This is a genomic window from Pseudomonas sp. TZ252, from assembly GCF_056110345.1.
On the sequence record NZ_CM148566.1, the window covers coordinates 675,490 to 789,899 of the forward strand.

Annotated in this window: 97 protein-coding genes (2 of these 97 only partly in view); 40 read left to right on the plus strand and 57 right to left on the minus strand. The window is 63.8% G+C overall.

The window, feature by feature from the left end; all coding sequences use genetic code 11:
• The 6 genes in view from ACYAF3_RS03185 to ACYAF3_RS03210 are tightly spaced (at most 50 nt apart) and all read right to left on the minus strand, a layout consistent with a single transcriptional unit that may run on beyond the window.
• Window positions 1–1,427, minus strand: the 5' portion of a protein-coding gene (locus tag ACYAF3_RS03185; RefSeq protein ID WP_003158583.1) for an AAA family ATPase. Its footprint begins 403 nt before the window's first position; only the first 1,427 of its 1,830 coding nucleotides appear in the window; the start codon lies at window positions 1,425–1,427; its stop codon lies beyond the left edge, outside the window.
• 14 nt (window positions 1,428–1,441) lie between these two features.
• The gene (locus ACYAF3_RS03190; RefSeq protein WP_223716151.1) at window positions 1,442–2,650 is read right to left on the minus strand and encodes a restriction endonuclease subunit S; all 1,209 of its coding nucleotides are present in this window, start codon (window positions 2,648–2,650) and stop codon (window positions 1,442–1,444) included.
• Entirely contained in the window at window positions 2,647–4,230 is a 1,584-nt protein-coding gene (locus ACYAF3_RS03195) for a type I restriction-modification system subunit M (RefSeq protein WP_003158585.1), read from the minus strand. Before ACYAF3_RS03195 ends, ACYAF3_RS03190 begins: the two co-directional genes overlap by 4 nt.
• Window positions 4,231–4,262: 32 nt before the next feature.
• Window positions 4,263–6,392 carry a DNA recombination protein RmuC gene (locus tag ACYAF3_RS03200; protein WP_223716152.1) on the minus strand — a complete coding sequence of 710 codons (2,130 nt, stop codon included), beginning with the start codon at window positions 6,390–6,392 and terminating at the stop codon, window positions 4,263–4,265.
• An 8-nt stretch (window positions 6,393–6,400) separates the two neighbouring features.
• Window positions 6,401–9,781, minus strand: coding sequence for a DEAD/DEAH box helicase family protein (locus ACYAF3_RS03205; RefSeq protein WP_059303280.1), 3,381 nt, complete (start codon window positions 9,779–9,781; stop codon window positions 6,401–6,403).
• 50 nt (window positions 9,782–9,831) lie between these two features.
• Window positions 9,832–11,313, minus strand: coding sequence for a sigma-54 interaction domain-containing protein (locus ACYAF3_RS03210; protein ID WP_003158589.1), 1,482 nt, complete (start codon window positions 11,311–11,313; stop codon window positions 9,832–9,834).
• A 322-nt stretch (window positions 11,314–11,635) separates the two neighbouring features.
• On the opposite strand from ACYAF3_RS03210, the gene ACYAF3_RS03215 reads away from it, so the two are divergent.
• Both ACYAF3_RS03215 and ACYAF3_RS03220 read left to right on the plus strand, forming a co-directional pair.
• Window positions 11,636–12,763, plus strand: a complete 1,128-nt coding sequence (locus ACYAF3_RS03215; RefSeq protein ID WP_031756406.1) for a hypothetical protein — start codon at window positions 11,636–11,638, stop codon at window positions 12,761–12,763.
• Between the two features lie 263 nt (window positions 12,764–13,026).
• Entirely contained in the window at window positions 13,027–14,556 is a 1,530-nt protein-coding gene (locus tag ACYAF3_RS03220) for a glycosyltransferase family 9 protein (RefSeq protein ID WP_016851952.1), read from the plus strand.
• On the opposite strand, the gene ACYAF3_RS03225 is transcribed toward ACYAF3_RS03220, so the two are convergent.
• The 9 genes from ACYAF3_RS03225 to ACYAF3_RS03265 form a co-directional block, all read right to left on the minus strand.
• Window positions 14,511–15,245: a glycosyltransferase family 32 protein gene (locus ACYAF3_RS03225; protein WP_049251364.1), complete on the minus strand. Its 735-nt coding sequence runs from the start codon at window positions 15,243–15,245 to the stop codon at window positions 14,511–14,513. The genes ACYAF3_RS03220 and ACYAF3_RS03225 overlap by 46 nt on opposite strands.
• Before the next feature lie 62 nt (window positions 15,246–15,307).
• The gene (locus tag ACYAF3_RS03230) at window positions 15,308–16,429 is read right to left on the minus strand and encodes a hypothetical protein (RefSeq protein WP_031640407.1); all 1,122 of its coding nucleotides are present in this window, start codon (window positions 16,427–16,429) and stop codon (window positions 15,308–15,310) included.
• 5 nt (window positions 16,430–16,434) lie between these two features.
• Window positions 16,435–17,301 (minus strand): histidinol-phosphatase, encoded by an 867-nt coding sequence (locus ACYAF3_RS03235; protein ID WP_003119453.1) that lies wholly within the window; start codon window positions 17,299–17,301, stop codon window positions 16,435–16,437.
• The gene (locus ACYAF3_RS03240) at window positions 17,298–18,326 is read right to left on the minus strand and encodes a radical SAM family protein (protein WP_003158594.1); all 1,029 of its coding nucleotides are present in this window, start codon (window positions 18,324–18,326) and stop codon (window positions 17,298–17,300) included. The genes ACYAF3_RS03235 and ACYAF3_RS03240 overlap by 4 nt, the downstream gene beginning before the upstream one ends.
• A 249-nt stretch (window positions 18,327–18,575) precedes the next feature.
• Window positions 18,576–19,529, minus strand: a complete 954-nt coding sequence (locus ACYAF3_RS03245) for a hypothetical protein (protein ID WP_031756404.1) — start codon at window positions 19,527–19,529, stop codon at window positions 18,576–18,578.
• Entirely contained in the window at window positions 19,522–20,292 is a 771-nt protein-coding gene (locus tag ACYAF3_RS03250) for a YaaW family protein (RefSeq protein WP_003124228.1), read from the minus strand. Before ACYAF3_RS03250 ends, ACYAF3_RS03245 begins: the two co-directional genes overlap by 8 nt.
• A gap of 149 nt (window positions 20,293–20,441) precedes the next feature.
• Window positions 20,442–20,585 (minus strand): hypothetical protein, encoded by a 144-nt coding sequence (locus ACYAF3_RS03255; RefSeq protein WP_003159615.1) that lies wholly within the window; start codon window positions 20,583–20,585, stop codon window positions 20,442–20,444.
• A gap of 43 nt (window positions 20,586–20,628) precedes the next feature.
• A complete protein-coding gene (locus ACYAF3_RS03260; protein ID WP_003119448.1) occupies window positions 20,629–21,438 on the minus strand; it encodes a ubiquinol-cytochrome C chaperone family protein in 810 nt (269 codons plus the stop codon).
• A gap of 29 nt (window positions 21,439–21,467) precedes the next feature.
• Complete coding sequence (locus ACYAF3_RS03265) at window positions 21,468–22,097, minus strand: helix-turn-helix domain-containing protein (RefSeq protein WP_010792096.1); 630 nt, start codon at window positions 22,095–22,097, stop codon at window positions 21,468–21,470.
• 275 nt (window positions 22,098–22,372) lie between these two features.
• On the opposite strand from ACYAF3_RS03265, the gene ACYAF3_RS03270 reads away from it, so the two are divergent.
• Genes ACYAF3_RS03270 through ACYAF3_RS03280 form a run of 3 tightly spaced genes read left to right on the plus strand, consistent with a single transcriptional unit; the run spans window position 22,373 to window position 28,819 of the window.
• A complete protein-coding gene (locus tag ACYAF3_RS03270; RefSeq protein ID WP_031756402.1) occupies window positions 22,373–23,413 on the plus strand; it encodes a restriction endonuclease-related protein in 1,041 nt (346 codons plus the stop codon).
• A complete protein-coding gene (locus ACYAF3_RS03275; RefSeq protein ID WP_031756400.1) occupies window positions 23,397–26,471 on the plus strand; it encodes an ATP-dependent DNA helicase in 3,075 nt (1,024 codons plus the stop codon). Before ACYAF3_RS03270 ends, ACYAF3_RS03275 begins: the two co-directional genes overlap by 17 nt.
• Window positions 26,468–28,819 (plus strand): RNaseH domain-containing protein, encoded by a 2,352-nt coding sequence (locus tag ACYAF3_RS03280; protein WP_003124229.1) that lies wholly within the window; start codon window positions 26,468–26,470, stop codon window positions 28,817–28,819. Before ACYAF3_RS03275 ends, ACYAF3_RS03280 begins: the two co-directional genes overlap by 4 nt.
• Before the next feature lie 240 nt (window positions 28,820–29,059).
• On the opposite strand, the gene ACYAF3_RS03285 is transcribed toward ACYAF3_RS03280, so the two are convergent.
• Genes ACYAF3_RS03285 through ACYAF3_RS03300 form a run of 4 tightly spaced genes read right to left on the minus strand, consistent with a single transcriptional unit; the run spans window position 29,060 to window position 35,778 of the window.
• The gene (locus tag ACYAF3_RS03285; RefSeq protein WP_223195031.1) at window positions 29,060–30,274 is read right to left on the minus strand and encodes a Wadjet anti-phage system protein JetD domain-containing protein; all 1,215 of its coding nucleotides are present in this window, start codon (window positions 30,272–30,274) and stop codon (window positions 29,060–29,062) included.
• Entirely contained in the window at window positions 30,225–33,530 is a 3,306-nt protein-coding gene (locus ACYAF3_RS03290; RefSeq protein ID WP_071557664.1) for an ATP-binding protein, read from the minus strand. The genes ACYAF3_RS03285 and ACYAF3_RS03290 overlap by 50 nt, the downstream gene beginning before the upstream one ends.
• Complete coding sequence (locus tag ACYAF3_RS03295; protein ID WP_015647862.1) at window positions 33,527–34,276, minus strand: DUF4194 domain-containing protein; 750 nt, start codon at window positions 34,274–34,276, stop codon at window positions 33,527–33,529. Before ACYAF3_RS03295 ends, ACYAF3_RS03290 begins: the two co-directional genes overlap by 4 nt.
• 2 nt (window positions 34,277–34,278) lie before the next feature.
• On the minus strand, window positions 34,279–35,778 hold the full coding sequence (locus ACYAF3_RS03300; RefSeq protein WP_071534647.1) for a DUF3375 domain-containing protein: 1,500 nt from the start codon (window positions 35,776–35,778) through the stop codon (window positions 34,279–34,281).
• 858 nt (window positions 35,779–36,636) lie between these two features.
• Here ACYAF3_RS03300 and ACYAF3_RS03305 point away from each other — a divergent pair.
• From ACYAF3_RS03305 to ACYAF3_RS03325, 5 genes are all read left to right on the plus strand, one after another.
• Window positions 36,637–37,275 (plus strand): hypothetical protein, encoded by a 639-nt coding sequence (locus ACYAF3_RS03305; RefSeq protein WP_105579228.1) that lies wholly within the window; start codon window positions 36,637–36,639, stop codon window positions 37,273–37,275.
• Between the two features lie 242 nt (window positions 37,276–37,517).
• The gene (locus ACYAF3_RS03310) at window positions 37,518–37,853 is read left to right on the plus strand and encodes a TM2 domain-containing protein (RefSeq protein ID WP_003119438.1); all 336 of its coding nucleotides are present in this window, start codon (window positions 37,518–37,520) and stop codon (window positions 37,851–37,853) included.
• Window positions 37,854–38,026: 173 nt separating this feature from the next.
• Window positions 38,027–38,545: a PAAR domain-containing protein gene (locus ACYAF3_RS03315; protein ID WP_031756393.1), complete on the plus strand. Its 519-nt coding sequence runs from the start codon at window positions 38,027–38,029 to the stop codon at window positions 38,543–38,545.
• Window positions 38,542–39,243 carry a VRR-NUC domain-containing protein gene (locus ACYAF3_RS03320; RefSeq protein WP_003111822.1) on the plus strand — a complete coding sequence of 234 codons (702 nt, stop codon included), beginning with the start codon at window positions 38,542–38,544 and terminating at the stop codon, window positions 39,241–39,243. The genes ACYAF3_RS03315 and ACYAF3_RS03320 overlap by 4 nt, the downstream gene beginning before the upstream one ends.
• A 16-nt stretch (window positions 39,244–39,259) precedes the next feature.
• The gene (locus ACYAF3_RS03325) at window positions 39,260–40,348 is read left to right on the plus strand and encodes a DUF3396 domain-containing protein (RefSeq protein WP_031756391.1); all 1,089 of its coding nucleotides are present in this window, start codon (window positions 39,260–39,262) and stop codon (window positions 40,346–40,348) included.
• 106 nt (window positions 40,349–40,454) lie between these two features.
• On the opposite strand, the gene ACYAF3_RS03330 is transcribed toward ACYAF3_RS03325, so the two are convergent.
• Both ACYAF3_RS03330 and ACYAF3_RS03335 read right to left on the minus strand, forming a co-directional pair.
• Entirely contained in the window at window positions 40,455–41,267 is an 813-nt protein-coding gene (locus ACYAF3_RS03330; RefSeq protein WP_023122696.1) for an HNH endonuclease, read from the minus strand.
• Between the two features lie 298 nt (window positions 41,268–41,565).
• Complete coding sequence (locus tag ACYAF3_RS03335) at window positions 41,566–41,808, minus strand: hypothetical protein (RefSeq protein ID WP_121377722.1); 243 nt, start codon at window positions 41,806–41,808, stop codon at window positions 41,566–41,568.
• 206 nt (window positions 41,809–42,014) lie between these two features.
• Here ACYAF3_RS03335 and ACYAF3_RS03340 point away from each other — a divergent pair, with 206 nt between their 5' ends.
• Window positions 42,015–42,287: a hypothetical protein gene (locus tag ACYAF3_RS03340; RefSeq protein WP_014603216.1), complete on the plus strand. Its 273-nt coding sequence runs from the start codon at window positions 42,015–42,017 to the stop codon at window positions 42,285–42,287.
• A 29-nt stretch (window positions 42,288–42,316) separates the two neighbouring features.
• Here the strand turns inward: ACYAF3_RS03340 and ACYAF3_RS03345 are convergent, their stop codons facing one another.
• Window positions 42,317–42,742: a VOC family protein gene (locus ACYAF3_RS03345; RefSeq protein WP_003116492.1), complete on the minus strand. Its 426-nt coding sequence runs from the start codon at window positions 42,740–42,742 to the stop codon at window positions 42,317–42,319.
• A gap of 100 nt (window positions 42,743–42,842) precedes the next feature.
• On the opposite strand from ACYAF3_RS03345, the gene ACYAF3_RS03350 reads away from it, so the two are divergent.
• Window positions 42,843–43,727: a LysR family transcriptional regulator gene (locus ACYAF3_RS03350; RefSeq protein WP_003158600.1), complete on the plus strand. Its 885-nt coding sequence runs from the start codon at window positions 42,843–42,845 to the stop codon at window positions 43,725–43,727.
• On the opposite strand, the gene ACYAF3_RS03355 is transcribed toward ACYAF3_RS03350, so the two are convergent.
• A complete protein-coding gene (locus ACYAF3_RS03355) occupies window positions 43,700–44,653 on the minus strand; it encodes a LysR family transcriptional regulator (RefSeq protein WP_003085661.1) in 954 nt (317 codons plus the stop codon). The genes ACYAF3_RS03350 and ACYAF3_RS03355 overlap by 28 nt on opposite strands.
• A 220-nt stretch (window positions 44,654–44,873) precedes the next feature.
• Here ACYAF3_RS03355 and ACYAF3_RS03360 point away from each other — a divergent pair, with 220 nt between their 5' ends.
• The 6 genes from ACYAF3_RS03360 to ACYAF3_RS03385 all read left to right on the plus strand — a co-directional run bounded on the left by ACYAF3_RS03360 (window position 44,874) and on the right by ACYAF3_RS03385 (window position 51,535).
• Complete coding sequence (locus ACYAF3_RS03360; RefSeq protein ID WP_003158601.1) at window positions 44,874–45,308, plus strand: RidA family protein; 435 nt, start codon at window positions 44,874–44,876, stop codon at window positions 45,306–45,308.
• Window positions 45,305–46,552: an aminotransferase class V-fold PLP-dependent enzyme gene (locus ACYAF3_RS03365; protein ID WP_121377716.1), complete on the plus strand. Its 1,248-nt coding sequence runs from the start codon at window positions 45,305–45,307 to the stop codon at window positions 46,550–46,552. The genes ACYAF3_RS03360 and ACYAF3_RS03365 overlap by 4 nt, the downstream gene beginning before the upstream one ends.
• Window positions 46,553–46,840: 288 nt before the next feature.
• Entirely contained in the window at window positions 46,841–48,136 is a 1,296-nt protein-coding gene (locus ACYAF3_RS03370) for a 3-keto-5-aminohexanoate cleavage protein (RefSeq protein ID WP_031756388.1), read from the plus strand.
• Window positions 48,133–49,380, plus strand: coding sequence for an MFS transporter (locus tag ACYAF3_RS03375; protein ID WP_003085654.1), 1,248 nt, complete (start codon window positions 48,133–48,135; stop codon window positions 49,378–49,380). Before ACYAF3_RS03370 ends, ACYAF3_RS03375 begins: the two co-directional genes overlap by 4 nt.
• Window positions 49,381–49,410: 30 nt before the next feature.
• Window positions 49,411–50,112: a haloacid dehalogenase type II gene (locus tag ACYAF3_RS03380; RefSeq protein ID WP_003085652.1), complete on the plus strand. Its 702-nt coding sequence runs from the start codon at window positions 49,411–49,413 to the stop codon at window positions 50,110–50,112.
• A gap of 106 nt (window positions 50,113–50,218) precedes the next feature.
• Window positions 50,219–51,535, plus strand: coding sequence for an Nramp family divalent metal transporter (locus ACYAF3_RS03385; RefSeq protein WP_003106624.1), 1,317 nt, complete (start codon window positions 50,219–50,221; stop codon window positions 51,533–51,535).
• Between the two features lie 51 nt (window positions 51,536–51,586).
• Here ACYAF3_RS03385 and ACYAF3_RS03390 read toward each other — a convergent pair whose 3' ends face one another.
• The 3 genes from ACYAF3_RS03390 to ACYAF3_RS03400 form a co-directional block, all read right to left on the minus strand.
• Window positions 51,587–52,033, minus strand: a complete 447-nt coding sequence (locus ACYAF3_RS03390; protein ID WP_031756387.1) for an SRPBCC family protein — start codon at window positions 52,031–52,033, stop codon at window positions 51,587–51,589.
• A 68-nt stretch (window positions 52,034–52,101) separates the two neighbouring features.
• Window positions 52,102–52,869: an N-acetylmuramoyl-L-alanine amidase AmpDh3 gene (ampDh3, locus tag ACYAF3_RS03395; protein WP_003106625.1), complete on the minus strand. Its 768-nt coding sequence runs from the start codon at window positions 52,867–52,869 to the stop codon at window positions 52,102–52,104.
• A gap of 626 nt (window positions 52,870–53,495) precedes the next feature.
• Window positions 53,496–53,891: a DoxX family protein gene (locus ACYAF3_RS03400; RefSeq protein WP_003106627.1), complete on the minus strand. Its 396-nt coding sequence runs from the start codon at window positions 53,889–53,891 to the stop codon at window positions 53,496–53,498.
• A 560-nt stretch (window positions 53,892–54,451) separates the two neighbouring features.
• Here ACYAF3_RS03400 and ACYAF3_RS03405 point away from each other — a divergent pair.
• Window positions 54,452–54,679, plus strand: coding sequence for a hypothetical protein (locus tag ACYAF3_RS03405; protein WP_003085644.1), 228 nt, complete (start codon window positions 54,452–54,454; stop codon window positions 54,677–54,679).
• A gap of 209 nt (window positions 54,680–54,888) precedes the next feature.
• Here the strand turns inward: ACYAF3_RS03405 and ACYAF3_RS03410 are convergent, their stop codons facing one another.
• From ACYAF3_RS03410 to ACYAF3_RS03430, 5 genes are all read right to left on the minus strand, one after another.
• A complete protein-coding gene (locus tag ACYAF3_RS03410) occupies window positions 54,889–55,710 on the minus strand; it encodes an aldo/keto reductase (protein WP_003109743.1) in 822 nt (273 codons plus the stop codon).
• 31 nt (window positions 55,711–55,741) lie between these two features.
• Window positions 55,742–56,182, minus strand: a complete 441-nt coding sequence (locus tag ACYAF3_RS03415; protein ID WP_003085641.1) for a VOC family protein — start codon at window positions 56,180–56,182, stop codon at window positions 55,742–55,744.
• An 85-nt stretch (window positions 56,183–56,267) separates the two neighbouring features.
• Window positions 56,268–56,591, minus strand: coding sequence for a DUF3325 domain-containing protein (locus tag ACYAF3_RS03420; RefSeq protein ID WP_003103035.1), 324 nt, complete (start codon window positions 56,589–56,591; stop codon window positions 56,268–56,270).
• The gene (locus ACYAF3_RS03425) at window positions 56,591–58,111 is read right to left on the minus strand and encodes a PepSY-associated TM helix domain-containing protein (protein WP_003103038.1); all 1,521 of its coding nucleotides are present in this window, start codon (window positions 58,109–58,111) and stop codon (window positions 56,591–56,593) included. Before ACYAF3_RS03425 ends, ACYAF3_RS03420 begins: the two co-directional genes overlap by 1 nt.
• Window positions 58,108–58,404 carry a DUF3649 domain-containing protein gene (locus tag ACYAF3_RS03430; protein WP_003085639.1) on the minus strand — a complete coding sequence of 99 codons (297 nt, stop codon included), beginning with the start codon at window positions 58,402–58,404 and terminating at the stop codon, window positions 58,108–58,110. The genes ACYAF3_RS03425 and ACYAF3_RS03430 overlap by 4 nt, the downstream gene beginning before the upstream one ends.
• Before the next feature lie 325 nt (window positions 58,405–58,729).
• On the opposite strand from ACYAF3_RS03430, the gene ACYAF3_RS03435 reads away from it, so the two are divergent.
• A complete protein-coding gene (locus ACYAF3_RS03435; RefSeq protein WP_474727429.1) occupies window positions 58,730–61,051 on the plus strand; it encodes a DEAD/DEAH box helicase in 2,322 nt (773 codons plus the stop codon).
• 13 nt (window positions 61,052–61,064) lie between these two features.
• Here ACYAF3_RS03435 and ACYAF3_RS03440 read toward each other — a convergent pair whose 3' ends face one another.
• Window positions 61,065–61,715: a class I SAM-dependent methyltransferase gene (locus ACYAF3_RS03440; protein ID WP_003118644.1), complete on the minus strand. Its 651-nt coding sequence runs from the start codon at window positions 61,713–61,715 to the stop codon at window positions 61,065–61,067.
• A 117-nt stretch (window positions 61,716–61,832) separates the two neighbouring features.
• On the opposite strand from ACYAF3_RS03440, the gene ACYAF3_RS03445 reads away from it, so the two are divergent.
• From ACYAF3_RS03445 to prpD, 6 genes are all read left to right on the plus strand, one after another.
• Window positions 61,833–62,555: a GntR family transcriptional regulator gene (locus tag ACYAF3_RS03445; RefSeq protein ID WP_003085635.1), complete on the plus strand. Its 723-nt coding sequence runs from the start codon at window positions 61,833–61,835 to the stop codon at window positions 62,553–62,555.
• A gap of 10 nt (window positions 62,556–62,565) precedes the next feature.
• Complete coding sequence (gene prpB, locus ACYAF3_RS03450) at window positions 62,566–63,462, plus strand: methylisocitrate lyase (protein WP_003103044.1); 897 nt, start codon at window positions 62,566–62,568, stop codon at window positions 63,460–63,462.
• Window positions 63,463–63,554: 92 nt separating this feature from the next.
• A complete protein-coding gene (prpC, locus tag ACYAF3_RS03455) occupies window positions 63,555–64,682 on the plus strand; it encodes a bifunctional 2-methylcitrate synthase/citrate synthase (protein ID WP_003103050.1) in 1,128 nt (375 codons plus the stop codon).
• A 130-nt stretch (window positions 64,683–64,812) separates the two neighbouring features.
• On the plus strand, window positions 64,813–67,419 hold the full coding sequence (gene acnD / locus ACYAF3_RS03460; protein WP_003085627.1) for a Fe/S-dependent 2-methylisocitrate dehydratase AcnD: 2,607 nt from the start codon (window positions 64,813–64,815) through the stop codon (window positions 67,417–67,419).
• Between the two features lie 118 nt (window positions 67,420–67,537).
• Complete coding sequence (prpF, locus tag ACYAF3_RS03465; protein ID WP_003103056.1) at window positions 67,538–68,725, plus strand: 2-methylaconitate cis-trans isomerase PrpF; 1,188 nt, start codon at window positions 67,538–67,540, stop codon at window positions 68,723–68,725.
• 134 nt (window positions 68,726–68,859) lie between these two features.
• A complete protein-coding gene (gene prpD / locus ACYAF3_RS03470) occupies window positions 68,860–70,344 on the plus strand; it encodes a 2-methylcitrate dehydratase (RefSeq protein WP_003103059.1) in 1,485 nt (494 codons plus the stop codon).
• On the opposite strand, the gene ACYAF3_RS03475 is transcribed toward prpD, so the two are convergent.
• Entirely contained in the window at window positions 70,322–71,110 is a 789-nt protein-coding gene (locus tag ACYAF3_RS03475; RefSeq protein WP_003103062.1) for an AraC family transcriptional regulator, read from the minus strand. The two genes, prpD and ACYAF3_RS03475, sit on opposite strands and share 23 nt — an antisense overlap.
• A 106-nt stretch (window positions 71,111–71,216) precedes the next feature.
• Between ACYAF3_RS03475 and ACYAF3_RS03480 the strand changes: the two genes are divergently transcribed.
• Window positions 71,217–72,032: a sulfite exporter TauE/SafE family protein gene (locus ACYAF3_RS03480; RefSeq protein ID WP_003159593.1), complete on the plus strand. Its 816-nt coding sequence runs from the start codon at window positions 71,217–71,219 to the stop codon at window positions 72,030–72,032.
• A 125-nt stretch (window positions 72,033–72,157) separates the two neighbouring features.
• Here the strand turns inward: ACYAF3_RS03480 and ACYAF3_RS03485 are convergent, their stop codons facing one another.
• Window positions 72,158–73,573, minus strand: coding sequence for an amino acid permease (locus ACYAF3_RS03485; RefSeq protein WP_003103066.1), 1,416 nt, complete (start codon window positions 73,571–73,573; stop codon window positions 72,158–72,160).
• Window positions 73,574–74,003: 430 nt separating this feature from the next.
• Window positions 74,004–74,213, minus strand: coding sequence for a hypothetical protein (locus ACYAF3_RS03490; protein WP_009875978.1), 210 nt, complete (start codon window positions 74,211–74,213; stop codon window positions 74,004–74,006).
• A gap of 154 nt (window positions 74,214–74,367) precedes the next feature.
• On the opposite strand from ACYAF3_RS03490, the gene ACYAF3_RS03495 reads away from it, so the two are divergent.
• On the plus strand, window positions 74,368–77,493 hold the full coding sequence (locus ACYAF3_RS03495; RefSeq protein WP_128669585.1) for a transglycosylase domain-containing protein: 3,126 nt from the start codon (window positions 74,368–74,370) through the stop codon (window positions 77,491–77,493).
• A 4-nt stretch (window positions 77,494–77,497) separates the two neighbouring features.
• Here the strand turns inward: ACYAF3_RS03495 and ACYAF3_RS03500 are convergent, their stop codons facing one another.
• Genes ACYAF3_RS03500 through azoR1 form a run of 3 tightly spaced genes read right to left on the minus strand, consistent with a single transcriptional unit; the run spans window position 77,498 to window position 79,670 of the window.
• A complete protein-coding gene (locus ACYAF3_RS03500; RefSeq protein WP_003109755.1) occupies window positions 77,498–78,661 on the minus strand; it encodes an AAA family ATPase in 1,164 nt (387 codons plus the stop codon).
• 55 nt (window positions 78,662–78,716) lie between these two features.
• A complete protein-coding gene (locus ACYAF3_RS03505) occupies window positions 78,717–79,022 on the minus strand; it encodes a DMT family transporter (RefSeq protein ID WP_003103070.1) in 306 nt (101 codons plus the stop codon).
• Between the two features lie 9 nt (window positions 79,023–79,031).
• On the minus strand, window positions 79,032–79,670 hold the full coding sequence (azoR1, locus tag ACYAF3_RS03510) for an FMN-dependent NADH-azoreductase AzoR1 (protein ID WP_128669583.1): 639 nt from the start codon (window positions 79,668–79,670) through the stop codon (window positions 79,032–79,034).
• 126 nt (window positions 79,671–79,796) lie between these two features.
• Between azoR1 and ACYAF3_RS03515 the strand changes: the two genes are divergently transcribed.
• Window positions 79,797–80,726 (plus strand): LysR substrate-binding domain-containing protein, encoded by a 930-nt coding sequence (locus ACYAF3_RS03515; RefSeq protein ID WP_003123025.1) that lies wholly within the window; start codon window positions 79,797–79,799, stop codon window positions 80,724–80,726.
• 144 nt (window positions 80,727–80,870) lie between these two features.
• Here the strand turns inward: ACYAF3_RS03515 and putP are convergent, their stop codons facing one another.
• Together putP and putA are read right to left on the minus strand one after the other, a co-directional pair.
• Window positions 80,871–82,391 (minus strand): sodium/proline symporter PutP, encoded by a 1,521-nt coding sequence (gene putP / locus ACYAF3_RS03520; RefSeq protein ID WP_003103073.1) that lies wholly within the window; start codon window positions 82,389–82,391, stop codon window positions 80,871–80,873.
• Window positions 82,392–82,702: 311 nt separating this feature from the next.
• Entirely contained in the window at window positions 82,703–85,885 is a 3,183-nt protein-coding gene (putA, locus tag ACYAF3_RS03525; protein ID WP_003085590.1) for a bifunctional proline dehydrogenase/L-glutamate gamma-semialdehyde dehydrogenase PutA, read from the minus strand.
• Window positions 85,886–86,348: 463 nt separating this feature from the next.
• On the opposite strand from putA, the gene ACYAF3_RS03530 reads away from it, so the two are divergent.
• A complete protein-coding gene (locus ACYAF3_RS03530) occupies window positions 86,349–88,412 on the plus strand; it encodes a TonB-dependent receptor (protein ID WP_105579222.1) in 2,064 nt (687 codons plus the stop codon).
• Between the two features lie 120 nt (window positions 88,413–88,532).
• Here ACYAF3_RS03530 and ACYAF3_RS03535 read toward each other — a convergent pair whose 3' ends face one another.
• A complete protein-coding gene (locus tag ACYAF3_RS03535; RefSeq protein WP_003085585.1) occupies window positions 88,533–89,285 on the minus strand; it encodes an AraC family transcriptional regulator in 753 nt (250 codons plus the stop codon).
• Window positions 89,286–89,475: 190 nt separating this feature from the next.
• On the opposite strand from ACYAF3_RS03535, the gene lon reads away from it, so the two are divergent.
• The 6 genes from lon (at window position 89,476) to cmoB (ending at window position 95,755) form a co-directional block, all read left to right on the plus strand.
• Window positions 89,476–91,875: an endopeptidase La gene (lon, locus tag ACYAF3_RS03540; RefSeq protein WP_003101982.1), complete on the plus strand. Its 2,400-nt coding sequence runs from the start codon at window positions 89,476–89,478 to the stop codon at window positions 91,873–91,875.
• A 110-nt stretch (window positions 91,876–91,985) separates the two neighbouring features.
• Entirely contained in the window at window positions 91,986–92,390 is a 405-nt protein-coding gene (locus ACYAF3_RS03545) for a protease inhibitor I42 family protein (RefSeq protein WP_023122698.1), read from the plus strand.
• Window positions 92,391–92,488: 98 nt separating this feature from the next.
• A complete protein-coding gene (locus ACYAF3_RS03550) occupies window positions 92,489–93,241 on the plus strand; it encodes a substrate-binding periplasmic protein (protein WP_003114186.1) in 753 nt (250 codons plus the stop codon).
• A 131-nt stretch (window positions 93,242–93,372) separates the two neighbouring features.
• On the plus strand, window positions 93,373–93,945 hold the full coding sequence (locus ACYAF3_RS03555; RefSeq protein WP_003085577.1) for a hypothetical protein: 573 nt from the start codon (window positions 93,373–93,375) through the stop codon (window positions 93,943–93,945).
• 104 nt (window positions 93,946–94,049) lie between these two features.
• Window positions 94,050–94,790 (plus strand): carboxy-S-adenosyl-L-methionine synthase CmoA, encoded by a 741-nt coding sequence (gene cmoA, locus ACYAF3_RS03560; RefSeq protein ID WP_003123029.1) that lies wholly within the window; start codon window positions 94,050–94,052, stop codon window positions 94,788–94,790.
• Window positions 94,787–95,755, plus strand: coding sequence for a tRNA 5-methoxyuridine(34)/uridine 5-oxyacetic acid(34) synthase CmoB (cmoB, locus tag ACYAF3_RS03565; protein WP_023122699.1), 969 nt, complete (start codon window positions 94,787–94,789; stop codon window positions 95,753–95,755). The genes cmoA and cmoB overlap by 4 nt, the downstream gene beginning before the upstream one ends.
• Before the next feature lie 88 nt (window positions 95,756–95,843).
• Here cmoB and pdxJ read toward each other — a convergent pair whose 3' ends face one another.
• The 12 genes from pdxJ to rpoE all read right to left on the minus strand — a co-directional run bounded on the left by pdxJ (window position 95,844) and on the right by rpoE (window position 106,368).
• Window positions 95,844–96,590 (minus strand): pyridoxine 5'-phosphate synthase, encoded by a 747-nt coding sequence (gene pdxJ / locus ACYAF3_RS03570; RefSeq protein ID WP_003101974.1) that lies wholly within the window; start codon window positions 96,588–96,590, stop codon window positions 95,844–95,846.
• A complete protein-coding gene (recO, locus tag ACYAF3_RS03575) occupies window positions 96,583–97,284 on the minus strand; it encodes a DNA repair protein RecO (protein ID WP_003085569.1) in 702 nt (233 codons plus the stop codon). The genes pdxJ and recO overlap by 8 nt, the downstream gene beginning before the upstream one ends.
• Before the next feature lie 60 nt (window positions 97,285–97,344).
• On the minus strand, window positions 97,345–98,262 hold the full coding sequence (gene era, locus ACYAF3_RS03580; protein WP_003085566.1) for a GTPase Era: 918 nt from the start codon (window positions 98,260–98,262) through the stop codon (window positions 97,345–97,347).
• Window positions 98,255–98,944 carry a ribonuclease III gene (gene rnc, locus ACYAF3_RS03585; RefSeq protein ID WP_003085565.1) on the minus strand — a complete coding sequence of 230 codons (690 nt, stop codon included), beginning with the start codon at window positions 98,942–98,944 and terminating at the stop codon, window positions 98,255–98,257. The genes era and rnc overlap by 8 nt, the downstream gene beginning before the upstream one ends.
• Complete coding sequence (locus ACYAF3_RS03590) at window positions 98,941–99,318, minus strand: DUF4845 domain-containing protein (protein WP_003085562.1); 378 nt, start codon at window positions 99,316–99,318, stop codon at window positions 98,941–98,943. Before ACYAF3_RS03590 ends, rnc begins: the two co-directional genes overlap by 4 nt.
• A 168-nt stretch (window positions 99,319–99,486) precedes the next feature.
• Complete coding sequence (lepB, locus tag ACYAF3_RS03595; RefSeq protein ID WP_003101969.1) at window positions 99,487–100,341, minus strand: signal peptidase I; 855 nt, start codon at window positions 100,339–100,341, stop codon at window positions 99,487–99,489.
• A gap of 5 nt (window positions 100,342–100,346) precedes the next feature.
• Entirely contained in the window at window positions 100,347–102,146 is a 1,800-nt protein-coding gene (lepA, locus tag ACYAF3_RS03600) for a translation elongation factor 4 (protein ID WP_003085555.1), read from the minus strand.
• A gap of 149 nt (window positions 102,147–102,295) precedes the next feature.
• A complete protein-coding gene (gene mucD, locus ACYAF3_RS03605; RefSeq protein ID WP_003101964.1) occupies window positions 102,296–103,720 on the minus strand; it encodes a serine protease MucD in 1,425 nt (474 codons plus the stop codon).
• Between the two features lie 39 nt (window positions 103,721–103,759).
• On the minus strand, window positions 103,760–104,215 hold the full coding sequence (gene mucC, locus ACYAF3_RS03610) for an alginate biosynthesis regulator MucC (RefSeq protein WP_003110245.1): 456 nt from the start codon (window positions 104,213–104,215) through the stop codon (window positions 103,760–103,762).
• Window positions 104,212–105,162 (minus strand): sigma factor AlgU regulator MucB, encoded by a 951-nt coding sequence (gene mucB, locus ACYAF3_RS03615; protein ID WP_003101960.1) that lies wholly within the window; start codon window positions 105,160–105,162, stop codon window positions 104,212–104,214. Before mucB ends, mucC begins: the two co-directional genes overlap by 4 nt.
• Window positions 105,163–105,170: 8 nt before the next feature.
• Window positions 105,171–105,755: an anti-sigma factor MucA gene (gene mucA, locus ACYAF3_RS03620; protein WP_003101958.1), complete on the minus strand. Its 585-nt coding sequence runs from the start codon at window positions 105,753–105,755 to the stop codon at window positions 105,171–105,173.
• A gap of 31 nt (window positions 105,756–105,786) precedes the next feature.
• A complete protein-coding gene (gene rpoE / locus ACYAF3_RS03625; protein WP_003085543.1) occupies window positions 105,787–106,368 on the minus strand; it encodes an RNA polymerase sigma factor RpoE/AlgU in 582 nt (193 codons plus the stop codon).
• Between the two features lie 408 nt (window positions 106,369–106,776).
• On the opposite strand from rpoE, the gene nadB reads away from it, so the two are divergent.
• On the plus strand, window positions 106,777–108,393 hold the full coding sequence (nadB, locus tag ACYAF3_RS03630; RefSeq protein ID WP_003101954.1) for an L-aspartate oxidase: 1,617 nt from the start codon (window positions 106,777–106,779) through the stop codon (window positions 108,391–108,393).
• Here nadB and ACYAF3_RS03635 read toward each other — a convergent pair.
• Window positions 108,362–108,814: a protein YgfX gene (locus ACYAF3_RS03635; protein WP_003114181.1), complete on the minus strand. Its 453-nt coding sequence runs from the start codon at window positions 108,812–108,814 to the stop codon at window positions 108,362–108,364. The genes nadB and ACYAF3_RS03635 overlap by 32 nt on opposite strands.
• Window positions 108,798–109,052 carry an FAD assembly factor SdhE gene (locus ACYAF3_RS03640; protein WP_003085532.1) on the minus strand — a complete coding sequence of 85 codons (255 nt, stop codon included), beginning with the start codon at window positions 109,050–109,052 and terminating at the stop codon, window positions 108,798–108,800. Before ACYAF3_RS03640 ends, ACYAF3_RS03635 begins: the two co-directional genes overlap by 17 nt.
• 272 nt (window positions 109,053–109,324) lie before the next feature.
• Here ACYAF3_RS03640 and ygfZ point away from each other — a divergent pair, with 272 nt between their 5' ends.
• Together ygfZ and ACYAF3_RS03650 are read left to right on the plus strand one after the other, a co-directional pair.
• Window positions 109,325–110,269, plus strand: coding sequence for a CAF17-like 4Fe-4S cluster assembly/insertion protein YgfZ (gene ygfZ / locus ACYAF3_RS03645; protein WP_003101947.1), 945 nt, complete (start codon window positions 109,325–109,327; stop codon window positions 110,267–110,269).
• 100 nt (window positions 110,270–110,369) lie between these two features.
• Window positions 110,370–111,206, plus strand: coding sequence for an HDOD domain-containing protein (locus tag ACYAF3_RS03650; RefSeq protein ID WP_003085528.1), 837 nt, complete (start codon window positions 110,370–110,372; stop codon window positions 111,204–111,206).
• Window positions 111,207–111,214: 8 nt separating this feature from the next.
• Here the strand turns inward: ACYAF3_RS03650 and ACYAF3_RS03655 are convergent, their stop codons facing one another.
• Both ACYAF3_RS03655 and ACYAF3_RS03660 read right to left on the minus strand, forming a co-directional pair.
• A complete protein-coding gene (locus ACYAF3_RS03655) occupies window positions 111,215–112,597 on the minus strand; it encodes a sensor histidine kinase (protein ID WP_010793854.1) in 1,383 nt (460 codons plus the stop codon).
• Window positions 112,590–113,261: a response regulator gene (locus ACYAF3_RS03660; protein WP_003085524.1), complete on the minus strand. Its 672-nt coding sequence runs from the start codon at window positions 113,259–113,261 to the stop codon at window positions 112,590–112,592. The genes ACYAF3_RS03655 and ACYAF3_RS03660 overlap by 8 nt, the downstream gene beginning before the upstream one ends.
• Before the next feature lie 210 nt (window positions 113,262–113,471).
• Between ACYAF3_RS03660 and ACYAF3_RS03665 the strand changes: the two genes are divergently transcribed.
• A protein-coding gene (locus ACYAF3_RS03665) for an OprD family porin (RefSeq protein WP_003116508.1) crosses the window boundary here: on the plus strand, window positions 113,472–114,410 show its 5' portion. The gene runs 345 nt beyond the window's last position; only the first 939 of its 1,284 coding nucleotides appear in the window; it begins with the start codon at window positions 113,472–113,474; the stop codon falls past the right edge of the window.

Here is a 114,410-nt window from a genome sequence, read left to right on the forward strand (position 1 = left end):
ACCCAGTGCTTCACGCTGCCACAGCCGCCAATCAGAATCGGAACGATGCCGGCATCCTCAAGACTGGACTGAAGATGTCCGCCAGCCTTTAGCGTGTTAGCCGCATGGCGGAGGAAGGTGACGTCTGACTTACCTTCCACCAGCACGACGCCCTTCGCCCGCTCCATCCCTGTTTCGGGGAGTACACCCAGACTCTCCGCGGCCTCCTTTAGCACATCGTCATTGGGCATCTTGACGATAGGGATGCCGTTCTCATCCTTGGTGACGTAGCGGATGCCGTCGATGGGCATAAGGCCGGCCAGGGCAGGAACGTGGGTGGTGACGATGATCTGTCGGTTGGGCTGGTTGGAGAGTTCCAGCAGCGCCTTCATCAGCATCATCTGGTAGTTGGGGTGCTGGGAGGTTTCCGGCTCCTCGATGGCGTAGATGACATTGCGCTGGGTGCCCACCACGGCCTTCTCCGCCTCGGCGCGGAAGAAGTTGAGTAGGATCAGGCGGCGTACGCCGCTGCCGCGCTTGTTGATGGGAATACCGTTCTCGCCGTCCAGGGTGAAGCTGAAACTCCACTTGGGCTTTTCCTTGAAGCGCGGGGTCAGCTCATTGGCCAGCTCGGGCGCCATTTCCCGCAGCTTGTCGAGAGTGCGGGTGGCGACATCCAGCACACTGGCTTCGATCTGCTGCTCCAGCGCGCTTATCTGATCATGAAGTGCAGCCTGAGCTTCCTTGACCGCCTGCTGCAGCGGGTTCTTGGCCTCTGCGTCGCCATCACTGCTTTCACGATCCGCCTTGAACAGGGCGAAGGTGGGCAGCTGGGCCTCGATTTTTTCCCAGATGGATTTGCTGTCCGTCGAAAGGCCTTTGCTGATGTCGAGCAGCATCTCCTGGCAGGCGATGGGCTGTGCTGCCGCACGGATAGCCTGCCGCCACTGTGAAGCCACACGTTTGTCTGCCACTTGCTCAGCAACGCCATGCTGCTCACCGAGCTTTTTCAGTTCGGCCATTTTCAGGCTCAGCAGCCCAGCCAGCGCTTCATCCGCAGGGTGCTCACAGCGGATGGCGGTGCGCTCCAGCTTGCCGGTGTTGGCCTTGAAGGTTTTGACAATCTCCAGCGCGCCCTCGGCGTTGAGCAGGTATTCCTGCGCCAAGGACGTCTCGGCATTCTCATCCAGCACCAGCGCTTCAGGCAGGTCGTCAAACTCACAGGCAATCTCGAACTGCTCGGCGCCCTCGGCCAGGCTGAAGCAGTTCATATCACTCTTGTCGGCCTTGACGTCTCCACTCTCGAAGAAGATGGCGAGGGCTTCGAGGATGGTCGATTTGCCATAGTCATTGCGGCCGACGATACCGGTCATGGCATCGTCGATAGGAATGACCGTGGTGGCACGGTAGCCGCGGAAATGGGTGAGTCTGACAGACTTGAGGCGCATGGGGATTTCCTTATCTACAGCTGACCGGAGAAGGCTTTTTGGCTTAGCGAGTGAAACAAATTGTCTACCTTCTCCCTTGAGGTAGTAGATGCGTCGATAGTCCCCTGAAGAGCCCAATAGATGCGCTTGAACTTCTCTTGAAGCGCTATGCCGGGGAAAATCGCATCTGTTTCTTCAAATTTCAATTTTGAAATATTCAACATTGAGCCACTTGTCCCTGTAGCCTGGGACGTCAGCTTTTCTTTGAATCTTGGCTGCCAAAGTAGATAATTCAGAAACTCCGGCAGAATCTTCCCCTGATCAGTTTCTACCAACCACAATTTATCTGGCAAAAAAACATCTTCGATATCAGCACTGACAATACAACTTGCAGCCACTAACTCCCTTGTATTCGCCCGACTAAACAAAAGATCCCCTTTTTTAGGAATTAAAAGCTTTTTCCCGTCAGGTATCTGATCAAGGGAGACGACTTTGTTTTCTTCTGGCTTGAAAACGCCACTTGTAACTGCACTAATCTTGAGAACACCTTTCTCCCCAGCGCCGCAAGGACGGTTTTCACCAGTCGCGCTCCATCCCGAAGAGATTGACCTTATGCCGGCAGAGAGCGGTTTCACGCTCCACCCCTTCGGATTGGTCACCGGATCGCCGAACATGTCCAGAAACACGGCGCGGAGGAAGTCGTCGGCGAGCTGGATGGCTTGCTGGCGTTTGCGGCGGATGGCGTCGGCCTTGTCGAGGATGGCAGCGATGCGCTTTTGTTCTGGCAGGGGTGGGAGGGGGATTTCGGTCTCGTTGGCCCGGCTAATCGTATATGTGCCAACTGTTGCACCGCTAGAGTTCTGTATAAACCTCTGTACATCAGTGCTATTCATGGCGTGTTGGATGTAAGAAGTGTCAACCTCCTGCCTCGCCCTTAACCAAATAACACTCGCATCTTTAAAATAAAATCGATCAGACTCCTGGACTGCATATACCTTCCCCAGGGTTCCAACAGCAGTAACTAGCAGGTCCCCAACCTTAGGGACGCCATACTTGGCTTTAAATTCTTCGTACATTGACTCATCAATGAACAAGTCATTATCAACCCGACCTTCCTTTGCAAGAACAGCAACCTCTCTTGCGCGGTAAAATGGCACACCTTCATTGCGCCAATCAATTTCATGGACCCGCTTACTAGATGTGATATCGAAAATTTCCCCCAGCTTAACTATTGGCCAACTCACAGCATCCCCTCCAGCTCATCCAGATCCGCCAGAATTTCCTGCTCCAGCCCTTTGAGCCGTTTCAGAATCACCTTCGGCTCCTCGTACTGCTCCTGCTGGTACTCCACTTCCTTGTAGCGGTTGATGGAGAGGTCGTATTTGTTGGCGACGATCTCTTCAACGGGGACGACAAAAGCCTTTTTGCGCTTGTCGCCGAACAGGGTATTGATGGTGCTGGCGCTGATATTGCCTTCGACCATCTGCCGGTATTTACGCCACTGGGCAATGGCATCGGGCAGGTCGTTGCAGCCCTCGCCTTTCAGCTCGGTGCGCTTGTCATCCAGCGAGTAGCCATCGGCCTGCAGGTCGTAGAACCACACGCGCTCGGTGGTGCCGCCCTTGGTGAAAATCAGAATGGCGGTGCTGACGCCGGCGTAGGGTTTGAATACACCGCTGGGCAGGCTGACGATGCCTTCGAGCTGGTTGTTGTCGAGCAGCTCCTGACGCAGTTGCTGGTGGGCCTTGGATGAGCCAAACACCACGCCGTCCGGCACGATCACCGCGGCGCGTCCGCCGAGCTTGAGCGAGCGGAGGATGTGGGCGACGAACAGCAGCTCGGTCTTTTTGGTTTTCACCAGGCCGAGTACGTCGGGGTTGGTGTTGGTTTCGTCCAGGCTGCCTTTGAACGGCGGGTTGGCCAGCACCACGTCGAAGAAGTCCTGCTCCTGACGCGGGTAGTGCTCCTTGATGGATTTGCTCAGGGAGTCCTGGTAGCGGATGTTCGCGCCGTTCACGCCGTGGAGCATCATGTTCATGCTGGAGACGCGCAGCATGGTGGTGTCGAAGTCGAAGCCCCAGAACATCTGGCTGTTGATGTGCTGGCGGTAGGGTTCGAGCAAGTCGCCCGAGTAATGCAGATTACCGTCTTCATCGCTGAAGGTGCCTTCCGGACTGGAATGCACACGGTTGAGGTATTCCATGGTGCGGGCGAGGAAGCCAGCCGTGCCGCAGGCCGGGTCGCAAATCACGTCCGTAGGCTGCGGGGCTATCAGCTCTATCATCGCGTCGATGATGTGGCGCGGCGTGCGGAACTGGCCGTTGATACCGGCGGTGGTGAGCTTGCTCAGCAGGTATTCGTAGATATCGCCCTTCACGTCGCTCTGAGTCAACGGCAAGGCATGAACCATCTCCACGGCGGAGGCCAGCACCGACTCGTTCTTGATCTCCAGGTCGGCGTCCTGCATGTACTCGCTGATATGGCCGAGGCCTTCACGCCCACCACCCTCGCCCTCGGCACTGCCGAGCTTGGCGAAGAAGGGGTAGACGTTCTGCTTGAGGTGCTGGTGCAGCTCCTTACCGCTCTTGTGGTGGAAGTTCTTCCAGCGCAGCAGTTGGCCTTCCGGGGTGCTGGGGAACAGGCGGGCAAAGTCCTTGCCGGTGCGGTTGGCTTTGCGCTCGGCCACGTCTTCCTGCATGTCGAGCATGCGGGCGAACATCAGGTAACTGATCTGCTCGATCACGGTCAGCGGGTTGGTGATGCCGCCAGTCCAGAATTTTTCCCAGAGCTTGTCGATATCGTTGCGGATTTTGCCGGTGAGCATTCGGGGTACTTCTCTCGTTCAAAAATGGGTTGTCAGGCCTGCGGTAGCAGCTCGCCTTCGTGACTGTTCTGGATCAGTTGCGGCAAATCGTCGGCTGGCTCCGGCGCTTCGTCGAGCGCCTCTACGATCAGCGCAAGCCGCTCGTTCTCGAAGTCCATGTGAGTGGGCTCCAGCGCTGGCAGGGTCTTGCTGACCTTGGCCGAGAGCTTGTTGAAGCGTTCCACCTTGCCGTAGAGGCCTTGCTTACCAGCCAGCGCCTTGACGGTGTCGTTGTAGTGGTTGCTGACGGTGTTGAGGGTGCCTCCCAGCTTGCCGAGGCGCTCGGCCACGGTGCAGACCTGGTTGTAGATCTCGCCCGCCTTCTCGCTGATTTCCCGCGCCTCGGCGTTGCTGCGCTCGATCATCCACAGGTTGGAGACGGTACGCAGAATGGGAATCAGGGTGGTGTGCGAGACCAGCACGATGCCTTTCTTGTAGCCGTACTCGAATAGGTCCTTGTTGTGCTTCATGGCCTCGATATAGGCCGGCTCGACAGGCATGAACATCAGCACGAAGCTGGGGCTGCGCATACCGACGAGGTTGGTGTAGTCCTTGGAGGCGAGGTCGTCGATGTGCTTGCGTACGGCTTTGACGTGCTCGGTCATCGCCAGTTGGCATTCTTCCGGCGACTCGGCGGACACGGCGCGGTCGTATGCAACCAGCGAAACCTTGCTGTCGATGATGATGTGTTTGCCGTCGGGCAGCTTGATCAGGTAATCGGTCTGCCTGGAACGGCCTTCGGCATCCTTGAAGGCGCTCTGCACTTCGTAGTGCGCCTCTTCGATCAGGCCGCTCATTTCCAATGTGCGACGCAGCTGCGCCTCACCCCAGGCACCGCGCTGCTGGGAGTCACCCTTGAGGGCCGAGGTCAGATTGTTGGCCTCTTTGCTCATCTGCAGGCCGATTTCCAGCACCTTCCTGATTTCGGCATTTAGGCTGGTGTTGCCTTGCAGCGAGGCGTCGTGAACTTCGTTGATGCGCTTCTGGAAGCCTTCGATCTGCTCGCGGAAAGGCTTGAGCATCCCATCGATACTGGTCTGGCTGGTCTGGGTGAAGGTCTTGCCCTTCTCCTCGAAGATCTTGTTGGCCAGGTTCTCAAATTCCTGGGTCAGCGACTTGCGGGTGTCGGCCAACTGCGCCATCTGTTCCTGGAAATGCTCCTCGCGCTTCTGCAAGGTGGTCTTGAGTTCGGTGTGCTCGGACGAAAGTGTGCTCAGGCGCTCCTGCAACTCGTTGAACGATCGCACCTGCTGAGAAAGCGCTTCCTTGGTTTCAAGAAGTTGGCTGCGCACATCGCGCTCGGCAGTTTCCAGGGCCTTGGCCCGTTTGCCCTCATCCGCCAGTCCGTCTTTCAGACGGTCACGATCCGTGTGCAGCTGTTCATTTGTGGTTTGAGCCTGAGCCAGGCGCTCTCGTAGCTCGGCCACTTGCTTCTCGCTCTTGTCCAGAGCGGTCCCCAGCTCTGCATGCTCATTGCTCGTCGACTGATAACGCGCCTGCAAAGCGTCGAATGCCTGTGCATGCTCGACCAGCTTTTGCTTGATCTCGTTGAGCTGTTCGCGAGCTTCACGCTCGGCGGTTTCCGCCACCTTCGCGCGTGTTTCTTCGCTCGCCAAGGCATCCTTGAGGCGGTCACGCTCCTCTTGCAACGCAGCATTTGTGGTTGTCGATGTATCGAGGCGCCCGCGCAGTTCGGTCACCTGCTCCTGCAGCCCTTGGGCACCAGCCTGCACAGCCTCCAGACGCCTGGCTGACTCATGATGTTGCCGGTTTGCTTCTTCCAGTTTCACCTGCAAGTCCGATCCGGCAGCTTTACGCTCATGCAGCTCGGCAGAAAGACGCGCCATGGTATCGGCCGATGCTTGCAACTGCGCCTTCAACTTGCCCTCTTCGATCTGCAGCTCATGACTGCGCGCTTCTGCTGCCTTGAGCTGAATCTGCAGAGATTGCTGCTGAGCCTCAGTCGACGCCCTGGCCAGCTCTGCCTGCTCAAGCTGCATACTGAGCTGGCTGATCTGCCTCCCCTGACGCAGGGCAGCGACCACATAGCCGATAACCGCTGCGGCGATAGCGAGCACCCCGCAGATCACGATGATTTCTGTCGTCCATTGGCTAGCTTGCATGATCACTCCTAGTGACTGCTTGGCGGGACATCCCCGCGCAGGAAGGGCTTGAGCACGGCGACCAACTCGCCGACATCCTCGGGGGCGAAGACGCCGTCGATACCCTCGTGGGAAATACTGTCGAACGGCGGCTCGTAGAGTTTCTCCACGACAATGCTGCCGTGTTGCGCGATGTAGTTCTTCAGCAGATTCATGAAGCGAACCTGCTGGGCGGTGAGGCTGGGGTGGGCATGGAGGAAGCTCTTGAAATGCTCCTCGATGGCTTGCGCATCCAGGCCAATGATCTCGCGCACGGTAAGGTGCAGCTGATCCGCGGTACGGCCGTAGAACTCGTTGAGCACTTCCAGGCTGACGCCCGGATGGCTGGTGAGGATGGTCGAGGTGAGCGTCTTCAGTTCTGGCTCGGCAATCGGCTCGCCCTTGTGGATTTTCTGCAGGGTTGGATTGGCGGCCAGCATGCCGTCAAGAATGTCCTTGAGGCGGCGGCGGTAGATCATCGCTTCGTTGGCGCCAGCGATATACACCACACGCTCTTCGCCCTGGACGTTGCCATCCGCGGTTCGCGTGGTGTCTACGCCATAGCCAGGCCCGGTGTCGGTCTGGCGGTACTTCATGATGCCACGCAGCTCCTGGCGGGCATGTTCCAGCTTGCCGATGCTGGGTTGTTGCCAGAACTCGGCGCTGCGCACCTCAGCGATCACGGCATCCTTCTGCCGCACGGCCTGAATGTTAACGGCGAGCTTGCCCACTTCGGCCAGTAGGGTGATCTTGCCATCCTCAAAGCAACTGGCCTGCTCGACCAGGCAGCGCTGGATGCCTGCGATCAGCTTGTCCAGCGCGGTGGCATGTTTGTCGCGCAGCACCCGGGCCGACATCAGTGGGGCGATACTGTCCATCAGCAGGTGCTGGGTTTTGGCATCGAACTGTTTCAGCAGCGCGGTTTGCTGCAACTGATGCACAACACGCAGCTCGCGCTTCACGGCCACGCTGGTGTCCGGCAAGTCGTTGATGTCCGCCCGCAGTAGCTCGATGGCGGTATCGAAGGCGACTGCATGGTTGTGCTTGAGCGCTGCCTGGGCCAGCTCCACGCGTGCCTCGAAGGTGGTTTGCAGGAGGGATTTGCCGCCAGTGTCCTCCGGCTCCTGATACTCCTGCTCGAAGTAGTCGAAGTTGCCGTAGTGGTCGAAGATGAGGAATTCACTCTTGTCCTTGCCTGGGCCGAACAGGTTGGGGCGCAGGCGCGTGCCACGGCCAATCATCTGCCAGAACTTGACCCAGGACTTGACCGGCTTGGCGAATACCAGGTTGACCACTTCGGGCACATCGATGCCGGTGTCGAGCATGTCCACCGAGATGGCGATGCGGAAGTCGTTGTCCGGCTTCTTGAATTCCTTGATCAGGGTGTCCACGTGCGGAATGGCGTTGTGGATGACCTTGCAGACCTTGCTGCCGTATTGCGGGTAAAGCTTGCAGAAGAGCTCTTCCAGGTGCTCGGCGTGCTCCTGGCGCTGGGCAAAGATGATGGTCTTGCCGACCAGTGAGCCGGTTTCGTCCTTGATACCGTTGTTGATCAGGTTTTCCAGGATGATGCGGTCGGTGTCTTCACTGAAGATCTTGCGGCCGATGTCCTTGCCGGCAATGGTAGTGCGCTTGGCCTCCTCTTCGCCGAGATCTTCTTCGAGCTGACGCTTCTGCTCATCGCTCAGGTCGTTGTAATGGATGCCACCACGCAGAAAATCGGTGGTGAGGTCGCGTACGCGGAACGGCACCAGGTAGGGCGGTTCGTTGTTGATGGCGGCATCCAGCCCGAACTCGAAGGTGGGGTCGGTGGTTTCACAGTCGAACATGTCGAAGGTGTTGCGGCTGATGAACTTCACTGGCGTCGCGGTCAGGCCCACTTGCAACGCATCGAAGTAGTCGAACAGGTCGCGGTATTTGTTGTAGATGCTGCGGTGGCTTTCGTCGGCAATGATCAGGTCGAAGAAGCCCACGTCGAGCTGGGCGAAGCGGTTCATCATGCCCGGGTAGGTAGCGATATAGATGCGCGCGGTCCGGTCGACCTTGTTGGTTTCACCAATCACGCAGCGTGGTTCGCTGGGCAGGTTCTGCTTGAAGGCATCATCGGCCTGTACCCGCAGTTCCTTGCGATCACACAAGAACAGTACGCGCTTGGCCCAACTTGTGCGCAGAAGCAACTCGGCCAGGGCGATGGCCACACGGGTTTTGCCGGTGCCGGTAGCCTGGATGATCAGGGCCTTGCGGCGCTGCTTTTGGAAGTGAGCGGCGACAGTCTTGATCGCTTCGATCTGGTAGGGGCGATCAGCAATGCTCAGCTCGGGGTTGTGTTTTTCAACCTCGGCAATGCGGTACTGGCGCTGGTAGATCAGGTATTCGAGGCTGTCCTTGCTGTAGAGGCCGTAGACGGGACGGTAGGTGTTGTACTGCTGGTCGTCCCAGATAAAGGTTTCGTAGCCATTGCTGTAAAAGATCACCGGACGCTGCATGCCCATACGCTCGAAGCCGTCGGCGTACATGCGGGCCTGCTCGCGCCCGGCCTGCAGGCTGACATTACCGGATTTCTTGGCTTCGATCACGGCCAGCGGCTGGCCGTTGTCCCCCCATAGCACGTAATCCGCACGCCCCTTGCCGGAGGTGTTATCCGGGAAGTCGACCTCCACCTCCTGACCGACCTGAGCGGGGTTGCTGACATCCCAGCCGGCCTGCAGAAGCATGGCATCGATCAGCAGGGTACGAGTCTTGGCCTCGTTCCATTGCAGGCTGTCAGCGACCATCTGGCTCTGCTGCTGACGCTTCTGCTGGTCAGGCTTAGCCGGCGGCTCCAGCTTGTCGAGATTGCGGGTGCGCTCCTGGTCCAGCTTCTCCATGACGCGCTGCAGCTCTTCCTGCTGCTGATTGAGTTCCTTCTCGTAGCTGGAGACGGTCTTCTGCAGGCTGGCGAGGGTCGCGGTCGGATCCTGCACCTCGGCAAAGGGCGGAATATCGGCCTGCGCAGTGCCGTAGTACTTGATGGCCATATACATGGCCAGCTGATGGGCAGTCTTCAGTGCCAGCTGTGCATTGCGCAGGTCACCTTCCGCACCGTGAGCGGTGTCATTGCCCTGGATACGCAGGAAGTTGATCTGGTGAACCAGAGGCTTGCTGACGCAATCCGTGAACACCGAGTTTTTAACCAGGTCGTAGAAAGTTGACTGCGGCATGCGGGGCAGCAGCTCTTCCTTGTAGATGGCTTTGGTCAGCTCCTCGGCGAAGCTTCGCAGACGCGTCAATGCACTGCCCGGGTCGATATGCAGTACGGCCTCAGCCAGACCAGCGAGGTTAGCCAGCAGTTCGTTGCCGGGGCGGAGGAACTCGAAATTGACTGATTTCATATAGGCGATTCTGTCCATGCCAGTCCTAGAGCTAGGACCGTGCCAAGTTTTTACTCGATGCCGTATTTGTCCATCCAATTGCTCAGCGTCTGCTGGCTTTTGAGGCCTAACAGGCTGGCGGCGCGAGTCTTGTTGTGCCCGGTGAGAGTGAGCGCCTTATGCAGGTAATGCCCTGCAACCTCAGCCACAATCTCTTGTAAATCAATGCCTTGTGAAACATCACGCGCCATTACGTCGACTTGCTCCAAGGGAAGTTGGAACAGCGCCTGCTCAATATCCTCCGCGCCGATAGCACTGCCCTGGCACCACAAGGCAGATCGAAGCAATGTGGACTGAAGCTCCCGGACGTTGCCACGCCAGGGATGTCTCAGAATAAGTTTTTTTGCTTCAGCGGAAAGTTTCTTACCAGTCAGCGAGGCATCTTGCTTAGCGAGGACTTCTAGCAGCGCATCTGCCAGCAAGAGCAGATCCCCTTCACGCTCTCGCAGGGGCGGTAGATGAAGAACCCCGACGGCGACCCGGTAGAACAAGTCCTCACGGAAACACCCATGAGCCACTTCCTGCATCAGATTTCGATGGGTAGCCGTGATCAACCGCACATCAACCTTTAGCTCCTGCGTCCCCCCGACTGGCGTGAACGTGCCTTCTTGGAGAACGCGCAAAAGTCGAACCTGCACGTCCGGCTTCAGCTCACCAAATTCATCCAGAAATAGAGTGCCTCCATGCGCCTGCTGGAACACGCCATCTCGATTCTCCACCGCCCCGGTGAATGCACCTTTTCTATGGCCGAACAATGTGGAGTCGATGAGCTCGGGCGCAATAGCCCCGCAGTTGACCGGAATGAAGCGGGCCCCAGCACGTGGACCGGCGTTGTGGATAGCTCGTGCAAATAGCTCCTTCCCGGTTCCGGTTTCACCGTAGATCAACACCGGAACCTGCTTCTGCGCCAAGACCTGCGCTTGAGCCTTAAGCATCATCATGCGTTCACTCCGCGTGACTATGCTGTCGAAGGCTGCGTTGCCAGGAATGTTTTGCCCCGCAAGCTCCAGTAGCTTGGCGCTAGTGATGCTATTGGCGGCAGGCACGTACTCGGCCGCTATTTCGAATGGCACCTCAACCTGCTGTACGCCTTGTTCGAGGGAGGATTGATAGAAGGTTGCCGGGTAGCGGGTCTTGCCGAGGAGTATCCACACTGCCTGCATGGCGGGAGTACCAGGGCTGAGCAGAATCGAAAGATCAGCGCGGGAAGCGGACAAGCGCTCCAGATGCTTGTTGGCGGCCTGGTAGATTTCCCCGAAGTGGACTGGGGAGCTCAGAGATTCGTAATGAGCCTCGACCGGTATATCGACACGCTCGCGCAGCCATGCCAGATAGGGCTCAACACGCTCGACAGGGTAAGAGCAAAGCAGCTCGACACGATCAAAGGACGCAACCCGCAGGGTCGACAAAATCGGCCCGACCTCGCTGTCGTTAACAGCTTTGAGATCGTTCCCCCCTACCCAGCAAGTCAATACCCGCGGCTTCTTCGACACTGTCCCTGTACTCCCGACTCAAACTCCTGGCTGCTACCCCAGACAGGAGCAAATTGTGCTGCGATTCGCGTCGCGGATATTAAACCATTGACCCACTGGGGTCTTTGTCCACTGTCGGCTGTGCAGAGGCGCAGGTAGAACTCCTCGCACTCCCCCATGGAAAGCGGATGCGTCAATCCGGCACGGGCCAGCAAAGGGAACACGATCCGTCAAAAGGAGATGTTGCCGTCGATGCTGGCAGTTTGCCAGACCAACTGGCATGCTCACATCAAGCTGGCAGGGAGCCCTGCCGTGTCAAAGAGCCCGCCATGGAGTGCAATCGTTGGAGCTGAAACAGAAAGTCAGGGCCGCGCAACTAAGTGTTCTGAGCAAATATGGTGTCTTGGCTGATTTTTCCGCGCTGGAAGAAACCCAGCTTGACAGTGCGCTTAGGGGCACGATTCCAGCCGGAACTGCGCAAGACATGACGTTCGCTAGCTGGTGCGATCAACTGCTGGGGCAGGGTATACGCTTGCCGGTTGCCCGCTTCGATGAGTCGGTTGCAGGACAAACGAGGATCAGCAATCTCGCTGCCGGCAGCGAGCTGGCCAAAAGCATAAAGTCACGGGAAAGACAGCTACTAACCGTGATCAAAGCTGCACAGCAAGAGCTGGCCGATCTGAAGCAACTCCAGAGATATGGGGCCTCGGCTGAGCAAGAGCCTGGTTTCGCACGAGCTCTTCATCACTGGTACCGGGAAACAACCGCCCCTTTGCATCGCATTCTTTGGGAGATCAAGGAAATTGAAGGAGCGATCTTCGACTACCCAGGACAGCTGAACAGAAACTATCGCCAGCAAATAGTCGAAGTCATTCTGACTGCACTGAACTCCCTAGAGTCCTTCGGCATTTGGACCGACGTGGTCTTACGAGATGGGTCGCTGCGCGCCCCCGCTGCGCCACCGATCACCATGCGCCACAGCCAACCCCTTGAGGATGAAACAGGCGGAGCAGAATGCTTCGACTTTGTTGTAGAGGGCCTGCAAGCCGACGTACTCGAAGTCGTAAACGAGTTCCTAAACCCTGGGCAAATGCTCCCCCCCATAAGCAAGGATGCGCGCTTCAACTGCAATGTCAGCGTCTCCGTCAGCCGACGGAATCCCTTGAGCGAGGATGAGCTTTTCCACCTGTCCTGCTTCCTGCATAAGCTATTCGAGGCCATGGCCAGGTCCGGAGACCACCGTCCACGAGGCACATTGCGCGAGAAGGTTATCCTTTGCATTCTGCTGTCGTTTACGGCGCCATGTACGCCGATCCGGGCCCGACTCCCAGAAATGCTGTGTCTGCAAGATATCGTCTCTAGCGAGTATGGGGCGCCTCCCTCTGACGGTAAAAGTACGGACCTGAATATCTCTGCAGGAAGAATCGTGGAGCATCTGATTCGCGTGCTGCGCGCTCAGAATCATTGCTGACGAGACAGCCCCATTACCCAAAGCAAGTAAACGTAGTGGTCCATCCGTTCCAGACAGTCTCGTGATAGGCCACTACATGCCCCCTCCAGCCCGGCAATCCGAAAAAGGGACACGCGCTCCAACCCGATGAATACTGCATCGAGAGCCGCTTTAGCCGTAACGCTCGACCCAGAGCAGTCGCTACTGTGGTGGAGAGGTTTGCAGCTACAAGAAGGCTGGCTTTCTAATCCCAGCCCTCATAGAAAATCGAGCATCTGAGCAACATGTCATTCCTGCGGGATTTTCGCCGAGTAGTCGCGCGCGTGGTATTTCGTCTCCTGGCCGACAGGCTGCCAAAGCCCAGAAGCGCGAAAGAAAGCCTGCACATTCTCGTACCCCGTTGGGATGCCAAACTGGGTGACTCGATCGTTTCGTCTTTCTTCTTTCGTGAGGCTCGCAGACTCAATGCCCGGGTGACCGTGCTGACGGTCGAAGAGCTTGCCCAGATGCACGCGCTGGACTTTGGTGTGGATCAGGTCGTGATCACAAACGCCAATCCTGGAGTGCTCGAACTTCTCCACCTAGCGCAGCAGCTTGGACAGGTCGATGTCGTGGTGCATCTGGTAGGGAGAATCCAGCCTGCGGAGATCCTGTTTCTGCGATTGCTGCGCCCGGCCCGCGTGTACTCCTTCGATGACCGTTTACGCTGCGTCAATCGCAAGTTCGGTGAAACAACTGCCGGTCTCGACATGGCCGAGCGCTACCGACGCGTGCTTATGGACTTGGGTGCACGCATGGTCGATAGGAAGTACATCGTTCCCCTTCCTGACACGATGCCGAACGCCACCTCCGCCCCGAGAATCCTATTCAATCCCTACGCCAGCCGCCCAGACAAAAGCTTAGCCTTCGACCGATCCGTGAGTTTGCTGCACGCCATCGCCGATGCTTATCCAACCCGGTCTGTCGGCATCCTATGCAGCCCCGAGACCCAAGAAGATGCGCTGCGTATGGAAGTCGCGGCGGCTAGACGCAACGTGCGCGTCGTCCATGGGTTGGCATCCCCCAAGGATGCCGCCGGGTACATCCGCTGCGCACAGGTCGTGGTCAGTGTCGACACGGCAATCGTTCACATGGCGGTCGGCCTAGAAACAAAGCTGGTGGCAATCTACCCAGCCATGGCTGGACAAGCCAACCCGTGGCTGCCCCCACCTTCTCCTTTGACTCGGGTCGTCTATAGCCAGCAACACACTGGTCAGATTCGGCGCACCGGCAAGAAGGACATGAATGCGTTCTCAATAGAAGCTCTGTTGGACAACCTTCACGAGTTGTTGGCCACTACACCCAAAACTGAGCAACTCCATTCGCTCAGAGCGCGGATAGTGCCCGGTCTGGGCGTCGCGCAGGGAACCCTCGCTCGCCAGTTGCCACTGATCAGCAAGGACTTCCCCGAGGTCGCAGACTGTCACCCCGGGACCATAAACTTGGAGCTCGAATGTCCTCTCGAAGTGGCGCAGCCCGACCATCGCACAGCTCCGCTCGCCTGGACCCCGAGCGGACGGACAACTGAAGTATTCGACCTGGTACGCATTGAGCTCGAGTTCGGCCCATTACCAACGCGCGTGCCCGCATGGTTGTACGTTGCCCACGCCTCCCCTCACCGCGGCACACCGACTGTTCATGAGGTGATAGCCCAGCAGTTAAACCTGAGCGAGGTCCGTGAGTGTCAGATTCATCTGCGCGCAAGCGCTGTAACGCTGACACCCCCAGATCAACTAACGGCGCCCATCAGCCGCTCGCTCTCTCCTAGCCAATAGCCACGATCAGCCTCTATGTGCAGGAACAATTTGGCCAGCAAGGTACCGCCAGAGAGAAACTCTTCAATAGACTCCATACGCTTGGCCGTACGCCGAAAGTAGGTGTTGTAGAGCTTGAGCATGGCTGCATCTCTCACCAGAAAATCTGCAACGTTCACATCCTGGCGACGCATCACCTCACAGCTTGCGAAGTTGTACCGTGGACGGTAGCCGGGGTCGATGACATTTCCGGCAATAGGCACCAACTCGTCAGCAGATTGCGCCACGATGTCCTTGATACGCCCAGGATTACCCCACGCATGGGCACCTCCTTCCAATCCAGTAGACAACGCCCGGGCAAGCAGGGGGTTTCCCGGCTGGGACGCGAAAATACATTCACTATGCCAATGCAGCTTATAACTAAGGCCTGCCGGAAACAGCGAGCTGGTTGGGTCGCGCAAGAACAGTGTGTCCGCATCCACCCACGCGCCTCCATGTTGATGGACGAAGGCCATGCGGATGAAGTCGCTCTTGGCAACTATGGCCTCGATCCCCTCCGCCAGGGTGAATGGCAATGGTTCAAAGGACCATGGTTTACCAAGGATTCGAGGGTCGATCAGGCCCTGGACCGACCGCGGTGTAAGCAATTGAAAGCGCTCACCCAGGGCTCTACGCATCGAGACCAATGCCAGCGCGACATAGGCTGGCATGACCTGCCCTGGGGCATTTTCCCAATAGCTCACATATCGCACGGAACCATGAAGGCAGCTGTTCACGGGTGAATCGCTCTGCCATCAGCACTCAGCAACCCGGCATCTGTCAGGTAATCCCGGAGCAACACCAAGGAGGGTGCGCATTGCACCTGACCTAGAAACTCATTTCCCAAGGCAGACTTGTACAAGCGCAACCAGGTCGGTGCAGGCACCTTCGGTAAGAAAGCGGCGAGAGACTCTCGGTTTCCCTCCCCGAACAACAGGCGAAGAGTGCGCAAGATAGGTTGGTAGTCCCGCGCAGACAGCAGCTCCGCAACTGTATCGTCCAGCCGTTGCTCGACCACCACACTATTCAGCCGATCCTCAACCGAGGCGTCGCCCAGCGCCACCCGGGGATCGATCGCCACCGGATAGATTGCGCGGAACGACTTTGCACCGTTATTCATGGATTCATAAAGCACTTTGTCGGCAGTAGATCCGGTAACCAACACATCGTCGCCGAAGATCACATGCACACCGCTCCAACGATAGAAGTTTTCAGCCGGAATGACGTGGTCCTGAACCAGATTGACGTGCTCCCGCTCCTCGGTGCTGAGGCTGGCGTAGTCCTCGCAGGGTGGCGCAATCCTGGGTAGCTTGACGTTGATGATGGTCGGCAACGCCAAATGCGCCAATTTGACGTTGACCTCCTCGACCACGATCTCATAGAGCACGTTCGCCGTGGACGGCACGTTACGCCAACCAGTGGTCATCATCACCACGTTGTCACCACAGGCCTTGGCGTTCCGGAACAGGCATGACCATTGCGAATCTGACCTATCCAGCTCGCCACAGAGGTAGTCGATCAATTGTCGTGCGAGATACTGGATATCACCCACACTGCCGTATTTTGCACGGCTGTAGATCCCGGCCAATGCTGTGGCATCGGTGCCCGTGGCCATGTCGCGGAATAACCCCGACCCGGCAGGTGTAAGGCAGTTAAGGGCAGTGCCGCCAAAAATCGAAACATACTCGGCCATGCTGACCAGTTTACGTGCAAACAGGTCGGCGGCGAACGCGCGGAAACCTGTCTTCACATCATCAGCACAGGGCTGAGCGGAAGCCTGACGAAACATCGCCAATTGGACATCAACCGGCCTCTTAAGCACCTCGGACCAAAGCAGTGATTTTTCGGGGGTCATCATGTTCAAGGCCGTTCAAGTCCTTCTGTCAAAGTTGCTGGCGTGCCCAGCAACGGCAGGCTGTCGAGGGCGACATCGATTCGTCGGCGCCTCTCGTAGTAACTAATGCGTTTCAGCCCCAAAGGCCGCAGGGCCGTGAGCAGTTCGGCAATGCCACAGCCGGCGTCACTCGGGTCATGGGTATCGGACCCAACCGTGAAGGGCACTTCGTGTGCGATGAGCTGCGCCACCAATTCCCGAGACGGATAAGACCACAAGCCCTGAACCTCCCTCCCCGTTGCAGGATCCAGGCTCGACTTTCGAAGGCCTGAGGCATTGAGCTCGAAGGCAATACCGCTTCGGGTGAGCGGTGCCAGCAAAGGTTCGAAACGGCGCAGGAAAATGTCTTCCGGTACGCCACGCAGCAGAGTGTCGGCGTGCCCTACGGCATCGAACAGCCCACTGTCCAACAGCCCTTCGAGGTTGGCGAAGTAGCGGTCCAGGAACGTCTGCCCGGCCAGGCGCGGCAGCTCCCATACCTTCACCATGGTTTCGTCTGGAATTTCCACGTAATGAATCGAGCCGATTACGAAGTCCATCGGGTAACGAGTAAGCAGCTCGCGATTGAAGGCATCGGTGCCAGGCATGTAGTCGAGTTCCAGGCCGCACAGGATGGTGATCTGCCCCTGGTAGATCTTCCGCGCCCGCTCGATGTCGGCGAAATAGCGATCAAGTTCGGACGCGAGCAGACGATTGTCCGTATCCACGGGGAATGGCGCGTGGTCGGTGATGGTTAGGATGGTCACGCCGGCAGCGATCGAGGCGCGAACCAATTCATCGACGGTGCCGGTTGCATGCTTCGAATAAGAGGTGTGGCTGTGTGAGTCGATCATGCAACCTCCCATTGTTCGAGCAACCCGGCATGACCTGCCAGCTCCTTCACCAGCCAGTAGGGGTTGTTCGCCTTGGCAATGATCGAACGCAGCAGGTCGGTGCTCTCCAGGCGCGCCAGCAACTCGGTCAAGGGGTGCGTATAGAGTGCTCGGGTCAACGGTGTCTCCCGCACGTGGGCGACCAACCGTTGCCAGTCGACCCGATCAAAGTGGATGTTGCCTAGGCGCTGGTTCTCGATACCGTACAAGTACAAGTCACCACTAGGCTTCACCGTGACATCCAAACCGTTAGCCTGCGGCGGCTTGTTCAGACTGCCGAAAGTGAAGCGTTTGTTGACTTTGGACTCGATCGCCTCGATGTACCCCTGCATGTCTAGATAACCCGGGGCGATTCCAGGAGCGGGGTGCACCAGGTTCTTGTAGTCGATGCCGAAGCACTCACCACCCGCAACCAGGACGTCTTCCAGCACACTCCGCGGCTCGATGGTTGCCTCTACTCCCCAGCGAGCCAGCTCGGACTTCAGATACTCGCGAGTGAAGTCGCGATCGGTGTCGATCGAACGGAACGAGAAGCTCAGCCCGGACGGCCGCCGGCGCCTCAGATAGTCCAGACTGAAGCCATGAGCCCGCCATTTGACCTTCTCGATATGGTGGCTGTCGGCGCTCAGGCGGATGTTACAGGTGTCGCCATTGCCCGAGACGATGCGATTGGTGGCGTCATAGAAGTCCGCCATCTTGTCATGTGGGTAGAACCCACTAGTGATGAATTCGAAGCACTTGCCACCTTCGGACAATCCGAGGATCTCGTGGAACACTTTGGCGTTGTTGAGCGGCTCGCCTTCGCCACTGACGGAGATGCGCTTGACCTCTGGGGCATTGATCAACCGGGCGAGGTTTTCCCGCGCCAACGTTGATAGCTCCATGCTGATGCCCGCCTTGTGCTTGTCGGCGTACATACAGAAGGCACAGCCGATTCCACAAATCTGGGTGATGTCGATGTAAAGCAGATGACCTTGGAGATCCATGTCCGATGACTCCATAAAGCCTCGCGCCAGCAGCGCAGGCAACTGTCCTGAAGGAAGTGCAGCGTTGGCCATGAAGGCCCGCGCTAGGAATGCAAAGAGGGAGGCAGGCCAACCTCAGTACGGGACGTTGACCTGCAATTGCGGGATCTGCACCGAGTGCGGATAAATGAGGTGGAGCAGTATCCGCTGCTCTTGTACGGCAGGCTGCTACAGGTAATCTGCCAATTGGGGCATTACCATCGCAGCCAATCAGCCCACTCGGCAGAACGCCAACCCTTGATATCCTGCCGGGCTATTGAGAACCGGTAGATCCAGTTGCTCATCGCGCATGAACTCCAACTGCATTACGTTACCGCGGATGATCTCGTGCGCACCGACAGCCTGCTCAGCGATATTCAGCAAACGAGCATGATTGGTCTCGCCCTGCCGACCCGCCCTGAGGCGCAGCGCTGGATTGCTCAGGCTCTGCTGCAGCTGCCGACCGAACCCAGCGTGACGCTCCTTGAAGTCATTGGCGAGCTGCGCAGCCACATCCATTTCACCTAGCCGAGCCAGCACCTGTACCCGCCCCTGAGCCGACATCACCCACCCACGGTAAGCGGCCCCAAACTCACCAGGCTGTAGATACTCAAGCGCACGGTCACCCACATGCTGCAGCAGCCCGCCAAAATAACTGTGGCTCTCTGCGAGCTGGCTGCTGGCAATACCCAGTTGCTGATGCATCAGTGTGGTGTTGCGATACAGCCCGGCTTCGCGTAGATGCTGCAGGGAGGCATGCAGAGGGGCCAGTCGGCCAATCATCTGTCTGGCATCCAGCCACTCCACACCCTGCCGGATGTCATCGAGCTTGCCATCCATGTGTTTAAGCTTGTTCTCGATACCCTGTAACTTGTAAAGCGTTAGCGCAAAGCCAGCGACACTAACGGCCAGATTGGCCACCTGCAGCCCCATGATCATCTGCTGCTGTACACCGAGCAGCTGCAGCTGCTCAGCCTGCTGGCGCAGCAACTGGACCTGCTCGGCCCCCTGTTTGAGCAGTTGCTCGGCCGTATCGCGTTCCAGCAGAACACCTTCCTGCAACCACATCACGATCTGCTTGTCACCTACTCTGCGGATGACGCCACCGATACGTTCGTAAACACCGTTTTTCAGCCCCTCGGCAATCGCCTCCGGAACATCGAAGATCACATTTAGCTCAGCCATCGAAAGCTCCATTCATGAAATCGGTCGCTGCCTCGGCACGAGCCTTGAGACGCAGCATGGCGATATGCAATACGCAAGGAATGGTGACCCGGTAGGCAGGCCCAGCCAGATCCACGGCGGTCCAGACACCGGCTATGACCCAGCCGACCGGCCCAGCCAGCGCGGCGACGGCACGACCGCCGGCAAAGGTTCCCCCAGCGACCACCGCACTGCGCAGCCCGTGCCCAAGCAACTGCTGGGCCATCGAATTCACGATTACCGTCGAAGTGCGATAGAGGATCATCCGTGCTACGGCCGGCACCACCAGCCCACTCAGTGCCGAACCATTCAGCAGAGCCGTCATCTTGGTCTTGTCGAGTCCCGCCTCGCGCAGAATCTCTTCCAGCTCGCGACGATCCTCGCCCGACGACTTCTCCAACGCCTGACGTAGGATCGACTGCACCATCGCCTCCTCCAGCTCGATGAGCTCCATCGAGCCAACACCCTTGACCTTGAGCTTACCGGCAACATCTCGCACCACCTCGGTGTAGGAAGGCCCGCTCTTGCGCCACAGGTTGGCGAAACTGTTGCCACCGAACAAACGCAGCTCATCAAGGATTGCACTGGCATAACGGCGGTGTTCCGGGTGCCAGCGCTTGAAGTCCACTTGCTTCGACAAGGACTCGGTTCGGGCCTTGAGGATGTATTCCACCAGAGGCTCCAGATCATCGTTGCTGACACGCTCCAGAAGCTGACGGGTATTGCTGATATCGTTGCTAGTCACTACAGCGACTCCTTGTCCTGCTGGTAAGCGTCCCGACTGATCAGCCTCACTCTATAGGTCAACACAACCGGTCGGCTCGCATACTCATTACCGTACATAGCTAATCCTTTATCGTTTTCTCTGCTCACCTGGCACACATCATCGGAACATCACGCATGAGCATTTGAGCTGCGTTTCCCTGCGGCATAGGCCGCTTTGCCCGCCATCTGCAGCGCGACAACCACGACGGCACCAGCGGCGAAACAGATAACGTTGGTCAGCAGGAACTCCAACGGGGAGATCGTAGGGTTCATGAGAAGCTCCTCAGGTCAGTGTTTACTCGTGAAGGGAATGCGGTCAGCGATCGACCAGCCGCGTACCGCAATTGCCACAGAAGTTGCTGCCTGGGCTGACCGATGCGCGGCAGCCGGGGCATTCGGGCTTGAGCAGCATTTTCTGGCGCATGTGACCGATCTGGATAACGCACGGCAGCGTTACCCGGTAAGCAGGGCTGGCCAAGTCGAAGGCCGTCCAGATGCCGGCGATCGCCCAGCCAACGGGCCCTGTGAGCACCGACAGTCCCCTGCCCAAGGTTGCTCCCCCAGCAAGCGCGACACCCCGGCCGACCAGGCTGCTCATCGTTGCGCTGGCCACCATTGCGGCCAATCCATAGGAGGTCATACCGGAAGCGCTCAGGCTGGCTATCAGTGCTGCCAGCGCAACCGGCCCCATGCCAGATCTGTAGCTTGTCCCCAGTGATTCGAAAAAGGTCGCCTTGTCTTCCTCGCTCATGCGGCCAATCGACTGTTCGAACACCTTGGTGATGATGGCCATTTCCATGCGTGCGCAGTCGCCCGTACTTTCCTTCGAGACACCCACGTGAGAGGCAACATCGCTCAGCAGTTCCTTGTAAGGCACGCCGCTGCCGCCCCGGAACAGGTTCATCAACGAGTTGCCTCCAAAACGCATGAGTTCTTCGGCGACCATGCCGCGCTCGAACTCGCCGACCACACCCTCCTTCGCCGCGCTCAGTTGGCGGCACACCGAGGAGGACAAGGAGATCCGTCCGTTGCCGTTGTCCGTGATGACGTCGATCAGCAGCCTGATATCGTCTGAGCTTGCGCTCAATAGCACGTCCGCTAAGTCGGCGTCGTGAATGATTGCCATACTGCGATTCCTATTGATTGCTCGACGTTTTAGTCGTCGATGTTCGGATCGTTCGGCGTGCTGGCGCTCACCAACGCACCTGCTATCGCGGCGAGTGCAACACGAGATTGGTGGGCACGACCTGGACGAAGCATCAGGGCACCGAACTTGAGGCAGCTACGCCGGCGCCATTCATCCCTTGCGTTGGCACGTGCAACCTCTGGAGATGAACCAACACCCATCGGTCGGGCATCAGGGTGAACCTTGCATTCGCGCAACACCTTCTCGACCGGGCTTCCGTTGTCCAGTTGGCCGGCGCTATGCAGTTTCATGGCGGCGGCCAGATAGTCACCGCTGGCGCCCAGTGCTTGGCCCAGCGCGAACCAGTCCTGCGGCCGCATGAGCAGGAAAGCAGGAGGAACACCCAATGCAGCGGCGAGGCGATCGAGCGTGTCGAGGTCAGGATTGGCGGCACTTTCGCCGCGCTGTGACTTCAGTGCACGTAGCGTGCTGCGGGCGACGCCCGTTTTCCGGTGAATCTGGGTTGCGGTCATCGGCCCTGGCGAGCCTACCGTGCGGTTCTCACGCTCCTTGCCAGCAACCGCCAGCACGGCGCTGAGGTTGTCACTGAAGTACCGCCCCAACGGCATAAGGGGTCCATCTGGCGAGCTTCTATCCATGGCGATCTTCCGTGTTGTGATGACGAAAGATTATGCATGGCGATGCGCCATTACCAGCCTAAATGGAGCTCATACACTCCAGTCAGAAACCACATTGAAGCGCGCACGCTCCATTTTTTATGCATCCACATTTATCAAAATGTTTTGGTGTTAAATCCAGAAGGGGGGTAGGGCGAAAGCACGATTCACTTGCTAAGCGCATTAGCTTGAGAATCTCAGTGGATGGCAAAGTAAGGCCAAAGCCCTCCTATAGACGGCGACAGAGGCTGAGTGAAATGGACAACACCCAATACGCCCAACGTTTGCTAAGCCTGCTCGCGCAAGGCGCCACCTTATGCGCCACCGACAGAAAAAAGGCATTTCCACTTCTGCAACGGGCATCGGCTCTGCTATGGAGGCTTGAGCCTGGGCGCTCTCCAGTGACGACAATCACACTGGAGCACAAGCTGAACTTGCCAATAGAGCAATGGCTCCCGGAGGCCATACGGGCGGACTATTCCGGCCCCCTGCTCTGCTCCAACATGGCCTCGCAGACCTGTAACGAAATGATGCTGGAGCTCACCGCCCGGCAGCTTTGGGAAACCATCCAGGCCCGCGTAAACCGAGTCAAGCAAGCGTGCCGGCTGCGGTCCGATGGTGACACGCTCTATCGCAACTTTCGCCTGTTCCTCATTGAGCACGGCGTCATCGCCCCCTCCCAGGCCCGCGACGTATTCGTCCCACTGAACCTCTCTCTCAGTGACTTCTACGAGCCCATCCCGCTTCACCTGCGGCATAACGGGTTGCTGTACCTGTGCCCGGAATGCCACTGGCCCCTGAACACTCAACGGCATGAGGTGAGCTGCGACTCTGCCTGGTGCCGGGACAAGAAAAGCCTCTTTCTCAGAGACGGCACGAAGGTCGTGAACCGCGTGAATAACAGCCACCTTGAGGGCCAGGATGCCCAGGAAAGGCTCATGCTGAATCCAGCCTTATGGAAATTCACGCTGCAGCCGGGATTGCTGGAACTGTCCCTGGCACACGCCCTGACCGAGAGAGGTTACGAAGTAGAACTTTGGCCTAACGTCGATCGAACAGATCTTCGTATCCGTATAGGCCAAAGCACTCAGGATATCGACGCAAAGGTGTGGGTATCGGCCCACGAACTCGCCAAACACATCGAACAGATTCCGTCCCACTTGCCTCGCTGGATCGTGATCCCCGACTACCAGAAGCAGAACATACCTCTACTCCGAGAGCACTGTCCTATGGGTGTGCGCGTGTTCACTCAGAGCCAATGCGTACAGGAGGTGCAGAAGCATGCGTCCCCTTTCTGATATTGCGACCACACTGTTCCTGGCTATCGCTGTGCGCTACGTCACCAACGAACCTACGCTGGCCGATGCTGCGGCAATCATTGCAGGCAGGACACGCAAGTGGAGCACCTGGGGCTCCCTGACGGAAGCGCAGCAAACGCTAATCGCCCAGAGTTTGCGGCTCAGACCTTCTTTGCTGGCTCAGCCAAAACGCTTCATGTTGAGCGCCGAGGGCATCCTGAAGGGCAAGTTGAGCTCTTTTGAGCTGGTGGACAGCTCCAATCTGAACACTGAACTCCACGAGCAAGATCGGTATCGCCTGTCGTCCCATCTGGATATTGACCAGGTCATCAGGGAAAACTTCGAGGCGCTCAAGAATGGTCGTACTGCGCCGGCTCATGGACAGCTACCCAATGAAGGAGACGTCGTACTCAAGCACATCACTGGAGATCACGTCAGGGTCTTCGCCATCCCGGAAAATGAACGTCATGTCCTGAATGCGCTCGACCAGCACGTCCTCATTCCACCATCAACGGCGTTACCCGAGATCAGCTGGGAGCACGCCAGGCTGATGAAGCTCGCGAAACAAATGGATGCCTCTCCTGACCTGCATAGCCAGCACGCAGCGTCATTGGTGAACATCTGGGGTGATGAGCCCGTTCGCAAAGCCGACTCGGGGAATTTTTACAGAGTCAATGCGCCGACTGGTTCCGGCAAGAGCGTCGCGATGGTGATGATGGCCATCGACGCGGCCGAGCGTGGACACAGGGTTGCTATCGCAGTCCCTACGCTAGTTGAAGTCGAGAACACCGTACGCATCATCAAGCAATCGGCGGCGGCAGTAGGCAAAGAGTTGAAGGTCGCACCGCTGCATTCCGCCTCTCGGATATACGAGCGTGCAGAGATGCAGTTCGAGCAGGGCAAGACCGATCACCCCTACGATTATGCCTGCCTGCTTGACGCTTACTCAGCCGACTTGATGGCTGTGGAGCCAGGCAACGAGCCGTGCTTCAACATACGCATATCGGCATGTGGGGATGATGGAGAGGAGTCGTCGAAGCGCCTCAAACATTGCCCCTTCCTCTTCAGGTGCGGCCAAACCCGGATGCTGTCACAGGCGATGGAGGCTGACATCGTGGTGATCAACCACCACGCGCTGTTGTCTGGCACAACCCGCATCCCGCTTTCAGACGCTGAACAGTTTCCAGGCCCCCGAAGCTTGGTTGAAATCCTATTGCGAACAACACCCGTATTTCTGGTGGACGAAATCGATGGCCTCCTGAAGTCGGCTATCGATAGCAGCGTGATCGAGCTGAGGCTGGGCAATGTAGGTGATAACAGCCCGTTGCTGCGTCTGTTCAACCACGTTGTTGGAAAGTCCCACATCCCCGGAATCGATCGAAGCAGCCTTTACCGGGTCAACTGGGCATTGATGTACTGCACGCTGAGCGTCAGCCAGCTCATGAATCTTCAGCAAGAACGCTATTTCGAATGGCCAATCAAAGAGACCACCTGGTCGGACGCTGATGACACCTTCATCACACAAGCCCTTGGCATTACCCGAGAAACACTTGAGTACCTGTTTAGCAACGATCTCGGTCAGCTTCCGCACCACCTGCAATCACTGAGCCGCAACCTTGCCAACTGGCGTTCTAACGATGGGGAACACAGACTCGAAACGCTGGCCATCACCCTGGGAAACCTGATCGCAGACTTATCCGAGAGCGGCAGGCTGCCTGAGCGCCTGAAGGAACATGATCGGATACGCCTGAAAGCATCTCTGATTCTGCGCGGTACCCTGCTGGTCATCGAGACCCACCTGCGAAATTTGCAGGTCGAGCTACCTGCCTTAGTCAATGCGGAGATCCCTTATGCGTACGAGGTCAGGCGGAGCATCGCCGGCCCAGAACCGCTGAGCCCAAGCCCCAACGGGCCGCTGCAAAGAGCAGTCTTTGGCTTCAAACGCAAAGACAGCAGCGACCAAGACTCGACGCTACACGTCGTCGCCATGCGGGGCGACCCTCACAGTACCCTGCTCTCCCTCCCTGACATCAGTGCGTTGGGCTATGCCGGAGTGAAGAGGCTGTTCATCGGCTTCTCCGCAACAGCCTATTTTCCCGGCGCCAGTGCGTTCGATCTGAAAGCCCAGGACTTCATTGATGTGCCGGACGCCAAGGGCCAGGTGACGTTCGAGAACGTCAATCAGACCACGGCGATCTCTGGGGGACCATTTGCCCAACGCAAATTCCTGGTTACCAAGCTCGCCAAGGAACTCTGGCCATGGCTAAAGGCCCGGTTGGAAAAGCTTGCAAACGATCCCGAGACCCGGGACAGGGCCCGCCTGCTGCTGGTCACCAACAGCGATGCGGACGCTGAAGCACTCGCCATGACCTTGGCGAAAATGGCGGACGGCCCGGGCGAGTCCGTCGGATGGGTGCGTGGTCGCCAAAGCGAATATAAACCCTCATCACTGGAGGCCCAGCAAATGCTTGTCTATGACGACCTTGCCGAGTTCACCAGCGGCAAGCACAAGCATAAGACGCTATTGGTCAGCGCACTTGGGCCTATGGCCAGAGGACACAATATCGTCAACGCAGACGGACTCTCCGCTATTGGTGGAGTTGTGATCTGTGTCCGTCCCTTACCGGCGTCCGACAGCCCCAACAACAACCTGGCCCACATCTGCTACGAAACCGGGAACACAGTGCTGCCACGCTCCAGTCCGGGAGAGGTCATGACGCAAGAACGCAAGCTCTCCAATGCGCTGTTGCAGACGATCCGTACCGCACGCCCGGCGTTTAGCCAGCAACCCGCCAACATCCGTCACTACACCATCATGAACATTCTGGTGAGCCTGACCCAACTCATTGGACGAGGCCGCCGAGGGGGCACCCCCGTCACGTGCTACTTCGCAGATGCAGCGTTCCTCAAAGGTCTGAAGCCCTGGTCAGAGATGCTCAATGAAAGTGTCAACCGGCTCAAGGAAGACGGCGACTGGGAACAGTTCGAGCGTCACCATGCAGGCATCGCATCGGCGGTTCAGCAATACATTCTTCGATCAAGAAAGGAGTCCGTATGAAAACGCTTGAGCTGCGCACCAGCCTTTTCAGATTCGACCCGACACAACTGGGGCGGGCCTACCGAGTCGTGATTGGAGAGCATTACCTCGATGCTTGGCAAGCGCTCAAAGGACTGGCAAAGAAGCCGCACCCAGGCTTGCCTATCATCGCTTTAGAAGAAATGCTGACCGTCCTCTCTGGTGGCCCTGTGAAGGTCAATCTTTCCCCGCAAAAGGACGGTGGCGTATCGGCGATTCTTCTACTCAAACCTCTTCCGATCGACACCATCAACGAGACGCTACGGCTATGGTCGATGGATGTATTGAGGATCTGGAACGAGCGACTCGAAGGCTTTGAGGGCAAGCTCGCTGTCACCGACCTCGTACCCCTTGAGACCAGCCTCCTCGTGACACCAGGTGATATTTCATCACTGGCATACACCGTCATTCCGTGGCTAGTTGGCCAGGCGATGATCCGCAACCCCATGCAGGCCAGCAAACCAATCACGCTTTATCAGGCATCGGACGCAACGCTTTTGGCATGGGACGATCCCGTTGTTTCGGAGAACGATATCCGCTACGCCAGCGCCGTACATGCCATTGAGCCCAAGCTGGTTTTGTTGCGCGGACGAGCCGAGCCTTACCTTCAGTTACGTGTGAAGCTGAGCCAGGTCATGCCAAATCTTGTTGGGACGAAAAAGCATGCCTGGGTAAAAGTTGGCGATCAGATCGTGAAGGCTAAGCTCAAGACCCAGCCACATGAAGGGGGATGGAAAACCACGTACGAGCATCCGATCGAAGACTTACTGGGATTTATGGGCGTTTCGTCTTTTCCATCTATTCAGGAAGGCGACATCCCCATCGACAGCGACTTCAGGCCCATCTATGCCATCCCTCCGTCCAACCCACTGATAGCATCAGGACCCGGGCCATTGTTCCTGGATCAGGCCGGCTTTCACCTGCTGGACAACCTACCTGGAACATCTCCGTTGTTGGCCAGAAAGGCCGTAGGTAGTTTGCGAGAGGAAAAAGCACAGGCCACCGGCGAGGTGGTCACGTTGCCGGTGATGGTGCTTGCAGCCCACTCCGAGGTAATGCTGCGGCTTCATGCGGCCAGTGGAACACTCGGTGAGGACAGTCAGTTCTTCAAGGAGGTGATGCCCCCACTGGTAACACTGACTCGGCTGGATGTGCCTGATGCGGGGCGCATGCTCGCGGGACAACACGACCTGCTAGTCCTCAGGGCATGGCTATCTAATCATGTATTGCCCGCAGCTTCGCAAGCCCACTGCGGTGGCCCCAAGGTGATGATCGTCGAAACCTGCGCTTCTGCAGCGAAATTGGAAGGCGCTCAGGACCCCAAGCATTTGATCCGGCAAGTTCTGGCAGAGCACGGCATTGCGACGCAATTCATCATGCACATCGATCCCGATGAACAACTGAAGAAAAAGCGCAAGGGCAAAGAGGATGATCGCGACTTCAAGGCCACCAACACCATTATCGAGGCTATCCGCCTGAGCGGCTACCTTCCCGCGCCGATACCAAAATCCAAAGCTTCGCCGGAGAAGACCACTGTAGTTTCCGTCCTGCTTGATCGCATCCAGGAAAAAGGCCCGGCAGTGCTTCTTCCTGTCATCACCCGCGCGGTGTTGGGGGAGCCCAACACTGAGATTTTCTGGTTCGAGTCAGGCCCGGACTCCGGGGGCAAGTGGTTCAGTTATAACGAGGGCGTCTCGGCCATACATGCATTCGCCACGCTGCTTACATCTGACCAGCTCACCAGGCTGGTGACTCAAGCCCTGCTGGTACCCACCAAAGTTGCTGACGCCCCACTGATCGCATGCCTCGACAGTGGCCTTCGTACATTCTACAAGGGGCTCCAGGACAGTCCAGGCGAGGGCCTTCCCCCGGTACCTGAAGGCGCCGCCATCGTACGAATTCGCGCAGACCTGGACGTTGCCCAAATGAGCGGGAATCAGTCACTGTCACCTGATACCCCCCACTACATAGGCACCAAGGTCGGCATATTCCAGTCCAATGAGAGCTTGGACGTCTATTACTTCGTCGCTCCGTCCAAACAGTACGGCTCCGTCCGGTCGCAACGCAACAACACCCGCTATGAGATCTCCGAGAAAGACTTGCGAGATCCGTGGCAGCAGCTCGGTGTCACGGAAATCACGATTATACGTGCCGGATCGTTCGCTCACCCGACAGCTACTGCCGAGCAAGTTGCACTGCTTTGCCGCAACGCTCCGCTGTGGGCCGGGTATCTTCGCTTGCCCGGTCCCATGCACTTGGGCAAGCAGGTCGCCGCAGATCATCCCATTCTGGAGCGGTTGCGCAAGACTGAGGCTAACCGCTCGGATTGAGCGGGGCTGCTGTACACGTTTGCTGCAGAGATCCCAGCATTGGCATCGGGGGTAAGGAAATATCCGATGCCAATGCCGGCTACTAACACTTCATTAACGTCTTGCTCTGTCCACTAGATGTAACGGGGAATTTTTCAGCCACTCGGTGGAATTGCTAGGTTTCTTGTAGGAGCGTTGCATGCAACATGCCCACGCGCTCGCCAAGTTACTGCACCTCGCCGTCATCTGTCAGTCATGCAGTCAAGCCGTTCGCTCAGGATGAGCCGGCGCTACCGACTCTCCAAACCATTTACTAATAGCCTGTTCGACTTGCCTGCGTGGCAGATACTCCTGCTCAAGGCGCCCCCGCTCCTGTGCAAGGAGATACCGATAGAAATCAGCTTCGTCGGTCATCAATCCTTCGGGAGCCAATTCCTGAGCTTTAGCTGGCTCGACGACCGCGCTTCCCAAGGAGTGCTGGTCAAACAGCTCCCGGTCCATTAGCAGTGCTTCGACTGCAGGTTGATGGTGTCTCGCTCGCGCCAGCATCAGTAAGCCCCAGGTATCCATGTCGCCCCAGTAAGCGATCTGTTTCCCGGCCAGATGCGCAGACGCCAACCACTGCAAATCGAGCCCTGCGCCCAGAACAGCGAGGGTGTCCGGCAGCGTTTCGGGTAGCAAGTGAACACATTGCTCATTTTCCACCACGAGCAATCGCGAACCGGGAAGTGAGGTTTCGGCCAGTTCCGAAGTCGTGAGCCTGATCCGCTTGAAGGGCAGCAGCTCAGGCTGAAGAGGAACGACTAGAACCCAATGACTGGTTTCTTCAAAGGCATCCAGAAAAGTCGTCAGACCTTGCTCGGACGCCGCGCCTTCGAAGCGCTCATCGAGGAGTTTCGTCAGCAAGATAGCGTTTCGCTCGAAAAACTTGGTGTCCACTCCGTGCTCTGCAAGCAGGCGCAATGGGCGGCCTTGAGCGCAGCCCGGAGATAGTTGAGTGGCGAGCTGCGCTGTAGCGATGACTTCTTCAGAGGGCTTCGTCAACCACAGGCTCCGTTGCGCCACCAGCAGAGCATGAAAGGAACTATCTACCTGCTCGACCAGATACTCGAGTTGAGCGTATTCCTGGCTGACCGAAGGATCGTCGGTTGCGGCAATCCATTCGGAGGGACTGCGCAAGTGCCAGCGCATTGGCAAGGAAATTGGAGCCAACCCTGCTCGGTAGCTGACGGGTTCCCAGTCGACCTTACCCACTTTCACGCTCCGCCAATTTTCCACATGCCGAAGCACCGTCCGGATGTTGTCAGAGAATAGTCGTGCCGAAGGCTTGCCGATGTTGAAGCTTTGCGGCCAGCTAGCAGAATTGAGTAAGCGGTCCAACCGAACACTAGAACGCTGCCATTGCCTGGCCAAGCTGCGACCGATGTCAGTGGGCGACTTCATGCATGGCCTTGATGCGCTGTTGATGATGCTCATCCAAAGCTTCCCAGCTCAGGGAAACCAGACTGGACTCCAGGCCGCGCCGATGAACGACGACTGCCGAACGCGTGTGGTGGCGTAACAGGCGCATTTCCTTGTTGGGCGTGATGAAGACAGCGTGCAGGCCGAATTCCCTCAACGCAGCGATGATCCGACCTGCAACCGCATGGGAGCTGCGCGAGAACGCCTCGTCGAGAACGATGGTGCCGAACAACGGCCGGCTGCTGCCGTCGGGACAAAGCGCATAGCTCAGGGAAGCGGTCAGCACGTAGGAGGCAATGATCTCCTTCTCGCCACCGCTACCGCCCTGAGAACCTGTTCGGGTTTCGATGACATTCCTGCTTTCTCGATCGATCACCGATACTGCGAACTCCAGGCGGAAGCGCGGATCCAGAAGCGCCTTGGCTCCCTGATTCCTGCTGTGTTCGCAGGCGTCCTTGAGCAACCCCACAAGATCCTGCAATGCCTTGTAATGGCTCTCGCCTTCATCATCGATGAAACGCGCCGAGTTCAGTTGGCGCTGGGCGCGCTGCAGGGTGCGCAGGCTTTCATGGATGACCTTGCCTGCAACCAGGCGCAGATAGCGTCCGGGCTGAAAGTCGACACGCTGCATCGTACTATTCAGGTCATCCAGGCGTTCCTCGATCATCGAGACTTCATGGTCGATATAGCTGAGCAGTTGGGTGACGCCGTCATCCGAGGAGCGATTGAGGTATTCCAGGAAGCGCTTGAGTTTCTCTGGCAAGGCTTCCTCGGTCAGCACACGCAGACGCTCCAGATACCTGGGGACATCCACCAGCTCTCGCCCGACCTCTGCAAGCGCCCCGGTGTCTACCTTGAGGGCATCAGACATACGTTTGGCAAGCTCTGATTTCTGATCGCCCAGTTTCTCGCCAAGCGCTTTGAGCTGCCCTTGAAGCTCACGCGTATGCTTGCGCTCCAGCTCGACAATATCGCCGAGGTCATCCGCGGTCAGAGTCGGGAAATGCGCTTGCGCCAGTTCACGCTGCGTATCGTTCAGCCCTTTCTCCGCGCTGTTATAGGCCTTACGGGTAGCGGATGCGGCCTGGTCAAACTGAGTTTTTAACTGAACGTACTGTTCGATCAGTTGGCGGAGCTGTTGATCAAGAGACTCCTGCAGGGCCTCGGCCGCATCCAGCTCGACCTTGATCATGGCAAGGTTAGAATCGGGGCGCGTCAGGGTGGCCAGTTGCGTACGCAGCGACTCCAGCTGACTCTGGGCACCCGGCAGATCAATATCCTCGAACTGCAGTTCTTTGACACGATTCAGCAGCGAAGCTTGAGTCTCCAACTGACGAACGTCGCCCTGGGCAGCATCCAAGGCGAGCTTGGCTGGCTCGAGCCGCTCATTGACCTCGCGAATCTGCTCAGCCAGGAAGGCCAGACGGTCACGGTTATCGAAGCCGGTCAGCCAGTCTTCGTCCAGACGCTTCTGGTCCTGCTTGTCGAAGAAGCGTTCTTTGCCCGACATCAGCCCCTGAGCCGTCATGGCATGAGGGGTATGACGTAATTGCTCCGGGCTTTCGACGCAGTGGCGGTCATTGTCCGCCAGCAGTGCCTTTATGGCTTCTCGGTACGGATGCTCCTTGAAGGTCAGCTTGCGGGTAAAACCATCGTCGAAGAACACGGGGCGCGACGTCGGCTCCTGTACCTCCAACAAGCGCACATGCAAGCGGTTGTGCCGTTGATTCACCCAACGCAGTGCGGCCTGGGATGAGCCCTGCGGCACCAGGATGCGTAGCCGGTGGCTACCGATTGCCCGCTCGATGGCGCCACGCCAGTCCAGCTCCTCGGGCTTGACCTGCACCAGCTCGGCAACGAAAGGCAGGGCCGACTCATTGACACCAAGCGCCTGCGCCAGATCGCTTCGGAAAGCATGAAATTGCCCGGGCAGGTTCGAGCCTGGCCGTTTCTCAACCTCAGCACCCTCCTGCTGTAAGGTCTGTAGGCGACCATTGAGTTCCTGCTGGACGAGGCCTGCGTCGAACGCCTTTTGGCGCGCGTCAGTAATTTGTTGGTCCAGTATTTCCAGGCGTGCCGCGATATGCTGCTGATTCTCCTTGAGAGCAGCGGCCGATAACTCATCCGCTAGTCCAAGGCCTTTGGCCAAGAGTTGGTATTGCTCGGCTTTCAGGCTGCGCTTATCGCACTCCCTCACCCAATCAGCGATGCGCTCGCGCAATTGATCTATCCCTGCGCCCCCTACTCGCAGGTAGCGCTGGCGATGTTGATCGACCACACCTTTCTGGGCCTCAAGCTGACTTTTGCATTGCTCCTGATCCAGTTCGGCCTTTTTGTACTCCTTCTCGAGCCTGTTGGTTTCAGCCAACCACAGTCGATACCCCTGCTCGGCGAACCAAACCGGGAGGATACCTTCGAGAGCCTGCTTATCGTGCAGCTGTTCTTGCAAGACCTGGTAACGCTCCCAGCCATCGGCGACCGGCTGCAATGAGCGCTGCTGCTTTCTAGCCGTTTCCAGTTCTCGGTGAATGTCGGTTAGATCATCGAAGCTGCCGGCGACCTCGGCGGCCCGCTCGAAGGCGGAACGGTCATCCAGCACCAACTCGCGAAAGATCTCGTCAATGCTATTGAGCTGCTTCAGGCCGGCAGCGCGGTTGAGCAAGGTGAATGCGTTTTCACCGACCTCGAAGTAATCCCTCAGCCTGGCCAAGAAAGCTTTCTTCCTGGGATAAGGCCAGATACCCGTCCCATCCTTCTCCATCTGACGCAAAGCCCGCATACCGCCTGCGTGATGCTGGCTGAGCCAATGCTCCAGAGTCTGCTCGGGGGACTCGCTTAACAGCCACAGTTTTTTCAGATCCGATGCCGAGGAGCTTGTGCCTTCGAACCAGAGCACGGCCCCCAGTCGTACCTGCGCACCATCACGCTCGAGCGTGGCCGCAATTGCGGTTACTGTCTTACCCTGGCGAGCGATATGAGACTGCTCTATACCTCCGTCCCCGGGGCCGGTAACTCCCCGGACATAGGACACCAGGTCGCGGTCGCTTTCATGCCCGCCCGTGGATGCCAGGTTGTAGCGCGGATTGGCGCACAGCAAGGTCATCAGAGCGTCCACCAGTGTCGTTTTACCGCTCCCCGTCGGGCCGATCACGGCGGTACCGGAGGGGTCGATCTCGGCACGGTGATAGCCCTGAAAGCCGCCCCAGTTATAGAGCTCGATGCTGGTGAGAATGAAGGTCTCGCTGTCACGCCAAAGGAGTGCCTGCTTCATGCCATATCCTCCTCGCCATCGGCAGCCGGCGTCGCCGCGCCCTCCACCTGCTCTCGCAGCCATGCCACGAGTGCCTGCAGGTTCTCCGGGTTAGCCAAGTGGGTAATGATGGGACGGATGATGACGCGATCATGGGCGTCCAAAGCCGACACCAGGCCATGCCCCTTGAGCTGATCCAGCAGCGTGATGATGCGATTGCGCTCCTTTGCCTCACTGCCCAGCTCGCCCAGGTAAACCTGCAATTGGGGAATCAGCTCATCGACCACTACCGATGCCTGACTGGCGCCCGTACCGCTTTCCTGTTCGTAGGCGATGAACTGCTGGCGCAGGATGGCTATCAGCAGAGACTGCTCCAGATTCAGCCTTTGCCGACGCACTAGGGGGTGCGACCAGTCATCCTGCTCGGCCACCTCGCCCTGGCGAACGATAACGAACAACAGCCCCCGAACCTCGTCGACCCCCATGGCAAGGTCGAGCGGCTCCAGGATTCTGTCGACCGCCTCGATATTGGAAAGCGCTGAGCGATACAGGTTGGGCTTGTGACTCTCTTCCAGCAGACCGTACTTGAGCATTTCCTGTACGGCCTCCCGTACCCGTTGCGGCGTCCGGCGCTCATCGACCTGTACAGCGGCGCTCATGAGAGGCTGTTCATCATCCATGCCGTCATCCAACGCCATGGGCTCCACCGTCAGCTCCGTTTCGTCGGCACCAGAGGCGCCTGCAATTCGATCGAAGACCCCTGCCATGCTCACAACTCCCAATCGATGTCCTTGAGTGCCTCGTGGTCGAGTCCGACATAAGGCAGATTGAAGCGCCAGCGTTGCTCATCCTCGTCAACTAGCTCCACGAGCTGACGCTCCTCTGTCAGCACCTCAATACCTGCCTCGCGCGCCATAGCCAACCAGAGCGCAAAGGTTTCCAGGTCGTGAGCAGGTGGAAGCAAAGACGCAAGCTCCCCGAGACTCACAGGTCGCCCCTGCTCCACCAGCACCGCCAGGGTGTCATGAATCAGCGCTTCGCGATCCAACCCGTCGAAAGCATCCCAGAAGTCATCGTCAATCTGTTCCAGCCCCGCTGGCTTCAGACTCAGATCCAGCTCGCCCGTGTCATCGTCATCCAGGGTCTTGAAACGTAGACGCTCAATCGCTGGGACTCCGGTAATGGCTACGCCAACCGGCGGCAAACGGACAGTGCTACGACGCACGGCCTGGCGTTGCCAGTCGACGCTGAGCGCTAGATTGAAGAAATCGTTGAGTAACTGTCCGACGCGATGATGCTCGGCGGCCAGGCCCGTCTTCATGAAGCCACGTACATCGCGCTCGCTTCGGGCACGCGCCTGAAGCACAGCCTGCGACTCCCGAACCAAGCGTAACGCCAGCCAACGCAGCTCACGTTGCTGGGGACGATTCAGTGCCTTCGGAACCGCTGGATGACGAAGGATGGTACGCAAGCGCTCACGCATGACTTCCAGCTCGGCGGACTGCCTCAGTTGCTGCTGGAAACTTTCGAAGACACGTCCTTCCGGTGTGTTGAGTAACGCATCTTGACCGTCCAGCAACCGATCGACGATTTCTCCACGGTGAGACTGCTCGCTGATGATGGATTGCCGCAAGGCGCGATCAGCTTCGCGCCAAGAGTCTTCAACTCGTCGAAAGTCTGCGCGCAGGCTGGTGGCCAGGTTATATACCTCGCGTATACCCTCTATCGCCTGAGCTTCGTCCAGCACGACGACGTGGCCAGCTTCTACCTGCGCTAGCTCGTGCTCCAAGTCCTGGATTCGGCGGCGCAGGCTGGCAATACGGCCACTTGGGCTGGGGTTCAGACCCGTTTCCAGGTTTTCAATCTCGCGCTGGACCACCGAAAGGCGAGAGGCCGTGGAGGTCATGATACGACTATCCAACGAGTCGACGAACTGTATGGCGGACTCCAGCGCGTCGGTTGCATAGATGCGGCCCTCTCGCTCTACAACAAGGCGCCGCTTGATCCATTCACGGAGTTCACGACCTGCCTGGATGTGCGTTGCATCCGGGTCGATCTCGTAAAGATCCTGGCTGGCATAAGCAGCCAGCATTTCGGACAGCGCTTGCAGCGCATCCTCCATGGGAATCCCATCGTGCGCCCGCTCGAACAGCGTCCGCAGGCAACCCAACACAAGCGGAGCCCGGCGTGATGCAAGCAAAAGCCAAGCAGGGTGTTGGCTGCGGGTGGATACATAGCGTTCTGAGCACTGTTGTGCGCTTTCTTCCATGACGGCCACATCGACAAAGGTTGTCCAAGCACGAGCTTACCGAAGTCACTCGCTGCTTCATGATACGTATTTGTCCTGGCAGATGGCCCCATTTAATACTGCGTCATTCCGAATGGAGCTGAGTGAAGGCCCGACCAGTCGATGGTTAGCTCATACTGGTTCAAATCCAACCAGAGGATTTGAACCCAAGCCCCTACTCCACCACAACAAGCTATCCCTGAAATCGGCGATTAATTTTGTTGCTCCCTTGACGCTCGAAAAATCCTTCCTATGTTTAAGCACTGAGAAAGCCAGACAGCATCGGACCTCGGCCCGGTCTCGGCTTGATCCCCAAGGCGCCTAGGGTCCGATCCTGAAATCGAGGTCGGATCCCCCCGGCTCCACCAAACGCAAACGATAAGCCCCTGATTTTCCTAGTGAATTTCAGGGGCTTTTTCTTTGCCCAGTTCCTTGCCTGCTCCTCCAGCGCCGGGCCTTTCCTGTTGCCGGCTCGCCTTGCTGCTCCCTCCCCTACCGTGACCGGCACCCGGCGAGCTTCGCCAGCCCGCCCTTTTGGCTGCGGACGCGTGGAATGATATTTCCCGAATCTGTTAATGAGACCGTTCGATTCCGCCGCCAACAAGGTTCTGGAACGCTGGCAGGAAAACATTCATGGATTCAGGTTCGAAACTCCCCGCCCAAGAAAACGAGCCTCCGAGAAACCGACGCATACTTTTCGTCAAGCACAGAAAAAGAATTTGAGCTAGACACTCACTACCAGGGTAAGCAGGCGTCTTATATCCCTGGAAAGCGAAACCTAAAACAGAGATTCCAAAACACGATAAACCGGCCTCCACAGACGCTCGAAGGACAAGAAAAATGAAAAAGGAACCGAAAGGAGCAAAAAACAGGATAGTCATCGCCAAAGATGAGAAGAACGTTCTGACCTGCACCAGCGAAGGGTTAGAATATACGCCAGACATCGTCAAGAACGTCTACGGAAAGAGCAGCCGACCCGCACTGGAAGACTGGTTCCTGACGGAACTTGATTTCTTTCGCAGGTATTACCCGGGATACGAGATTTTCACCCTCGGCTCCAGTTGTGTCTTCGGCGAAAAGTTCGTGAACTACCTGACCATCTGCGAATTCGACATAGACAGTACCTACGCCTTCGACTGTCTCAAGAAGGCCCTGAGGGAGTCCGACCAGGCCATTAGGCGGAAACTCTCCGCCATGTGGAAATGGGACATAGCCGCCAGGAAGGACTGGAGCATCGTCTTCATGGTCGGGCACATGGACTTCGCCTACTTCCTCCAGCACAGGAAGGAGTTCCAGGGGGATGCCCATAAGCGCTTCATGAGTACATTCACCACGGCGGAGACGAAAATCACCTCTCGCGACTACAAGGTCATGCATGACGGCGCGATCCTGCCCTTCGACGAAACGGCCCTGTCGCCGGAAGACAGGTTCATTTTCGAGAACTATCAAAAGATAAAGTTCGAAACCACGCCACTATGAAGTTAACGGACAAAAGCGAAAGGCGCCCGGCCGGACGCCTTTCGCCAATAAACTTCAGCCACTCGCCAGTTGCTTTCAAGCACTTCTACGAAGTCCAGGAGTTCCGACTCCTGGCCGACTCTTCCAGAGTTCCGCAATAAAACTACAAATCAAAAATATCCTCAGACTGGATGCTTGAAAAAACACCGTTGGCAACGTTTCAATTCCCACCATATCTTCCGCATGGATCAGTGGGAAAACTCATGTCACTACAGTCTGAAATGCTCGTGGAGCAGAAAGTTTCCAACGCCCAGAAATCCACCGGCACCGCCTATCTTCTGTGGTTCTTCCTGGGCGGTTTCGGCGCACACCGCTTCTACCTGGGGAAAACCGGCACGGCGGTTACCCAACTGATCATCACACTGATCGGTTGTTTCACCCTGTTCCCCCTGATCATTACCGGCATCTGGTGGATCGTCGATGCCTTCCTGATTCCCGGCATCATCCAGGGCCATACGGAACAGACCCGCCGCGACGCCCGGCTGGAAGTTGCAGCGCTGCAGGTAGCCGGCGCTTCCGTGTCGCACCCTCAAGACTGACCGGCGCACCTCGCTACGGTCCTCGGCGGGCCGGAGAAGAAACCGATGCCGGGAGGTGGGATAAGGAGAAGTCCCCTTCTGCGTTTCTTCCGCTGGCGATAGGTGCCGACTCGCTCAATCCCGAATTGGCCGCCAGAGCGGCCAGCACATCTCACTGATGCAAGGACCCGCACATGAGTGGAAAACCCGCCGCCCGCGTCACCGATCCAACGACCTGCCCAGTGCCAGGGCATGGCAGCAACCCCATCGTCCAGGGCTCTCCCGACGTCGTTTTCGACGGCCTGCCGGCAGCACGGCAAGGCGACGCCTCAGCCTGCGGAAGCCCGATGATCTCAGCCGTTTCGTCGACGGTACTCATCAACGGCCTGCCGGCGGTGACGCTGGGTAGTATCGGGGCGCACGGCAATGTGGTGATCGGCGGCTCGGGGACGGTACTCATCGGCGACGTCTTCACGCCCGCCCCGCGCGCTCCCGCCCTTCCCCCTAACCGCAACGGCGTGCCCTGTTCCGGGCGCTTCCAGCTCATCGACCACGAAACGGGCAAGCCCGTCGCCGGACGCCGGGTCAGGGTCTGGTCGAGTGGCGGCTGGAATGCGTTCGACACCACGGATGCCGACGGCATGACCTCCTGGATCGAGCGCCCCACCGCGGAGACCCTCTACATCGACCTGGTGCAGAGGGACGACGCATGAGCGACCAGCCCAGCCTGTCCCGGGGAGGCATGAGCCCCGAAGGCAGGACCAACCCCGTCGGCACCCTGGAATCCAGGCTCGATCCGCAGGACAAGAAGGTGCTGTGCTCGGCGGTCTGCCATTGCAGCAGCACGCCCAACCTCAGCCAGGATGGCAAAAGCCTCAAGCAGGCGTGCGTGGCACAGCGGCTGGGAGAGTTGGACGAAGTTCTCCAGGGACGCAGCCCCTACAAGCCTGAGGTCAGCTACGACATGACCAAGAACCCACCGCAGCCGATTCTCGATAGCCAGACCGGTAACAGTCCACATGGCTGGATACCGGGATGGATCAGCAAGTATTGGGATGAAGATCCGGAGCATCCGCCGTTCAAGCCAGGGAAAGGAATGATTCGCAGGCCCGACGTGATCATCGTTCAGAATCCCAACAGGCCGCCAACCCAGGACAATATCAAACAGGTGGTGGAGATGAAGTTTCCGCCTGACCCACATAATAGGGAACAACTTGAGGATTATGCAGCGATTGCCGGCAACAAGAACAAGATTGTTGAAATGAAACCCTCCGACTGCGACTGTGGCCAGGAAAATCAACGATCCAAGGTGCCAGTAGAGCAAGCAGGGTGGGCCGTCGCCATCGCAGGTGGAGTGATGTTCGTCTTGACCCGAGGCCGTTCCCCTCGCCCGATGATTCCCGCCTATTGATCAAGAGGAAAAGCCCATGGAACAGCCATTCGATCTGGCTGCAGAGTTAGCCAAGCAACCCCATCTACTGGAAATAGCCGGCAACCTGTTGATGAAGGGCGGCCCCGAAGACTATATCGGTGCCGTGCTTTGCCTACGCGGTACTTTCTACTTCAAAGATGCCCATACCCCACTGGTACGTGAGTCATTATGCCAATGCTTCGATGAGTTCAAGCGCCTAGCAGAGCCTCACCTCACCTGGCTCTGGCGTGAAGAGCCTGCACAAGGAAAGCCACTGACCGCATACCGTGACACCCAACCACTGCGCGAGATGATGGGGGCAATGGATGAAGACGATCATCTCAGCTTCTGCTACACCAGCGGCAAGAAATCCCGCGATGCAGGCGCCTGGCTGTTTGATATTTACGGCAAGCGGAGCTGGCAAGCCAAAATGGGGCATGATCTTAGTGTTCTGGAGTTCTCCGTACCTCTGCTATATCAAGAGCAGCAGCCATTGGATTTCCTACAGCTGTTTATCGACTTCGCACGGCGACTAGAGCCGGAGCAGGGGTATGCGGGGCATGCCTACAATCTCTCGCCGACCAGTTGGGACAATGACGAGCCCTCCGAAGCCTTTATGGCGGCGCGTATGCCGGGTTTGGATGTAGGGACGGCTTGTCTGCTGGCCAATACTCCCGAGTTCAAACCTACAAGAATCAAAACTGTCAGTTGGCTAACCCTCCTGAACAACGAGCGCCTGGCGCTGGCCGGCGGGCTCGATGCCCTGCGTGCGCAACTGCCCTCCAGCCACTTTGCCTTCTACCGCTACGGCGATGGCGTGGTAATCCAGGCCGGTGCCTATCCCTATATCGCGGGTGATGCGGAAGACTCCAGGCCCGCTCCGTATGTGCTGCTGAACCACGCGCTCAAAGGCATTCGCTATGGAACCATCGGCTCGCTACACGGCGGCTCCCACGACGGCGAATTGCGGCTGGTGGGCTGGGCGGCCGATCAATGGCTGAAACGGCTGGATGTGGAAGACAGCGAGATTCCCCGGTGGCGCGACAAACTGCTCAGCGCTGAGCCTTACCTGGACGCGACGAATACGCTGCCGGAGCGCCTGTAGGGGCTTACGTTTTCTGGGATCAAAAGTGCTCGTCAAGGCTAAACTCCCTATGAGGCGAGCCTGACAGAAAAATAAATATGTCCCCTTTTTCCTTCTTTTTCCTTACCTAAACGACTACATCAGCCTCCGCCCAAACCCACCTCCCACGAACAAGCCCCTTCAGCTCATCGACGCTAAGAGTTCGATCACGCCTGCGATGAACAACTGCATGGCAATTTGCACAGAGGGGCACCAGGTCAGTTTCAGGGTTCACGGCTTTGGGGGCTTCGAACTCAGAAATGGGCTGCGTGTGGTGAACGTGGATAAAACCCTTCGCGTACTCGCCGTATGCCTTTCCGAAATCAAAACCGCACGCCTTGCAAGCTACACCATGAATCGCAATTGCTTGGAGACGCAGCGTTGGGTCACGCTCGTAGCGGACCCCGTAGTAGGTGGACAGACTGCCCTCGGTGCGAGACTCGAAGCCCCCCAAAGCTCTATCGCCCCAACTCTCGGCAACCTGCAAAGGCTTAATCTCGGCCCTTGCCAGGATGCTATCAAAGGTGACCTGTCCAATCTCCCGGACACCACTACGCCAGTAGTTGCTGGCCTTCGATGGCGGAATGGGCTCTAGGTAGCTATTCCCTTCTTTTGCCAGGACTGCCTGCTCAAATGGCTGAAAACTCTCGATCAACGCGAAGAGATCACCTTTCGAGCTTTCAGGGTCAGGGTAAACCTTGCCGATACGCGCAATACCAAAGTAATGCGGCTGAGCACTGAGGCGCTGATCAGCAAAAGACTTATCTGTCAGCTTGCCCTTGTAGTAAACCACCTGCACCCCTGGCTTAAGGATGGCGCTGTATCGCCTTGGGTAGTGGTAGACAGCTCCAGTTTCGTCGTCCCAGATCGACACATCATTCTCAGCGATAACGGCGGGCATAGCTGCAGAGTCCTTTCATGATGGTTGAGCGACAGCCTATCAGGCACCTGCCCAAAATCGAACCTGGCAAAGAGCGGGAGCAATGCTCCTCTACCAGAAACCTATACCTACTTGAGATCGTTAGGCATGTAGCGAAAAGGCATGCCCAATTCACCACAACAGCCTAGCCAGACAAGGCGGATAGTACGGCACAGACGCTCATAGTTAAGGCCTGTGTGAATTCGGCTCAGTGGACATACCAGCTCACATTAGAGACTCCTCCAACCCCCGGCCTCGCCGGGGGCACCGCCTCCGTCGGTTATCGGTGTCTGCGTGCGTATTCCACCTCGAACAGCGACAGCAGGGAGCCGGTGATGCGGCAGATGCTTTCACCGGGTTCTTCGGTTTCGTCGAGCAGGTCGAGGACGCTCAGCGTTCCGATCGCCGACTCCAGACGGCGGCGGGCGGTGTCGAACAGGTCTTCGCTGGCTGCGCTGCAGTCCAGGTAGAGGGTGGCGCAGCCGGGATGCTGGTTGCATTGCGAGGTGCGTCGCAGGGGGATGAAGGTGGAAGGGGACTGTGCGGTGACGGTTTTGCCCGTACAAGGTGCCGCTCCGGCAAGGTGCGAAGCGCTTCACAAAATGCCAAACAGAGGGCGAGCGCATCCCATCGCCAACACGCAATCGCCTTGAATGGCCGCTTCGATTCCTCGTCATGCGGGGATGCCGTGCCCGGCTCCAGCGCATCGCCACCCACACCGGAAACCCTATGCCCTACCGCGTTCTCCTGCTCATCCTGGCCCTGACGCCCGCCCTCGCCTCCTCCGCCACCCTGGACGAACGCCTGGGCGACCTTGAACACGCCTTCAAGCCCGACCTCGACGGGACGACAAGCGCAAAGCCGGCCAGCCCGTCGCCGGAGCGGTTCAAGCTGGCGCCGCTAGGTAGCGTGGTGCGCAAGAAAGAGTGCGCGACGTCGAGCCTGCCGGATGAGCAGTCCAGCTGCGCGGCGCTGGAGTTCTGCACGGACTGCGCGCAGTAAGCGCGCCTCCAGGCGGAGCGCCGGCAATCTCACTTGGCGAACAACTGGTCCATGTCGCGGAAGCTCTTGAACTCCAGCGCGTTGCCGCAGGGGTCGAAGAGAAACAGCGTGGCCTGCTCGCCGACCTGGCCCTTGAAGCGGATGTAGGGCTCGATCACGAAGCGGGTGCCGCGCTGCTTCAGGCGTTCGGCCAGGGCGTGCCAGTCGTCCCAGGCGAGGACCACGCCGAAATGCGGCACCGGCACGTCGTGGCCGTCCACCGGGTTGCTGCCGGCGTGGCGCTGGGAGTCGGTCTGCGGGTGCTGGTGGATGACCAACTGGTGGCCGAAGAAGTCGAAGTCGACCCAGTGCTCGGCGGAGCGGCCTTCGCTCAGGCCGAAGACTTCGCCGTAGAAGCGCCGGGCGGCCGGCAGGTCGTGGACAGGGATGGCGAGGTGGAAGGGCATCAGGCTCATGGCGTGGTTCCTCTGTGGGTGTGCCGGAATTATTTGCCGTGCCGATTTCGATGGAAAGCGCATAATATTTCGCCTGAGCAACACTTTTTTCGAGGCTTGGATGATCCGCGAACTCCGCACCCTGGTCGCCGTGGCACGCCGGGGCTCCTTCGCCGCGGCGGGGGAACAGGTGGGGCTGACGCAGTCGGCGGTGAGCGCGCAGATCCGCGCGCTGGAACGCAGCGTCGGCGTCGAGTTGTTCCAGCGCACGCCGCGCGCGGCGCACCTGAACGAGGCCGGGCGGCAGGCGGTGCGTACGGCCGAGCAGATCCTCGCGCTGTTCGACGGCATCGGCCAGGGCGACAGCCCGCGCGGACGCCTGCGCATCGGTGCGGTGAACACGGCGCAGACCGGGCTGCTGCCGGAGGTGCTCAAGCGCCTCGCCGAACAGGCGCCACACATCGAGCCGCAGGTGGTGCCGGGCGTCTCGCTGCACCTGCTGGACCAGGTGGACGCCGCCGAACTGGACCTGGCGATCCTCATCCGCCCGCCGTTCAACCTGCCGCGCGGGCTCTCCGCGCAACGGGTCGAGCGCCAGCCGTTCGTGCTGATCGCGCCGCCGCAATGCACTGCGACGGATGCGCTGGAATTGCTGCGCACGCAACCGTTCATCCGCTACGACCATATGTCCTTCGGCGGTCGCCTGGTGGGCGATTTCCTCGAGGCGCAACAGCTCAGGCCACGCCTGGTGATGGAGCTGGATGAGATCGACGCGATCGCGCGGATGGTGGAGAACGGTCTCGGCGTGGCGCTGCTGCCCCGGGCCGGGCTGTGGCTACGCGAGCCGGCGCGGGTACGGGTGATCGAACTGGGCGCGCTGGAATTCCAGCGCGAGCTGGTGATGGTCAGCCGCAGCGGTTCGGCGCAGGACGACCTGGTCGGTGAATTCCGCCGCGCCCTGCTGGCCGAGACGGCGGCTCAGGAGGCCGCGCCGACCACCGCGTAGCGCGGCGCCGGGCGCGCCAGCTCGCCGAGGAAGGTCCACAGGCGTTCGGCCTCGCCGGGTAGCGGCAGGCGGCGACGGATCAGGGTGTAGCGCAGCGGCACGTCGAAGCGCTGGCCGCCGGCGCGCACCAGGCGACGGCTGGCGAGGTCCTCGCGGACCAGGGTATGCGGCAGCCAGGCGACGCCCAGGCGCGACTGGGCGAAGAAGCGCAGCCCCTCGGTCTGGCTGGAGCTGTGATGGCGCTGGAGGAACAGGCCGCTGTCGCGCAGCAGCGGTTCCAGGGCCCAACCCAGGTGGCATTCCTCGGAGTAGCCGAGGAACGACAGCGCTTCGGTCTGCAGGCGGTCGAGATTGAACAGCGGCTGGCCGGCGGCGTCCGGCGCGCAGACCGCCACCAGTTGTTCGTGGCCAAGCTCCAGGCGCTGGAACTCGGCTTCGCTGTCGATGCCCAGGCGGCGCGACACCGCCTCGCCTTCGTCGAGCAACGCCACCACGTAGTCCACCGAGCCGTCGCGCAGGCGCGACAGGCATTGCGGCAGGTAATCGCAGTCGACGCTGAACTTGGCGCTGCGGAAGTCCGCCTGCAGGCGCGGAATCCAGTGCGGGAAGAACACCGAGGAGAGGATGTGCGGGGCGCAGAAACGAATGCGCCGCTGGGCGTCTTCGTCGCGCTCGCGGATCGACTGGCGCAGGTTGTCCAGGGCGCGCACCGCGTCCTGCGCCACGCCTTGCAACTGGCGGCCGGCCTCGGTCAGTTCGAGGGCGTGCTTGTGGCGCTCGAACACCGGCGCGCCGAGCCACTGTTCCAGGGTCTGGATACGCCGGCTGAGCCCGGACACGGAGACATGGCACTCCTGCGCCGCACGGCTGAAGCTCTTGATCCGACAGAGGACGAGGAAGTCCTTGAGCATCACCAGGTCGATCATCGTTGCGCGTTCCTCAACGGTCGGGCGTTTTCAGTCTACTTCGCGCGGCGGTGCCTGTTGCAAGGCTAAAGTTCGGTTTGTTTTGCCGATTTGGCAAGCAGCTCGTCGACTCCCGCAAAACAGACCGGGAAAAGCGGCCCACAGTAGTGAGGTCGCGCTTTTCCAGCCATCGACCCGCCCGAGCATCGTGGCCGGGCGGGTCCGCCACGAGGACAGGACCATGCAGACATCCCCCGCTCCGGCCATCGTCGCCGGCGGCGCCTACCAGCCGGTGGTGCTCCACGCCGGCATCGCCTACGTCAGCGGCCAGTTGCCGCGCCAGCACGGCGAGCTGCGCTGGACCGGCAAGGTCGGCAGCGAACTCGACCTGGAACAGGCCCGCCAGGCCGCCCGGCTCTGCGCGGCGCGCTGCCTGCTGGCGCTGGAGGAGGCGCTGGGCGGCCTGCAACGGGTCGAGCGGCTGCTCAAGGTGACCGGCTACGTCGCCAGCGCGGCGGGTTTCGTCCAGCAGCCGGCGGTGATCGATGCCGCCAGCGAATATTTCGACGAGGTGCTCGGCGCGCGCGGCGGCCACGCCCGCGCCGCCGTCGGCGTGGCCGAGCTGCCGCGCGGCGCCGCGGTGGAGGTGGAACTGATCGCGGCGGTGCGGCCATGAGCGCGCTCTTCCCCGCCGGCCCCGACGCCTTCGGTGCCGACGAACTGCTGCGCCTGCGCCGCGAGACCCCGGCCTGGGGCAGCTACGCGCACTTCGCCCATGGCTCCGCCAGCCTGCCGCCGCAGGTGCTCTACGACGCCCTCGACAGCTGGCTGGAAGCCGAGCGGCGCTGGGGCGTGCAGCGCGCCGCCGAGCATTTCGCCGAGCCCTTGCTGGCGGTCCGCGACAGCGTCGCGCGAGTGCTCGGCACCCAGCCACGGCACATCGCCCTGCTCGACTGCGCCAGCCGCGCATGGTCGGTGGCCTTTGCCGCGGCCCTGGCCGCCCATCCACGGATACGGGCGATCAGCAGCTTCGACGAATACGGTTCCAACAGCCTGTGCCTGCTCGCCGCGCGCCAGCAGCGCGGGCTGGAGCTGCGCCTGATCGACGCGCGCGGCGACGCCGCACAGCTGTTGCAACGGTTCGACGAGCAGTTGCACGACCTCGCCCCCGGCCAGACGCCGCTGCTGTCGCTCAGCGCGGTGCCCACCGGGCATGGCGCGGCTACCGCGCTGGAGGGCGTGGCCGAGCGCATCCGCGCCCATGGCGGGCTGTTGTTCCTCGATGCCAGCCATGCGGTCGGCCAGTTGCCGCTGGCGGTGGAGGCGATCGGCTGCGACGTGCTGGTGTTCCCGCCACGCAAGTGGCTGCGCGGGCCGAAGGGACTCGGCGTGCTCTATCTCGGCGAACGCGCCCTGGAGCGCCTGGCCCTACCCGACGGGCTGGACGTCGGCGGCGCGCAATGGAGTGACGCCTTCGCCTTGCAGGCACGGGATGACGCGCGGCGCTTCGAATGCTCGGAGTTCAACCCGGGGCTGCGCCTGGCGCTCAAGGCCAGTTGCGACTACCTGTTGCAGACCGACGTCCGGCGCATCGCCCGGCGCAACCGCCAGTTGCGCGAACGCATCGCCCAGCAGCTCTACCGCCGGCTCGGCTGGACGCCGCTGGAACAAGGGCCGCACGCCAGCGCGTTGATGACCTACGCGGCCCCCGAACTGAGCGGCGAGCAATGGTTGAAGCGCCTCCACGCGCGCGGCGTGAACGCCTCCTACATCGGCCCGCAGTATGCCCGCTGGGCGCTGCGCGAGCAGGCGCTACCGGGGGTACTGCGCCTGACTCCGCACTACCTGACCGACGACAGCGAGATCGAGCGCCTCGGCGAGGCCCTGGAGGATTGCCTGCGACAGCGCGCCGCCAGTTGAGCGACCTTGCGCGAATGGCAACATTGCGCCGCCGTGCCGGCGGTTGGCGCAACGCCGGGCGATTTGCGCAAGGTCTTTGTGCCGGCGGCAACGAGCGTTGCCGAATGCGCCGCGCACGGCCGCCGCCATGCGGTTTAAATCCCTCTCGTAGAACAACGCATAACGATCCCGCCAGCGACATCTTTCACCTGCCTGAGACACCGACGACTTTCGACGCCCTGGGCAGCCTTTCGGTCCGCCGCGGACCGCTCCGCCCTCAATGGAATGATGAATGGAGGAAAGACGACCATGACCGGATCCCGGAAAACCCTGATTCTCGGATGCGCCTCCACCGGCGCCAAGTTCACCCCGCGCAACCACGCCGCCACCGGCGACCGCCTGCTCGACAGCATCTGCACCGGCGCCACCATCCGCACCGCCCCCGGCGAACTGCTGGACGAAGCGCGCCAGCTCTACGAGATGGGTTGCCGCTACTACCACTATCACGCGCGCAACCCGCTGACCCAGGAACAGACCACCGACAACGACATCTACCAGGCGGTCAGCCGCGCCCTGCAGAACCGCTTCCCCGACCTGATGTTGAGCTTCGGCGCCAGCCGCAACGGCAGCGAGGTGCAGGAGAACATCCGCCGCTTCGGCGAGTGGGAGCGGGTCAGCCACTGCGCCATCCCGCTGCACCTGGGCGGTGCGCACTTCGTGACGATCCAGGCGGCCATCGAATTGCAGGTGATCTGCGAGCTGGAGAAGCAAAGGCGCAAGCTCGACCTCGACTATGCCTCCAGCCCGGCCTTCCTCGCCGACCTGCGCGACTACCAGCCGTCGACGGCGCTGGAAAAGGCCGAGTTGCAGACCCACTCCACCAGCAAGGGCGCCGACTACGGGGTGACCTCGCCGATGACCCAGTTCCAGGTCTACCGCAACGGCATCCAGGCGCGCCAGAAGCTCGGTCTGTTCCACGAGGTGGAGTGGGTGCAGCACGTGCGCAGCTACGCCATGACCCGTTTCGCCGTGGAGCACCCGCGCCTGCGCCTGGGTGGTTCCGGCCAGTTGAACGTGATCCTGCTGTTCGGCTTCTCGCCACGCCTGCCGTTCCCGGAGACCTACCAGCAGTTCCGCGCGGTGATCGAGAGCGCCAAGAGCCTGGAGTACGACATCGGCGAACCCGGGGTGCGCAAGCGCAAGGTCAGCATCACGGTCGGCGCGGCGGTGATGCCGCAGCATGCCGCGCAGCACTTCCGGCCGCTCGACGTCGGCCCTCGCGCCGGCACCCCGCTCTGCGCGCTACGCCGGCTGGCCGCCTATGCCGCGCAGGCGGACAGCCAGGTCGACGTGCTGCGGGTCGGCATGGAGGACACGCCCTACGCGGTGGACGATGACGGCCAGGTGACGCTCAGCGACAACTGCCAGTTGCTGCGCCAGGCTCTCGACGAACTGCGCGCCAACGGCGCCGAGGCCGAGCTCGACGGCGAACGGATCTTCCAGCGCATGGGCATGGAACGCACCCTCGGCGAATACCTGTCGCTGCAGCGCCTGCATCCGCTCGGCGAAGCCAACTTCACCCTCGCACGGGAGTTCGTCCAGTGACCGCCGCCCTCGCCGCGAACCCGACCCAGCGCTACCGCTGGGTCATCCTGCTGATCGCCACCTTCGCCCAGGCCTGCGCCTGCTTCTTCGTCCAGGGCATCGGCGCGATCGCCGTGTTCATCCAGAACGACCTGCAACTCTCGTCGCTACAGATCGGCCTGCTGGTGTCGGCGGCGCAGCTGGTGCCGATCGTCGGCCTGCTGGTGGCCGGCGAGCTGCTCGACCGCTACTCCGAGCGGCTGGTGGTCGGCCTCGGCACGCTGATCGTCGCGCTGGCCCTCTGCGCCTCGCTGTGGGCCACCGACTACCTGACCATCCTGCTGTTCCTGGTGGTCGTCGGCGCCGGCTACAGCACGGCGCAGCCGGGCGGCAGCAAGTCGGTGTCACGCTGGTTCGCCAAGACCCAGCTGGGCTTCGCCATGGGCATCCGCCAGGCCGGGCTGCCGCTGGGCGGCGCGCTGTCCGCCGCGCTGCTGCCGTACCTGGCGGGGATCTACGGCTGGCGCAGCGCATTCCTCGCCGGCGGCCTGGTAGCGTTCCTCGGCGCGCTGGCCTTCATGCTCTTCTACCGCACCCCGCCGGACGCCCCCGCGCCCGGCGCGAACCCCGCCGAACGCGACCTGGGCGCGGTGGTGAAGTCGCGGCTGGCGATGATCACCGATCCAGCGATGAAGAACATCGTCTGTTCCGGGGTGGCGCTGATCTCGGTGCAGTACGGCATCCTGGTGTTCACCGTGCTCTACCTGCACGAGACCCTGGAGATCGGCATCGGCATGGCCGCGACCCTGCTGTTCGTCGCCCAGGGCAGCGGCGTCGCCGGGCGCATCCTGCTGGCCGCCTGGAGCGACCGCTGCCGCGCCGGGCGCTACTTCCCGGTGATGGTCTGCCTCGGCGCGGTGATCCTCGGCCTGCTGGCGCTGGTCCTGCTGCCCCTGCAATCGCCGTTGGGGATGGGCCTGGTAGTGGCCTGGCTGGGCTTCTTCGGCTTCGGCTGGTACGGTCCCTGGGTGGCCTATGTGGCGGATACCGCGCCGGTCGGCAAGACCGGCTTCGCCCTCGGCCTGGCGATGGCCATCAACCAGTTGGCGATCGTTCTCGCGCCGCCGGCGCTGGGGCTGCTCAAGGACTTCAGCCACAGCTTCGTCCCCGGCTGGCTGGCGCTCTGCCTGATGGCGGCGGTAGCCCTTGTGGTCACCGCCTGGAGCGGCCGCGGCCTGCCCACCGCGCTGCCACAGAAGCACTGAAGCGATGACGGCCACGGCCGAGGAGGCACGATGCGCGCGATCCTGTTCGATGTGTTCGGTACCCTGGTGGACTGGCGTTCCAGCCTGATCGAGCAGTTCCAGGCGTTGGAGCGCGAACTCGGCGGGACCCTGCCCTGCGTGGAACTGACCGACCGCTGGCGCCAGCAATACAAGCCGGCGATGGACCGGGTACGCAACGGCCAGGCGCCCTGGCAGCACCTCGATCAGTTGCACCGGCAGAGTCTCGAGGCCCTGGCCGGAGAGTTCGGCCTGGCGCTGGACGAGGCCCTGCTGCAACGCATCACTGGCTTCTGGCACCGCCTGCGGCCGTGGCCGGACACGCTCGCCGGGATGCACGCGCTGAAGGCCGACTACTGGCTCGCCGCGCTGAGCAACGGCAACACCGCGCTGATGCTCGACGTCGCGCGGCACGCCGGGCTGCCCTGGGACATGCTGCTGTGCGCCGACCTGTTCGGCCACTACAAGCCCGACCCGCAGGTCTACCTCGGCGCCTGCCGCCTGCTCGACCTGCCGCCGCAGGAGGTGATGCTCTGCGCGGCGCACAACTACGACCTCAAGGCCGCGCGCGCCCTCGGCCTGAAGACCGCGTTCATCGCCCGGCCGCTGGAATACGGCCCCGGCCAGTCCCAGGACCTCGCCGCCGAGCAGGACTGGGACCTGATCGCCAGCGACCTGCCGGACCTGCACCGGCAACTGGCGGCCTCGGCCTGACCGACTTCCTACTTCCTGCCCCCTGAACCGCTCGCCCAACCCGCGCGCCACGGCGCGCCGGGAAAGGCGCGCGCAGCGCCGGCACGCGTCCGGCAGGAGCTTCGTCATGTCCGCGAAGGATACCCCGGCCCCCCAGGCCGCCGAGCCCGGTCGCGCCCAGCCGGTCGAAGTCCCCGGCGGCGGCCACTGGTGGCGCCGCCTGCTGGCCTTCGCCGGCCCCGGCTACCTGGTCGCGGTGGGCTACATGGACCCGGGCAACTGGGCCACCGACGTCGCCGGCGGCGCGCAACTGGGCTACCTGCTGCTCTCGGTAATCCTGCTCTCCAGCCTGATGGCGATGCTGCTGCAGGCGCTGTCCGCGCGCCTGGGCATCGCCAGCGGCCTGGACCTGGCCCAGGCCTGCCGCGAACGCTACTCGCCGAGCACCTGCCGCCTGCTGTGGCTGGCCTGCGAGACGGCGATCATCGCCTGCGACCTGGCCGAGGTGATCGGCACCGCCATCGCCCTGAAGCTGCTGTTCGGCCTGCCGCTGGCCTGGGGCGCCTTGCTCTGCGTGGGCGACGCGCTGCTGGTGCTGGTCCTGATCGGACGTGGCCAGCGGCCGCTGGAGGCCTTCGTGGTGGCGTTGCTGACACTGATCTTCGCCTGCTTCGCGGTACAGTTGCTGCTCTCGCGTCCCGAACTCGGCGAGGTGCTCCAAGGGTTCTTGCCGAGCCCGCGGGTGCTCAGCGACCCGGCTGCCCTGTACCTGGCGATCGGCATCGTCGGCGCGACCGTCATGCCGCACAACCTCTACCTGCATTCCTCGCTGGTGCAGAGCCGCGCCTACCCGCGCAGCCTTGCCGGCAAGCGCCAGGCGCTGCGCTGGGCGGTGGCCGACAGCAGCCTGGCGCTGACCCTGGCGCTGCTGGTCAACGCGGCGATCCTGATCGTCGCCGCCAGCGTGTTCCACCGCAACGGGCACACCGAGGTGGTCGATATCGAGCAGGCCCACGCGCTGCTCTCGCCATTGCTCGGCCTGGAACTCGCCTCGCTGCTGTTCGCCGTGGCGCTGCTCGCGTCCGGCCTCAACTCGACGGTCACCACCACCCTGGCCGGGCAGATCGTCATGGAGGGCTTCCTCCGCCTGCGCCTGGCGCCCTGGGCGCGGCGCCTGCTGACCCGTGGCGTCGCAGTGCTGCCGGTGCTGCTGGTGACCCTGCTCTACGGCGAGGACGGCACCGCGCGGCTGCTGATCTTCAGCCAGGTGATCCTGTCGATGCAGTTGCCGCTGGCAGTGATCCCGCTACTACAGTTCGTTTCCGACCGGCGCCTGATGGGCCCGCTGGCGATCGGCGCCGGGACCCGGTGGCTGGCCTGGGCGGTAGCGCTGGCGATCGTCGGCCTGAACCTGCAACTGCTGGCCGACTTCGCGTTCGGCTGAGCATTGCCTGAGGGCACGCTGCGCGGTGCGGGACGCGCACTCAGGCAATGCTCAGCCATCGAGACCGCGGGGAAAACGGTCGGCCACCAGGTTCAAGGCGATGCCATGCTCCAGGGTGAAACCTTCGGTGGCGTCGACCACCCGCGGGATGACCTCTTCCGGGGTGCCGACGAAACCGCTGTTGCGGATGCTGACGAAGGTCCCGGCGCCGGGCAGTTCCTCGAACAGCCACTCCACCTGGGAAGGGTTGCTGTCGCCATTCGGCCATTCGATGAGGATGCGGCGGTTCGTCTGCAGGTCCTTCACTTCGATTTCCTGGGAAACCCCGTACATGTCCCAGTGCCAGCGCAGCCGTTTCCCGGCTTCGAGGCGGGCATCGCCGCGGCTGAACCAGAACCTGGCGGTGATGGCCGGATCGACGAAGGCTTCGAAGACCTCGGCGATGGGGCGGCGGATCAGCATTTCCGCCTTGGCGACGACCTGTGCGACGGCAGTCATGGCAAGTCCTCCATGGGGGTGGGCAAGGAAGCGGCCGCCGCATCGGGCGGCCGCTCGTGGCTAGTGGCTCAGGCCGGGTATTTCTCGTTCAGAGCGTAGAGGATCGCCGCCGTCTCCACATCCAGCGCGCCGTCGTAGTTCTCCGGGCGGAAATGCATCTGGAAAGCGCGCAGCAGGCTGGTGAAGTAGGCATCGTCGACCGTCGCCGGCAGCGCATAGCCGTACAGGCGGAACGCCTCCAGCAGGTCGGCGCGCGGCGGCAGGCCGTCGCGCTCGAAGCCTTCGCGATAGCGATCGCGGGTGGCGTCGTCGTACCAGGCGCCGATACCGGCCTCGTAGAGTTCCTTCCAGGGCAGCTTCGGACCCGGGTCGGACTTGCGCCCGACGGCGATGTCGGAGTGGCCGACCACGTTCTTCGGGGTCATGTCCGGGTAGCGCTGCAGGATGTTCTTCGCCAGTTGCTTGAGTGCGTTGATCTGCGAGCGCTCGTAGTCGGGGAAGGTGAACACGCCGTCGTCGTCGCGGGCGAGGTTGACGATCTCGATGCCGATGGAGGTGTCGTTGAGGTTGTCGCGGCGCGCCCAGCCGCTGACGCCGGCGTGCCAGGCGCGGTCTTCCTCGGCGACCAGGTTGAAGATGCGCTGGCCCTTGAAGCCGGCGGCCTTGTAGCTGGGGTCGTGCGGCGCTGGGATCAGGTAGTGGGCGCTGGCGGCGCCGGTGGTCAGCGCCTTGACCGAGGCGGCGAAGTCGAGCGCGGTGTAGTGCAGCACCAGGAAGCGCACGCGTTTGCCGTAGGGGGTAGTGGTGCGATAGCTGTTGTAGTCGATGGTCAGCATGGTTTTCACCTTTTTTCGGATGATGGAAAGCCTCCGGCCACAGGCTCGCCTGTAGCTAGGGACGTCGATGCAGCGATGAGGTTCAGGGGCCGGCCGAGGAAACGCGGGCCCCGGCTAAACCGGAAGGAAGAAGACCGGGCATAAAAAAGCCCGGCACGCGGCCGGGCAAAAGGGATACACCAAAGGCAAGCCCCAGCGAACTGGGGGTGCGGGGGCTCACCGAGGCCACTGAACGATGGCGTTATGACAGCACCCGGCACAACCGAACTTTAAGTTGGCCGGACGCCGTGCGGGCGCACCCCAGAGCCTTTCGCACCGGTCGCCGCCCGCTGCGTCCGGTTGCGCGGCGGGCAGAAACGACGAAGCCCGGCGCTGGGGCCGGGCTTCGAGGGCGACCACGGGAAACGTGATCATGGGAAAAAACTACCGCGAGCGTCCCGCCGCGTGCAACACCGTTCGTCCGTTGGCCGCTCTACTTTGCACTTCTTCACAAAGTTCACCAATAGCCATACAGACCCTCGACAGAGTGACTACTACTCTATCCACGCCAGGTCCGATTGCTCCTCCATCTCCTGGCATTCCCGGCCACTGTCCACCCCCGCACAGTGGCTTTTTTTCGCCTGCGCCTAGCGTCGTGCCAGCGGCGCCTCGTCCCGCGCCAGCATCAGCGCCAGGATGCAGCCGAGGAGGAACGCCTGCAGCGCCAGGCGAGCGGCCAGCAGCGTCGGCGGGAAGGATGGGAACAGGTCGGGGTGCTGCCACATGTAGAGGTTGGCCGGGGTCACGCAGAGGGTCAGGATGAACAGCCCGCACGCCGCCAGCCGGCGCCATGCCGGCACCAGCAGGGCGGCGGCGCCGAGCAGTTCGAAGACCCCGCTGACCCACACCGCCGCCAGCGGCCAGGGCACGTAGGGCGGGACGATGCCGACGAAGAAATCGGTGAAGACGAAATGGCCCAGCCCACCCAGCAGGAACCAGGCGGACACGAAGGCCACGAGCAGCGTGCGAGCGGGCGACGGCATGGATAACCTCGGCGCGGCGATGGAACGGCAATCCTGCCACGCGCCGCCGACGCCAGGCCCATAACCTTTGCCCGGTTGGCAGGCGTCCGCCGAAACAAATGCTCAAACATTCCCGCCGCCGGGGCGACATCTGCTCAAAAAATGTCCTGGCCTTTCTTCGTCGAAAGACATACAATCCGGGACTGCGTACCAAACTGAAAGTCAATCAGGCTTTACCCCACGACCGGGCCCACAGATGAAAAGGGCTCTACCATCGGGGTTACAGCCTTCCGATGGTTCTTCGGTCGCCACTCTTCTGAAGCAATCCCCTGCCATGCAGGGCCGATGGGAAGACCGGCGTCCCGCAATACCACCCGCAGATTGATCAGGATCCTGGCCTGGAAACTTTCCTGCCAATCGATCCTCTGATTAGTACCTGAACTGCCAGCTTGCTCTTTTCGAAAAAAGCCGGCATAACCAGTACGTTCCCCCGACACAAAGCTTTCTTGGCACTGTCACGGAGCGGGAACATTTGCAATATACGCTGCTCCATAAGCGTGAAAGTAAAGGAACATAAGAATATGTCTATTCAACATCGTACTCAGGATGCAATTCGCACCCTAACCGCCGCATTTGCGCCGTTCGACTGCCTGATCCAGGCAACTCGTAAAGGAAACTTCAGTTTCACCATCGTTGACCAGCATGGCGTGGCCTGCCACAGCGAGCGCCTGTATCCGGAGCAGTACGACGACTCCGGCAAAATGGAAGAAGTGATCAATCGAGTTCGCAAGAAAACACTGGCTGCCTGAATCATGCAAGCATCAGCGCGAATGCAAGGAAAAGCCCCGTCCCCGACGGGGCTTTTTTGTGGGACAGCGAAAAGTACAGGTTAAGTTGAAGAAAGTTCCCACGCAGGAAATAAATATTTACTTATTCCTTTTTAAATATTTCCTCGCCAACTTCGTCATATTCCCGCGGCCAGGGGAAACAAGCGCAGGCCGTTTCTCCCGTACTCCACTCAGACGATCGCCAGGTTTCGCTTGCGGGTAGGCGGCGGAAACGCCTGGTCGAGCGCCCGCAGGTCATCGGCGCTCAGTTCCAGGTCGGCCGCCGCTGCATTCTGGCGGATGTGAGCGGACGTCACCGCCTTCGGGATCGCGATCACCCCCTGCTCCAGTAGCCAGGCCAGGGCGACCTGGGCGCTGCTGGCGTCGTGGCGCGCGGCGATCTCGCCGAGCGCCGGGTGCCGTAGCAGCCTGCCGCCCTGCCCCACCGGACAGTAGGCCATCACCGGCATGCCGCGCTCCTGGCACCAGGGCAGCAGGTCGTATTCGATACCGCGTTCCTCCAGGTTGTACATCACCTGGTTGGCGGCACAGGCGCTGCCGTCCAGTTCGTACATGTCGCCCAGGTCGAAGTTGGACACGCCCCAGCGCAGGATCTTGCCCTGGTCGCGCAACCGCTCGAAGGCTTCGATGGTTTCCTCCAGCGGATACCGGCCCTGCCAGTGCAGCAGGTAGAGGTCGATGGTTTCGCAACCGAGCCGGCGCAGGCTGCGCTCGCAGGCCGCCGGCAGACCCTTGCGGCTGGCGTTGTGCGGGTAGACCTTGCTGACCAGGAAGACCTCTTCGCGGCGTCCCGCGATAGCCGCGCCGACCACGTCTTCGGCGCCGCCCTCGGCGTACATCTCGGCGGTATCGATCAGCGTCATCCCCAGTTCGATGCCTTCGCGCAGCGCCGCGACCTCGCGCTTGCGTTCTCCGGGCTGCTCGCCGATATGCCAGGTACCCTGGCCGATGGCGGCGACCTCCTGGCCATCGATCAGCGTGAGCGTTTTCATGCAGCGTCTCCTGTGGTGAATGGACGGGGCCTCATGCCCAGGGATCATAGCTGCCGAAGCTCCAGACGTGGCCCTCCGGATCGCGGCAAGTGAAGCCGCGACCGCCGTAGTCCTCGTCCTTGATGTCGATGACGATCTCGGCGCCGGCGGCCTGGGCGCTGCGGAACAGGGCGTCGGGATCGGCGACCACCAGGTAGAGGCTCTGGGTATTGCCGCCGGCTTCGTCGACGTGCCGCATCAGCCGACCGTAGGCGTTGTCGCGGACGCTCGAACCGAGCATCAGCATGCCGTTGGCGCCGTTCGGGCTGGCGTAGGTCAACTCGGCGTGGAGCACCTGTCCGTCCTCGCCGGGCACCACCAGCTTGCGCTGGAAGCCAAAGGTCCGGCACAGCCAGTCGATGGCGGCCGGCGCATCGCGGTAACGCAGGCAGGGAATGACGCTAGCGACGGTGTTGCTGGCGGGCGTGTGCATGGCGCATACCTCCGGGGGAAAGCACGACCACCAGCATAGACGCTGGACCGGGTCGCCCCCGAGGCACGGATGGGCGGCGCGCCCTTCAGCGCAGCAGCGCCAGCACCCCGCCGAGCAACGGCACTCCGGCGGCGCAAGGCAATGCCCAGCGTGGCCGCCAGGCGAGCAGCAGGACTAGCGTGCCGGCCGCCAGCATCAGCAGGCAGGACCAGAAGACGATGCCGATCTCCACGCCCTGCCGGTGGATCGAGAAGGCCAGTGCCAGGCCCAGGTCGAGCAGCGCCACGCCGCGTAGCAGAAGCACCCGGGAAGCCGACGGCTCGTGGCCGAGGAGGTTCTTGTGGTGGCGGTTCATGGCCAGGCAGAGAGCGGTGAAAGCCAGCAGGTTGAGGCCGAAGACCAGCAGCATCAGGCCACCTCCTGGACGTTCAGGCGTCGCCGGACGGGCTTGCTCGACGCTTGCCGACGTCGCCAACCTAGCCAGGCGCAGAGCAGGCCGAGGCCCAGCAGGCTGAGGTCGACGCCGGCCAGCACCCAGTCGCCGCGCTGCAGGCTGGCCAACAGGTTGCCTTCCGGGCTACGCAGCAGGCCGAGCAGCGGCAGGCCCAGCGCCAGCACGGCGGCGAGGCGCAGTTGCGTGCGACCGAGGGTCCCGCTGTTGCGGCGGACGATGGCCCACAGCGCGACCAGCGCCCAACTGGCGCAAAACACGCGGATCTCCCAGGTGTCGCGGCCGGCCAGTTGCGTCGGCAGCAGGCGGTTGCCCCACAGCAGCGCCAGGCTGGCCAGCGGCAGGCCGCCGCAGACCGCCAGGTTCAGCGCCCGCACCAGACCAACGCCACGACTGCCGCGGACCTCGCGCTTGGCCAGCCAGACCTGCAACCCGCCGAAGATCATCATCGCCCCGGACAGCCCGAGCAACAGGTACATCCAGCGCACCAACTGGCCACCCCACTGGATCATGTGCAGGCCGGTCAGCCAGCCGTAGGTGGCGTAGCCGGGCGCATAGGACGGCTGGGCATGCAGCAGTTCGCCGCTGGAGGCATCGAAGTTGACCGTGCGCTGGTCGTCGAGGATGCGCGAGGCGTCGCGCCGGCGGATGTCCACGGTGGCCGCCTCGTCATAGGGATGGTGGACGCTGATCCAGCCCGGCGCGCCGCCGTCGCCCCAGACCTTGCCGGCCTCGACGATCAGGCCGTCTATGGACGCCGGCGGCCCCGCCGGGCGGCCGACTTCCTCGCGTTCGTAGGAGCCCTGCACTTCATGGAAGAAGCGCTCGCCATCGTTCTGGTAGACCACCTGCAGGCCCGCCTGCATGTAGTAGACGATGAAGATCACCAGGCCGGTGTAGGCGATCATCAGGTGGAACGGCAGGCCGATCACCCCCAGCACGTTGTGCGCGTCGAGCCAGGCGCGCTGCCGCGCCGCCTGCGGGCGCAGGGTGAAGAAGTCCTTGAAGATCCGCCGGTGCACGATGGTCCCGCTGACCAGCGCCACCAGCATCAGCATCCCGGCGATGCCGACGATGTACAGGCCGACCATGCCGGCGTGCAGGTCGTAGTGCAGGGTGAAGAAGAACTCGCCGCCGACTGTCTTCGGCAGCGGCTGGCCGCTCACCGCGTCCAGCTGGAAGACCTTGAACTCGCTGCCGTCGCGTGGCTCCCAGCCGGCGTTCCAGTAGGGCGCCCGCTCGCTCGGCGGCAGCATCCACCAGGCATGGGCATCGGGGGCGCGCTGGCGCAACCAGTCGCGCACCTGGTCGGCGCCCAGCGACTGCGCGCCGGGCAGGTGCAGGTCCGGCTGCATCCAGCGGGTCAGCTCCTTGTCGAAGCTGGCCAGGCTGCCGGCGAAGACGATGACGAACAGCAGCCAGCTGACCAGCAGCCCCGACCAGGTATGCAGGCCGGACATCGATTGACGCAGGTTCATGGACGCGCTCCGTAGTCGAGGCCGAGCCAGGCCAGGCCGCCCAGCGCCAGGCTGGCCAGCGCCAGCACCCAGCAGGCGCGCCAGGCGCTGCGCGCGGCGAAGGCGTAGACGATGGCCGCGACCCACACGGCGAAGCAGCCGAGGCTGCCGAACGAGACCCGGTCGGGACGCGGCAGCGGCAGGTAGATGCTCAGGCAGGCGGTGACCGCATAGGCCAGCGCGTAGCCAAGCAGGACCGCGACGAGGATGCGGCCGGTGACGGACAGTCCGCCGGCCAGGGCCTGGCTGGTCATGGGGCGGCGTCCCGGGTGGAAACAGGGCCTTGCATCGTCGCTACCTCGTCTGGCTGGCACGGCGACGCCGCGCTCGCGGGTGGCGAGGCGGTCGTCGATTCGGAAGGTTTGCGACTGTATCTCAATTACGTTCGCATTTGTACTTGCTCCAGACGACCGCCAGGTCGCGTCGCGCCAGGGATTGCCGGGGTCCGACGAGTGCGGGTCGTATCCCGTCGCATTCGTCCGCCGCGCCATACGTCCATCTCCGCTCTGCGCAAGCGCGCCGAGCTTGGTAATATCGGCTGTTTGCGGTTTCGGCTGGTTTCGCCGAAGGACATACCGGATGACTTCACCCTCCGCCCCAGACACCCAGCTCAGCCTGGCCATCGACCCGGCCCGGCCGTATGCGCGGCTGACCCTCGGCAGCCACGTGCACAGCGGCTACGACCTGCGCAGCGGACGCATGCAGAGCATTTCCCGGCACCGTGCGGCGCTGGCCTTCATCTATGCCGGCGAGGCGGTTTCCGGGCGTCCCGGCAGCGAGCCACGGGAGGCCCAGCGGCGTATCGAACGGCGTCCGGCGCACGAGCAGGAATACCGCGAGACCCTGCGCCGCCTCGGCTTCAAGCCGGCGACCCGGCGCAGCGACGCGCTCGAGGAGAGCGCCGGCGAGATGTTCGAACTGCCCGGCGACAACGCCTGGCTGCACTTCATGCAGGACGACCTGCCGCGCCTGCGCCAGCAGGGCTGGTTCATCGACATCCGCGCCGACTTCGCCTACGACCTGACGCCCATCGACGCCTGGTACGCCGAGGTCGAGGAAGCCGACGACCGCCAGTGGTTCGAGCTGGAACTGGGCATCCAGGTCGCCGGCCAGCGGGTCAGCCTGCTGCCGGCGCTGACCGAGCTGATCCGCCGCAGTCCGGCCCTGCTCGATCCGCGCGCCCTCGCCCGGCACGCCGACGAAGAGCAACTGGTGCTGCGCCTGGAACTCAACCCGCCGCTGCGCGTGGCGCTGCCCTTCGGCCGCCTGAAGCCGGTGCTGGCGGCGCTTTCCGACTTCTACCTGGGCGACCCCGAACCGCAGCGCAAGCTGCGCCTGGGCGCACCGGACGCGGCGCGCCTGGCCGATCTCGACGAGTTGCCGCTGGCCTGGGAAGGCGGCGACAACCTGCGCGACTTCGCCCGCCGCCTACGCAGTTTCCAGGCTCGTCCGGCGACCCCGCCACAAGGCCTGCGCGCCGAACTGCGGCCCTACCAGCTCGAAGGCCTGAGCTGGATGCAGACCCTGCGCGAACTCGACAGCGGCGGCGTGCTGGCCGACGACATGGGGCTGGGCAAGACCTTGCAGTCGCTGGCCCACATGCTCCTGGAAAAGCAGGCCGGGCGGCTCGACACGCCGGCGCTGGTGGTGATGCCCACCAGCCTGATCCCCAACTGGCTGGACGAGGCCGAGCGCTTCGCCCCCGATCTGCGCGTGCTGGCCCTGCACGGCGCCGGCCGGCGCCGCGACTTCGCCCGCATCGACGAGCACGACCTGGTGCTGACCACCTATGCCCTGCTGCCACGCGACGCCGCCGAGCTGGGCAAGCGGCGGTTCCACCTGCTGATCCTCGACGAGGCGCAGAACATCAAGAACGCCACCACCAAGGCCGCCGTCGCCGCCCGCGAGCTGGCGGCACGGCATCGCCTGTGCCTGACCGGCACGCCGCTGGAGAACCACCTCGGTGAACTCTGGTCGCTGTTCCATTTCCTGATGCCCGGCTGGCTCGGCGACGCCCGCCAGTTCGCCCAGGACTACCGCACGCCGATCGAGAAGCACGGCGACGAGGCACGCCTCAGTCACCTGGCCGCGCGCCTGCGGCCGTTCCTGCTGCGACGGACCAAGGAACAGGTGGCCTCGGAACTGCCGCCGAAGAGCGAGTTCACCCAGTTCGTCGAACTCAGCGAGGCGCAACGCGAACTCTACGAGACCGTGCGCCTGGCGCTGGACCGCAAGGTCCGCGAGGAGATCGCCCGGCGCGGCCTGGCGCGCAGCCGCATCGTGATCCTCGAGGCGCTGCTCAAGCTGCGCCAGGTCTGCTGCGACACGCGCCTGCTGCAACGCCAGGAAGACGGCGCGCGCAGCGGCCGGGCGCTCAGCTCGGGCAAGCTGGCCTACCTGCTCGACATGCTCGACGAACTGATCGCCGAGGGTCGCCGGGTCCTGCTGTTCTCGCAGTTCACCTCGATGCTCGCGCTGATCGAGGACGCCCTGCGCCAGCGCGGCGTCGACTACGTCCTGCTGACCGGCGAGACCCGCGACCGCCGCGCCCCGGTACAGCGCTTCCAGAGCGGCAAGGTGCCGGTGTTCCTGATCAGCTTGAAGGCAGGCGGGGTCGGCCTCAACCTGACCGCGGCGGACACCGTGATCCACTACGATCCCTGGTGGAACCCGGCGGTGGAGAACCAGGCCAGCGACCGCGCCTACCGCATCGGCCAGGACAAGCCGGTGTTCGTCTACCGGCTGATCGCCCGCGGCACGGTGGAAGAGAAGATCCAGCACCTGCAGCAGGAAAAGGCCGCCCTCGCCGACGGCCTGTTCAGCGAAGGCAACGGCGACGGCTGGAAGCTCGACGAGGCCGATATCGACGCGCTGTTCGCGCCCTTGCCCAAGGCGCTCTGAGGGCCGCCCGGATTCAGCGCGCGACGCCGCGGTAGACGTAGGTCATCGGCCGCGGCCCGGGCAGGTAGCCCTGTTCCAGCTCGTCGATGCGAAAGCCGGCCTCGCGCAGCAAGGCCGGCATGTCGCGGTCCAGGTGGCAACCGCCGGCCAGCGGTTTCCACCAGGGCGTCAGGCGCCGTTGCCAGGCCAGCACCGAGGCGTCCGGCGCGCGCCCATGCTCGCAGAACAGCAATTCGCCGCCACGCTTCAGCACCCGACGCATCTCGCCCAGCGCCGGCAGCGGCGCGGCGATGGAGCAAAGGGTGAAAGTGCAGACGATGGTGTCGAAGCTTTCCGCCTCGGCGCGGATCTCGCCAAGCTCGAGGGCGACCATTTCCACAGGGATGCCGATTTGCGCCGCGCGCTCGCGGGCCAGCGCCTGCATTTGCGCGGCCGGGTCGACGCCGACGATCGCCGACACCTTCGCCGCGTCGTAGAAGCCCAGGTTGAGCCCGGTGCCCAGACCGATCTCCAGCACCCGCCCATGGGCGCGCGGCACCAGCAGCGAACGCTGCTTCATCACGTCGCCCATGCCGCAGGCGAAGTCGATCAGGCGCGGCAACACGTAACGGTCATAGATGCCCACGAAACTCTCTCCTGGCACAGCGGCTGGAGGGGAAAGCATAGACCAGCGATGCATTAGACGATTGTCGACAATCAAGCGACGAATGATTGACCCCACGCAATCCAGGCGGTAGCTTTCGCAAACATTGTCGACACATCGACCCGAACAGCCAGTACCATGACCCAGAACCCACCCCCTCTCGAGATTGCCCATGACGACGGAGAGACCTTGTCGGAACACGTCTTCCGCAAGATCCAGAGCGCCATCGTCAGCGGCGAGATCGCGCCGGGCAGCAAGATCTCCGAGCCGGAGCTGGCGCGCACCTACGGCATCAGCCGCGGCCCGCTGCGCGAGGCGATCCACCGCCTGGAAGGCCTGCGCCTGCTGGTGCGGGTGCCGCATGTCGGGGCGCGGGTGGTGTCGCTGAGCCACGCCGAGCTGATCGAGCTCTACGAGATCCGCGAGTCCCTGGAAGGCATGGCCTGCCGACTGGCCGCCGAGCGCATGAGCCAGGCCGAGATCGACGAGTTGCGCCGGGTGCTCGACACCCACGAGCGCGACGAGGCGTTCCAGGCCGGGCGCGGCTATTACCAGCAGGAAGGCGACTACGACTTCCACTACCGGATCATCCAGGGCAGCGGCAACGCCACTCTCACCCGCATGCTCTGCGGCGAGCTCTACCAACTGGTGCGGATGTACCGCATCCAGTACTCGACCACGCCGAACCGGCCGCGCCAGGCCTTCGCCGAACACCACCGCATTCTCGACGCCATCGCCGACCGTGACGGCGAACTGGCCGAGCTGCTGATGCGCCGCCACATCAGTGCGTCGCGCCGCAATATCGAGCGCCAGCTGGAACCCCAGCCGGCGAAGCTCGCCTCCGCTTCCTCCACCGTCTAAGAGGTCCGTGATGAGCCAGACGTCCCTTACCCCCGGCCAGCGCTTCCGCGAAGCCGTGGCCACCGAACACCCGCTGCAGGTGGTCGGCACCATCAACGCCAACCACGCCCTGCTGGCCAAGCGCGCCGGCTTCAAGGCCATCTACCTGTCCGGCGGCGGCGTCGCCGCCGGTTCCCTGGGCCTGCCGGACCTGGGTATCAGCGGCCTCGACGACGTGCTCACCGACGTGCGCCGGATCACCGACGTCTGCGACCTGCCGCTGCTGGTGGACGTCGACACCGGCTTCGGCTCCTCGGCGTTCAACGTCGCCCGCACGGTGAAGTCGATGATCAAGTTCGGCGCCGCCGCGATGCATATCGAGGACCAGGTCGGCGCCAAGCGCTGCGGCCATAGGCCGAACAAGGAGATCGTCTCGCAGCAGGAGATGGTCGACCGCATCAAGGCCGCCGTCGATGCCCGCAGCGACGACTCCTTCGTGATCATGGCGCGCACCGACGCGCTGGCCGTGGAAGGCCTGCAGGCCGCCATCGACCGCGCCTGCGCCTGTGTCGAGGCCGGTGCCGACATGATCTTCCCGGAAGCCATGACCGAACTGGCCATGTACAAGGAATTCGCCGCCGCGGTGAAGGTGCCGGTGCTGGCCAACATCACCGAGTTCGGCGCCACCCCGCTGTTCACCACCGACGAACTGGCCTCCGCCGACGTGTCCCTGGTGCTCTACCCGCTGTCGGCCTTCCGCGCCATGAACAAGGCGGCGGAGAACGTCTACACCGCGATCCGTCGCGACGGCACCCAGAAGAATGTGATCGATACCATGCAGACCCGCATGGAGCTGTACGATCGCATCGATTACCACAGCTTCGAGCAGAAGCTCGACGCGCTCTTCGCGCAGAAGAAGAACGCCTGAACATCGAGCCCGGCGTGCGCCTGAGCGCCGGTCCGCGAACCCCGTGAAACCGAGTTGCAGCATCCAGAAAAAGTTCAAGAAAGGAGAGAGCAATGGCTGAAGCAAAAGTACTGAGTGGCGCCGGCCTGCGTGGCCAGGTGGCCGGTCAGACAGCCCTGTCCACCGTCGGCCAGGAAGGCGCCGGCCTGACCTACCGTGGCTACGACGTCCGCGACCTGGCGGCGGCGGCGATCTTCGAGGAAGTCGCCTACCTGCTGCTCTACGGCGAACTGCCGAACAAGCAACAGCTCGACGCCTACCTGAAGAAGCTCCAGGGCCAGCGCGACCTGCCGCAGGCGCTGAAGGAAGTTCTCGAACGGATTCCCAAGGACGCCCACCCGATGGACGTGATGCGCACTGGCGCCTCGGTCCTCGGCACCCTGGAACCGGAGCTGAGCTTCGACCAGCAGCGCGACGTCGCCGACCGCCTGCTCGCCGCCTTCCCGGCGATCATGACCTACTGGTACCGCTTCACCCACGAAGGCCAGCGCATCGACTGCAACAGCGACGAGCCGACCATCGGCGGGCACTTCCTCGCCCTGCTCCACGGCAAGAAGCCCAGCGAGCTGCACGTGAAGGTGATGAACGTCTCGCTGATCCTCTACGCCGAGCATGAGTTCAACGCATCCACCTTCACCGCGCGGGTTTGCGCCTCGACCCTGTCCGACCTGTACTCCTGCGTCACCGGCGCCATCGGCTCGCTGCGCGGCCCGCTGCACGGCGGCGCCAACGAGGCGGCGATGGAACTGATCGAACGCTTCTCTTCGCCGCAGGAAGCCACCGCCGAGCTGCTGAAGATGCTCGAGCGCAAGGACAAGATCATGGGCTTCGGGCATGCCATCTACAAGGATTCCGACCCACGCAACGAAGTGATCAAGGGTTGGTCGAAGCAGCTCGCCGACGAGGTCGGCGACAAGGTCCTGTTCGCGGTTTCCGAGGCCATCGACAAGACCATGTGGGAGCAGAAGAAGCTGTTCCCCAACGCCGACTTCTACCACGCCTCGGCGTATCACTTCATGGGCATCCCGACCAAGCTGTTCACGCCGATCTTCGTCTGCTCGCGGACCAGCGGCTGGACCGCCCACGTCTTCGAACAGCGCGCCAACAACCGCATCATCCGCCCGAGCGCCGAGTACACCGGCGTCGAGCAGCGCGCGTTCGTGCCGCTGGAGCAACGCTGATCCACGCCGTCCGGCGCGCCGAACGCGAGCGCGCCGGACGGTTGCCGCACCCAGAATTCGAAAGGCCGGCGTGGGCTGCGCCACGGCGCGAGCGACACGCTTCCGAACACCCCGTGATTGAGTCCGAGCCATGAACAGCGCACACCGCAAACCGCTCCCCGGCACCCGCCTGGACTACTTCGACGCCCGCGAGGCGGTCGAGGCGATCCAGCCCGGCGCCTACGCCAAGCTGCCCTATACCTCCCGCGTGCTCGCCGAGAACCTGGTGCGCCGCTGCGACCCGGCGACCCTGGAGGCTTCGCTGCGCCAACTGGTCGAGCGCAAGCGCGACCTCGACTTCCCCTGGTACCCGGCGCGGGTGGTCTGCCATGACATCCTCGGGCAGACCGCTCTGGTCGACCTCGCCGGCCTGCGCGACGCCATCGCCGACAAGGGCGGCGACCCGGCCCAGGTCAACCCGGTGGTGCCGGTGCAACTGATCGTCGACCACTCGCTGGCGGTGGAATGCGGCGGCTACGACCCCGAGGCCTTCGCCAAGAACCGCGCCATCGAGGACCGCCGCAACGAGGACCGCTTCCACTTCATCGACTGGACCAAGCAGGCCTTCCGCAACGTCGACGTGATCCCGCCGGGCAACGGCATCATGCACCAGATCAACCTGGAGAAAATGTCGCCGGTGATCCAGGCGCGCGACGGCGTGGCCTTCCCCGATACCTGCGTGGGCACCGACAGCCATACCCCGCACGTCGACGCCCTGGGCGTGATCGCCATCGGCGTCGGCGGCCTGGAAGCGGAAAACGTGATGCTCGGCCGCGCCTCCTGGATGCGCCTGCCGGACATCGTCGGCGTCGAGCTGAGCGGCCGTCGCCAGCCGGGCATCACCGCCACCGACGTGGTGCTGGCCCTGACCGAGTTCCTGCGCAAGCAGAAGGTGGTCGGCGCCTACCTGGAGTTCTACGGCGAAGGCGCCTCCAGCCTGACCCTCGGCGACCGCGCGACCATCTCCAACATGGCTCCGGAATACGGCGCCACTGCGGCGATGTTCGCCATCGACCAGCAGACCATCGACTACCTGCGCCTCACCGGCCGCGACGACGAGCAGGTCGCCCTGGTGGAGGCCTATGCGCGCACCGCCGGACTCTGGGCCGACAGCCTGGTCGACGCCGAGTACGAGCGGGTACTGAAGTTCGACCTGTCCAGCGTGGTGCGCAACATGGCCGGCCCGTCCAATCCGCACGCCAGGGTCGCCACCAGCGAACTGGCGGCGAAAGGCATCGCCGGCAACCTCGAGCGGGCCCGCGCCGAGGAAGCCGAGGGCCTGATGCCGGACGGCGCGGTGATCATCGCCGCGATCACCAGTTGCACCAACACCAGCAACCCGCGCAACGTGATCGCCGCCGGCCTGCTGGCGCGCAACGCCGACCGCCTCGGCCTGGTCCGCAAGCCATGGGTGAAGACCTCGCTGGCACCCGGCTCCAAGGTGGTCACCGAATACCTGCGCGAAGCCGGCCTGCTGCCGCACCTGGAAGCCCTCGGCTTCGGCGTGGTGGCCTACGCCTGCACGTCTTGCAACGGCATGTCCGGCGCCCTCGACCCGGCGATCCAGCAGGAGATCGTCGAGCGCGACCTGTACGCCACCGCGGTGCTCTCCGGCAACCGCAACTTCGACGGGCGCATCCACCCCTACGCCAAGCAGGCCTTCCTCGCCTCGCCGCCGCTGGTGGTGGCCTACGCCATCGCCGGGACCATCCGCTTCGACATCGAGCGCGACGTGCTCGGCGTGGTGGACGGCAAGGAGATCCGCCTGAAGGACCTCTGGCCGAGCGACGAGGAGATCGACGCGGTGGTCAGGGCGGCGGTGAAGCCCGAGCAGTTCCGCCAGGTCTACATCCCGATGTTCGACATCACCCACGGCGAGCGCGAGAAGGTCGACCCGCTCTACGCCTGGCGCCCGACGAGCACTTACATCCGCCGCCCGCCGTACTGGGAAGGCGCCCTCGCCGGCGAACGCACCCTGCGCGGCATGCGCCCGCTGGCGGTGCTGCCGGACAACATCACCACCGACCACCTGTCGCCGTCCAACGCGATCCTCGCCGACAGCGCGGCGGGCGAGTACCTGGCGAAAATGGGCCTGCCCGAGGAGGACTTCAACTCCTACGCCACCCACCGCGGCGACCACCTCACCGCACAACGCGCGACCTTCGCCAACCCGAAGCTGTTCAACGAGATGGTGCGCAACGCCGACGGCAGCGTGAAGCAGGGTTCGCTGGCGCGGGTCGAGCCGGAAGGCAAGGTGATGCGCATGTGGGAAGCCATCGAGACCTACATGGAGCGCAAGCAGCCGCTGATCATCGTCGCCGGCGCCGACTACGGGCAGGGTTCTTCGCGCGACTGGGCGGCCAAGGGCGTGCGCCTGGCCGGGGTGGAGGCGATCGTCGCCGAGGGCTTCGAGCGCATCCACCGCACCAACCTGATCGGCATGGGCGTGCTGCCGCTGGAGTTCAAGCCGGGTACCACCCGCCTGACCCTGGGGATCGACGGCAGCGAGACCTTCGACGTGCTCGGCGCTCGCCGGCCGCGCGCCGACCTGACCCTGGTCATCCACCGGCGCGACGGGGAGCGGCTCGAAGTGCCGGTGACCTGCCGCCTGGACAGCGACGAGGAAGTCTCCATCTACGAAGCCGGCGGCGTACTGCAACGCTTCGCCCAGGACTTCCTGGAGGCGGCCGGCGCCTGATGGCGCCGGCGAAACACCCTGGTAGGACGGACGACGCGTAGCGTCATCCGCCGACGACCGGCAGCGGCTGTCGAACGCAGCCGCTGCCCCTGAATTCGATTGCCGAGGACGACGACGCATGGCCCACCCACCCCAGATCCGCATCCCCGCCACCTACCTGCGCGGCGGCACCAGCAAGGGCGTGTTCTTCCGCCTGGAAGACCTGCCGGAATCCTGCCGGGTCCCCGGCGAGGCGCGCGATCGGCTGTTCATGCGGGTGATCGGCAGCCCCGACCCCTATGCCGCGCACATCGACGGGATGGGCGGCGCCACCTCCAGCACCAGCAAGTGCGTGATCCTCTCGAAGAGCAGCCAGCCGGGCCATGACGTCGACTACCTCTACGGCCAGGTCTCCATCGACAAGCCCTTCGTCGACTGGAGCGGCAACTGCGGCAACCTCTCCACCGGGGCCGGCGCCTTCGCCCTGCACGCCGGGCTGGTGGATCCGGCGCGGATACCGGAAGACGGCATCTGCGAGGTGCGCATCTGGCAGGCCAATATCGGCAAGACCATCATCGCCCACGTGCCGGTGAGCGGCGGCCAAGTCCAGGAAACCGGCGACTTCGAGCTGGACGGAGTGACCTTCCCGGCGGCCGAGATCGTGCTGGAGTTCCTCGACCCGTCCGACGACGGCGAGGACGGCGGCGCCATGTTCCCCACCGGCAACCTGGTGGACGATCTGGAGGTGCCGGGGGTCGGTACCTTCAAGGCGACCATGATCAACGCCGGGATTCCCACGGTGTTCGTCAATGCCGAGGAGATCGGCTACCGCGGCACCGAGCTGCGCGAAGAGATCAACGGAGACCCGCAGCAACTGGCGCGCTTCGAACGGATCCGCGTCGCCGGCGCCCTGCGCATGGGCCTGATCAAGACCCCCGAGGAAGCCGCGACCCGCCAGCACACGCCGAAGATCGCCTTCGTCGCCCCGCCCCGCGACTACCGCACCGCCAGCGGCAAGCTGGTGGCGGCCGGCGATATCGACCTGCTGGTCCGCGCGCTGTCCATGGGCAAGCTGCACCACGCGATGATGGGTACCGCGGCGGTGGCCATCGGCACCGCCGCAGCCATTCCCGGCACCCTGGTGAACCTCGCCGCCGGCGGCGGCGAACGCAGCGCGGTACGCTTCGGCCATCCCTCCGGCACCCTGCGAGTGGGCGCCGAGGCCAGCCAGGCGAACGGCGAATGGACGGTGACCAAGGCGATCATGAGCCGCAGCGCGCGAATCCTCATGGAAGGCTGGGTGCGCGTACCCGGCGACGCCTTCTGAACCGACCTATCCTTGCCCCGGCCTTCCGCCACCGCGAAAGGCCGGGGCGTCTTGCAGCCACGACAAGAAAAACCATCCCCGAACCAGCCTGACCCGAGAGGAAACCCACCACTTACGAACCACTGGAGTACGCGATGAGTGCCAACGTCGATCTCAACCAACGTCCCGACTACGACGCCGTCCTGCAGGACATCGCCGACTACGTGCTGGACTACCGCATCGATTCCACGGAGGCCCTGGACACCGCCCGCAACTGCCTGATGGATACCCTCGGCTGCGGCCTGCTGGCGCTGCGCTTCCCGGAATGCACCAAGCACCTCGGCCCGCTGGTCGAGGGCACCCTGGTCCCGCACGGCGCGCGGGTGCCGGGCACCTCCTTCCGGCTCGACCCGGTCAAGGCCGCCTGGGACATCGGCTGCATCGTCCGCTGGCTGGACTACAACGACACCTGGCTGGCCGCCGAGTGGGGCCATCCCTCGGACAACCTCGGCGGCATCCTCGCCGTCGCCGACCACCTCTCGCAGAAACGCCTGGCCAACGGCGAAGCGCCGCTGAGCATGCGCCAGGTACTGGAAGCGATGATCATGGCCCACGAGATCCAGGGCGTGATCGCCCTGGAGAACTCGTTCAATCGCGTCGGCCTCGACCATGTGCTGCTGGTCAAGGTCGCGTCCACCGCCGTCTGCGCCAAGCTGATGGGGGCCGACCGCGAGCAACTGCTGGCCGCCCTCTCCCACGCCTTCGTCGACGGCCAGGCCCTGCGCACCTACCGTCACGCACCGAACGCCGGCTCGCGCAAGTCCTGGGCCGCTGGCGACGCGACGAGCCGCGGCGTGCGCCTGGCGGACATCGCCTTGCGCGGCGAGATGGGCATTCCCGGCGTGCTCAGCGCGCCGCAGTGGGGTTTCTACGATGTCCTGTTCAGCCACACCAGCAAGGACCTGGCGACCAAGCCCGAGGACAAGCGGCGCTTCAGCTTCCCCCAGGGCTACGGCAGCTACGTGATGGAAAACGTGCTGTTCAAGATCAGCTTCCCCGCCGAATTCCACGCGCAGACCGCCGCCGAGGCCGCCGTGCGCCTGCATCCGCTGGTGAAGGACCGCCTGCAACGGATCAGCCGCATCGTCATCACCACCCACGAGTCGGCGATCCGCATCATTTCCAAGGTCGGCCCGCTGGCCAACCCCGCAGACCGCGACCATTGCCTGCAGTACATGACCGCCGTGCCGCTGATCTTCGGCGACCTGGTGGCCGAGCACTACGAGGACGCCTTCCACGCCGCCCACCCGCTGATCGACCGCTTGCGCGAGAAAATGGAGATCGTCGAGGAGCCGCGCTACAGCCGTGAATACCTGGAGGCGGACAAGCGCTCCATCGCCAACGCCGTGGAAGTGTTCTTCGACGACGGCAGCAGCACCGGCCAGGTCGCCGTGGAGTACCCGCTCGGCCATCGCCGCCGGCGCGCCGAAGGCATTCCGCTGCTGCAGGAGAAGTTCAAGGCCAACCTGGCCACGCGCTTCCCGCCGCAGCGCTGCCAGAGGATCTTCGACCTGTGCAGCCACCAGGCATCGCTGGAAGCCACGCCGGTGAACCGCTTCATGGACCTCCTGGCGATCTGAGCGCGCCCGCCTGGAAGGCGCTGGGCGGCTGGCCGAGGACCCGGCGGAACATGGTCGAGAAGGCTGCCGGGCTCTGGTAGCCGCAGTCCAGGGCGATGGCGGTGACCGTTTCGCCGCCGGCCAGCCGCGCCAGTGCCTGCACCACGCAGGCGCGTTGCTTCCAGGCACCGAAGCTGAGGCCGGTGTAGCGACGGAAGGTGCGGTTGAAACTGCGCAGGCTGGTATGCAGCAACCCGGCCCAGCGTTCGGCGCTGGCGCGGATGTCGGGCTCGACGAGGAACGCCTCGCAAAGCGCCAGCCAGCGCGGCTCGGGCGGCAAGGGCACGTGCAGCGGCAGCGTCTCGGCCGCCGCCAGCTCATGGAGCAACAGCGTCGCCAACGCGCCGTCGCGACCTTCGGTGTCGTATTCCAGGGGCATGTCCACCGCCGCCAGCAACAGTTGCCGCAGCAGCGGCGACACCGCCAGCACCTGGCAGTGCGCCGGCATCGCCATGGCGCTGCCGGGCTCGATGTACAGGCTGCGGGTGCTCACCCCGAGCATTCGCACCTCGTGCTCGACGCCCGGCGGAATCCACACTGCGCGCTGTGGCGGCACCACCCAACCGGCGTCGCCGGTACGCACCTGCATCACCCCGCTGGCACCGTACAGCAATTGCGCGCGACGATGCCGATGGCGCGGCAGCAGGTAGCCGTCGGGATAGTCGGTACCCATGGCCACCACGGCCCGGGGCGTGGCGTCGTACTGCTCGATGGAAGCGTTGCGCATGGTCGAAGCACCTGGCCGAAACACGAATAGTATTGGCCAACCTCGCGAAGCGGGCCAGTCCCGGGACGCCTAAGCTGGCCTTCCGCTCTCGCTCCGGAAACCCGCCATGTTCTATCTCCTGCTCTTTCTCTGCGGCTGCCTCACCGGGGTCAGCGCCGTGTTGTTCGGCTTTGGCGGCGGCTTCGTGGTGGTGCCGCTGCTCTATCACCTGCTGCAACTCGGTCGCGCCGCCGACGACCCGCTGGCCCAGGCGGCCATGCAGGTCGCGGTGGCCACCTCGACCTGCGTGATGATCGTCAACGCCGCCCTCGCCACCTATCGCCACCGGCGCGCCGGCAGCCTGCTGCGCGCCTATGTCTGGCCGCTGGGCGCGTACATCGGTATCGGCGCGGTGCTTGGCGCGGCGCTGGTCGGCCTGGCCAGCGGCGACTTCATTCGCCTGGCCTTCGTCGCCTACCTCGCCATCACCATCCTCGACTGCCTGTTGCGTCGCGGCTTCCTCAGCCGCGCCGAGGAGCGCCAGGCGCGGCCGCTGGGCGTCGGCGAGACGCGCCTGGGCGGAACGCTGATCGGTGCGATCGCCACCTTCCTCGGCGTCGGAGGCAGCGTGATGACCGTACCACTGCTGCGCCGCTGCGGGCTGAGCATGACCCAGGCGACCTCCATGGCCAACCCGCTGAGCCTGCCGGTGGCTCTTGGCGGCACCCTTACCTACCTGGTCCTGGCCGGCTACCAGGAGCAAGGCCTGGGCCGAGGCTTCGTCGGCTACATCGACCTGCTGGCCTTCGCCACCCTGGCCGGCGGCGGCTGGCTCGGCATCCGCCTGGCGACCCCGCTGATCGGGCGGATTCCCGATGCGCTGCATGCACGGGTGTACGTCGGCCTGCTGGCGGCGGTGATGCTGAGCATGCTGGCGGGCTGATGCCCCAGCCTGGGTAGGGCGAATAACGCCAACGGCATTATCCGCCGGATGCACCGGACCGGATATCGGCGCAACGAAAAAAGGGCCTCGTCCGAGGCCCCTTTTCTTTTCCGGCGCTACACCGCTCAGGACGCCGCGCGGCTTACCGAGCCGGTGCCGGCAGGCTCCTTCGGCGCCAGGTTGAAGGCGTAGTACAGGACGGTCAGCAGCAGGATGAACGGCGGGCCGATGTAGAGGGCGATGCGGGTGTCCTCGAAGAAGGCCATCAGCACCACCACCATCACCAGGAACGCCAGCGCCAGGTAGGAACTGACCGGGTACAGCCACATGCGGTATTGCAGCTTGTCGCACTCGGCCGGGCTGAGCGTCTTGCGGAAGCGCAACTGGGCCAGCAGGATCATCGCCCAGGTCCAGATCGCGCCGAAGGTGGCGATGGAAGTCACCCAGACGAATACCTTCTCCGGCACCAGGTAGTTCAGCAACACGCCCAGCAGCAGCGCCAGGATCGACAGGATCAGCGCCCGGCGCGGTACGCCGCTGCGCGAGGCCTTGCCGAAGAAGGCCGGGGCCTGGCGATGCTGGGCCAGGCTGTAGAGCATGCGCCCGGTACTGAAGATGCCGCCATTGCAGGACGACAGTGCGGCGGTGATCACCACGAAGTTGATGATCCCGGCGGCGGTCTTGATGCCCATGCGCTCGAAGGTCATCACGAAGGGGCTGCCCTGGGTGCCGATCTCGTTCCACGGATAGAGCGACATGATCACGAACAGCGAGCCGACATAGAACAGCAGGATGCGCCAGAACACCGAGTTGATCGCGCTGGGAATGGTCTTGGTCGGGTTACGCGCTTCGCCGGCGGTGAGGCCGATCATTTCCACCCCGAGGTAGGCGAACATCACCATCTGCAGCGACATCAGCACGCCCTGGATGCCATTGGGCATGAAGCCGCCGTGGGCCCAGAGGTTGGAGATGCCGGTGGCGATGCCGTCGTTGCCGAAGCCGAAGGCGATCATGCCGATGCCGACCACCACCATCGCCAGGATGGTGACGATCTTGATCAGGGCGAACCAGAACTCGAACTCGCCGAAGGCGCGCACCGCGATGAGGTTGATCGTGCCCATGCTCGCCAGGGCCGCCAGGGCCCAGATCCAGCGCGGCACGTCGGGGAACCAGATACCCATGTAGACGGCGACGGCGGTGATTTCGGCGACACAGGTCACCAGCCAGAGGAACCAGTAGTTCCAGCCGGTGATGAAGCCCGCCAGCGGGCCCAGGTAGTCCTTGGCGTACTGGCTGAAGGAACCGGCCACCGGATTGTGTACCGCCATCTCGCCGAGGGCGCGCATGATCACCAGGATCGCCAGGCCGCCGAGGATGTAGGAGATCATGATGGCCGGGCCGGCCATCTGGATGGCCTTCGCCGAGCCCAGGAACAGGCCGACGCCGATACAGGCGCCGAGCGCCATCAGGCGGATGTGTCGCTCACCGAGCTCGCGCTTCAGGGAGCCGTCTTGAACCTTCTGTTCGCCGACAGACGACATGGGAACAACCTCATTTTGTTATTGAGATAGATCAGTTGCGGACTCGCTCGTGCGGTCGGGGTAGGGAAGCGGATTTCGCCAACGGCGCGGCCCCTGCGCGATACCGCACAGCGGGCGACGACGGGGCGTCATAGGTTCCAAGACTGCACACCGGAAGAGGCTGTCCGCTCTCGTGGAGCGAACGTGGGCATTGCGGGAGTCGACTACAACTGAGGTCGGGCCGGAGTTTTACACAAGATTTCAAGGCCGTCATGCCCCGCGATGGGGCAACTGGACCAAAGGCGTAAGGACCGCCAACGCTGAATGGATTCACTCCCTGGGCCGCGCGCGCAGCAGCAGGGACAGCGGCCGGCCGAGCCGGGAGTGGACGGTTTCGCGCTGGCCTTGCAGGCGCCAGCTGCGCTCGAGCAGCCGGCTGCGCTGCATGGGGTCAGCGCAGGGGTTCGCGGCAGCGGAGATCGCGGTAGGGGCCGTCGAGCCTGACCCAGCCGTCTCCCGGCGAGGTCTGCATGCAGGCGACCTGGCCGTCGAGCTTGCTCTGCCATTTGTAGAAGGGCGCCGGCGCGGCCTGCGCCGCGAGGCCGGAGAAACCCGCCAGGACGACACCGACGAGAAGGGGAAAAAGTGTGCGCATCGACATTCCGGACCCGAAACACAAGGAACTCAGACAGACACTCTAACCCCTGCGCCACGCCGCTCCAATCCTCGGTCGTCCGATTGCCACCGGGGAGATTTTCCTTGCACGAATGACAGCAGGGTTGCAGCGGGACAACTAGACTTCCCCCCAGGTGCGGATGAATTGCGCAGCTACAGGCGGTGCGAGCATGGGTGCATCAGAACGATCCACGAACGACCCTTCCGAGCTGCAACCCTGCAGTCTCCCTGCCTCCGCTTCTCCTCGAAAAAGCCGTCTCCGCCAACGCCTGATGCTGATCGGCTTCGCCTTGCCGATCCTCGCCGCGGTGGGCATCGTGGTACTTCACGAAGCGCACACCTCGCGGCTGCAGGCACGCGAGCTGGCACGCTATGCCGCGACCCTGGACTACGAGGTGCGCCAGGGTCCCAGCGAGGCCATCCTGTTCCCGGCGGACGGCCCCTTCGACCGCCGCCTCGGCTACCAGTTGCTGCCTTCGTTCATGCAGCGCCTGTACGACCGCGACTACGCCATCACCCGCCAGGCGCACTTCTCCCCGGCACTGATGCGCTACGCCGAACACCGGCTGTTCCCGCCCTACGCGGAAAAGGCCCAGGCCGGGCTGGACATCGCCGATTGCCGCGGCGTGCCGATCTACGACTTCCGCTATCCGCAACGGCGCTACGCGAACTTCGCCAGCCTGCCGCCGCTGGTGGTGCAGAGCCTGCTGTTCATCGAGAACCGCGACCTGCTCGATCACGAACGCCCTTACCTCAACCCGGCGGTGGACTGGGGTCGCTTCACCCAGGCGGCGCTGTCGCAGGTCGGCAAGATGCTCGGCTTCAGCGCGCACTCCTCCGGCGGCAGCACCCTGGCGACCCAGATCGAGAAATACCGCCACTCTGCCGAAGGGCGCACCGGCAGCATCGGCGACAAGCTGCGGCAGATGCTCTCGGCCAGCGTACGCAGCTATCGCGAAGGCCCGGCCAACTTCGCCGCGCGCCAGGACATCGTGCTCACCTACCTCAACTCGGTGCCGCTGTCGGCGGCGCCGGGCTACGGCGAGGTCACCGGCCTGGCCGATGGCCTGTGGGTCTGGTACGGCGCCGACTACCGGCAGGTCGGCGAGGCACTCGACGGCAAGGCCGGACTCGCCGCCCAGGGCCTGGCCCTGCGCCAGGTGCTGGCGCTGATGATCGCCCACCGCCGGCCTTCCTTCTATCTGGCGCCGCGCGGCCGCGACGAGCTGGACCGGATGACCGATAGCCACCTGCGGGTCCTGACCCAGGCCGGCGTCATCGAGGCGCCGTTACGCGATGCGGCGCTGGCGCAGAAGCTGGCGTTCCGCGACCCACGCAGCCAGCCGACGGTGCAACCGCTGCCGACCAACAAGGGCGTGACCCTGGCTCGCACCCGCCTGGCCGGGATGCTCGGCGTGCCACTGTACGACCTCGACCGTCTCGACCTGCGGGCCAATACCACCCTCCAGCACGAGTTGCAGGAAAGCGTCACCGCCTACTTGCAGAAACTCGCCGACCCGGACTACGCCGCCCAGCTCGGGCTGATCGGCGAACGCCTGCTGACCCCGACCTCGACCCGCTCGGTACGCTACAGCTTCACCCTGTTCGAACGTACGCCGAGCGGCAACCAGGTGCGGGTGCAGACCGACAACACCGACCAGCCCTTCGACATCAACGAAGGCAGCAAGCTGGAGTTGGGCTCCACCGCCAAGCTACGGGTGCTGGCCAGCTACCTGGAGACCGTCGCGCAGATCCACCGCGACTATGGCGGCATGAGCGTCGCCGAGCTGCGCAAGGTGGAAGTGGAGCCGCTCGATTTCATCCTCCGCTGGGGCATCGACTACCTGGTCGCCAGCCGCGACCGCGATCTTTCCGCGATGCTCCAGGCGGCCATGGAACGGCGCTATTCGGCCAGCCCCTACGAGAGCTTCTTCACCGGCGGCGGGCTGCACACCTTCAACAACTTCCGCAAGGAAGACAACGGCCGCCGGCCGATGCTGCTGGAAGCCCTGCGCGAATCGATCAACCTGCCCTTCGTGCGCCTGCTGCGCGACCTGATCCGCCACGATATCTACCAGAACGCCGGGAGCAAGGTGCAGTTGCTGGCCGACGACAAGGACCCGCGCCGCGCCGACTACCTCGACCGTTTCGTCGACAAGGAAAGCCAGGTCTACCTGCGCCGCTTCTGGGTCAAGTACCGCGACAAGGACGCCAACCAGCGCCTGGAGACCTTCCTCGACGGCCTGCGTCCCTGGCCGGTGCGGCTGGCCGCGATCCACCGCTACCTGCAGCCACAGGCCGACCTGGCGAGCTTCAGCGCCTTCCTCCGCGAACGCCTGCCCCGCGGCAGCCTGACCGACAAGCGCGCCGCCGAGCTGTACGAGCGCTACGGCCCGGGCAAGTTCAACCTCAACGACCAGGGCTACGTCGCCCGCGTGCACCCGCTGGAGCTATGGCTGCTCGGCTATCTGCAGAAGCAGCCGCAGGCGACCTTCGGCGAGGCGGTGGCGGCCAGCGGCGCCGAGCGCAAGGAGGTCTACGGCTGGCTGTTCAAGTCGCGGCACAAGAACGCCCGCGACAAGCGCATCCGCATCCTGCTGGAGGTGGAGGCCTTCCTCGACCTGCACCAGCAATGGAAGAAACTCGGCTATCCCTTCGGTCACCTGGTGCCCTCCTACGCCACCGCCCTGGGCAGCTCCGGCGACCGCCCGGCGGCGCTGGCCGAACTGATGGGGATCATCGTCAACGATGGCGTGCGCATGCCGACCCTGCGCCTGGAGCACCTCGACTTCGCCCTGGGTACGCCCTACGAGACGCGCTTCGCCCCGGAAGCCACCCTCGGCCAGCGGGTGATGACCTCGGAGGTCTCCACGACCCTGCGCAACGCGCTGTCCCAGGTGGTCGACGCCGGCACCGCGCGGCGCCTGCAAGGCACCTTCAGCCGTCCGGACGGCGCGCCACTGGTGATGGGCGGCAAGACCGGCACCGGCGACAACCGCCTGCAGACCTTCAGCGCCGGCGGCCACGTGCGCAGTTCGAAGGCACTGAACCGCACCGCCACTTTCGTCTTCTACATCGGCCCGCGGCACTTCGGTACCCTCACCGCCTACGTCGACGGCAGCGAGTCGAGCCAGTTCAAGTTCACCTCGGCCCTGCCAGTGCAGGTACTCAAGGGCATGGCACCGCTCCTCAGGGACTACCTCGACCCACGCACCGCCACCCGCTGCCAGGTACCGTTGTCGCCGCAACAGATCGGCCGCCTGTAGCGGTTCAGCGCACCGGCCAGTACCAGGCCGGCCGGTCCAGCTCGCGCAGCCCCTGGATGCGGGTCTCGCCGAAGTCCTTCTCCAGCCCCAGCGAATGGCATTCCGGGTGCTCTTCGAGCGTCGCGACAAGCCGCGCGGCGTGCGACACCACCAGCACCTGGGAGTGCTGCGCGGCCTGGCCGACCAGGCGCCCGAGGGCCGGCAGCAGGTCGGGATGCAGGCTGGTTTCCGGTTCGTTGAGCACCAGCAGCGCCGGCGGCCGCGGCGACAACAGGGCGGCGATCCACAGCAGGTAGCGCAGGGTGCCGTCCGACAGCTCCGCGGTGCGCAGCGGCCGCAGCAGGCCGGGCTGCTCGATCAGCACTTCGAAGCGCCCTCCCGGGTTGTCGATGTGCAGGCGGCTGCCGGGAAAGGCATCGTCCACCGCCTCGTCCAGCGCCGCCGCATCACCGATCTCGCGGATGGTCTGCAGGGCCGCGGCCAGGTCGGCGCCGTCGGCGCCCAGCACCGGCGTATGGGTGCCGATCTGCGGCCGCCGCGCCGGTGCCTCGGCGTCGCTGCGGAAATGGTCGTAGAAGCGCCAGGAGCGGATCCGCTCGCGCAGGCCGAGCAGTTCCGGCACCTGTCGCGGGTCCACCGCCGCGCCCAGCATGCTGTCGAAGGTGGCGAGGTGCTGCGCCGCCACTTCCCAGCGACCGCCGCCGCCGCGTGCGCGCAACAACGGCCCGCGACGGTCGACGAGGACATTGGCCGGGCGCAGGAACGGGCCGGCCCAGATGCATTCGCGCTTGATCACCGGGTCGAGACCGAACTTGCTCTGGCTTGGCTCCGGCAGGCCGAGGTCGATGCAATAACCGAAATCCTCCCCGGCGAAGCCCAGGCGCAGGTTCACCGACTGCCGGCGCACGCTGCCTTCGATCGGCTGGGCGCCACTGCGCATGGCCCGGCTGATGTCCTCCGGTCCCGCCCACAGGGTCGATGGCAGGCCGCCCTCGCGCGCCAGCGACGGGATCACTTCGCCGCGCGCGCTGTCCGCCAGCAGGCGCAAGGCCCGGTAGACGTTGGACTTGCCGGCGCCGTTGGCGCCGGTGATCAGGTTCAGGCGCCGCAGCGGCATCACCAGGTCGCGCAGGGTGCGGTAGTTGGACACCGCCAGGGTGGTCAGCATGGCTGCTCTCGAAGGAACGGAAACGCGGCCGATTGTAGGCCAAATGCCGCATCGCTTACTTGAGCCCGGCCACCCCGGCGACGATCAACCCGACAGAAACCAGCTTCACCGCCGTCAGGCTCTCGCCAAGCAGCAGGACGCCGAGGAACACCGTGCCCAGCGAGCCGATCGCGGTCCAGATCGGATAGGCGACGCTGACCGGCAACTCGCGCAGCGCCAGGGTCAGGAAATAGATCCCGCCGATCGCCGCGACCACCGTCAGCAACGACGGCCAGAGTCTGCCGAAGCCGTTGGAGAACTTCATGCCCATGGCGAAGGCGACCTCGAAGGCCGCCGCCACCAGCAGATGGAACCAGGCCATGGCGGCTCCTCAGGCCGACCGCGCCAGCGCCAGCAGGCGCTGTTCCGCCTCGTCGCAGGAGTCCTCGAAGGACCTGCCGCCGGATTCCTCGCCTTCCGCCGCGACCACCGTGACCTCGTCGATGCCGATGAAACCCAGCGCGGTGCGCAACCAGGGATCGGCGTGGTTCATCGCCTGGTTCTCGCCGCCCGGGCCGAAGCCATGGCCACCGCGACTGGTGACGATCAGCGCACGCTTGCCACGCAGCAGCGGCCGGTACTGGGCGACGCCATTGTCGAGGACGAAATCGAAGGTCACCCCGAGGCGCACGATCTGGTCGATCCAGGCCTTCAGGCCGCTGGGCACGCTGAAGTTGTACATCGGCGTGGAGATCACCAGCAGGTCGCTGTCGAACAGTTCGCCGACCAGTTGGTCGCTCAGCGCCAGGTCGGCCTGCATCGCCAGCGAACGCTGTTCCGGCTGGGGATGGAAGGCGGCGGCGACGAAGGCCTCGGTGACCGCCGGAAGCGGTACCCGGCCGACTTCGCGGCGCGCCACGCGGGCCTGCGGATGGGCTTCGCGATAGGCCGCCAGGAAAACCTCGGCGAGACGCCGGGACTGCGAGCGCTCGCCTCGCGGACTGGCATGCACTGCAAGAACTCTACTCATCTGTATCTCCGTGGATTCGGCTAGACTCGAATGGCCTCAAGGCCCTTCTCCTGGAGCCAGAAATTATTGGCAGCGGGGGTTCCCGACAAATGAGCAATAGTTGTTCAGGGTGAATTCAGTTCACCCATGGAGATTCCAATGTTCGCTTCCCTGCCGCTGACCGCGTTGCGCACCTTCGAATCGGCGGCCCGCCAGTCGAGCTTCAAGGCCGCCGCCGAGGAGCTTGCGGTAACGCCAACCGCGGTTTCCCACCAGATCCGTTCGCTGGAAGCCTGGCTCGGCGTTCCGCTGTTCCAGCGCCTGCCACGGAAAGTGCGCCTGACCGACTGCGGCGAACGGCTGTTCCGCAGCCTGCACGGGGCCCTGCTGGAAATTTCGCAGAGCGTCGACACGCTGCGTCCGCAGCGCAGCGTAGGCAACCTGACGGTCTCCACCACCCCGGCCTTCGCCGCCCTCTGGCTGGTGCCGCGTCTCGGCCGCTTCTACGCCGCGCACCCGCAGATCAACCTGCGCCTGGACACCAACTGCGAAGTCCTCGACCTGCACCAGGACGCCAGCATCGACCTGGTGATCCGCTACAGCCTCGACGACCATCCGAACTTCTACGGTCTCTGCCTGTTCGACGAATGCTTCGCGGTCTACGGCTCGCCGGCCCAGGTCGCCCTGGCCGCAGAACGGCAGCCGACCCTGATCAGCGTGCGCTGGCACAACTCCAGGCTCTACGCCCACGGCTGGGAGGCCTGGTGCGCGCAGGCCGGCGAAGACTGGATGGAGGGCCAGCCGGTGATCCGCCAGTACGACGAGGAGCACTATGCCCTGCAGGCGGCCATCGCCGGCCAGGGACTGGTGCTGGCCAGTTCGATCCTGGTTTCGGAAAGCGTCGCCAGCGGCCTGCTGCAACCCTACAGAGCGGATATCAGTGTCGACGGCGCCGGCTACAGCGCGCTATGCGTGCCCGGACGGGAACGTCATCCGCCGGTGAAGGCATTCTTCGAATGGCTGAGGCTGGAGGCACGACAGTCGGGGCACGCTTGCCGGCTGGAGCGGGACGCCTGAGCGGCGCGGCGGGACAGGGACAACGCGGCTGCCGTTATCCGTCCTGCGCGGAGAGGCGCAGCAGCCGCCGGAAAAAACGACGGCCCGCACCTTGCGGGGCGGGCCGTCTCCATGCGCGGGCGCTTTACCCGCCCGCAGGCTCGATCAGCGCTGGGTTACCGGAGCGGCGGAGCCCTGGTGCGCCTCGCGGTACTCCTGCTCCGCATCGTCGAAGCGCTTGAGCATGCTCGTCGAAGGCGCCTTGCCGAGCAGGCTGAAGACGACGATGGCGACGCTGGCGAAGAGGAAGCCGGGGATGATCTCGTACAGGCCGGTCCAACCCAACAGGTTCTTCCACAGGATCACCGTCGCCGCGCCGACGATCATGCCGGCCAGCGCGCCGTTGCGGGTCATCCGCTTCCACAGCAGGGAGAACAGCACCAGCGGGCCGAAGGCGGCGCCGAAGCCGGCCCAGGCATAGGACACCAGGCCGAGCACGCGGTTTTCCGGGTTGGAGGCTAGCCAGATGGCGATCACCGCCACCAGCAGCACCATGGCGCGACCGACCCAGACCAGTTCCAGCTGGCTGGCGCCCTTGCGCAGGAAGGCCTTGTAGAAGTCCTCGGTGAGCGCCGAGGAGCAGACCAGCAGCTGGCAGCTCAGGGTGCTCATGACCGCGGCGAGGATGGCGGACAGCAACACGCCGGCGATCCACGGGTTGAACAGGATCTTGGCCAGCTCGATGAATACCCGCTCGGGGTTCTCGCTGACCGCGCCGGCCTGCTCCGGATGCGCCTGGAAGTAGGCGATGCCGAAGAAGCCCACGGCCACGGCGCCACCGAGGCAGAGGATCATCCAGGTCATGGAGATGCGGCGCGCGGCCGGGATCGATTTCACCGAGTCGGCGGCCATGAAGCGCGCCAGGATGTGCGGCTGGCCGAAGTAGCCCAGGCCCCAGGCCATCAGCGAGATCACGCCGATGAAGGAGGCGCCCTTGAGCATGTCGAAGCTGGTCGCGTCCTTCAGCTCGATGGCGGTGAAGGTCGGCTCGACGCCGCCGGTGGCGAGCATCACGATCACCGGGGTGAGGATCAGCGCGAAGATCATCAGCGAGGCCTGCACGGTGTCGGTCCAGCTCACCGCGAGGAAGCCACCGATGAAGGTGTAGGCGATGGTCGCCGCGGCACCGGCCCACAGCGCGGTCTCGTAGGAGAGGCCGAAGGTGCTCTCGAACAGGCGCGCACCGGCGACGATGCCGGAAGCGCAGTAGATGGTGAAGAACACCAGGATCACCAGGGCCGAGAAGATCCGCAGCAGGCGGCTGTTGTCCTCGAAGCGGTTGGTGAAGTAGTCGGGCAGGGTCAGCGCGTTGCCGTTGTGCTCGGTCTGCACCCGCAGGCGGCCGGCGACGAACAGCCAGTTGAGGTAGGCGCCGACGATCAGGCCGATGGCGATCCAGCTTTCGGACAGGCCGGACAGGTACACCGCGCCGGGCAGGCCCATCAGCAGCCAGCCGCTCATGTCGGAGGCGCCGGCGGACAGCGCCGTGACGAAGCTGCCGAGGCTGCGGCCACCGAGGATGTAGTCGGAGAAGTTGTTGGTGGAGCGATATGCCGCCAGGCCGATCAGGACCATGGCCGCGATGTAGATCACGAAGGTGATCAGCGTGGGCGTATTGACACTCATAGGGACTCCCCTATTGCTTGTTTTTATCCGGGCCCTTGCGTGTGCAAGCAACGGGTAGCGGGCCCTTGGTTGGCAGAATGGCGCTTGTGGCGTCACTCCGTGAGCGCTTGCCGGAGCAAGCCGGAAACGTGGGTGGCCTCAAACGAGTCCGAACAGGCCCACGCCTCACGATCCCTCCCCTGTCGGGCAGGGAAAATCGTCCTTTATGGTCCGTTCCGGGCACGCACCGGAACGGCGGTCATTTCCCTTGGCGTTCGCTGCGGCGAACCCCGGAAACCGACCCGGGCGCCAAGGCGCCCGGGAACGGAGTATCACTCGGCGTCGGCCAGCGACAGCAGCGACGCGTTGCCGCCCACCGCGGTGGTGTTCACCGACGTGGTGCGCTCACTGACGAAACGCAGCAGGTAGTTCGGCCCGCCGGCCTTGGGACCGGTGCCGGACAGCCCGTGGCCGCCGAACGGTTGCACGCCCACCACCGCGCCGATCTGGTTGCGGTTGATGTAGAGGTTGCCGACCCGCGCCAGCTCTTCGATGCGACGGGCGGTTTCCTCGTTGCGGCTATGGACCCCCATGGTCAGGCCGAAACCGGTGGCGTTGATCGCCTGCACGACCTTTTCCAGGTCCTGCGCGGCATAACGCACCACGTGCAGCACCGGGCCGAAGTTCTCTTTCTTCAGCTCGTCGATGCCGCTGATCTCGAACGCGACGGGAGCGACGAAGTGACCGTTCAGGTTGCCCGGCACCTTGGTCTCGGCGATCAGCTTGCCGGCGGCCTTCAGCGCGGCGATGTGCTGCTCCAGGCCGGCCTTGGCCTCGGCGTCGATCACCGGGCCGACGTCGCTGACGCGCACGTCGGTCGGGCCGACCTTCAGCTCGGCCATGGCGCCCTTGAGCAACTCGATCACCCGCTCGGCGATGTCCTGCTGCACGTACATCACGCGCAGCGCGGAGCAGCGCTGGCCGGCGCTGGTGAACGCGGATTGTACCGCATCCTTGATCACCTGTTCCGGCAAAGCGGTGGAATCGACGATCATCGCGTTCTGCCCGCCGGTCTCGGCGATCAGGGTGGCGATGGCGCCGGGCTTCTCGGCCAGTTGGCGGTTGATGATGCGGGCGGTGTCGGTGGAGCCGGTGAAGGCCACCCCGGCGACCCGCGCGTCACGGCAGAACACGCCGCCGAGGGTGGCGCCGTCGCCCGGCAGCAGGGCGATAACGTCCTTCGGCAGGCCGGCTTCGAACATCAGTTCGACGGTGCGCGCGGCGATCAGGCTGGTCTGCTCGGCCGGCTTGGCCAGCACAGTGTTGCCGGCCACCAGCGCGGCGCTGATCTGGCCGAGGAAGATCGCCAGCGGGAAGTTCCACGGGCTGACGCAGGCGAAGATGCCGCGGCCTTCGTAGAACAGCTCGTTGCGCTCGCCGGTCGGGCCGCGCAATTCCTCGCGGACCAGGCGCTGGCGGGCCTGCTGGGCGTAGTAGCGGCAGAAGTCGACCGCCTCGCGGATCTCGTCGATACCGTCCTGCAACGACTTGCCGGCTTCCAGGGTGCACAGCGCCATCAGCTCGCCGCGCTGGGCTTCCAGCAGGTCGGCGAGACGCTCGAGGATGCCGGCACGCTCGTCCACCGGGGTGGCGCTCCAGCGCGGCCAGGCCGCCTGCAACACGTCGAGGGCCTTGCCGGCCTGCTCGGCGGACGCGTACTGGACGCTGCCGACCAGCCTCTCCAGGTCGTACGGGCAACGCACTTCGTGGGCCGGGCCGGAGAGCTTCTCGCCGTTGACGATCGGCGCGGCTTGCCACTGGCGGGTCAGGTGCGGCTTGTAGGCGAGCTCCAGCTCGTTCCACTGGTTCTGGATGTTCATGTTGATGCCCTGGGAGTTTTTCCGCCCGGCGCCGAAGATCGCCTGGGGCAGAGGGATACGGTCGTTGGCCAGCGTCTTGAACTGGCGCAGTTGGGTAACCGGGTGCTGGATCAGCGTCTCCACCGGCACGCGCGGGTCCACCAGCTTGTGCACGAAGGAAGAGTTGGCGCCGTTCTCCAGCAGGCGCCGGACCAGGTACGGCAGCAGGTCCTTGTGCGCGCCGACCGGGGCGTAGATGCGCACGTTGCGGCGGTACTTCTCGATCACCGTGTCGTACAGCGCGTCGCCCATGCCGTGCAGGCGCTGGAACTCGAAGTCGCGCTCCTCGCCGCCGGCGGCCCTGGCTTCGTCGGCCAGGGCGAGGATGGCGGTCACGGTGTGGGCGTTGTGGCTGGCGAACTGCGGGTAGATCACCCCGCGGGTGTGCTCGCTGAGCAGGTAGCGGGCGCAGGCCAGGTAGGAAGTGTCGGTGCCTTCCTTGCGGGTGTAGACGGGGTAGCCATCGGCGCCCTGCACCTGGCACTGCTTGATCTCGCTGTCCCAGTAGGCACCCTTCACCAGGCGCAGCGGGATGCGTGCGCCAAGCTCGCGGCCGAGCAGGGTCAGCCATACCAGCACCGGCAGGCAGCGCTTGGAGTAGGCCTGGATGACCAGGCCGAACTCGCCCCAGCCGGCGATGGCCGGGTCGCGCATCAGCTTCTCGTAGAGTTCGAGGGACAGCTCCAGGCGATCGGCTTCCTCGGCGTCGATGGTGATGCCGACGTTCAGCTTGCGCGCGCGCACCGCCAGTTCCAGGACATTGGCGAACAGCTCGCTGAGCACCCGCTCGCGTTGCGCCACTTCGTAGCGCGGATGCAGCGCCGAGAGCTTGATCGAGATCGACGGCCGCGGCCCCGGACCGACCTGCGGCTCGGCGCCGACGGTGTCGATGGCCTGGCGGTAGTCGGCCATGTATTTCTCGGCGTCGGCGGCGGTCAGCGCGGCCTCGCCGAGCATGTCGAAGGAATAGGTGTAGCCCTGCTCGCGGCATGGACGACCGTTCTTCAGCGCTTCGGAGATGGTCCGGCCAAGCACGAACTGCTTGCCCATCAGCTTCATCGCCTGGTTCATCGCGGCGCGGATCACCGGTTCGCCGGAGCGCTGCACCAGCCGGCTGATGACGCTCGGGGCGCGGCCGTCGGTGCGTTCGTCGATGTTCACCACCTTGCCGGTCATCACCAGGCCCCAGGCGGCGAAATTGACCAGAACGTTGTCGCTCTGGCCGAGATGGCGCTGCCAGTCGGCGGCGGACAGCTTGTCGCGGATCAGCGCGTCGGCGGTCGCCGCGTCAGGCACACGCAACAGCGCCTCGGCCAGACACATCAGCATCAGGCCTTCCTGGGTGTCCAGGCTGTATTGGCGCAGGAGTGCGTCGAGGGTATCGACGGCGTTGTCCCGGCTGCGCACGGTTTCGATCAGTGCGCGGGCGTTGCGGCGGATAGCCTCGATGCCGTCGGGACCGGGGTCGGCGAGCTGCAGCAGTTCGCCCAGGTAGGCTTCCTCGTCGACCGCGTAGTTGGCGCTGATGACAGGGAAGAATTCGGCTGCGGACCGGGTCTGGTCCTCGCCCTGCAAGACGTGACTGGCTTTGAACATCACGCCCTCCTCTTGTGGAGCCATTGTTATTGAAAGAAGTCCGGCCAGGCGTCCATTGCCCGGGGCACCGCCGCCGGCGGGTTGTGCCGGCGGCGCGGCACGTCCTGTGGCGCGGGAATACGGATCAGTATGGGTCAGGCCCATTCCGCCGGCGCGAGGCACCAGCGGATAGCGGAATGTAGTGGCTGCGAGAGGGGCGATTCTTGCGAAAGACTCTGGAGTTTTTGCGGAAAACTCCTGGCTGCGGAACTTTCCCGTTCCTCTTCGCCGGCAGGCATGCGGACATTGCCGCTGCACGTCGGCACGACGCCATGCAGAGTGGCTACGCGGGTCTACCGACACAAAAAGAAATAATATAACATCCCAATAAATACGCCGATCCGACCCCGTCGCCCTTCCTCCGGGAAGGGCCTGGGTTCGCTTTGGCCTGAAAAAAGTCCGACCCATGACCATGGAGCCCGCAATGTCCTCTTCCGGCCTTTTCCCTTCCCGTCCGCTCTGGCCTCTCACGCCACTGGCGCTGGCCTGCCTGATTGTTTCGGGGGAAACGCTCGGCGCCGACGGCCGCCCCAGCGAATTGCCCTCCCAGGTGATCACCGCCAACCCGCTGGGCAACGAATCTCCCGCCACGCCCAGCAGCGTGCTCGAAGGCGACGAGCTGACCCTGCGACAGAAAGGCAGCCTCGGCGAAACCCTCAACGGCCTGCCCGGGGTGTCCTCCACCTACTTCGGACCGGGCGCCAGCCGACCGGTGATCCGCGGCATGGACGGTGATCGCATCCGCCTGCTGCGCAACGGCGTCGGTGCGCTCGACGCCTCGTCGCTGTCCTACGACCACGCGGTGCCGGAAGACCCCAACAGCGTCGAGCGCCTGGAAGTGGTACGCGGCCCGGCCGCCCTGCTCTACGGCGGCAATGCCATCGGCGGGGTGGTGAACAGCTTCGACAACCGCATCCCCAGCGAACCCGTCGACGGCATCCACGGCAGCGGCGAACTGCGCTACGGCGGCGCCGACACCACCCGTAGCCGCTCCGGCGCACTGGAGGCCGGCGACGGCAACTTCGCCCTGCACGTGGACGCCGCCAGCCGCGAGTTCAACGACGTCAGGATTCCCGGCTACGCCCATTCCAGCCGCCAGCGGCAGATCGACGGCGACACCGGCAAGCATCGGGTGCAGAACAGCGACGGCCGCCAGGACGGCGGCGCCGTCGGTGGCTCCTATCACTGGGAGCACGGTTACGCCGGCCTCTCCTACAGCGGCTACGACAGCAACTATGGCTCGCCGGCCGAGGACGACGTGCGCCTGAAGATGCAGCAGGACCGCTACGCCTTCGCCTCCGAGATCCGCGACCTCGAAGGCCCGTTCACCTCGCTGAAGCTGGACGCCGCCTATACCGAGTACGAGCACAAGGAAATCGAGGACGGCGAGACCGGCACCACCTTCAAGAACGAAGGCTACGAAGGCCGCATCGAGGCCCGCCACCGCCCGCTCGGCCCGCTGAACGGGGTGGTCGGCGCGCAGTTCGCCAACAGCCGCTTCTCCGCCCTCGGCGAGGAAGCCTTCGTGCCGCACACGGAAACCGACAGCGCCGCGCTGTTCGCCCTGGAGGAATGGAAGCTCAGCGACCGCCTCGACCTCAGCTTCGGCGCCCGCCTGGAGCACACCCGCGTGGACCCCGACGCCAAGGGCAACGAGCGCTTCGCCGAGAACGACGGTTCACAGAGCTTCACCACCGGCAGCCTGTCCACCGGCGCGGTGTACAAGCTGACGCCGATCTGGTCGCTGGCCGCCACCCTCAGCTACACCGAGCGCGCCCCAACCTTCTACGAGCTGTACGCCAACGGTCCGCACGCCGCCACCGGCACCTACGAGGTAGGCGATGCCGACGCGGACAAGGAAAAGGCGGTCTCCACCGACCTCGCCCTGCGCTTCGACAACGGCGTGCACAAGGGCAGCGTCGGGGTGTTCTACAGCCGCTTCTCCAACTACATCGGCCTGCTCGCCAGCGGTCGCCATCGCAACGAGGAAGGCGAAGTGGTCGCCGCCGGCGATGACGAGGCGCTGCCGGAATACCTCTACAGCGGCGTTCGCGCGGACTTCTACGGCGTCGAGGCGCAGGACCGCATCCACCTGCTGGAAAGCCCGTACGGCAACTTCGACCTGGAACTCTCCGGGGACTACACCCGCGCCAAGAACAAGGACACCGGCGAACCGCTGCCACGCATCGCCCCGCTGCGCCTGAACACCGCGCTGATCTGGGAGTTGCAGCAGTGGCAGGCGCGGGTCGATGTCGAACACGCCGCCTCGCAGCACCGCGTGCCGGAGGAAGAACTCTCCACCGACGGCTACACCACCCTCGGCGCCAGCCTCGGCTACAACTTCGACCTCGGCGAGAGCCGCTGGCTGGCCTTCGTCAAGGGCACCAATCTGACCAACCAGACCGTGCGCTACGCCAGTTCGATCCTGCGCGACCGGGTGCCGGCGGCGGGACGCGGCATCGAGGCGGGGGTGAAGGTGGCGTTCTGAGACAGGCCGTGCGGGACGAATTCGCTCGGCGGATGACGTCCGCGCCGTTATCCGTCCTACACCACTCCCGGTAGGGCGAATAACCGCCTGCGGTTATCCGCGGAAGGTGGCGGATGGCGCTCAGCCCTTGCGCAGCGACTTCGGCGTCAGCCCCAGGTAGCGGCGCATCGCCGTGGTCAGCGCGCTCTGGCTGGAGAAGCCGCATTCCTCGGCGATCCGCACCAGAGGCAGGCGGCTTTCCCGCAGCAACCGCGCGGCGCAGTCGAGGCGGACCTTGAGCAGGTACTGGTGCGGGGTCAGGCCGACGCTGTCCTTGAACTGCGCGTGGAAATGGCTCGGGCTGAGACAGGCGACCTGGGCCAGTTCGGCGACCGTGATGCGCCGCGCCAGGTTCCGCACGATATGCGCGTCCAGGCGCTCCAGGTCGAGCGGCCCGCTGGCCGCCAGGGGCTGCTGCTCGCCGAACAGGCGCAGGTGCAGGGCGCGGATCAGCACTCCGCCGAGGGCACGGGTCAGCAGCGGGTCGCTGCCGTAGCGGGCCAGTTCGGCGCCGGCGTAGCTGAGCAGGTTCTGGAAGTCGGCGTCCAGGGTCGGGTAGCGCGGCGCCTCGAACAGGCGCGCGAGCAGGTCGGGGTCTTCCGGGGTCGGGTTGTCCTCGCCCAGGTCGATGATCAGCATGCGGTTGTCGCCCACCCCGGCGAACACGTGGCCCGCCTCGCCCGGCACCAGGCAGGCGCGCATCCGGCAGACTTCCCCGCCACAGCCGTTGACCTCGAATTCGGCGCGCCCGGCCAGCGACATCACCAGTTGGTGATGCTCGTGGGCGTGGGTATGCGACTGGTCGGGCAGACGGATGAGGCGGGTGTCGAACATGAACGGCAACTGCTCAATTTTTGCGCACTCTACTCGACTTGCCCGACGCTGCCCAGCACCTTGCCGCAAGTGGTACCCGCGTACCGCGTGCTGCGTGGAAACCTTCGGCAACATCCTTGAACGGACAGGGATTGAAACCCGCCCCCGGGGCCCCATCTAGACTCTCATGTTTCAGTCAGTCAGGTGCCTCATGAGCGACCAGGACGTTAATCCCGAACACATCAGCGACGCGCAGCCCGCCGGCACCGGCCTGGTGCTGCCCGGCCAGACCCTGCCGACCACCCTCTACGTGATCCCGATCCACAACCGCCCGTTCTTCCCGGCGCAGGTGCTGCCGGTGATCGTCAACGAAGAACCCTGGGCGGAAACCCTCGAACTGGTTGCCAAGACCGACCACCATTCGCTGGCCCTGTTCTTCATGGACAATCCTCCGGAAGACCCGCGCCACTTCGACGTCAACAGCCTGCCCGAGCACGGCACGCTGGTCCGAGTGCACCATGCCTCGCGCGAGGGCGGCAAGCTGCAGTTCGTCGCCCAGGGCCTGTCGCGGGTGCGTATCCGGGGCTGGATCAAGCGCCATCGTCCGCCGTTCATGGTGGAGGTGGACTATCCGAAGACCCCGATCGATCCCAGTGACGAAGTGAAGGCCTACGGCATGGCCCTGATCAACGCGATCAAGGAGCTGCTGCCGCTCAATCCGCTGTACAGCGAGGAACTGAAGAACTACCTGAACCGCTTCAGTCCCAACGACCCGTCGCCACTCACCGACTTCGCCGCGGCCCTGACCACCGCGCCCGGCGGCGAACTGCAGGAAGTGCTGGACACCGTGCCGATCCTCAAGCGGATGGAGAAGGTCTTGCCGCTGCTGCGCAAGGAAGTGGAAGTCGCGCGCCTGCAGAAGGAACTGTCCGCCGAGGTCAACCGCAAGATCGGCGAACACCAGCGCGAATTCTTCCTCAAGGAACAGTTGAAGATCATCCAGCAGGAGCTGGGCATCACCAAGGACGACAAGAGCGCCGACGCCGACGAATTCCGCGCCCGCCTGGAAGGCAAGGTGCTGCCCGAGCAGGCGCGCAAGCGTATCGACGAAGAGCTGAACAAGCTGTCGATCCTCGAGAGCGGCTCGCCCGAGTACGCCGTCACCCGCAACTACCTGGACTGGGCCACAGCCCTGCCCTGGGGCGTGTACGGCAAGGACAAGCTCGACCTCAAGCATGCGCGCAAGGTCCTCGACAAGCATCACGCGGGCCTCGACGACATCAAGGATCGCATCCTCGAGTTCCTCGCCGTGGGTAGTTTCAAGGGCGAGATCGCCGGCTCCATCGTGCTCCTGGTCGGCCCGCCGGGAGTGGGCAAGACCAGCATCGGCAAATCCATCGCCGAGAGCCTCGGCCGGCCGTTCTACCGTTTCAGCGTCGGCGGCATGCGCGACGAGGCGGAGATCAAGGGCCACCGCCGCACCTACATCGGCGCCCTGCCCGGCAAGCTGGTGCAGGCGTTGAAGGAAGTCGAGGTGATGAACCCGGTGATCATGCTCGACGAGATCGACAAGCTCGGCGCCAGCTACCAGGGCGACCCGGCCTCGGCGCTGCTGGAAACCCTCGACCCGGAGCAGAACGTCGAATTCCTCGACCACTACCTGGACCTGCGCCTGGACCTGTCCAAGGTGCTGTTCGTCTGCACCGCCAACACCCTCGACTCGATCCCCGGACCGCTCCTCGACCGGATGGAAGTGATCCGCCTGTCCGGCTACATCTCCGAGGAAAAACTGGCCATCGCCAAGCGCCACCTGTGGCCCAAGCAGTTGGAAAAGGCCGGCGTACCCAAGGGCCGCCTGAGCATCAGCGATGCCGCGCTGCGCGCGGTGATCGAGGGCTATGCGCGGGAAGCCGGGGTGCGCCAGTTGGAGAAACAGCTCGGCAAGCTGGTGCGCAAGTCGGTGGTCAAACTGCTGGAGGATCCCGAGTCGAAGGTGAAGATCGGTCCCAGGGACCTCGAGGACTACCTCGGCATGCCGGTGTTCCGTAGCGAGCAGGTGCTTTCCGGGATCGGCGTGATCACCGGGCTGGCCTGGACCAGCATGGGCGGCGCCACCCTGCCGATCGAGGCGACCCGCATCCACACGCTGAACCGTGGCTTCAAGCTCACCGGCCAGCTCGGCGACGTGATGAAGGAATCCGCCGAGATCGCCTATAGCTACATCGGCTCGCACCTGAAGAAGTATGGCGGCGACCCGACCTTCTTCGACCAGGCGTTCGTCCACCTGCACGTGCCGGAAGGTGCCACGCCCAAGGACGGTCCCAGCGCCGGCGTCACCATGGCCAGCGCCCTGCTCTCCCTGGCGCGCAACCAGGTGCCGAAGAAAGGCGTGGCGATGACCGGCGAACTGACCCTGACCGGCCAGGTCCTGCCCATCGGCGGGGTCCGCGAGAAGGTGATCGCCGCGCGCCGGCAGAAGATCTTCGAGCTGATCCTGCCGGAAGCCAACCGCGGCCACTTCGAAGAGTTGCCCGACTATCTCAGGGAAGGGCTGACCGTGCATTTCGCCAAGCGCTACGGCGACGTGGCCAAGGTGCTGTTCCCGGCCTGAGCCGGCGGCGGATGGCCGACCGGTTCGGCCGTCCGCCGCGCCAACCTTGGCACTCGGGCGCCAGCAAGGTTTATGCTGGCGCCCTTTCCATTCGAGCCGAGGAGCGCTGCATGTCCTTTTCCCCCTCCCGTCTGCTGCTGCCATTGTCCATCGTGGTCCTGGCCGGCTGCGCCGGGCAACAGAAGCCGGTGGTCACCCTGGAAGACGCCGACGACTGTTCGCCGCTGAAGCTGACGCAAGGCCAGGAACTGGTGCTGACCCTGCCGAGCAATCCCACCACCGGCTTCCGCTGGGAACTGCGCAACCCTGCTGCCAGCGTGCTCAAGCGCCTTGGCCCGGAGGTCTACAGCAATTCCGAAGAAGACAGCGGCCTGGTTGGCAGCGGCGGCGAATCGACCTGGCGCTTCCGCGTCGCCGCCAGCGGCGACGACCGCCTGGAACTGGTCTACCGGCGGCCCTGGGAAAAGGACGCGGAACCGGCGGAAAGCTTTTCCTGCACGATCCAGGTGCGCTGAAACCGCTGCCCGCGGCGGACACATTCTGTACGAAGACCGACGTCCTGCGCCGTGGCGACCTGGCCTATCCTGACAGGCCCCGTCGCCCTGAGGACTCCATGCTCCGCGCCTCCTTCGTCCTGCTCGCCCTGTCCTGCGCCGCTCCTCTGCTCTCGCTGGCCGAACCGTTGCGCTTCGCAGGCGACGACGGCTGCCCCTACCTGTGCCCTGGCACGCCGCAGCGGCCCGGCTACCTGGTCGAGGCGCTCAGCCAGGTCCTTCGGGAGCCACCGCACTTCGACAGCCTGCCCTGGCCGCGCGCCGTGCAGATGGTCCGCGACGGCCATCGCGACGGCCTGGTCGGCGCCTATGGACTCGACGGCCTGCGGGTCGGCAGCGAGCCCATCGGCTGGGTCGGGCTGGCCTTCTATACCCGCCACGACAGCGACTGGCACTACTCCGGCGATGCATCCCTGCTCGGCCAGCGCCTGGGCCTCGCCCAGGGCTACGTGAACAATCCGCGCTTCGAAGCCTGGCGCAGCCAGGCCGGCGACGACGACCTGCACCTGCAGGTCCTCGGCGGCGAGCGCGTGCTGCCGCGCAACCTGCAGAAACTGCTGCTCGGCCGCATCGACGTGCTATTGGAAGACCGCGACATCATCGAGCACTACCTGGAGCATCATCCGCAGCTCGCCGGACAGATCCGCCGCGCCGGCGAACTACCCGGGCGGCAGCCGCTGCACGTCGGCCTCAGCCCGCACCTGCCGGAGGTCGACGCGCGTCTCGCGGAACTCGACGAAGGGCTACGCCAACTGCGTCGCGAAGGCACCCTGAAGGTCCTCGGCGAGCGCTATAGGCTTTCTTTCGAATGACTTTCCGGGCCGCCGGAAATCCGCCGCCAGACCAGCAACCACGCTGCTTTCAGCCGATTGAATAAATTCCGGCAGGCCTTTTTGGCGTCGTCTATTACTCAATCTACGACGGCACCGAAAGGAGGCGCGTCATGGGCACCGCTCTTCGTTACTCACTGCTCTGGGCATCCACTGTCTTCGTTTCCTCCTGCGGCAGCCTGCTGCCCAGCGAACGAGCGGAAGTCCAATCCCCCTTCGTCGACTACCTCGATGCCGAACTGCGCTATTCCCAGGCGCAACCCGGCAGCACGACCCGTTCGCAGCTGTTCGGGCTGGGTTTCGATCCATTGACCCAGGGCAACGGCCGCATGCTGTCGTTCATCGACGTGCGGCTCATGTTCATCCAGCCGAACATCCCCATCGATTACCTGCCGGGCGGCCTGGTGCAATGCCTGGAAGCGAAGGACCGTTGCATCGGCTACGCCTTCGATTTCAGCAAGACCGACACCCAGCGGGTCGGCAGCTTCTGGGCGGACGTGTTCAACTTCCGCAAGAAACGGGAGTTGCAGGGCTGGTCGTTCAAGGCGGTGTTCGTCTTCGTCAACGACGTGCTGGTGCACAAGGTCAGCAACGGCGAACCGAACATCCATCGCCTGGAAGACAAGAAGAACCCGCTGGGTCCGCTGCAGGGCGCGGGAGAGTACTTCTCCGACAAGCTCAGGTGATTCGCCTGCGCGCATGGGTGAATCGTCGCCGCGCAGTTGGGCGACGCTCATCCCTCGGCTACAATTCGGCCCCCTGAAAAGCCGTGATGCCCGAGGTCACCCGCGTGAGCGAGTCCGATCGCCTGTTCGCCCAACCCCAGCAACGTGTCGCCGACTTCGTGTTCAACGAAGACGTGGTGCGCGTGTTCCCCGACATGATCAAGCGCTCCGTGCCGGGCTACCCCACCATCGTCGAGAACATCGGCGTACTCGGCGCGCAGTTCGCCCAGCCGAACAGCGTGCTCTACGACCTCGGCTGCTCGCTCGGCGCGGTCACCCAGTCGCTGCGCCGCCACGTCCGCAACGACGGCTGCCGGGTGATCGGGGTGGACAACTCGCACGCGATGATCGAGCGCTGCAGTGAATACCTGCATGCCCAGGACGCCATGTACCAGGAGCTGCTGCCGGTCGAGCTGATCGAGGCCGACATTCTCGCCCTGGACCTGCAACCCACCTCGCTGGTGGCGATGAACTTCACCCTGCAGTTCGTCGCCCCCGACCAGCGCCTCGGCCTGCTGCGCAGGATCCGCCAGGCACTGCTGCCCGGCGGCGCGCTGATCCTCTCGGAGAAACTGCGCTTCGCCGATGCGCAGGAGCACGCGCTGCTCACCGACCTGCACATCGCCTTCAAGCGTGCCAACGGCTACAGCGAGCTGGAGATCGCGCAGAAGCGCAGCGCGCTGGAAAACGTCATGCTCCCCGACACCTTCGAGGAACACCGTGAACGGCTGCTGGCCGCCGGCTTCAGCCGGGTCAGCCAATGGTTCCAGTGTCTCAACTTCGCATCGATGATCGCCCTGCCATGATCCAGCACCTCGCCCTCGACGCCCTCCAGCGACACCTCGCCGGCTCTCCGCTGTACGGCTGGGCGACCAGCCTGCCCGCGCAGATCGCCGCGCGCATCGAGGAAGGCCACGGCGACCTGGCCCGTTGGTGGAGCGCGGTCCAGCGCCTGCCCCAGGTGCCCGCGCCGAAGGTCGAACTGGCCCAGCGCTTCGCCCTGCACAGCGACCACGATGCGGCGCTGCAAGCGCAGGTGAAGGAAGCGCTGCAAGGGCTGATTCCCTGGCGCAAGGGGCCGTTCGACTTCTTCGGCGTACAGGTCGATACCGAATGGCGTTCCGACTGGAAATGGGAGCGTGTCTCGCCACATGTCGAACTGCGTGGCAAACGCGTCCTCGACGTCGGCTGCGGCAACGGCTACTACCAGTGGCGCATGCTCGGCGCCGGCGCGGAAAGCGTGGTCGGGGTCGATCCGAACTGGCTGTTCCTCTGCCAGTTCCTCGCCGCCAAGCGCTACCTGCCGGAGCTGCCGGCCTGGCACCTGCCGCTGGCCCTGGAAGACCTGCCGGAGAAGCTCGAAGGCTTCGACACGGTATTCTCCATGGGCGTGCTCTATCACCGTCGCTCGCCCATCGACCACCTGCTGGCGCTCAAGGACTGCCTGAAGCGCGGCGGCGAACTGGTCCTGGAGACCCTGGTGGTGGAAGGCGACGCCAGCACCGTGCTGGTGCCCGAGGACCGCTACGCGCAGATGCGCAACGTCTGGTTCCTGCCCTCGGTGGCAGCCCTGGAGCTCTGGCTGCGCCGCGCCGGGTTCGCCGACGCGCGCTGCGTCGACGTCAGCCTGACCAGCGTCGAGGAACAACGCTCCACCGAATGGATGCGTTTCCAGTCGCTGCCGGAATTCCTCGATCCGCAGGACCGTTCGCGAACCGTCGAAGGCCTGCCGGCACCGATGCGCGCCACGCTGGTGGCGTGCAAGCCCTGACAGCGAATAGGGAAAAGCCCATCCTCGGATGGTTTTTTTTTTGCTTTCATCCGCCCCGCAGGTCGACGGCAAGCGGGGCGCGATTGCCTCAGCGCTTGGTCGCCGCGGCCAGCATCAGCGCTTTCATCTCGGCCACCGCCTGCCTGAAGCCGACGAAGAGGGCGTGGGCGACGATGGCGTGGCCGATGTTCAGCTCGTTGATGCCGTCGATGGCCGCGACCGGCTCGACATTGTGGTAGTGCAGGCCATGCCCGGCGTTGACGATCAGGCCGAGGGAACGCCCGAGGGCCACGCCCTCGCGTACCCGCTGCAGCTCGCGGGCCTGCTCCTCGGGGTCTTCGGCGTCGGCGTAGCGACCGGTATGCAGTTCGATAGCCGGCGCGCCGACCCGGGCGGAGGCCTCGATCTGCCGCGGATCGGGATCGATGAACAGCGACACTTCGCTGCCCACCGCAGCCAGGCGTCGCACCGCGTCGCGGATGCGCTGTTCCTGGCCGGCGACGTCGAGGCCGCCCTCGGTGGTCAGTTCCTCGCGGCGCTCGGGGACCAGGCAGCTATGCGCCGGCCGGATCTCCTCGGCGAAGGCGAGCATTTCCTCGGTGACCCCCATCTCGAAGTTCATCCGCGTTTGCAGCACTTCCTTGAGCACCCGCACGTCGCGTTCCTGGATATGCCGGCGGTCCTCGCGCAGGTGCACGGTGATACCGTCGGCGCCGGCTTCCTCGGCGTCCAGGGCGGCCTTCACCGGGTCCGGATAGCGGGTGCCCCGGGCCTGGCGCAGGGTGGCGACGTGATCGATGTTCACGCCGAGCAGAATTCGAGTGGCTTCAGTCACGGGGTGACTCCTTACGGTTCATGAACAGCTCGCGGCTGACCAGCGGCCGGCCGCCCAGATGGGGAGCGAGCGCCTGGCGCATCAGGCGCTTGGCCGCCGCCAGGGCGCCGGGGGCGCTCCAGTCGGCGTCGGCCATGGATAACAGTTCGGAGCCCTGGAACAGCCCGGGTTGCAGTTGCGCCACCGGCTCCAGGCCGGCCTCTGGCAAAAGCTGGTACAACGCCTGCGGCTCGATCGGGCGCCCATCGATGTCGACATCGAGAGCGAAACCATAGCCCAGTTGCTCCAGCAGGCGCCATTCGAACGCGCGCAGCAGCGGTTCGATGGGTCGCCCCGCCGCCAGCAGCGGCAGGGTCGCGGCGTAGTGGGCGAAGATTTCCGGCTGCGGGTCTTCCGCCGGCAACAGGCGGATCAACAGCTCGTTGAGATAGAGACCGCTGAACAGCGCCTGGCCATTGAGCAGGTTGGGAATGCCGGCGCTTTCCAGGCGGGCCACGGTCTTCAGTTCGCCGCGCCCGCGCCACTCCGCTTCCAGCGGCACGAATGGCCGCGCCAGGGCGCCGGCCTTGCCGCGGGCGCCGCGCAGGACCGCGCGCAGGCGACCCAGCGGGGTGAAGAAGTCCACCAGGGCGCTGGTTTCCTTGTACGGCCGGCTATGCAGCACGTAGGTGGCTTGGGCGGCGGCGAAGGACATGGCGGGTCGACCGGGCGCGAGAGGAATGGCGCCCGGCTGGCGCCGGGCTGCCGGGAACGGTCAGAGGTCGCCGTAGCCCAGCGAGCGCAGGGCGCGCTCGTCGTCGGACCAGCCGCCCTTGACCTTGACCCAGAGGTTGAGCATGACCTTGGAGTCGAACAGCACTTCCATGTCTTTGCGCGCGTTCTGGCCGATGCTTTTGATCCGCTCGCCCTTGTCGCCGATGATGATCTTCTTCTGCCCCTCGCGCTCCACCAGGATCAGCGCATGGATATGCAGGATGCGACCTTCCTGCTTGAACTCCTCGATCTCCACGGTGATCTGGTAGGGCAGCTCGGCGCCGAGCTGGCGCATGATCTTCTCGCGGACCAGCTCGGCGGCCAGGAAGCGGCTGCTGCGGTCGGTGATCTGGTCTTCGGGAAAGAAGTGCTCGCTTTCCGGCAGACGCTCGGCGACCAGCTTCTCCAGCACGTCCAGGTTGGTCCCGTGCTGCGCCGAGATCGGTACTACCTCGGCCTTCGGCAACTGCTGGGTGAGCCATTCGAGGTGCGGCAGCAGGTCGGCCTTTTCCTCGATGCGGTCGGTCTTGTTCACCGCGATCAGCACCGGGCAACTGACGTACTGCACGCGCTCCAGGACCATCTGGTCCTCTTCGGTCCAGCGGGTGCGGTCGACCACGAAGATCACCACGTCGACATCCTTCAATGCCGCGCTGGCGGTACGGTTCATGTAGCGGTTGAGGGCCTTCTCGCCGCTCTTGTGCAGGCCGGGCGTATCGACGTAGACGGCCTGCACCTCGCCCTCGGTCTTGATCCCGAGCATGTTGTGACGGGTGGTCTGCGGCTTGCGCGAGGTGATCGCCAGCTTCTGCCCGAGGATGTGGTTGAGCAGGGTGGACTTGCCCACATTGGGGCGCCCCACGATCGCCACGTAGCCGCAACGGCTGCCGGCGGGGATGTCGTCGTGCATGTCAGTCATGGCCATTCTCCACGCCCAGGGCCACCAGCGCGGCGGCCGCGGCCACCTGCTCGGCGATGCGGCGGCTGCCGCCGTGCCCGTGGGTCTTGTCGCTCAGCAGGGCCACTTCGCAATCGACGAAGAAGGTCCGGCAATGGGGTTCGCCCTGGATATCCACCACCTCGTAGCGCGGCAGGTCGCAGCCACGCGACTGCAGGAACTCCTGCAGGCGGGTCTTGGGGTCCTTGTTGGTGTCCACCGGGGTCAGCTCGCGCAGTTGCGGTCCGAGCCAGGCGATGATCCGCTCGCGCGCGGAGTCCATGCCGGTATCCAGGTAGATGGCGCCGATCAGGGCTTCCATCGCATCGGCGAGGATCGACTCGCGGCGGAACCCGCCGCTCTTCAGCTCGCCCGAGCCCAGCCGCAGGTAGTCGCCCACCTCGAAGCCGCGCGCCAGCAGGGCCAGGGTCTCGCCCTTGACCAATCGCGCGCGCAGGCGCGAAAGCTGGCCTTCGCGAGCCTGCGGGAAGTGGTGGAACAGCGCCTCGCCGATGACGAAGTTGAGAATGGCGTCACCGAGGAACTCCAGGCGCTCGTTGTTGCGCCCGGCGTAGCTGCGATGGGTCAGGGCCAGGACCATCAGGTCCCGGTCTTTGAAGGTATAGCCGAGCTTGCGCTCGAGTCGGTCCAGCGAATTACTCACGGCATGCGTACACGGAATTCTTTGTCGAAGTGGACCACCAGGTCGATGTTGCTGATCAGTGGCTCGCGTTTTTCATATTTCAGGTGCGCCCGGAATTGGTTGTCTTCCAGTTGCACCTCCAGGGCCTTCTCCAGGTCCAGGTTGCGGATGCCGTTGATCTGCATCCCCTTGCCGACGTAGCTGTAGAACTCCGGCACGGAACGCACCTCGGCCGCCTTGTCGGTCTCCACGGAAGTGATCACCTTCTCCAGCGAGTAGTAATCCATGTAGTGCGGGATGATCTTGAATGCGGCGCTGGCGAAGAACGCCACCACGCCCAGCACCACCAGCCACCCCAGCAGGGACATCCCCTTCTGCGAACGCGCGAACCTCATGTCGGACCTCATGTCAGTGTAGTTATTCCGTCCAGCGAGCGGTAACGCCATCGGGCAGGGCCCTGCGGCGGCGTTCGCGGAAGTGAAAGCGGGGCTGCCCTCGGGAGCAGCCCCGCTTCGCGATTATTCAGCAGGAGCGCCCTTCCGCGTGGCGAACCTGCGCACAGGTCAGTGAATCACGCCGACCCGGGAGAAGTTCGGCAGGTTGCTCATCTTCGGATCGGGCCAGCTCATCCATACAGCGAAGGCCTTGCCGACGATATTGCGGTCCGGAACCATGCCCAGCAGATCCTTGGGGATCTTCGGATCGTTCCAGTAGCGGCTGTCGTTGGAGTTGTCGCGGTTGTCGCCCATCATGAAGTAGTGGCCGGCGGGAATGGTCCACTGGCGGTCGGGCTCAATGCGATAGCGGCTCATTTCCTTGCGGATCAGGTGCTCGGCCTGGCCCAGCTTCTCCTGGTACAGGGTCACGCTGCCCAGGGTGCCCGGTTCCTCGCCGACCAGTTTCTCCGCCACCAGCTCGCCGTTGACGTACAGGCGCTTTTCCTTGGTGTAGCGCACGGTGTCGCCGGGCAGGCCGACCACGCGCTTGATGTAGTTGATGTTCGGTTCGCTGGGATAGCGGAACACCATGACATCGCCGCGCTGCGGGTCGCCGATCGGGATCACCTTGGTGTCCAGCACCGGCAGGCGGATACCGTAGGCGAACTTGTTGACCAGGATGAAATCGCCGACCTCGAGGGTAGGTTTCATCGACCCCGAGGGAATCTGGAACGGCTCGACCAGGAAGGAACGCAGCACCAGCACGATGAACAGCACCGGGAAGAACGACTTGCCGTACTCCACCAGCAGCGGTTCCTTGTTGAGCTTCTCCAGCACTGCCGGATCGGGCTCGTTCACCTGCCCTTCGTAGGAAGAGATCGCGGCCCGCCGACGCGGCGCGAACAGCACCAGGTCGACCAAGGCCAGGGCGCCGCATACAGCCACGGCGATGACCAGCAACAACGGGAAATTGAGTGTCATGGGTTCTAGCTATCCACTTTGAGCACGGCGAGGAAGGCTTCCTGGGGAATTTCCACGCTACCGACCTGCTTCATCCTTTTCTTACCAGCCTTCTGCTTCTCCAGCAGCTTGCGTTTACGGCTCACGTCGCCACCGTAACACTTGGCCAGCACGTTCTTCCTGAGCGCCTTGACCGTCGAGCGGGCGATGATCTGCCCACCGATGGCTGCCTGGATCGCCACGTCGAACATCTGCCGCGGGATCAGTTCCTTCATTTTCTCCACCAGCTGGCGGCCCTTGTAGGGGGCGTTGTCGCGGTGGACGATCAGGGCGAGGGCGTCGACCTTCTCGCCATTGATCAGCACGTCGAGACGAACCAGGTTGGACGGCTCGAAACGATCGAAGCTGTAGTCCAGGGAAGCATAGCCGCGGCTGGTGGACTTGAGGCGATCGAAGAAGTCGAGCACCACCTCGTTCATCGGCAGGTCGTAGACCACCTGCACCTGGCCGCTGAGGAAGTGCATGTCGCGCTGCACGCCGCGCTTCTCGATGCACAGGGTGATCACGTTGCCCAGGTGGTCCTTGGGCACCAGGATGGTGGCGCGGCAGATCGGTTCGCGCATTTCCTGGATCGACGCCAGGTCCGGGAGCTTGGACGGGTTGTCGACGTAGATGATCTCGCCATTCTTCTGCACAATCTCGAAGACCACCGTGGGCGCGGTGGTGATCAGGTCCAGGTCGTATTCGCGCTCCAGGCGCTCCTGGATGATCTCCATGTGCAGCATGCCGAGGAAGCCGCAACGGAAGCCGAAGCCCAGGGCTTCGGAGCTTTCCGGCTCGTATTGCAGCGACGAGTCGTTGAGGGTCAGTTTCTGCAGGGCGTCGCGGAAGTCCTCGAAATCGTCCGAGCTGACCGGGAACAGGCCCGCGTAGACCTGCGGCTTGACCCGCTTGAAGCCCGGCAGGACCTCGACGTCCGGCGTGTTGTTCAGGGTCAGCGTATCGCCCACCGGCGCGCCGTGGATATCCTTGATACCGGCGATGATGAAGCCCACCTCGCCCGCCTTCAGGTCGACGGTCTCGGTGTGCTTCGGAGTGAATACCCCGACGCTGTCCACCTGGTGGACCTTGCCGGTGGACTTCACCAGGATCTTGTCGCCCTTCTTCACCCGGCCGTTCTTCACCCGTACCAGCGAGACCACGCCGAGGTAGTTGTCGAACCAGGAGTCGATGATCAGCGCCTGCAGCGGCGCCTCGATCTCGCCTTCCGGGGCGGGGATGGCGGTCACCAGGCGCTCCAGCACCTCCAGCACGCCCATCCCGCTCTTGGCGCTGCAGGCCACGGCGTCGGTGGCGTCGATGCCGATGATGCTCTCGATTTCCTCTTTCACCCGCTCCGGCTCGGCCTGGGGCAGGTCCATCTTGTTCAGCACGGGCATCACTTCCAGCCCCTGCTCGATGGCGGTGTAGCAGTTGGCGACGGACTGCGCCTCGACGCCCTGGCCGGCGTCCACTACCAGCAGCGCGCCCTCGCAGGCGGCCAGCGAGCGGCTGACTTCGTAGGTGAAGTCGACGTGGCCGGGGGTATCGATGAAGTTGAGCTGGTAGGTCTTACCGTCCTGCGCCTTGTAGTGCAGGGTCACGCTGTGGGCCTTGATGGTGATCCCGCGCTCGCGCTCCAGGTCCATGGAGTCCAGGACCTGGGCCTCCATTTCGCGATCGGAGAGGCCGCCGCACATCTGGATGAAGCGATCGGCCAGCGTCGACTTGCCATGGTCGATATGGGCAATGATGGAGAAATTGCGGATATGGCTCAGGTCGCTCACGGCTCAACACACTCGAAAAGGGCAAGGGCGGCAATCCGCCGAAAAATAGCCGGGGAGTTTACCTGATGCTCGGGCAAGGCGTCACGCAGGTAACGGATTGACGGGCATGAAAAAGGGCGGTGGAAACCGCCCTTTTTTCGCCAGCCGGCTTATTCGGCCAGCTTGAAGGTAATGAAGCTGGCGCGTCCCTGGCGCAGCACCCGCATCGAAACCGAACGGTTCTTCGGCAGGGCCTTGGCCACGTCGGCGAAGACCTTGGTCGAGGTCACCGCCTTGTTGTCCAGGTGGGTGATGACATCGCCCGGACGCAGGCCGATGACCGCGGCCGGACCGTCCTGGACTTCCTTGATCACCACGCCGCCCTGGATATCCAGGCTCTTGCGCTGCTCGGCGGTCAGGTCGGCGACGGTCACGCCCAGGCGGTTGCTGCTGCGCTCGGCGCCCGGAGCGCCCATCGAGGCGATTTCCTCGTCGTCGTCCGGAAGGCTGCCTACCGCCATGCTCAGGGACTTGCGCTGGCCGTTGCGGATCACGTCCAGGTTGATCTTGTCGCCCGGCTTCATGTTGCCCACCAGGTGCGGCAGGTCGGCGGACTCGTTGATCGACTGGCCGTTCAGGCTGAGGATCACATCGCCCACCTGCAGGCCGCCCTTGGCCGCCGGACCGTCTTCCACCAGCTGCGCCACCAGCGCGCCGGACGGCTTGTCGAGGCCGAAGGACTCGGCGAGATCCTTGTTCACTTCCTGGATCACCACACCCAGCCAGCCGCGGCTGACCTTGCCGGCTTTCTTCAACTGGTCGGCGACGTTCAGCGCGACATCGATCGGAATGGCGAAGGACAGGCCCATGAAGCCGCCGGAACGGGTGAAGATCTGCGAGTTGATGCCGACCACTTCGCCCTGCAGGTTCAGCAGCGGACCGCCGGAGTTACCCGGGTTGATCGCCACGTCGGTCTGGATGAAGGGTACGTAGCTCTCGTTCGGCAGGCTACGCCCCTTGGCACTGACGATACCGGCGGTGACCGAGTGATCGAAGCCGAACGGCGAACCGATGGCCAGGACCCATTCGCCCACTTTCAGCTTGTTCGAATCGCCCAGTTTCAGGGTCGGCAGGTTCTTCGCCTCGATCTTCAGCACCGCCACGTCGCTGCGCGGGTCCGCGCCGACCAGCTTGGCCTTGTGCTCGCTACGGTCGGACAGGCGCACCAGGATCTCGTCGGCATCGGCCACGACGTGATTGTTGGTGAGGATGTAGCCGTCGTTGGAGATGATGAAGCCGGAACCCAGCGATTGCGCCTCGCGCTGCTGGCCGCGCGGATTGCGCGGAACCTGCGGGATGCTGCGCTCGAGGAAGTCGCGGAACATCGGCGGCAGCCCTTCGAGGTCGGGGATAGACAGCTGCCCGCGCGCCATGGCGCGATCCGGCAGCTTCTGCCGCGTACTGATATTCACCACCGCCGGCGACGCCTGTTCGACCAAAGGCGTGAAGTCCGGCAGTTCTGCCCGGGCCGTCATCGCCAGGCTCAAGGCCAGCAAGGCCACCATCGCAGCCATACAGCGTTTTAGGGTATGCATCGACTACAGCTCCCGTGATGTTCGAGGGAAGAGAAAGACTCAGGCCGAATCGGACGGCCCGGAAATCAGCGCTCGCAGAACCACCGGCTGCGAGGCTGGATCATCGGCATGACGACGAGCATGCCGACGCACCAATAGCCAGGCCGCCAGCAAACCCGCCAGCCCGGACACGATGATCAGAGGTTCGACAAGGCCCGCCCGGGTCGCCAGCAATGCTGCCACGAAAAACCCGAGCAGAGGGAAAAGATAGAAGAGGACGGAGGCGCGCAACAACAGGTCTTCATGAATTCCTAGGACGACCGCATCGCCGACCCGCAGGCTCAGGTCGCTCAACGCGCGCACCCGGGCACGCCCCGCGCCGACGCCCAGGCGCTGCATCAGCCCCTGGCCGCAACCGGCATTGGCCGAGCAGGACGAGCAGGTACTGCGGCGCACGGTCTCGACCCATACCGCTCCCGGCTCGGTCGCCACCACTCGCCCCTGCTCCTCGATCATTTCTGGGCGGCGGCCTCGGGCCGGATGGACAGCGCCACCCGCTCGGCGGTGCCCAGCGGCACTTCGCCGACGACGGTCACCATCTGGCCGCCGTCATCGGTCTGCAGGCGCTTGGAAACCACCACGGTCGGGCCGAGCTGGCTGCGCGCGTCGCCAACCATGGCACCGTGCAGCGGCTCGATGAACACCGAGAATCGTGCCAGGCCATCGCCATAGGTCAGGCAGGCGACCGGATCGGGGGTGACCGGACTGCGACGCATGAAACTGCGGGTCAGGGTGAAACCTGGCGGCAGCCATTCCGAGCGCCAGGCCACGGTCTTCTCGCCGTCGGCCTTGGCCGGGCCGACGACCTGGCATTCGGCGCCCGCCTGCAACTGGTCTTCGGCAGGTGCCGCGCCGGTATTCAACTGGGTGAACTGGAAGCGCTCGAGCAACTGCCCCTTCTCGTTCAGCAGCAGCGACTTCAACGGCAGGCCGGTGTCGCGGTCCAGGTGCAGCTCGAAGCCGTAGCGATGCTGGTCGCGCGGAGTCACCGCAAGGACCACTGCCGGGCGGCCGGCGACACGGGATTCGCCGACCAGGCGCAGGTCGTACCAGGAAGCCAGCTGGGAGGGATCGAACTTGCGCACCGGCCACAGCTGGGCATCGGCCAGTTGGTCGGCAAGGCCGCCGCTGATGCACTGGGTGCGCCCGTCGACCCGGACCACTTCCTGGCGCGCGCCGTCGAGCTGGAGCAGGCGCTCGCGAACCGCACCATCGCTCTCCACGCGATGCCAGATCTCATGGGTGGAGAAGCTGCCATTGCGCTCGTAGACGAAGGTGCCTTGGAAACTGTTCTGGCGATCGGCCTCGGCGAGACGATTCAGCCAGTCGGAAGCGTCGGCAGCCTGAGTGGCGGGAACCGCCATCAGGCTGCCAAGCAAAAGCAACAGGGAGGTGGTGCGCATGTCTCTCCTCAGCGGTTTTCCAGGCTGGCTGCCCGAGCGTAGGGCAGCGCGCTCTCTGTACCACTGACGGCGGATTGTTGCACGTGCTGACGCAGGTAGATCGGCAGACGCTGCTCATGCCAGCGGGTATCGCTGGACGAGGAGTTGGTGATCACCTGCGGCGCCCCCTGCTCTTCGCTGTAGCCGGCCAGCACGGCCGGGCCTTTCACCTGAGGCAGGGCGATCTGCGGGGTGGTCCCCTGTTGCGCCATCTGCGGCAGGGCGTCGTTCTGGTTGTACAGACGCACGCCGGCCAGCACCGCCAGGGTCACCGAGGCAGCGACCGCCAGGCGACCGACCATCCGCCACGGTCCCTTCTCCGCTTTCGGCGGAGCGGCCTCGTCGGCCAGGGCAGCAGAGACCGCCGCAGCGATATCCAGCTTCGGCAGGGTAGGCTCGCGGTGCATGACGGACCGCGCCAACTGGTAACGCGACCAGGTGGAACGCAGCTCGGCATCCTCGCCGCAAGCTGCGAGCACCCGCCGCAACTCGAGTTCATCCGCTTCGTTATCCATCACAGCGGACAGAGTTTCCTGCAGGGCTTCACGACTCATAGCGATACCTCTCTTGGCATTTGCCGCTGTGTCAGGCTTCTCGCAACAAAGGCTGCAGAGCTTTGTCGATTGCTTCACGAGCGCGGAAGATCCGCGACCGTACCGTCCCCACCGGACACTGCATCACGGTGGCGATATCTTCGTAACTCAAACCCTCGAACTCGCGCAGGGTCAGGGCCGTGCGCAAATCCTCGGGCAACTGCTGGATGGTCTGGTGCACGGTGGCCTCGATCTCATCCCGCAACATCGCCCGTTCCGGCGACTCGATGTCCTTCAGGGCGTGGTCGCCCTCGAAGAACTCCGCATCCTCTGCGGTCACATCGCTGTCCGGTGGCCGACGCCCGCGAGCGACCAGGTGGTTCTTCGCGGTGTTGATGGCGATCCGATACAGCCAGGTATAAAAAGCACTATCGCCGCGGAAATTGCCTAGCGCACGGTATGCCTTGATGAAGGCTTCCTGCGCTACGTCCTGGGCTTCCTGGGCGTCGTGCACGAACCGCACGATCAATCCCAGTATCTTGTGCTGGTATTTCAGTACCAGCAGATCGAAAGCCCGCTTGTCTCCGCGCTGTACCCGTTCAACCAGTTGCTGATCCTGTTCCTGGGTTAGCATGAAAGCTCCTCTTCGAACCTGGAGGAGCTTCGAGCGTCCCAGCGAATCGTCTTGCCAAGATAGACTCGGGCTTCTTGCAAAAGTTCTCCCCTCCAAGCATGCGTCACGAGTTTTTTCCTCGCTCGTGACGTGCGGCCCCGGACATCGTGTCCGGGCCCCGCGAAAATGGATTGCATCGGGCTCAGGGCCCGGCCTCTGTGCCGCTGGGTAGGCCAACCGGACGAGGTCTTCAGGCATCCTGCTTTGGAACCGATGCGTCTAAGAAAGTTCCAGCACTACATCGCCCCGCTCTGATGACGCCTGCCGATGACAGGCCCGCAGCTCATCCGCCGGACCGGCAGCGGGGGTGCGCTATTGTGCCGCCAGGCCCTTCTATATACTAGGGCTCCACCACGGGGAAATGCGGGCATGAGCCAACATTATCAACACGATGTACTGGTCATCGGCAGCGGCGCCGCCGGCCTGAGTCTGGCCTTGACCCTTCCGGAACACCTGCGCATCGCCGTCCTCAGCAAGGGCGAACTGTCGCAGGGCTCGACCTACTGGGCCCAGGGCGGCGTGGCCGCCGTGCTGGACGATACCGACACCGTGGAATCCCACGTCGAGGACACCCTGGTCGCCGGTGGCGGCCTGTGCCGCGAGGATGCGGTGCGCTTCACCGTGGAGCATAGCCGCGAAGCGATCCAGTGGCTGATCGAACAGGGGGTGCCCTTCACCCGCGACGAGCAGCACAACCACGAGGAAGGCAGCTTCGAATACCACCTGACCCGCGAAGGCGGGCACAGCCACCGGCGCATCATCCATGCCGCCGACGCCACCGGCGCCGCGATCTTCAATACCTTGCTGGCCCAGGCCCGGCGGCGACCGAACATCGAGTTGCTGTCGCAGCGGGTGGCGGTCGACCTGATCACCGAGCGCAAGCTAGGCCTGCCGAGCAAGCGCTGCCTGGGCGCCTACGTGCTGAATCGGGAAAGCGGCGAAGTCGATACCTTCCGTGCCCGCTTCACCGTGCTGGCCTCCGGTGGCGCGAGCAAGGTCTACCTTTATACCAGCAATCCCGACGGCAACTCCGGCGACGGCATCGCCATGGCCTGGCGCGCCGGCTGCCGGGTCGGCAACCTGGAGTTCAACCAGTTCCACCCGACCTGCCTGTACCACCCGCAGGCCAAGAGTTTCCTCATCACCGAGGCATTGCGCGGCGAAGGCGCCCTGCTCCGCCTGCCCAATGGCGAGCGTTTCATGCCGCGCTTCGACCCGCGTGGCGAGCTGGCGCCCCGGGATATCGTGGCCCGCGCCATCGACCATGAAATGAAGCGTCTGGGGATCGACTGCGTCTACCTGGACATCAGCCACAAGCCGGCCGAGTTCATCAAGGCGCACTTCCCCACCGTCTACGAGCGCTGCCTGGACTTCGGCATCGACATTACCCAGCAACCGATCCCGGTAGTGCCGGCCGCTCACTATACCTGCGGCGGCGTGCTCGTCGACCAGCACGGGCATACCGACGTGCCGGGCCTCTACGCCATCGGCGAAACCACCTTCACCGGCCTGCACGGCGCCAACCGCATGGCCAGCAATTCGCTGCTGGAATGCTTCGTCTATGCCCGCTCTGCCGCCGCCGACATGCTCCAGCGCCTGCCCGGCACGCCCGTGCCGGAAAGCCTGCCGAGCTGGGACGCCAGCCAGGTCACCGACTCCGACGAGGACGTGATCATCGCGCACAACTGGGACGAACTGCGGCGTTTCATGTGGGACTACGTCGGTATCGTGCGCACCAACAAGCGCCTGCAGCGCGCCCAGCACCGGGTACGCCTGCTGCTCAGCGAGATCGACGAGTTCTACAGCAACTACAAGGTCAGCCGCGACCTGATCGAGTTGCGCAACCTGGCACTGGTCGCCGAACTGATCATCCGCTCGGCCATGCAGCGCCGCGAAAGCCGGGGCCTGCACTACACGCTGGATTATCCGGACCTGCTGCCCGAAGCCCGCGACACTATCCTGGTGCCGCCCATCTACGGCGACTGAAGCGCAGGCGGACACGCAGGCGCCGATGGCTGTCGGCGCCCAATGCATCGGCCGGGATACAGCAGCCAAGGATGCGCCAGCGGCCCGGCAGGCGCACGCGCAGTACGATCAGCCAGGGCAACGCCAGGCTGTCAGGGCGCAATTGCACCGCTTGCCAGCCGCTTCCGGCGCTCCACAGCTGCCAGCCCCGCTCGTCATGGCGCACGCCGCGGAAGGCCCGCGAGCCGCGCAGCAGTACCTGGCGGTACAGCCCCCAGGCACCGTAGGCCAGGCAGACCAGCGCAAGCGGCGGCTTCAGCCAGACCGGCAGCGCCGCCAGCAGGATCGACAGCAGCGCCAGGGCCCACAGTGCCAGGCTCGCCGCCAGCAGGATCGGAGAGACCCGCCAGCGGCATTCGAACGGCTCAATCCGGCTGGACACGGTCCAGGATCATCCGCACCATCCGCCGCAGGTCGGCGTCTTCCGGCTCGCCGCGCTGCATGAACCAACCGAACATGTCCTGGTCCTCGCACTCCAGCAGCTTGCGGAAGCGCGCCTGGTCCTCGGCGTCCAGGCCCGGGTAAACCTCCTGCACGAAAGGCACCAGCAGCACATCCAGTTCCAGCATGCCGCGACGGCTGTGCCAGTAGAGTCGTTTCAGTTCGGTTTCATCTGCCATGTTCGGGCTCCTCGAAAACGCCCGGCATTATAGGGCGGTTGCGCTCGAATGGCGCGGCCCGATGACGAGGCGTCGCTCTGCCGGCGTCCGCCCTTGGTCGTATTGCCCGGCAAACCAAGGGTATCCGCGCGGGACGCAGGCCCATGCCGACGGCGGCCTCGGAAGTGTCCGACAACCGTCAAGGCGGATGCGCCAGGCATTCTTGCCCGCTGACAAGCCTCGGACCGAGTTCTATGATGACGGTCCTGACTGACTGACCGCGCAGCATCGCAATGGCCGACCCCGCTTTCCACACCCCGCTAGTCCATGAAGGCATCCTCGCCGTCCGCGGCCCGGACGCCGCCAAGTTCCTCCAGGGCCAGCTGACCTGCAACCTCGCCTACCTGAACGACGAGACCTCCAGCCTCGGCGGCCGCTGCAACATCAAGGGCCGCCTGCTATCGAGCTTCCGCATCCTGCCCGAGGGCGACGGCCTGCTGCTGGCGATGGCCGGCGAGCTGCTCGAGGCCCAGTTGGCGGACCTGAAGAAATACGCCGTATTCTCCAAGGCCAGCCTTGCCGACGAGAGCGCAGCCTGGCTCCGCATAGGCTTGCGCGACGCCAGCGAGGCACTGCGCGCCCTGGGGATAGACACCCCGGCGGAGAGCGGCAGGATCGCCCGCCACGGCGACCTGCTCGCCGTCGCCCTGGGCGACGCCCGCGTCGAGCTATGGGTTCCGGCGCAGCGCGCCGAGGCGGTGCTTGCCACGCTCCGCGAGCACAGCCGCGAGGCGCCGCTCGACGATTGGCTGCTCGGCCAGGTGCGCGCAGGCATCGGCCAGGTGTTCGGCGCTACCCGCGAGCTGTTCATCCCACAGATGATCAACCTGCAGGCGGTCGGCGGGGTCAGCTTCAAGAAGGGCTGCTATACCGGCCAGGAAATCGTCGCCCGCATGCAGTATCTCGGCCGCCTCAAGCGCCGCCTGTATCGCCTGGCGCTGGACGCAGACGAGGTGCCGGCGCCCGGCACCGGGCTGTTCTCGCCAGTCCATTCCACCAGCGTCGGCGAAGTGGTACTGGCCGCCCGTACGCCGGAGAACAGCGTGGAATTGCTCGCCGTGCTGCAGGACGACGCCGTCGCCGACGGCCGGATCAGCCTCGGAAGCGCCGAAGGAGCGCCGCTCGTCCTCCTCAATCTGCCTTACACGCTGGACAGCGACCGCGAAATCCAGCGCTGACCGTAAACTGTGCCTCGCCGTCCGCGGACGGCCCGCCAGTATTCCCATGGCCGGTGCACGTAGAGCGTGCTCCGGCCATTGCGTTTTCAAAGGAAATGCCATGAGCAAGCTTGCCGACAAAGTCCAACAGGACCTGATCCGCGCCATCGATCAGGATGAACTGGTGCTGCCGACCCTGCCCGAGGTGGCCCTGCAGGTCCGTGAGGCAGCGGAAGACCCGGATGTCAGCATCCAGGCCCTGAGCAAGGTGATCGGCAACGACGCGGCGCTGACCGCGCGCATCATCCGCGTGGTGAACAGTCCGCTGCTGCGCAGCCCGAAGGAAATCACCGACCTGCAGATGGCGATCAGCCGGCTGGGCATCAACTACACCTGCAACCTGGCCACCGGCCTGGCCATGGAGCAGATGTTCCAGGCCACCACCGACGTGGTCGACCGCAAGATGCGCGAAGTCTGGAACAAGAGCACCGAGATCGCCGGCATCTGCCACGTGCTGGCCCGTCACTACACCCGCCTGGCGCCGGACCAGGCGACCCTGGCCGGACTGGTGCACCAGATCGGCGTGCTGCCGATCCTCACCTACGCCGAGGATCACAACGAGCTGCTGTCGGACTCCATCAGCCTGAGCCATGTGATCGAGCGCATCCATCCGCTGATCGGCGAGCGCATTCTCAAGGCCTGGGATTTCCCCGCGCCGATCGCCGAGGTCCCGCGCCAGCACCTGGACTTCACCCGCAACTCGCCGCGCGCGGACTATACCGACCTGGTCCAGGTCGCCACCCTGCAGAGCTACCTTGGCAGCGAGCATCCCTATACCCGCCTGGACTGGAGCCAGATCCCGGCGTTCGCCAAGCTCGGCCTCGAGCCGACCGTCGACATGAAGGAAGACGAGGACCTCTCCAGCGCCCTGGAAGCCGCCACCAGCATGCTGCAATAGACCCCGCCCTACTCCGCCGGGAAGCGCACCCGCACCAGCAAGCCGCCCAGTTCGCCCTGGTCGAGCTGGATCTGCGCCCGGTGCGCCCGGCAGACCTCGCCGACGATCGCCAGCCCCAGGCCGCTGCCGGGGCTGTCGCCGCGCCGGTAGAAGCGCTGGAAGACCCGCTCGCGGTCGGCGGCGGGAATTCCCGGACCATCGTCTTCCACTTCCAGCACGCCCCCCTCCAGCACCCTGAGGATCACGTTGCCGCCCTGCGGGGTGTGCGCCAGCGCGTTGTCCAGCAGGTTGCTGAGCAATTCGTTGAGCAGCGTCGGTTCACCCTGGATCCACACCGGCCCGGCGCTTTCCAGCGCCAGCGAGGCTCCCCGCGCATAGGCCAGCGGCGCCAGCGCCAGGCCCAGTTCCCGGGCCAGGGCGGTCAGGTCGATACGCTCGGCGCCACCCTCGGCAATGGCCTGGGCGCCGCTTTCGATGCGCGCCAGGGAGAGCAGCTGGTTGGCCAGGTGGATCAGGCGGTCGGTGTTCTTCGCCGTGGTCTCCAGGGTCGAACGCCAGGCTTCCGGCTCCTGCTCGCGCAGGCCCAGTTCCAGGCGCGCCTTGAGCGCCGCCAGCGGCGTGCGCAACTCGTGGGCGGCATCGGCGATGAAGTGCGACTGCCGCTCGAACAGGCTGCGCAGGCGCTGGGTGAAGTGGTTCAGCGACTCCACCAGCGGCCGCAATTCATGCTGGACCTCTAGCATCGGCAACGGCCGCAGGTCGTCCGGCTGGCGCTCTTCCACCTCGCGGCGCAGGCGATCCAGCGGACGCAGCGCGGCGCTCACCGCCAGCCACACCAGCACCAGCGCGCCGACGCCGAGGACGCCCAGGCGCAGCAGGGTATCGGTCATCAGGCTGCGCGCCATGCGCTCGCGGGCGCCTTCGGTCTCCGCCACGCGGATCTCCGCCATGCCGCTCATGCTCGGTTCGCTGACCGGTTGCAGCAGGCTCACCACGCGTACGTCGACGCCCTGGTAGACGCCGTCGTAGAACTTGGCCAGGGCCGGGTAGTCGTCGGTGCGCAGGGTATCGGCGGGTGCCGCCGGAAGATTCTCGTAGCCGGAGATCATCCGTCCGTGGATGTCGTTGACCTGGTAGAAGATCCGCCCGGCGCTGTCGTAGGCGAAGGTATCCAGTGCCACGTAGGGGACGTCGGCGCGCAGGGTGCCGTCCTTCTCGTAGAGCCCGTCGGCGATCGCCCGCGCCGAGGCCAGCAAGGTCCGGTCGTAGGCGGTGTCGGCCACCTCGCGACCGTTCCAGTAGGCGCTCAGGCCGCTCGCCAGGAGCACCAGCAGCAGGAGCAGGGCCAGCCACAGCAGCAGCCTTCCGCGCAGGCTGCCGGCATCAGTCACCCTGCGCCTCCAGCAGGTAGCCGAGGCCGCGGAAGGTGACGATGCGCACGGCGCCGCCTTCCAGCTTCTTGCGCAGGCGGTGGACGTAGATCTCGATGGCGTCGGCGCTGGCCTCCTCGTCCAGGCCGAAGACCTGGGCGGCCAGTTGCTCCTTGCTCATCACCCGCCCCGGACGGGCGATCATCGCTTCCAGCACCGCCTGTTCCCGCGAGGTCAGGGTCAGCGGCTGCTCGTCGAGGCTGAAGCGCCGGGTGCCGAGGTCGTAGACCAGGGCGCCGCAGCGCTGCAACTGTTCGCCACCGAGCACGCTGCGGCGCAGCAGGGCCTTGACCCGCGCCTCCAGCTCGGACAGTTCGAAAGGCTTTGCCAGGTAGTCGTCGGCGCCGAGATTGAGGCCGTGCACCCGGTCCTTCACCTCGCCGCGCGCAGTCAGCATCAGCACCGGCAGGGTCTTGCCGCGCCCGCGCAGGCGCGCCAGCACCTCGAAGCCGTCCATCCGCGGCAGGCCGACGTCGAGGATCGCCAGGGCGTACTCCTCGCTGGCCAGGGCCAGGTCGGCGGCCACCCCGTCCTGCAGCAGGTCTACCGTCCAGCCGGCGCCCTTGAGCGCCTGGACCACGCTTTCGGCGAGCTGCGGATGATCTTCCACCAGAAGGATGCGCATGGACGGTTCTCCACCACCGGATGAGGGCACAAGAGGCGAAGTGTACCGGGGAAAACCCTCCGGTAAATGGCTTCTCTGCCACCGGGGATTGCTGAAAGCCTGGCGAAAGCTTGGCGTCTTAGGATCAGTCGATGGACGGCGCAGATCGTCCGCCAAAACGCCCTGCAGCGTGGTGCTCGGCGTACAAGAACAAGAATCGGAGACCACTGCATGTCGACTTCCCTGCCGCAGGCCGCAAGGTCTGTACGTTCGTCCCGCAGCACCACCCTGACCACCACCGCCGTCGTGCTCGCCGGCATCGCGCCCCTGGGCAACGCCGCCGGCTTCCTCGAAGACAGCAAGGCCAGCCTGGAAACCCGCAACTTCTACATGAACCGCGACTTCCGCGACGGCCCCGGCCAGTCCAAGCGCGAGGAGTGGGCGCAAGGCTTCATCCTCAACCTGCAGTCCGGCTACACCCAGGGCACCGTCGGCTTCGGCCTCGACGCCATGGGCATGCTCGGCGTCAAGCTCGACTCCGGCCGCGGCCGCAGCGGTACCGGACTGCTGCCGAAGGATTCCGACGGCCGCGCGCCGGACACCTACTCGAAACTGGGCCTGACCGCCAAGGTCAAGGTCTCGCAGAGCGAGCTGAAGGTCGGCACGCTGATTCCGAAGCTGCCATCGGTACAACCGAACAACGGGCGGATCTTCCCGCAGATATTCGAAGGCGCGCTGCTCACCTCGAAGGAGATCAAGGACCTCGGCTTCACCGCCGGGCGCCTGGAAAAGACCAAGATCCGCGACTCCAGCGACTCCGAGGACCTCGCGCTGAACGACAAGAACGGCCGCTTCGCCGGGGTCAGCGCCGATCACTTCGACCTCGGCGGACTGGACTACAAGCTCACCGACCAACTCACCGCCAGCTATCACTACAGCAACCTGCAGGACGTCTACCGCCAGCACTTCGTCGGCCTGCTGCACAGCTGGCCGATCGGTCCCGGCGAACTGACCAGCGACCTGCGCTTCGCCCGCAGCACCGACAGCGGCTCGGCCAAGGCCGGCGGCATCGACAACAAGTCGCTCAACGGCATGTTCACCTACAGCCTTGGCAACCATGCCTTCGGTGCGGCCTGGCAGCGAATGAACGGCGACGACGCCTTCCCCTAC

What these genes read in the sequence shown, in the direction of transcription:
- mucB (WP_003101960.1), bottom strand. Translation starts at nt 105,162, where the DNA reads ATGCGCACCACCTCCCTGTTGCTTTTGCTTGGCAGCCTGATGGCGGTT.
- ACYAF3_RS03350 (WP_003158600.1), top strand. Translation starts at nt 42,843, where the DNA reads ATGATCCGCGAACTCCGCACCCTGGTCGCCGTGGCACGCCGGGGCTCC.
- ACYAF3_RS03195 (WP_003158585.1), bottom strand. Translation starts at nt 4,230, where the DNA reads ATGCTCACCGGCAAAATCCGCAACGATATCGACAAGCTCTGGGAAAAA.
- ACYAF3_RS03500 (WP_003109755.1), bottom strand. Translation starts at nt 78,661, where the DNA reads ATGCTGACCACCCTGGCGGTGTCCAACTACCGCACCCTGCGCGACCTG.
- ACYAF3_RS03475 (WP_003103062.1), bottom strand. Translation starts at nt 71,110, where the DNA reads ATGCGCAACGCTTCCATCGAGCAGTACGACGCCACGCCCCGGGCCGTG.
- ACYAF3_RS03435 (WP_474727429.1), top strand. Translation starts at nt 58,730, where the DNA reads ATGACTTCACCCTCCGCCCCAGACACCCAGCTCAGCCTGGCCATCGAC.
- ampDh3 (WP_003106625.1), bottom strand. Translation starts at nt 52,869, where the DNA reads ATGCTGACCATCGACTACAACAGCTATCGCACCACTACCCCCTACGGC.
- lepB (WP_003101969.1), bottom strand. Translation starts at nt 100,341, where the DNA reads ATGACACTCAATTTCCCGTTGTTGCTGGTCATCGCCGTGGCTGTATGC.
- ACYAF3_RS03380 (WP_003085652.1), top strand. Translation starts at nt 49,411, where the DNA reads ATGCGCGCGATCCTGTTCGATGTGTTCGGTACCCTGGTGGACTGGCGT.
- ACYAF3_RS03240 (WP_003158594.1), bottom strand. Translation starts at nt 18,326, where the DNA reads ATGGATCTCCAAGGTCATCTGCTTTACATCGACATCACCCAGATTTGT.
- ACYAF3_RS03285 (WP_223195031.1), bottom strand. Translation starts at nt 30,274, where the DNA reads ATGAGCATCATCAACAGCGCATCAAGGCCATGCATGAAGTCGCCCACT.
- ACYAF3_RS03305 (WP_105579228.1), top strand. Translation starts at nt 36,637, where the DNA reads ATGAAAAAGGAACCGAAAGGAGCAAAAAACAGGATAGTCATCGCCAAA.
- ACYAF3_RS03300 (WP_071534647.1), bottom strand. Translation starts at nt 35,778, where the DNA reads ATGGAAGAAAGCGCACAACAGTGCTCAGAACGCTATGTATCCACCCGC.
- azoR1 (WP_128669583.1), bottom strand. Translation starts at nt 79,670, where the DNA reads ATGAGTAGAGTTCTTGCAGTGCATGCCAGTCCGCGAGGCGAGCGCTCG.
- ACYAF3_RS03660 (WP_003085524.1), bottom strand. Translation starts at nt 113,261, where the DNA reads ATGCGCATCCTTCTGGTGGAAGATCATCCGCAGCTCGCCGAAAGCGTG.
- ACYAF3_RS03280 (WP_003124229.1), top strand. Translation starts at nt 26,468, where the DNA reads ATGAAAACGCTTGAGCTGCGCACCAGCCTTTTCAGATTCGACCCGACA.
- prpF (WP_003103056.1), top strand. Translation starts at nt 67,538, where the DNA reads ATGGCCCACCCACCCCAGATCCGCATCCCCGCCACCTACCTGCGCGGC.
- prpC (WP_003103050.1), top strand. Translation starts at nt 63,555, where the DNA reads ATGGCTGAAGCAAAAGTACTGAGTGGCGCCGGCCTGCGTGGCCAGGTG.
- nadB (WP_003101954.1), top strand. Translation starts at nt 106,777, where the DNA reads ATGAGCCAACATTATCAACACGATGTACTGGTCATCGGCAGCGGCGCC.
- ACYAF3_RS03530 (WP_105579222.1), top strand. Translation starts at nt 86,349, where the DNA reads ATGTCCTCTTCCGGCCTTTTCCCTTCCCGTCCGCTCTGGCCTCTCACG.
- ACYAF3_RS03345 (WP_003116492.1), bottom strand. Translation starts at nt 42,742, where the DNA reads ATGAGCCTGATGCCCTTCCACCTCGCCATCCCTGTCCACGACCTGCCG.
- ACYAF3_RS03270 (WP_031756402.1), top strand. Translation starts at nt 22,373, where the DNA reads ATGGACAACACCCAATACGCCCAACGTTTGCTAAGCCTGCTCGCGCAA.
- putP (WP_003103073.1), bottom strand. Translation starts at nt 82,391, where the DNA reads ATGAGTGTCAATACGCCCACGCTGATCACCTTCGTGATCTACATCGCG.
- ACYAF3_RS03485 (WP_003103066.1), bottom strand. Translation starts at nt 73,573, where the DNA reads ATGTCGTCTGTCGGCGAACAGAAGGTTCAAGACGGCTCCCTGAAGCGC.
- ACYAF3_RS03325 (WP_031756391.1), top strand. Translation starts at nt 39,260, where the DNA reads ATGGAACAGCCATTCGATCTGGCTGCAGAGTTAGCCAAGCAACCCCAT.
- ACYAF3_RS03535 (WP_003085585.1), bottom strand. Translation starts at nt 89,285, where the DNA reads ATGTTCGACACCCGCCTCATCCGTCTGCCCGACCAGTCGCATACCCAC.
- ACYAF3_RS03545 (WP_023122698.1), top strand. Translation starts at nt 91,986, where the DNA reads ATGTCCTTTTCCCCCTCCCGTCTGCTGCTGCCATTGTCCATCGTGGTC.
- ACYAF3_RS03640 (WP_003085532.1), bottom strand. Translation starts at nt 109,052, where the DNA reads ATGGCAGATGAAACCGAACTGAAACGACTCTACTGGCACAGCCGTCGC.
- ACYAF3_RS03590 (WP_003085562.1), bottom strand. Translation starts at nt 99,318, where the DNA reads ATGAGGTTCGCGCGTTCGCAGAAGGGGATGTCCCTGCTGGGGTGGCTG.
- mucC (WP_003110245.1), bottom strand. Translation starts at nt 104,215, where the DNA reads ATGATCGAGGAGCAGGGGCGAGTGGTGGCGACCGAGCCGGGAGCGGTA.
- ACYAF3_RS03295 (WP_015647862.1), bottom strand. Translation starts at nt 34,276, where the DNA reads ATGGCAGGGGTCTTCGATCGAATTGCAGGCGCCTCTGGTGCCGACGAA.
- ygfZ (WP_003101947.1), top strand. Translation starts at nt 109,325, where the DNA reads ATGGCCGACCCCGCTTTCCACACCCCGCTAGTCCATGAAGGCATCCTC.
- prpB (WP_003103044.1), top strand. Translation starts at nt 62,566, where the DNA reads ATGAGCCAGACGTCCCTTACCCCCGGCCAGCGCTTCCGCGAAGCCGTG.
- ACYAF3_RS03515 (WP_003123025.1), top strand. Translation starts at nt 79,797, where the DNA reads ATGGAGATTCCAATGTTCGCTTCCCTGCCGCTGACCGCGTTGCGCACC.
- prpD (WP_003103059.1), top strand. Translation starts at nt 68,860, where the DNA reads ATGAGTGCCAACGTCGATCTCAACCAACGTCCCGACTACGACGCCGTC.
- ACYAF3_RS03315 (WP_031756393.1), top strand. Translation starts at nt 38,027, where the DNA reads ATGAGTGGAAAACCCGCCGCCCGCGTCACCGATCCAACGACCTGCCCA.
- ACYAF3_RS03650 (WP_003085528.1), top strand. Translation starts at nt 110,370, where the DNA reads ATGAGCAAGCTTGCCGACAAAGTCCAACAGGACCTGATCCGCGCCATC.
- ACYAF3_RS03310 (WP_003119438.1), top strand. Translation starts at nt 37,518, where the DNA reads ATGTCACTACAGTCTGAAATGCTCGTGGAGCAGAAAGTTTCCAACGCC.
- rpoE (WP_003085543.1), bottom strand. Translation starts at nt 106,368, where the DNA reads ATGCTAACCCAGGAACAGGATCAGCAACTGGTTGAACGGGTACAGCGC.
- ACYAF3_RS03330 (WP_023122696.1), bottom strand. Translation starts at nt 41,267, where the DNA reads ATGCCCGCCGTTATCGCTGAGAATGATGTGTCGATCTGGGACGACGAA.
- ACYAF3_RS03505 (WP_003103070.1), bottom strand. Translation starts at nt 79,022, where the DNA reads ATGGCCTGGTTCCATCTGCTGGTGGCGGCGGCCTTCGAGGTCGCCTTC.
- ACYAF3_RS03370 (WP_031756388.1), top strand. Translation starts at nt 46,841, where the DNA reads ATGACCGGATCCCGGAAAACCCTGATTCTCGGATGCGCCTCCACCGGC.
- ACYAF3_RS03265 (WP_010792096.1), bottom strand. Translation starts at nt 22,097, where the DNA reads ATGGATAGAAGCTCGCCAGATGGACCCCTTATGCCGTTGGGGCGGTAC.
- ACYAF3_RS03225 (WP_049251364.1), bottom strand. Translation starts at nt 15,245, where the DNA reads ATGCCAGCCTATGTCGCGCTGGCATTGGTCTCGATGCGTAGAGCCCTG.
- ACYAF3_RS03415 (WP_003085641.1), bottom strand. Translation starts at nt 56,182, where the DNA reads ATGCACACGCCCGCCAGCAACACCGTCGCTAGCGTCATTCCCTGCCTG.
- ACYAF3_RS03365 (WP_121377716.1), top strand. Translation starts at nt 45,305, where the DNA reads ATGAGCGCGCTCTTCCCCGCCGGCCCCGACGCCTTCGGTGCCGACGAA.
- putA (WP_003085590.1), bottom strand. Translation starts at nt 85,885, where the DNA reads ATGTTCAAAGCCAGTCACGTCTTGCAGGGCGAGGACCAGACCCGGTCC.
- ACYAF3_RS03200 (WP_223716152.1), bottom strand. Translation starts at nt 6,392, where the DNA reads ATGCAAGCTAGCCAATGGACGACAGAAATCATCGTGATCTGCGGGGTG.
- ACYAF3_RS03405 (WP_003085644.1), top strand. Translation starts at nt 54,452, where the DNA reads ATGTCTATTCAACATCGTACTCAGGATGCAATTCGCACCCTAACCGCC.
- ACYAF3_RS03480 (WP_003159593.1), top strand. Translation starts at nt 71,217, where the DNA reads ATGTTCTATCTCCTGCTCTTTCTCTGCGGCTGCCTCACCGGGGTCAGC.
- era (WP_003085566.1), bottom strand. Translation starts at nt 98,262, where the DNA reads ATGACTGACATGCACGACGACATCCCCGCCGGCAGCCGTTGCGGCTAC.
- ACYAF3_RS03400 (WP_003106627.1), bottom strand. Translation starts at nt 53,891, where the DNA reads ATGCCGTCGCCCGCTCGCACGCTGCTCGTGGCCTTCGTGTCCGCCTGG.
- ACYAF3_RS03390 (WP_031756387.1), bottom strand. Translation starts at nt 52,033, where the DNA reads ATGACTGCCGTCGCACAGGTCGTCGCCAAGGCGGAAATGCTGATCCGC.
- cmoB (WP_023122699.1), top strand. Translation starts at nt 94,787, where the DNA reads ATGATCCAGCACCTCGCCCTCGACGCCCTCCAGCGACACCTCGCCGGC.
- ACYAF3_RS03205 (WP_059303280.1), bottom strand. Translation starts at nt 9,781, where the DNA reads ATGAAATCAGTCAATTTCGAGTTCCTCCGCCCCGGCAACGAACTGCTG.
- ACYAF3_RS03255 (WP_003159615.1), bottom strand. Translation starts at nt 20,585, where the DNA reads ATGAACCCTACGATCTCCCCGTTGGAGTTCCTGCTGACCAACGTTATC.
- ACYAF3_RS03490 (WP_009875978.1), bottom strand. Translation starts at nt 74,213, where the DNA reads ATGTCGATGCGCACACTTTTTCCCCTTCTCGTCGGTGTCGTCCTGGCG.
- recO (WP_003085569.1), bottom strand. Translation starts at nt 97,284, where the DNA reads ATGTCCTTCGCCGCCGCCCAAGCCACCTACGTGCTGCATAGCCGGCCG.
- ACYAF3_RS03220 (WP_016851952.1), top strand. Translation starts at nt 13,027, where the DNA reads ATGTCATTCCTGCGGGATTTTCGCCGAGTAGTCGCGCGCGTGGTATTT.
- ACYAF3_RS03420 (WP_003103035.1), bottom strand. Translation starts at nt 56,591, where the DNA reads ATGCTGCTGGTCTTCGGCCTCAACCTGCTGGCTTTCACCGCTCTCTGC.
- ACYAF3_RS03555 (WP_003085577.1), top strand. Translation starts at nt 93,373, where the DNA reads ATGGGCACCGCTCTTCGTTACTCACTGCTCTGGGCATCCACTGTCTTC.
- ACYAF3_RS03245 (WP_031756404.1), bottom strand. Translation starts at nt 19,529, where the DNA reads ATGGCTGAGCTAAATGTGATCTTCGATGTTCCGGAGGCGATTGCCGAG.
- ACYAF3_RS03550 (WP_003114186.1), top strand. Translation starts at nt 92,489, where the DNA reads ATGCTCCGCGCCTCCTTCGTCCTGCTCGCCCTGTCCTGCGCCGCTCCT.
- ACYAF3_RS03320 (WP_003111822.1), top strand. Translation starts at nt 38,542, where the DNA reads ATGAGCGACCAGCCCAGCCTGTCCCGGGGAGGCATGAGCCCCGAAGGC.
- ACYAF3_RS03385 (WP_003106624.1), top strand. Translation starts at nt 50,219, where the DNA reads ATGTCCGCGAAGGATACCCCGGCCCCCCAGGCCGCCGAGCCCGGTCGC.
- ACYAF3_RS03275 (WP_031756400.1), top strand. Translation starts at nt 23,397, where the DNA reads ATGCGTCCCCTTTCTGATATTGCGACCACACTGTTCCTGGCTATCGCT.
- ACYAF3_RS03495 (WP_128669585.1), top strand. Translation starts at nt 74,368, where the DNA reads ATGAATTGCGCAGCTACAGGCGGTGCGAGCATGGGTGCATCAGAACGA.
- mucA (WP_003101958.1), bottom strand. Translation starts at nt 105,755, where the DNA reads ATGAGTCGTGAAGCCCTGCAGGAAACTCTGTCCGCTGTGATGGATAAC.
- mucD (WP_003101964.1), bottom strand. Translation starts at nt 103,720, where the DNA reads ATGCATACCCTAAAACGCTGTATGGCTGCGATGGTGGCCTTGCTGGCC.
- ACYAF3_RS03235 (WP_003119453.1), bottom strand. Translation starts at nt 17,301, where the DNA reads ATGATCGACTCACACAGCCACACCTCTTATTCGAAGCATGCAACCGGC.
- ACYAF3_RS03440 (WP_003118644.1), bottom strand. Translation starts at nt 61,715, where the DNA reads ATGCTTTCCCCTCCAGCCGCTGTGCCAGGAGAGAGTTTCGTGGGCATC.
- ACYAF3_RS03230 (WP_031640407.1), bottom strand. Translation starts at nt 16,429, where the DNA reads ATGACCCCCGAAAAATCACTGCTTTGGTCCGAGGTGCTTAAGAGGCCG.
- ACYAF3_RS03430 (WP_003085639.1), bottom strand. Translation starts at nt 58,404, where the DNA reads ATGACCAGCCAGGCCCTGGCCGGCGGACTGTCCGTCACCGGCCGCATC.
- lon (WP_003101982.1), top strand. Translation starts at nt 89,476, where the DNA reads ATGAGCGACCAGGACGTTAATCCCGAACACATCAGCGACGCGCAGCCC.
- ACYAF3_RS03360 (WP_003158601.1), top strand. Translation starts at nt 44,874, where the DNA reads ATGCAGACATCCCCCGCTCCGGCCATCGTCGCCGGCGGCGCCTACCAG.
- ACYAF3_RS03340 (WP_014603216.1), top strand. Translation starts at nt 42,015, where the DNA reads ATGCCCTACCGCGTTCTCCTGCTCATCCTGGCCCTGACGCCCGCCCTC.
- ACYAF3_RS03425 (WP_003103038.1), bottom strand. Translation starts at nt 58,111, where the DNA reads ATGAACCTGCGTCAATCGATGTCCGGCCTGCATACCTGGTCGGGGCTG.
- ACYAF3_RS03355 (WP_003085661.1), bottom strand. Translation starts at nt 44,653, where the DNA reads ATGATCGACCTGGTGATGCTCAAGGACTTCCTCGTCCTCTGTCGGATC.
- ACYAF3_RS03445 (WP_003085635.1), top strand. Translation starts at nt 61,833, where the DNA reads ATGACCCAGAACCCACCCCCTCTCGAGATTGCCCATGACGACGGAGAG.
- ACYAF3_RS03410 (WP_003109743.1), bottom strand. Translation starts at nt 55,710, where the DNA reads ATGAAAACGCTCACGCTGATCGATGGCCAGGAGGTCGCCGCCATCGGC.
- ACYAF3_RS03290 (WP_071557664.1), bottom strand. Translation starts at nt 33,530, where the DNA reads ATGAAGCAGGCACTCCTTTGGCGTGACAGCGAGACCTTCATTCTCACC.
- acnD (WP_003085627.1), top strand. Translation starts at nt 64,813, where the DNA reads ATGAACAGCGCACACCGCAAACCGCTCCCCGGCACCCGCCTGGACTAC.
- ACYAF3_RS03260 (WP_003119448.1), bottom strand. Translation starts at nt 21,438, where the DNA reads ATGGCAATCATTCACGACGCCGACTTAGCGGACGTGCTATTGAGCGCA.